This window comes from Lysobacter sp. CCNWLW3, from assembly GCF_036697405.1.
Lineage (GTDB): Bacteria > Pseudomonadota > Gammaproteobacteria > Xanthomonadales > Xanthomonadaceae > Lysobacter.
In genome coordinates, this window is record NZ_JBAHWA010000001.1 from 1,078,724 (window position 1) to 1,165,399 (window position 86,676).

Genomic DNA, 86,676 nt, shown 5'->3' on the forward strand with positions numbered 1-86,676 from the left:
GCATTGGCGCGCGCCGACGAACGCGACTTGCGCGTGCAACGCGCCCGTTCGCGTTTGTGAAGAACGGCGCTTTTCTCAGCGAATTCAGCATTGCATCCGATTTGACGCAGCGCCGACGCATGCGCGTTACATGCGGCGTTACATGGATGCGCATCGCCGATGCCTGCTTTAGTCGTAGAGCGCGCCACTTGCGCACATCGCAAGGCTTGAATTAGCTTGCGATGGACGCGCCTGCAGGGGGTCGCGTCGGGATCGAATCAGCACGGACGCTGAGTCGCGCGCCATCGCGCGCGACGCGGGCGGGACGCGCCGGATCTACACACAGGGGCCTCTGCATGCGACTGGATTCATCCAGCCTTCCCACGTCTCTCCGCGACGGCGAGCCTGGCGCGCGCGCAGTTCCTTCCTCTTCGTTCCGACGCGCGCCCACGCCGCGTGGCGATGCGTTCGCGCGCGTCGCAGCCACGGCGACGCCGATGCGCGAGGCTGTCCGCCTACGCTTCCGCTCCCCCATTACCGCGACTGCGCGGCGCCCCGGACGGGCGCTCGCACGCAGCCCGCGCACCGAAGTCCCGCGGCAAGGAAAGATGCCATCACCGCGGACCAGCGCCCGACGCCATCAGGGGATGCGTCGGGGATCATGAGCTACGAAATCAAGGATGTTTGTCATGACTCGCAAAGTACGTTCGATGAAATGGACCGCACTGGCCATCGCCACGGCGATCGTGGTCGCACCGGCGGCCTATTCCGGCGGCAAGCTGCCGACGGCCAACAAGACCAAGGTATCGACCTTGTCCCCGCAGGCGGCGAAGACGGCTAAGGAACAGCCGGCCCAATACGACCGCTTCATCATCACCTACAAGGGCTCGGCCAACGCCAAGGGCGTCGCCGCGGCCAAGGTCGGCACCCAATTGGCCAGCGCGTCGAAGGCGCTGGGCCTGGGCATCGCGCCGATGCGCACGCTCGCCACCGGCAGCGCGCTGATCCGCACCGAGCGCAAGCTCGACAGCGCGGCCAGCAAGCAGCTGATGATCGAGCTGATGAAGGACCCCAACGTGCTCGCGGTCGAACCCGATCGCCTGCGCCAGCGGCTGCTGGTCCCGAACGATCCGGGCTACGCGCAGCAGTGGCATTACAAGAACGGCCCCGGCGGCATCAATGCCGAACCGGCCTGGGACCTGAGCACCGGCGACGGCGTGGTGGTGGCGGTGCTCGACACCGGCATCACCCCGCATGCGGACCTGGTCGGCAACCTGGTGGCGGGCTACGACTTCATCATCGACACCGACGTCAGCGTCGACGGCGACGGCCGCGATGCCGACCCCAACGATCCGGGCGACTGGCACGACGGCGAATGCAACATCTTCGGCATCCCCGAAGACAGCAGCTGGCACGGCACCCACGTGTCCGGCACGGTCGCCGCCTCGACCGACAACGGCGTCGGCGTGGCCGGCGTCGCCTTCGGCGCCAAGGTCCAGCCGGTGCGCGTGCTGGGCAAGTGCGGTGGTTACGAGTCCGACATCATCGACGCGGTGACCTGGGCCTCCGGCGGCACCGTCGCCGGCGTGCCGGCCAACGCCACGCCGGCCGAGGTCATCAACCTCAGCCTCGGCGGCGGCGGCGCGTGCTCGGTCGCAGAACAGGCCGCCTACACCGCGGCGGCCGGTCGCGGCACCACGGTGGTGGTGGCGGCGGGCAACTCCTCGGCCGATGCGGCCGGCTACTCGCCGGCGAGCTGCAACGACGTGATCACCGTGTCCGCGGTCGGCCCGACCGGCACGCTGGCCGGTTACTCCAACTTCGGCACGGTGGTCGACGTGGCCGCGCCCGGCGGTTCGGGCGTGACGCCGGCGGCCGACAACATCCTGTCGACCCTCAACCTGGGCCTGCAGGGCCAGGAAGGCGACGGCTACGCCTGGATGGCGGGCACCTCGATGGCGTCTCCGCACGTCGCCGGCGTGGTCGCGCTGATGCAGGCCGTGGCGCCGACACCGAAGACCCCGGCGGAGATCAAGAAGATCCTGGAGAACACCGCCTACGCCTCCGGCGGCTTCCCGGCCGGCTGCAACTACGACAAGCCCTGCGGCGCCGGCATCGTCGACGCCCGCTACGCGGTGGCCGTGGCCTCCGGCGCCGAACCGCTGCCGGCCGATCCGCCGCCGCCGCCGGCTCCGCCGCCGGCGATCGAGCTGTCCAACGGCGTCACCGTCACCGGCATCGAAGTGCTGGCCGGCGGCAACGTGCGTTATCAGCTGCTGGTGCCCAACGGCGCGTCCAACCTGCTGTTCGCCATGTACGGCGGCACCGGCGACGCGGACATCTACGTCAAGCGCGGCACCCCGCCGACCAACACCTCCTACGACTGCCGTCCGTTCAGTTCCGGCAACAACGAGAACTGCTTCTTCCCGGCACCGCAGGGCGGCATCTGGTACGTGACGATCAAGGGCTTCAGCAACTCGGCCGGCGTGTCCTTGTACCCCAGCTTCACCGACGCCAACTGGCCGCGCGCGGTCGAGGCCGAGGCGACCCCGCTGACCAACCACCGCACCCGCGTGGACCTGACCTGGCTCAAGGGCAAGCGCAACATCGACGTCTACCGCAACGGCGCGATCCTCAAGACCGTGCGCAACAACGGCGCCACCACCGATACCTTCCGGATCATCGGTGCCGGCACCATGAGCTACAAGCTGTGCAACAACGGTACGCAGGAATGCGCCGACCCGGTGGAGATCGAGTACGCCTCCTCCAAGCGCTGATCGCGGCATGCAACACGGAGGGCCCGGCTCGCCGGGCCCTCCGCTAGCGGAGCGCGAAGCGCCCGCCGATCCGTCGTTCCCTTAGTACCGTTCTGGAGTCCGCATGCATCCCCACCCCTCATTCCCGCGCCGGCATCGCGCCGGCGCCGTGCTGCTGACGCTGGCCTGCCTGGCCGGCCTGGCGGCCTGCAACCGCGGCCCCGCCGATGCCGGCACCGAAACGGCCAAGGCCGCCGAGACCGCACCGGTGCCGCGCTACGACGCCAAGCTCAGCCTGGTCAACAACAACGGCAGCCTGCGCTACGACGGCAGCGTCGACAGCGAGGCCGCCAAGCAGGCGGTGATCGCCGCGCTCGCCCACGCCTACGGCGCCGAGAAGCTGTCCGGCGACCTCGCCGTCGACCGCTATGCGCGTCCGGCCGATTGGGCGGCCAACCTGCCCAAGTTCGCCGCCGCCTTCCACCAGCCCGGCGCCGCGGTCAGTTTCCAGGGCCAGCGCATCGAGCTCAGCGGCCAGGTCGCCGACGCCGACCGCGCCGCCCTGCTGGAACAGGCGCGCAGCCTGTATCCCGGCTATGCCTACACCGGCCTGTTCGAGGGCGTGGGCGCGGCGCCGGCGAACGCCGCGCTGGCCTCGCTGGACAAGCAGGCCAGCGCCGCCGAGGTGGTCCGGGCCCTGAACCAGACCCCGATCGCGTTCGAAGGCGACAGCGCACGCATCGCCGCCGCCAGCCTGGACGCGCTGGGCGAGGCGGCCAAGGCGATCCAGGCAGCGCCGGCGCGGACGCGGGTCGAGATCTACGGCCCGGCCGGCGCCAGCGGCGCCAGCGAGGACGAGTTGGCGCTGTCCAAGGCGCGCGCCGAGGCGGTCAAGGTGCTGCTGGTGGTGAACGGGGTCAGCCCGGGCGCGATCGAGACCAAGGCCGCCGCCGCCGACAGCGGCCGCGGCATCAGCTTCAAGTTGATCAAATGATGCGGCGGCCGTCGCGGCGGCCGCCCCCGATCAGGTAACCGGCCTCTCTCCAGGCCCTCGCCGGCGAGCTGTTTGCGCCGGCGTTTTTTTGGGCGGAGGCGCCAAAAGCAAATCCCCCCTGCCCCCCTTTCAAAAGGGGGGAACAGCAGGCTCAAAGGGGGAGCCACGGGGCGGCGCTGAAATGAACCACCGGCGGGTCCTCCCCCTTTGAAAAAATGGGGGATCGAGGGGGATTTGCTCTTGCCCCCGACAAGCCCGGATCCCGGCCCCGCGCCCGATCCGTTCATTCGCCGCAAACGAAACCCGCCGTCGCGATCAGGCTTGCGACCAGGCCCCGCCTCGGCCCTTCCGTTCCGGGGATTTGCCCCCATCTTCCGCACTCGATACGCTCTTCTGTTCGCCGTCGCCTCGCGCGTCGGCGGCCCTCCCCCATTGCAGGCAAACGATGGCGCTGGATTTCATCCGCATCCGCGGCGCGCGGACGCACAACCTCAAGAACATCGATCTCGATCTTCCGCGCGACAAGCTGATCGTGATCACCGGCCTGTCCGGCTCCGGCAAGTCGTCGCTGGCGTTCGACACCATCTACGCCGAAGGCCAACGCCGTTACGTGGAGTCGCTGTCGGCCTATGCCCGGCAGTTCCTCAGCGTGATGGAAAAGCCCGACGTCGATCACATCGAAGGCCTGTCGCCGGCGATTTCGATCGAGCAGAAGTCGACCTCGCACAACCCGCGTTCGACCGTCGGCACGATCACCGAGATCTACGACTACCTGCGCCTGCTGTACGCGCGCGTGGGTTCGCCGCGCTGCCCCGACCACCACTACCCGCTGGAAGCGCAGACGGTCAGCCAGATGGTGGACCAGGTGATCGCGCTGGACCCGGAGCAGCGCTACATGCTGCTGGCGCCGGTGGTGCGCGAGCGCAAGGGCGAGCACGCCCAGATCTTCGAGCAGCTGCGCGCGCAGGGCTATGTGCGCGTGCGCGTGGACGGCGCGCTGTACGAGATCGACGCGGTGCCGCCGCTGGCGCTGCGGGTCAAGCACACCATCGAGGCGGTGATCGACCGCTTCAAGCCGCGCGAGGACATCAAGCAGCGCCTGGCCGAATCCTTCGAAACCGCGCTCAAGCTGGGCGACGGCATGGCCCAGGTGATGTCGCTGGACAACGCCGAGGCGCCGCCGCTGCTGTTCTCGTCCAAGTACAGCTGCCCGGTCTGCGATTACTCGCTGCCGGAGCTGGAACCGCGCCTGTTCTCGTTCAACTCGCCGGTCGGCGCCTGCCCCACCTGCGACGGCCTGGGCGTGGCCCAGTTCTTCGACCCCTCGCGCGTGGTCGTGCATCCGGAGCTGTCGCTGTCGGCCGGCGCGGTGCGCGGCTGGGACCGCCGCAACGCCTACTACTTCCAGCTGATCCAGTCGCTGGCCAAGCACTACAAGTTCGACGTCGACGCGCCCTGGCAGTCGCTGGCCGAGAAGGCGCGCAACGCCGTGCTGTACGGCAGCGGCGACGAGCAGATCACCTTCAACTACATCACCGAGAACGGCGGCCGCAGCCAGCGCAAGCACCGCTTCGAGGGCATCGTGCCCAATCTGGAGCGCCGCTACCGCGAGACCGAATCGGCGGCGGTGCGCGAGGAGCTGGCCAAGTACATCAGCGAACGCGCCTGCACCGAGTGCGGCGGCGCGCGCCTGAACCGCGCCGCGCGCAACGTGTTCGTGGCCGAGCGTCCGCTGCCCGAGCTGGTGGTGCTGCCGGTCGACGAGGCGCTGAGCTTCTTCAAGTCGCTCAACCTGCCCGGCTGGCGCGGCGAGATCGCGGTCAAGATCGTCAAGGAGATCGCCGACCGCCTGCGCTTCCTGGTCGACGTGGGCCTGGATTATCTGACCCTGGAACGCAAGGCCGACTCGCTGTCCGGCGGCGAAGCCCAGCGCATCCGCCTGGCCAGCCAGATCGGCGCCGGCCTGGTCGGGGTGATGTACGTGCTGGACGAGCCCTCCATCGGCCTGCACCAGCGCGACAACGAGCGCCTGCTCGGCACCCTCACCCGCCTGCGCGACCTGGGCAACACCGTGATCGTGGTCGAGCACGACGAGGACGCGATCCGCCTGGCCGATTACATCGTCGACATCGGCCCCGGCGCCGGCGTGCACGGCGGCGAGGTCGTGGCTCAGGGCCTGTTCCCCGACATCCTCAAGGCGCCGCGCTCGCTGACCGGCCAGTACCTCAGCGGCAAGCGCCGGATCGAGATCCCCAAGAACCGCCACAAGCCCAATCCCAAGACCAGCCTGCATCTGCGCGGCGCCAGCGGCAACAACCTCAAGGACGTCGACCTGACGATTCCGTCGGGGCTGTTCACCTGCGTGACCGGCGTGTCGGGCTCGGGCAAGTCGACCCTGATCAACGACACCCTGTTCGCGATCGCGGCCAACGAGCTCAACGGCGCCTCGCATACGCCGGCGCCGTACAAGGCGGTGGAGAACATCGAGCTGTTCGACAAGGTGGTCGATATCGATCAGTCGCCGATCGGACGCACGCCGCGTTCCAATCCGGCCACCTATACCGGCCTGTTCACGCCGCTGCGCGAGCTGTTCGCGCAGGTGCCCGAAGCGCGTTCGCGCGGTTATTCGCCGGGCCGCTTCAGCTTCAACGTGCGCGGCGGCCGTTGCGAGGCCTGCCAGGGCGACGGCCTGATCAAGGTCGAGATGCACTTCCTGCCCGACGTGTACGTGCCCTGCGACGTCTGCGGCGGCAAGCGCTACAACCGCGAGACCCTGGAGATCCTCTACAAGGGCTACAACATCAACGACGTGCTGGAAATGACGGTCGAGGATGCGCTGGGGCTGTTCGAGGCGATCCCGGCGATTTCGCGCAAACTGGAAACGCTGATGGACGTGGGCCTGAGCTACATCAAGCTGGGCCAGAGCGCGACCACCCTGTCCGGCGGCGAGGCGCAGCGCGTCAAGCTGTCCAAGGAACTGTCGCGCCGCGATACCGGGCGCACGCTGTACATCCTGGACGAGCCGACCACCGGCCTGCATTTCCACGACATCGAGCACCTGCTGGCGGTGCTGCATCGCCTGCGCGACGACGGCAACACCGTGGTGGTGATCGAGCACAACCTGGACGTGATCAAGACCGCCGACTGGGTCATCGACCTGGGCCCGGAGGGCGGCCACCGCGGCGGCAGCATCCTGGCCACCGGCACGCCGGAGCAGATCGCCGCGCTGCCGCATTCGCACACCGGCCACTTCCTGGCGCCGCTGCTGGGCATGGGCCCGGCCGCGCGCGAGCAGAAGTCGGCGCGCAAGGTTCCGGCGGCCAAGGCCGCAACCAAGGCGCCGGCCAAGGCCAAGAAGAAGTCCGCCGCATGAGCGACGCCACCGAAACCACCGCCGACGTGCTGTTCCGCATGCCGATCGAGCTGCGCTGGCGCGATCTGGACGCGTTCAACCACGTCAACAATTCCAACTTCCTGACCTACCTGGAAGAAACCCGCATCCGCTGGTTCGCGAGCTGGGACGGCGAATGGGTCAGCGACACCGTCGCGCCGCTGCTGGCGGCGGTGCAGCTGAACTACCGCCTGCCCATCCCCTATCCGTCGGCGGTGGCGGTGGAGCTGTACACCCAGCGCGTGGGCAGCACCAGCCTGACCATCGGCCACCGCATCGTCTCCGAGGACGGCAGCGCGCTGTACTGCGACGGCCACGTGGTGGTGGTCTGGATCGACCGCGCCAGCGGGCGGCCGGTGCCGCTGCCGGTGCCGGTGTTGGAAGCGATCCAGCGCTGAGCGTGGTGCGCGCCTAGGCGTGTCGCCTGCGGGATCCGTTCGTCGTGGATCTGTCGAACCACGGGCGGACCGCGCGCCACTCACGAATCAGGATCGTGGCCGTAGGGTGCGGTGATAACCGCACCGGCGCGGTGGTTCGCAGCGGCGCGATGGTGCGGTTCGCATTCGCTCACCACACCCTACGGTTAGGCGGCCAGACTCATTCGCAGGCATCCGCACGACGGAGCCGGCTATCAGGGCTTGCGCGCTTCCAATTCGCCGCGCAGCACGCCGCCGTCCTTGAGCGCGAACTCGACCACGACCTTGCTGCCGGGCTTCAGCGGCGCATGCGGCTGCATCAGCATCAAATGCATGCCGCCGGGCTTGAGCGTGGCGTTGCCGTCGGGCGCGATGCGCAATTCCGGCAGCGCGCGCATGCGGCTGATGCCGTCGACGATGCGGGTTTCGTGCAGCGTGCTGTCGCCGAAGGCCGGGCTGCTGACGCCGACGATGGTGATCGGGGTCGGACAGCGATTCTCGATCCGGCCGAAGCCGGCCATCATCGGCATCTGCGCCGGCGGCAGCCGAACCCAGCCGTCGACGACGCGCGCCGTGCAGCCGCGCGCCTGCGCCGGCGGCGCCATGCACAGGGCCGATAGCAGGGCCGAAACCAGGGCCAGAACGTGGAAGGCGGTGCGAGAACGGAGCGGCGTCATCGGCCTATGATAGCGCCAAAGCTTTCCGTCCCGAATCGCCGCGCAGGAGCTGCCATGAGCCTAGTCACCGCCACCACCCACGGCGAAATCGTCGAGCTGCAACTGGCGCGCGCGCCGGTCAACGCGCTCAACCCCAGCCTATGCCATGACCTGCGCGTCGCGCTCGGCCAGGCCATCGCCGACGGTGCCCAGGGCATCGTGCTGGCCGGCGGCCCCAAAGTGTTCTCGGCCGGCCTGGACGTGCCGCATCTGCTGTCGCTGGGCGAGGATCGCCACGCGCTGATGGCGGCCTGGCAGGCCTTTTTCGACACCGCGCTGGCGATCGCCGCCAGCCCGGTGCCGGTAGTGGCCTCGCTGGCCGGCCACGCGCCCGCCGGCGGCTGCGTGCTGGCGCTGTGCTGCGACTACCGCATCATGGCCTCCGGCCCGTTCCGGATCGGCCTCAACGAAACCCAGGTCGGCCTGGTCGCGCCGGAAGGCATCCAGCGCCTGATGCGGCGCGTGGTCGGCACCTACCGCGCCGAACGCCTGCTGGTGGCGGGCGAAATGCTGGACGCCGAGCAAGCGCTGCAGGCGGGTTTGGTCGACGAGCTGACCGATATCGACGACGTCGCCACCCGCGCGCGGGTCTGGCTGGAGCAGCTGCTGGCGCTGCCGCGCCAGGCCATGCTGCAGACGCGCTCGATCGCGCGCGCCGATCTGATCGAGGCGCTGCAGCCGGAATACATCCATCTGCAGCATTTCATCGAGGCTTGGTATCAGCCTTCGACGCAGGGCGCCTTGCAGGCGCTGGTGGCGCGGCTGGGCAAGTAGGTTCCGCTGCGATCGAACGCGGGCTTCGTGGCTGGTCCTGGGGCGATTCGCGTTAAAGCAAATCCCCCTTTTACAAAGGGGGAAGACAAGCGAGCGCTGTGCTTGGTCCGTTCGCGTTAAAGCAAATCCCCCTCAATCCCCCTTTTTCAAAGGGGGAAGAATAAGCGCGCTGCTCCTGGTTCGTTCGTGGTGAGCTTGTCGAACCGTGGTGGGTCGCCGCGTAAGCGCGCGACAAAGCAAATTCTCTCCTACCCCTTTTTTCAAAGGGGTACTGCTCTGGCGTGTCGTCGCAGTTCCGCGCTGCACGCGTTCTGCCTCCCCCTTTGAAAAAGGGGGATTGAGGGGGATTTGCTTTTGCTTCCGAGCGCGTGGGCCGCGCTCGACGGCGAGATGGAGACAGCGGCTGCGTAAGAAGCAAATCCCGCCCCTTTTGCAAAGGGGGAAGACCGGCGGCAGGCGCTTAGTTGGGTGCGGGGATCAGGCTTCGCCGGTCGCCACCGGTCGCGACGGGTCGGCCAGCCAACCGCTCCAGGAGCCGGTGAACAGGCCCGCGCCTTGCAGGCCGGCATGTTCCATCGCCAGCAGGTGGTGGCAGGCGGTGACGCCGGAGCCGCACATCACCACGGTCTGCTGCGGTGCGTAGTCTCCCATCACCTCGGCGAAGCCCTGCGCGAGTTCGCCGGCGGGCTTGAAGCGGCCGTCGCTGAGGTTCTGCGCGTAAGGACGGTTGCGCGCGCCGGGCACATGGCCGGCGACGCGGTCCAGGGGTTCGACTTCGCCGCGGAAGCGTTCGGCCGCGCGCGCGTCGATCAGCAACTTGCCGGCGTCCAGATGCGCGCGCACCGCGTCGGCGTCGAGCAGGCGGCGCTGGTCGAAACTGCCCGGATAGCGAGAGGGCTCCGGCGCCGGCAGCGCCGCGTCGGTCGGCAGGCCGAGCTCGTTCCAGCGCTGCCAGCCGCCGTCGAGCACGGCCACGCGGCGGTGGCCGAGCAGGCGCAGCAGCGCCCACAGGCGCGCCGCGGCCAGCGCGCCGTCGCCGTGGTCGTAGGCCACGACCTGGTCGTCGGGCGAGACGCCCCAGCGTTCCAGGGTGGCGGTGAAATCGGCGGCATCGGGCCAGGGATGGCGACCGGCGTTGCGTTTGCGGTGATCGGACAGGTCGCGATCCAGGTGCGCGTAACGCGCACCGGGGATATGCGATTGCGCATAGGCCGCTTCACCCGCCTCGGGATCGCCCAGGCCGGCGCGGGCGTCGATCACGACCAAGCCGTCGCTGCCCAGTTGCGCGGCCAGCTCTTCGGCCGGCACCAGGGTGGTCCAGTTCATCATGCGATCGCCTCCAGTCGTTGCCGCAGGTTCAACAGCATCGACGCGGTCGCGCCCCAGATGCGCTGGTCCGGATAGCGGAACTCCAGCACCTGGCGCACGCGGCCGCGGTAATCGAGCGTATGGGTGGTCAGGTTGGCCGGATCCATCAGATAGGCCAGCGACACTTCGAACACGTCCGCGACTTCGTTCGGGTCCGGCCGCGCCACGTAGTCGCGGTCGATCGTCGCCACCACCGGCAGCACGCGGAAACCGGTGATGGTCGCCAGCGGATCCAGATAGCCCAGCGGCGCGATCTGCGCCGGCGCCAGGCCGATCTCCTCGCCGGTCTCGCGGATCGCCGCGGCCACCGCATCGGCGTCGGCGGTTTCGATGCGGCCGCCGGGAAAGCTCACCTGCCCGCCATGTTGGCGCAGGGCGTCGGTGCGCCGGGTGAGCAGCACGTGGGTGCCGCCTTCGCGCGGCACCAGGCCGACCAGCACCGCGGCGCGCGCGGGCTCGGCGGCTTCGGGCAGCAGGCCCTGCAATTCGTTCAGATTCCAGGCGAGGCCGGCGGGCTCGCTGGCCAGCGGGTACAGCGCCTCGTGCAAGCGCGGATAGTCGCTGGGCACGCGGGGCGGCAAGGCGCTCACCGGCGCCGCGACTCGCGATCGGGCAGCACGTGCTCCATCAGCCGCAGGCGCTCGTCGTCGTTCATCTGCGACCAACGCGCGATCTCGGCGGTGGTGCGGTGGCAGCCTTCGCACAGGCCCTGCTCGTCCAGCGAGCAAACGCCGATACAGGGACTGAGCACCGCCCGGAATTGGAAATTCATCGCCACACCACCAAGCCGCGCATCCTCGCGCGACCGTCAGGGCGGCCCAAGGGGCCGCATAGCACCGGCCAGGGCCGGGTTCAACGCCTCGCCGGCGACGCCGGCGGGTGAGTCCCAAAACTACGCCGGACCAGCCGGTGGACTACTCAAAAAAGTTGCGCCGGCAGGGCCGGCGCAACCTGACAACGGACCGATCGGCTTACTTGGTGCTGATCAGCTTGATTTCGAACTGCACCGCCACGTTCGGCGGGAACGGCGTGCGCGGGTCGGCGCCGTAGGCGGCGGCCGGCGGCAGGGTCACTTCCCACTTCGAACCGGTCGGCATCTGCAGCAGCACTTCGCGCATCGCCGCCATCTCGATCTCGCTGACCTTGATGGCCGGGATCGCCTGCGGCGGACGCGCCTGCGCCGGACGCTCGCCCCAAGCGTAGGGGCCGGCGACTTCCAGCTGCACGGTGTTGGTCTGGGTCGGCTTGGCGCCGGTGCCGACTTCGATCACGCGGTACTGCACGCCGCTGGGCAGGGTCTTGACGCCGGCCTTGGCCTTGTTCTGGGCCAGGTAGGTGTCGCTCTTGGTCTTGTTCTCGGCGGCGGCCTTTTCCCACTCGGCCTTGGCCTTGGCCTGCTGGCGCTGCTGCATGTTCTGCACGGCGGTGCGCAGCTGGTCGACCGCGACGGCCGGCTGCTTCTTGCCGTAGCCGTCCTGCAGGCCCTTGATGATGGTGTTCACATCGACCTGTTCGCCGCTTTCGATGGCGTTGCGGCCCAGGTCGTAGCCCAGCGCGTAGCTCAGCTTGCCTTTCTCGGACGAAGTGTCCTGCGCGACGGCGTTGCCGGCGGTCAGAGCCAGGGCCGCGACGGCGGCAGCAATCAAACGCAACTTCATTCGTTGGAATCTCCGGTAATGACACGGGGCGGATGAGACCGCCCCGATAGAAAGGCCCATCGGGTCGTAAGCCCCCGGATGGACGGGGTAGGATAGCGGCCGCAAGGCTTAACCGCCACTGACATCCCGGGCTCTGACCCCGCGGACGCGCCGGAGTTCCTTTCGGGCAGCCGCGCCCCCTCCCTGCAGACACCTATTCATATGTCCTCATCGCCCCTGCTGACCACCGATCGCGGCGCCGTCCGCGTGATCGCCGTCGACCGCCCCGACAAGCTGAACGCCCTGAATGCCCAGACCCTGGACGCGCTGTACCAGGCTTTCGAGGCCGCCGCCGCCGACCCGGCGGTGCGCTGCGTGGTCCTGACCGGCAGCGGCCCCAAGGCCTTCGTGGCGGGCGCCGACATCGCGGAAATGAACGGCCTGACCCCAGTCCAGGGCCGCGATTTCTCGCTGCGCGGGCAGAAACTGATGCGCCGGATCGAGAAGATGCCCAAGCCGGTGATCGCGATGGTCAACGGTTTCGCCCTCGGCGGCGGCCTGGAACTGGCCATGGGCTGCCACCTGCGCATCGCCGCCGACACGGCCAAGCTGGGCCAGCCGGAGATCAACCTCGGCCTGATCCCCGGTTTCGGCGGCACCCAGCGCCTGCTGCGCCTGGCCGGCCGCGCCGCGACCCTGGAGCTGTGCCTGGTCGGCACGCCGATCGACGCCGAACGCGCGCGCCAGCTGGGCATCGTCAATCGCGTGGTGCCCGCGGCCGAACTCGAAACCGAGACCTTCAAGCTGGCCGAGCAACTGGCTACGGCCGCGCCGCTGGCGCTGCGCGGCGTGCTGGACTGCGTCGCGGTCGGCGGCGAATGCGGCATCGAGGAAGGCCTGGAGTACGAAACCGCGCAATTCGGCCTGATGTTCGCCACCGACGACATGCGCGAAGGCACCGGCGCCTTCCTGGAACGCCGCAAGCCGGTGTTCTCCGGCACGTGAGCGAGGCGGCGTCCTGCCGTTGCGGCTGCGCGCGCGCCGACGGCGCGGCGACGCACGCGATCGTGGCCGCGCTGGCCGTGGACGATCTCGATCGCGCGCTGACGCTGGGCCTGCTCGAGGCCCCGGCCTGCACCGCCTGCACGCCGGCATGCACGGCACTGCTGATCGACGCACGCGAAGCGCGCAGCAAGGCGCTGGCCGCACGCGCACGCTACCGCGCGCGCAATGCGCGTCTTGCGCAGCGCGCTCAGGAACGTGCTGCGCAACGCGCGGTCGCGCGCGCGCCTGAAGTCGCGACGCTCGACAAGGCCACCGTCGCGCCGGCCGCAGCACCGCGACCGGCGTTGCCGTCCGCGGCCGCGGCCGCGCTGGCACGTGCCAAGGCCAAAGCCGCGGAGCGCAGCAAGCCGTGAGTCCAACCGCTAAGAAAACCACGGCCGTCGCCAAGCGTCGCGCCAGCCCGGCGAAAACCGCGGCCGCCAAACCCTCGGCGGCGCCCAAGCCCAAGCCCGCCAAGAGCGCCGCCAAGCCCAAGCGCGCCGCCCGCATGAGCCCGGCCGAAGCCGAGGAGATGTTCGCCCGCCTCAAGGCGCTGAACCCCAAGCCGGTCACCGAGCTCGAATACAGCTCGCCCTACGAGCTGCTGGTCGCGGTCGCCCTGTCGGCCCAGGCCACCGATGTCGGCGTCAACAAGGCCACCCGCAAGCTGTTCCCGGTCGCCAACACGCCGCAGGCGATCGCCGCGCTCGGGGTCGAGGGGCTCAAGCCCTACATCGCCACGATCGGGCTCTACAACACCAAGGCCGCCAACGTGGTCGCGCTGTCGCAGCGCCTGCTGGCCGAGCACGGCGGCGAGGTCCCGCGCGAGCGCGCCGCGCTCGAGGCCCTGCCCGGGGTCGGCCGCAAGACCGCCAACGTGGTGCTCAACACCGCCTTCGGCGAGCCGACCATGGCCGTCGACACCCACATCTTCCGGGTCGCCAACCGCACCGGCCTGGCGCCCGGCAAGACCGTGCGCGCGGTCGAGGACGGCCTGCTCAAGAGCGTCCCCCCGGACTATCTGCACGACGCCCACCACTGGCTGATCCTGCACGGACGTTACGTCTGCAAGGCACGAAAACCGGACTGCCCGCACTGCGCGATCCGCGACATCTGCCGCTATCCGGACAAGACCCCGGGCGAGCCGGAGCCCGTCGCCGCTTGATTTGCGGGGCTTGGCGGGAGCGCCTCCACGACCGTCATGGATCGGTCACAGCAGCGAAATAAGTCAGTCCTGTCATATTTACGCAACTTTCACACCCTAGCCTGCGCGGCATCCAACCACGCCCTAGGGCCCGCCATGAAACTCTCCCGCAGCACCCTGTCCGTCGCGCTGCTCGCCGCGCTCGTCGCTCCGGCCGCGCACGCCGAAGTCGCCCTCGACGTCATCGGTAACTCCGAAGTGAGCTTCGAAGGCTTGCTCCAGGCCGACTACTACAGCTACGGCAACGACCTGAAGAACCTCAACGTCGACGCCCCGGACGGCTCCGATTCGGACAACGAACTGCGCCGCGCCGAGCTGGTGCTGAAGGGCAAGGGCCCGGGCAACTTCGAGTGGGTGCTGGGCTACGACGCCAAGGACGACAAGTTCCTCGACGCCAACGTCAAGTACAAGTTCGGCAACAACGCCAACCACTTCATCCAGGTCGGCCAGTTCAAGCAACCCAACAGCCTGGAAGAGCTGTCCTCGACGAAGAACAACGATTTCGTCGCCAAGGGCTCGATCACCAACACCTTCGGCATCGCCCGCCGCGTCGGTGTCGGCTACTACTACGGCGACGTCAACTGGGGCGTCAACGCCACCTACTTCAGCCGCGAGCTGACCCGCAACCGCAAGCACGGCAACGGCTTCGGCCTGCGCGGCACCTGGGCGCCGATCCTCGACGCCGGCAACATCCTGCACTTCGGCCTGTCGCACGTCGATTACGACGCCGACCTGGGCGGCACCGCGGCCCTGAACACCGGCGACACGGTTTCGTTCAGCGCCCGTCCGCTGGCCGACATCTCGCAGACCCTGGTCAGCACCGGCAGCATCACCCGCTCCGACCGCGTCGCCACCACTGGCTTCGAAGGCCTGTGGGTGCGCGGCCCGTTCAAGCTGCAGGGCGAGTACATGAAGACCAGCGTCAAGCGCTACGGCGTGGCGCCGGACCTGGACTTCGACGGCGGCTACATCAGCGGCCTGTGGAACATCACCGGCGAAACCTGGACCTACAAGTCCGGCACCCCGGTCACCGGCCTGCCGGACAACCCCGCCGCCGGCATGTGGCAGCTCGGCCTGCGCTACGACACGATCGACCTCAACGACGGCAGCGGCAACGTCACCACCGGCGCCACCACCGGCGTGCTGGGCGGCGAGCAGGACGCCTGGACCCTGGGCGTGAACTGGTACTGGCGTTCGAACTTCAAGTTCATGCTGAACTACGTCAAGGTCGACAGCAGCAAGTGGGTCGGCGGCACCACCCGTCGCTACGTCGACGACAACCCGAACATCACCGAAGTGCGCATGCAGTTCTACTGGTAAGCCCTTACCGGTAAGTCAGGTCTCTCTCTCCCCCACTGGCTGTACGTTCGCAAATCGCCTCGGGGCGCGGCCTACGCCGCGCCCCTTTTTGCGTCCGCATTGCGGCCGCGCCCGGGCGCCGCGTGTCAGCCACATGTCGGATGTCACCGACCTGTCACATAGCCGACCCGCGGCTGTCATCGAACCGTTATGAAATGCGCCCCAAGCGGGTCAATGCCCGTCGTCTCTCTTCAGGAGCCTTCCGTGTTCAAGTCCATCCGCTTCCGCCTGGCCGCACTCGCCCTCGCGACTGCGTTCGTCGCCAACGCTCAGGCCGCCGACGTCACCGGCGCCGGTGCGTCCTTCGTCTACCCCATCATGTCCAAGTGGTCGGCCGACTACGCCAAGGCCACCCAGAAGAAGGTCAACTACCAGTCGATCGGCTCCGGCGGCGGCATCGCCCAGATCAAGGCCGCCACCGTGGACTTCGGTTCTTCCGACGCCCCCTTGAAGCCCGATGAGCTGGCCAAGTTCGGCCTGGCCCAGTTCCCGTCGGTGATCGGCGGCGTGGTGCCGGTGATCAACGTGCCGGGCGTGGCCTCGGGCGCGCTCAAGCTCGACGGCGACACCCTGGCCAAGATCTTCCTCGGCAAGATCACCATGTGGAACGACCCGGCCGTCGTCGCCCTCAACGGCGGCGTGCAGCTGCCGGCCAAGAAGATCACCGTCGTGCATCGTTCGGACGGTTCGGGCACCACCTTCAACTTCGTCAACTACCTGTCCAAGGTCAGCGCCGAGTGGAAGAGCACGGTCGGCGAAGGCACCGCGGTCAAGTGGCCGGTCGGCATCGGCGGCAAGGGCAACGAAGGCGTGGCCGCCTACGTCAAGCAGATCCAGGGCGGCATCGGCTACGTCGAGCTGTCCTACGCGCTGCAGAACAAGATGGCCTATTCGCGCCTGAAGAACGCCGCCGGCAACTACGTGCTGCCCAGCGACGAGACCTTCCAGGCCGCCGCCGCCAGCGCCGACTGGGCCGGCGCCAAGGACTTCTACCTGGTGATGACCAATGCGCCGGGCGAGAAGTCCTGGCCGATCACCGCGACCAACTTCATCCTGATGTACAAGCAGCCCAAGAACGCCGCCGGCGCCAAGAACGCCAAGGAATTCTTCCGCTGGGCCTACGCCAACGGCGACGCCCAGGCCAAGGCCCTGGACTACGTGCCGCTGCCGGACGCGCTGGTCAAGCAGATCGAGGCCTACTGGTCTGCGAACATGAACTACTGATCCTTCCGAGGATCGGGTCGCAAGGAACGGGCCTTCGGGCCCGTTCTGCGTTTGGGGCTGGAGAACTCTTCGCTGGGCGGCCCTCACCCCCCTCTCAGCCTTGCACACCCTTCAGGCGCCGCAGGCGGGAGGGGGCTCCATACGCAGAGCTTTTTGACGCCGCCGTCACCGCCCTCCGGTACCCCGCCCCACGCCCCCAGCCCCACGGCTACGGCCTTTCAGCCTTTCACTACAAATTCGTTACCGAACGATGTCATAGCGCTGTAACAAAAAGATCATCAAATGGCGCAGCCCCGCCGGCGAATCTCGTCGGCACCCTCATGGAGTTGCGCATGAAATCCTCGCCGGCCCGTATCGCCGTCCTGTCCCTCGCCCTGACGCTGGCCGTGGCCGCGTGCAAGCCCGGCGCCGACGCCCCCAAGGCGGCCGCCGACGGCGCCGCCGCGACCTCCGCCGTTCCGGCCGGAGACAAGAGCACGGCGCTGATCACCGGCGCCGGCGCGACCTTCATCTATCCGCTGCTGTCGAAGTGGTCGGACGACTACAACAAGGCCACCGGTGCCAAGGTCAATTACCAGTCGATCGGCTCCGGCGGCGGCATCGCCCAGATCAAGGCCGGTACGGTGGACTTCGGTTCGTCCGACAAGCCGCTGACGACCGAGGAACTCGCGGCGGCCGGCCTGGGCCAGTTCCCCTCGGCGATCGGCGGCGTGGTGCCGGTGGTCAACGTCGAGGGCATCGAAGCCGGCAAGCTGCGCCTGACCGGCGCGCTGCTGGCCGAGATCTTCCTCGGCAACGTCAAAGTCTGGAACGACCCGGCGATCGCCGCGCTCAATCCGGGCACCGCCCTGCCGGCGACCAAGATCAACATCGTCCACCGCTCCGATGGTTCGGGCACCACCTTCAACTTCGTCAACTACTTGTCCAAGGTCAGCCCGGCCTGGAAGAGCAAGGTCGGCGAAGGCACCTCGGTGCAGTGGCCGGGCGGCGTCGGCGGCAAGGGCAACGAAGGCGTGGCCTCGTACGTCAAGCAGATCAAGGGCTCGATCGGCTACGTCGAACTGTCCTACGCGCTGCAGAACAAGATGGGCTACGCCCAACTGCAGAACGCGGCCGGCAACTTCGTCGCGCCCAGCGCGGAATCCTTCCAGGCCGCCGCCGCCAGCGCCGACTGGGCCGGCGCCAAGGATTTCAACCTGGTGATCACCAACGCCGCCGGCGCCCAGGCCTGGCCGATCACCGCGACCAATTTCATCCTGATGTACAAGCAGCCCAAGGACGCCAAGCGCAGCGCCGACACGCTGGCGTTCTTCAAGTGGGCGTTCGAGAACGGCCAGGCCCAGGCCGCCTCGCTGGACTACGTGCCGCTGCCGCCGGAGCTGGTCAAGCAGGTCGAGGCCTACTGGGCGGCGGAGTTCAAGTGACGCATCGGCCCGCGCGCGCCGCGCGCGGCTTTGCCGATGCGTACATCCCCGCGAAAGCGGGGGTGAGCGGATGCGCTTGCGAGCCACTGGCTCGCGCATCCGCGAACGCCGGGGCGCTATGCGCCCTGGCGGGGGAAACACAGTTCAGCGCCATGCCACCTGAAAACCTTGCAGCGCCCCGCCCTGGATTCCCGCCTGCGCGGGAATGACGGCAAAAGCAACCGACACCGCAGCACCCACAGCACTCGCCGCCACCGCCACACGCGCCCCAACGGACTCCAGATCGCAATGAACGCGACCGCCCTCCCCGCCGTACCGCTCGCGCGCGACCACGCCGACGCGCGCCACGATCGTCTGTTCCGCTACGTCCTCACCGCCACCGTGATCTTCGTGCTGGTCGCCCTGGCCGGCGCGGCGCTGTCGATGCTGTGGGGCGGGCGCACCGTACTCGCCAAGGAAGGCATCGATTTCTTCATCACCGCCGAGTGGAATCCGGTCGAGGACAAGTACGGCGCGCTGGTGCCGATCTACGGCACCATCGTCACCGCCATGATCGCGATGATCATCGCCGTGCCGGTCAGCTTCGGCATCGCCTTCTTCCTGACCGAGGTCGCGCCGCGCTGGGCGCGCGGCCCGATCGGCACCGCGATCGAACTGCTGGCCGGCATCCCCTCGATCATCTACGGCATGTGGGGCCTGTTCGTGCTGGTGCCGGTGATGACCGAGTACGTGACGCCCTGGCTCAACGACCACCTCGGCACCTGGCCGGTGATCGGGCCGTTGTTCCAGGGCCCGCCGCTGGGCATCGGCATGCTCACCGCCGGCATCGTGCTGGCGATCATGGTGATCCCGTTCATTTCCTCGGTCATGCGCGAAGTGTTCCTGACCGTGCCGACCCGTCTGAAGGAATCGGCCTACGCGCTGGGCTCGACCAAGTGGGAAGTCAGCTGGGACATCGTCCTGCCCTACACCCGCTCGGCGGTGATCGGCGGCGTCTTCCTCGGCCTCGGCCGCGCCCTGGGCGAAACCATGGCGGTGGCCTACGTGATCGGCAACAGCGTCAACTTCTCGGTGTCGCTGCTGGAGCCGGGCACCACCATCGCCGCGGTGATCGCCAACGACTTCGGCGAGGCCACCGAAACCTACCGTTCGGCCCTGCTGCTGCTGGGCTTCGTGCTGTTCATCGTCACCTTCGTCGTGCTCGCCGCCGCGCGCCTGATGCTGATGCAACTCTCGCGCAAGGAGGGCAACTGATGGCCGCCGCCACCGCCAAGGAACTGCGCACCGCCGACGGCCTCTACCGGCGCCGCCGGATCGGCAACGCGGTCGCCATCGTCGCCGCCTGCGCCGCCGCCGTGTTCGGCCTGTTCTTCCTGGGCTGGATCCTGTGGACCCTGGTCGCCAAGGGCCTGGGCGGCATCAACTGGGCGCTGTTCACCCAGATGACGCCGCCGCCGCAGCAGGAAGGCGGCCTGCTCAACGCCTTCTTCGGCAGCGCGGTGATGTGCGTGATCGCGCTGCTGATCGGCACCCCGCTGGGCGTCGCCGCCGGCACCTGGCTGGCCGAGTACGGCAACGCGCGCAAGTTCGGCACCGTGGTGCGCTTCGTCAACGACATCCTGCTGTCGGCGCCGTCCATCGTGCTGGGCCTGTTCGTCTACTCGCTGGTGGTGGCGCAGATGGGCCAGTTCTCGGCCCTGGCCGGCGCGCTGGCGCTGGCCTTCATCGTGCTGCCGGTGGTGGTGCGCACCACCGACGAGATGCTGCGCCTGGTGCCCAGCCAGATGCGCGAGGCGGCGCTGTCGCTGGGCGTGCCGCAGTGGAAGGTGATCGTGCAAGTGCTGTACCGCAGCGCCTCGGCCGGCATCGTCACCGGCATCCTGCTGGCGCTGGCGCGCATTTCCGGCGAAACCGCGCCGCTGCTGTTCACCGCCCTGAGCAACCAGTACTGGAGCATGGACATCTTCCGCGAGATGGCCAGCGTGCCGGTCACGATGAACAACTTCGCCAACAATCCCGACGCGAACTGGAACACGATCGCCTGGGCCGGCGCCCTGGTCCTGACCTGCTTCGTCCTCTTCGTCAGCTTGTTCGCGCGCACCGTGATTCTGCGCAAGCGGATCTCCAATGACTGACCTCACTCTTCGTAACCTAGACCGGACTGCGGCCATGAACGACGCCCGCCTCAACCTCGCCACGCCCGAGCGGGACAGCAGCACCGCCGCTCCGGCGCCGGTCAAGCTCGCCGCGCGCGGGCTGGACTTCTACTACGACAAGTTCCACGCCCTCAAGAGCATCAACCTGGAAATCCCCGAGAAGCAGGTCACCGCGCTGATCGGCCCCTCCGGTTGCGGCAAGTCCACCCTGCTGCGCATCTTCAACCGCATCTACGCGCTGTATCCGAAGCTGGAAGCGCGCGGCGAGGTGCTGCTGGACGGCGAGAACATCCTCGACGCCAAGTACCCGATGAACCGCCTGCGCAGCAAGGTCGGCATGGTGTTCCAGAAGCCGGTGCCGTTCCCGATGACCATCTTCGAGAACGTGGCCTACGGCATCCGCCACCACGAGAAGCTGTCGAAGTCGGAAATGAACGACCGCGTCGAGCACGCCCTGCGCCAGGGCGCGCTGTGGGACGAGGTCAAGGACAAGCTGGGCCAGAGCGCGCTGGGCCTGTCCGGCGGCCAGCAGCAACGCCTGTGCATCGCGCGCGCGGTCGCGCTGCGCCCGGACGTGCTGCTGCTGGACGAACCGACCTCGGCGCTGGACCCGATCTCCACCAGCCGCATCGAGCAGCTGGTCGAGGAGCTGAAGAAGGACTACACGATCGCGATCGTGACCCACAACATGCAGCAGGCCGCGCGCGTATCGGATTTCACCGCCTTCATGTACCTGGGCGACCTGATCGAGCACGGCCCCACCGAAACCATCTTCTCCAAGCCGAGCAAGCAGCAGACCGAGGACTACATCACGGGACGGTTTGGGTAAGGGATCGCGCTTGGCCGATGCCCTGTCGGCATCGGCTGCGGTCGCGAACGCCCGGCCAGGATGGCCGGGCCGGACCATCCGGAGACCTAATGTCTCGCCATGGATGGCAATGCAGTCCAACCCAGAATAAAACGAAATTCGAACCCACCCATGAGCACCCACATGCACGACCACATCGTCAAGAGCTACGACGACGAGCAGCGCCGCCTGCTCGACGAGACCCTGCGCATGGGCGAGATGGCCGCGTCCCAGCTGGAGGCCGCGCTCGACGTGGTCGAACGCCGCGACGACAAGGCGGCCGAGCGCATCATCGCCAACGACGAGGCGATCGATGCGCTGGAGCAGGAAATCAGCCACGACGTGATGAAGCTGGCGCTACGCGGGCCGATGGCGCGCGACCTGCGCGAGATCCTGGCCGCGATCCGCATCGCCTCCGACATCGAGCGCGTCGGCGACTACGCCGCCAACGTCGCCAAGCGCTCCACCGCCCTCAACCTGTCGCCGCCGCTGCCGCATATCGCCGGCCTGCACGCGCTGGGCACCCTGGCGGTCAAGCAGCTGCGCGACGTGTTGGCCGCCTACCGCGAGAACGATGTCGAACTGGCCCAGCGCGTGCGTGCGCGCGACGCCGAGATCGACACCGCCTACACCGGCCTGTTCCGCGAGCTGCTGACCTACATGATGGAGGACGCGCGCAGCATCACCCCCTGCACGCACCTGCTGTTCATGGCCAAGAACATCGAGCGCATCGGCGACCACGCCACCAACATCGCCGAGAACGTCTGGTTCCTGGTCAAGGGCGAGGAACTGCTGCCGCCGCGCGAGAAGCGCGACGACACCAACACCACCGGCGCGATCTGAGCGCCCCGTGCCCGGCCCCGCGATCGCGCGGGCCGGGTCGCGACGCCGTCCGGGACGTCGCCGCCACGCGCTGCAGCGCAGCAAAACTGCAAACGTTTCCAGCGTTCTTTAACTGAACGCAAACCCAACAAAGCCGGCGCGACCGCCTCCGGCGCGAACCGTTTGCCGTAACCCCTAACTCTTGGTACATGTCCGTGGCGCCCCGCTACGGTGTAAGTAGCAAGGATTCGGAGGGATACGAAGGGCATGAGCGTTACCCTGGCCCATGGCGACTTGGAAGCGGCCCGCGCGGGCGACCGTGGCGCGCTCGAGCGCGTGCTCGTGCGCTCGCGCCAGGACCTGCGCCGCTACGCCGAATTCCACTGCGTAATCAACGACATCGAGGACGCGGTCCAGGAAACCCTGATCGCGGTCTCGCGCAAGCTGCGCGACCTGCGTTCGCTGGAGAGCTTCGTCTCCTGGACCTTCCGCATCGTCAAGCGCGAGTGCAACCGCCTCAAGCGCGGCATGCGCCTGCTGACCGGCGACGCCATCACCGAGAATATCCTGCCGGTGGTGCTGCCCGGCCCCTGCGAGTGGCGCCACGACGTCGCCGCCGCGCTGGAGTCCCTGCCCGCGCACTACCGCCAGGTCGTGCTGTTGCGCGATGTCGAAGGCCTGACCGTCGCCGAGATGGCCGCGCGCCTGTCGCTCACGCGCGAAGCGGTCAAGGCGCGGCTGCACCGCGCACGCGTGCTGGCGCGAGAATATCTGGATCCATGAACAGTTTTCGAACCTGGAACCGGGCACACTGCGCCGGCTTCCGCCTTGTGTTTTTCACCGACGGGTCGATCCCGTCATCATCGCCAACGTAATGGAGAGCAAGCGCATGTCCAAGCAGATCAAGAAACCCGTCGCCCTCGCGCTCGGTGCCGCCCTGGTCGGCGGTCTGACCCTGTCCACCTCCGCCTTCGCCATGAGCGACCTCGCGCAGGGTTATCTGCTCGGCGCCCAGCAGGCGCAGACCGCCGAAAAGGCCGCCGATGCCAAGGCCACCGACGCCAAGGCCGCCGAAGGCAAGTGCGGCGCCGAGAAGAAGACCGGCGAAGGCAGCTGCGGCGCCGACAAGGACAAGAAGGCCGCCGAGGGCAAGTGCGGCGAAGGCAAGTGCGGCGCCGACAAGAAGAAGGCCGGCGAAGGCAAGTGCGGTGAAGGCAAGTGCGGCGCCGACAAGGACAAGAAGGCCGCCGACGGCAAGAAGGCCGGTGAAGGCAAGTGCGGCGAAGGCAAGTGCGGTGGCTCGGTCTGAGCCACGCATGGACGGCGTGCGTCCGCTGAACGCGGACGCCGTCGGCCTCGGTTTGCGGCGGGCCCTGCTGGGCCCGCTGCGATCGGCCGCGCCCACCGATTTCGATTTCCTGGAACTCGCGCCCGAGAACTGGATCGGCGTGGGCGGGCGCTACGGCGAGGCCCTGTCCGAACTCGCCGCGCGCCACCCGCTGGTCTGCCACGGCCTGTCGCTGTCGCTGGGCGGCACCGAGCCCTTGGACGAGACCTTCCTGATCCGGGTCCGCCGTTTCCTCGACCAGCACCAGGTCCGTTCGTACAGCGAGCACCTGAGCTATTGCAGCGACGACGGCCACCTCTACGACCTGCTGCCGATCCCTTTCACCGAGGAAGCGGTGCGCCACGTCGCCGCGCGCATCCGCCAGGCCCAGGACATCGTCGGCCGCCGCATCGCGATCGAGAACACCTCGACCTACGCCAATCCGCATCGGGAAATGAGCGAGATCGACTTCACCAACGCGGTGCTGGCCGAGGCCGACTGCGACCTGCTGCTGGACGTCAACAACGTCTACGTCAACTCGATCAACCACCGCTACGACGCGAGCGCGTTCCTGGCCGCGCTGCCGGGCGAGCGCATCGCCTATATCCACGTCGCCGGCCATTACGACGAAGCCGACGATCTCAAGATCGACACCCACGGCGCGCCGGTCAAGGACGCGGTGTGGTCGCTGCTGGGCGAGGCCTACCGCCGTTTCGGCGCGCGCCCGACCCTGCTCGAGCGCGATTTCAATTTCCCGCCCTACGCCGAGCTCGTGGCCGAGCTCGACACCGTGCGCGCGGTCCTGCGCGAACACGCGCCCGCCGCCGCGCGCCAGGCCCATGGCTGAGCCGCGCGCCCAGGCGCCCGCGCGACTGCGCGCGCAGCAGTTCGAACTGACCCGCCACCTGCGCGACCCGCAGGCCAGTCCCGCCCCGGCCGGCATCGAGGAGCGGCGCCTGGAGGTCTACCGCGGCCTGCTGTTCAACAACATCGAAGGCCTGCTGGCCGGCAACTTCCCCGTCGTCACCGAACTGCTGGGCGAACCGGCCTGGACCGCGCTGGTACGCGACTTCTTCCGCGACCATCGCTGCCGCACGCCGCTGTTCCCCGAGCTCGCGCGCGAGTTCCTGCGCTACCTGGAAGACCGCGAGGATCTTTCGCCGGCGTTCCTGACCGAACTGGCGCACTACGAATGGGTCGAACTGGCCCTGCAACTGTCCGATGCCGAAGCGGATCCGGCCACGATCGACGCCGGGGCCGACCTGCTCGACGGGGTGCCGGTGCTGTCGCCGCTGGCCTGGCCGCTGGCCTATGCCTGGCCGGTGCACCGCATCGGCCCGGCGTTCCAGCCCGACGCGCCGCCGCCGCAACCGACCCTGCTGCTGTTGCGACGCGGGGCCGACGGCGAGGTGCGCTTCTCCGAGCTGAGCCCGCTCGCCTATCGCCTGGTCGAACGCCTGGGCGAATCGCCCGAACTCAGCGGCCGCGAGCAGTTGCGCGCGCTGGCCGCCGAGGCCGGCAGCCAGGACATCGACAGTTTCGTCGCCCAAGGCCGCGCCCTGCTCGAGCAGATGCGCGCCAGCGGCGTCGTGCCCGGCACGCGCGCGCACCGTTCGGCCTGATCGCCGCCTCCTTAAGGAAAGCGCTGGCGGTACCAGCGCGTTTCCCGCGGAGCACGACATGCCCCTCCTCTCCCGTTGCGCGCACGCGCTGCGCGACCGTCTCGAAGGCCTCGGCACCTGGACCGCCCCCTTGGGCCTGCGCCTGATCCTGGCCTGGGAGTTCTACGAATCCGGCCGCGAAAAACTGCGGGGGCAGAACTGGTTCGCCGACGTGATGGCGGCGTTCCCGTTTCCGTTCGACCGCCTGCCGGCCGGGCTGAGCTGGACCCTGGCGACCTGGTTCGAGCTGATCGGCGGCCTGGCGCTGCTGATCGGACTGGGCACGCGCTTTTTCGCCGCGGCCTTGTTCGTGCTGACCGTGGTCGCGATCGCGGCCGTGCATTGGCCGCAGGACTGGATGGGCCTGGGCCAGCTCGCTCAGGGCTATGCGCTCACCGATCGGGGCGCGGGCAACTACAAGCTGCCGCTGCTGTTCCTGGCGATGCTGTGGCCGCTGATCCTGGGCGGCGCGGGCCGCCTCAGCCTGGACGCATGGATCGAACGCGCGCGGCGCGCGGCGCCGGCGCAAGCGCGCAACGACGCCCTGGGCTGGGGCGTCGGCCTGCTGCTGTTCGGCGCCGTCGCGGCCATGCTGTTGCCCTTGCCGGGCCTGCTCCTGGCTGTGGGCGGCGCCGTGCTGCTGGCAGCGGACCGGCTGCGCCTGCGCATGCGCTAACGCCCCGCTCCGCCGTCCTCTTTCTGCTTGCGAGAGGGCGGCGGGGCGCGGGCACCGCCCGCCGCGGCCGCAGCCGCGCGCCGCGCGCGCAGGTTCCGCCATCGTCGTCTGCTAGGCTTTCGGCATGATCGACGCCGGCCCCGCCCCCCAGACCACCGCCGCTCCGCCCCGTTTGTGCAACCGTTTCCGCGGCTTCCTGCCGGTCGTGGTCGACGTCGAAACCGGCGGTTTCGACTGGAATCGCCACGCCCTGCTCGAGATCGCCGTGGTGCCCGTGGAGTTGGACGAGCAGGGCCTGCTGATTCCCGGCACCACCACCAGCGCGCACGTGGTACCGGCGCAGGGCCTGGAGATCGATCCCAAATCGCTGGAAGTCACCGGCATCGACATCGACCATCCGTTCCGCGACGCCAAGCCCGAGCGGGTCGCCTTGGAAAACGTGTTCGCGCCGGTGCGCGAAGCGATCAAACGCCATGGCTGCCAGCGCGCGATCCTGGTCGGCCACAACGCCCATTTCGACCTCAACTTCCTCAATGCCGCGGTCGCGCGCAGCGGCCACAAGCGCAACCCCTTCCATCCCTTCAGCGTGTTCGACACCGTGACCCTGGGCGGCCTGGCCTACGGCCAGACCGTGCTCGCGCGCGCGGTCCAGGCCGCGGGCTTCGAATGGAACGCCGAGGAGGCGCACTCGGCGGTCTACGACGCCGAGCGCACCGCGGAATTGTTCTGCAAGGTCGTCAACGCCTGGCCGCGCGGCTGAGCCGGGCGCCACGCCCGACATCGGTCGCGCTCGGCTCCATTCGCCCACCGGCCTACGAACCGCCGCGTCGAGGCGAAGCTCCAGCCTCCGGGTGCGGCTGCGGCGATCGGCCACCGCGCCGGCGCGTCATGCCCACGGGTGCGCCGATCAGGCCAGTTTCAGGCCGATCAGACCGGCCACGATCAAGGCCACGCTGGTCACCCGTAGCGCGTTGACCGGCTCGTGGAACAGCACGATGCCGAGGATGACGGTGCCGACCGCGCCCACGCCCACCCAGATCGCGTAGGCGGTGCCGACCGGCAGCGACTTCATCGCGATGCCGAGCAGGCCCAGGCTGATCGCCATCGCGGCGACCGTGCCCACGGTGGGCCAGAGCTTGCTGAAACCGTCGGTGTATTTGAGGCCGATGGCCCAGCCGACCTCGAACAGGCCGGCGAGTACGAGAATGATCCAGGGCATGGCAGGTCTCCTTTCGCGATGGGGCCGTCCCCGGGCGACTGGAGAGGCGGGGTCGTCCCCGCTTCCTGCTTGTTCGTGGATTATTTCACGGGGGCCAGGCGCTGGCGCACCGCTTCGAACAAGGTCACGCCCGCGGCTACGGATACGTTCAGGCTCTCGACCGCGGAGCCATCGGCGCCGCCGGGCATCGGGATCTTGACCAGCTGATCGCAGTTCTCGCGGGTCAGCCGGCGCATGCCGTCGGATTCGCCGCCCAACACCAGGCCGACGTTGCCGCGCAGGTCGATGCCGTAGAACGAGGCCTCGGCTTCGCCGGCCAGGCCGTACAGCCACACGCCCAGCTCCTGCAGTTCGCGCAGGGTGCGCGCGAGATTGGTGACCGGAATGATCGGCACGCTGTCGGCGGCGCCGGCCGAGGTCTTGCGCACGGTCGCGTTGACCTGGACCGCGCGGTCCTTGGGAATGATGACGACGGTGGTGCCGGCCGCGGCCGCGCTGCGCAGGCAGGCGCCGAAGTTGTGCGGGTCCTGCACGCCGTCCAGGATCAGCACCAGCGCGCGGCCCTCGGCGGCCTCGATCAGGCCTTGCAGTTCGTTCTCGCTCCAGGTCTTGGCGGCTGCGTAGCGCGCGACCACGCCCTGGTGGCGCAGGCCGCCGGCGACGCCGTCCACGGCCTGGCTGGCGACCTTGCGCACGTCGATGCCGACGCGGCGCGCATTGCTTTCGATCTCGGCCAGGCGCGGGTTCTTGGCGCCGGCTTCGATCAGCACCTCGCGCACGTTATCGGCGTCGTGCTCGATCGCCGCCGAGACTGCGTTGATGCCGGCGATCCATTGTTTCTGGCTCATGGGGGTTCCGTAGACGGGAGCGAGCGCTGGCCGGGCATAGGCCCAGGCGGCGGGAGGACAGGGGGTGAGATTCTAAGCCAGCGGCGCCCCCGAAGCCTGCTCCCGGCCCTACCTCACCCCTTCGAATCGGTCCCCCCCCCTTTGAAAATGGGGGTTAGGGTGGATTTGCGGTTGCTGTTGCTTTCACCTTCGCCGGCCATGCAAATCCCCCGCGCCACGGTGCCAGGCCACATCGGCGCCGGCGCCGGGCGCTGGCCCCCTCTTCAAAGGGGGCCATGGGGTGCGCGAACAGCGGTCCCGAAGTTCGTCAGCCGCTCAGTACTTCTGCTTGCTGCGCTTGGCCGGTTGGCCGCGCGGCGGCGGCGCCTTGGCGCCGCGGTCCTCGACCAGCTTGAAGTCGATCTTGCGGTCCTCGACGCTGGCCTTCATCACCACGATCGCGACCCGGTCGCCCAGCCGGAATTCGCGCGCGGTGCGCTCGCCCTGCAGGGTCTTGCGGATCGGGTCGAAGTGGTAATAGTCGTGCGGCAGCTGGGTGACGTGGATCAGGCCGTTGACCTTGGACTCGTCCAGCTCCACGAACAGGCCGAAGCTGGTCACGCCGCTGATGGTGCCTTCGAACTCGCCGCCGACGTGCTGCTCCATCCAGGCCGCGCGGTAACGCTCGTCGACCTCGCGCTCGGCCTCGTCGGCGCGGCGTTCGCGTTCGGAGCATTGCAGGGCCAGCGCGGCCATCTCGCGCGGCGAGTACAGGAACTGGTCCGGTCGCCCGCCGCCCAGCGCGTACTTGATCGCGCGGTGCACCAGCAGGTCGGGATAGCGGCGGATCGGCGAAGTGAAGTGCGCATAGGCCTCCAGCGCCAGGCCGAAGTGACCCAGGTTGTCCGGCGCATACACCGCCAGGCTCTGGCTGCGCAGCAGCACGGATTCGATCAGGGCCGCGTCGGGGCGCTCACGCACCTTCTTCAGCAGTTCGGTGAAATCGCGCGGCTGCACCTGCGGCCACGGCGGCATGCGCAGCTTGAACTCCTTGAGGAACTCCTGCAGGTCGGCGTACTTCTGCTCCGGCGGGCGCTCGTGGTTGCGGTACGGCGCCGGCACGTGCGCGCCGATCAGGTACTTCGCGGCCTCGACGTTGGCCGCGATCATGCATTCCTCGATCAGCTTGTGGGCGTCGTTGCGCTGGAGCATGCCGGCCTGCACCACTTCGCCGCGCTGGTCGAGCACGAAACGCACTTCGCTGGATTCGAACTCGATCGCGCCGCGGCGCCGGCGCGCCTTGGACAGCACGCGGTAGAGCTGGTGCAGGCGCTGCACGTCCGGCAGCAGCGAGCCGATCTGGGCCAGCGCGTCCTCGCGCGCCTCGGCCTCGATGCCCTCGCCGACCGCGTTCCAGACCTGGGTGTAGGTCAGGCGCGCGTGCGAGTTCATCACCGCTTCGTAGAACTTCGACTCGGTGACCTGGCCTTCGCGATCGATCTGCATGTCGCAGACGAAGCACAGCCGGTCGACCTTGGGCTTGAGCGAGCAGATGCCGTTGGACAGGGTCTCCGGCAGCATCGGCACGACGAAGCCGGGGAAGTAGACCGAGGTCGCGCGGCGGGTGGCCTCTTCGTCCAGCGGAGTGCCGGGGCGGACGTAATGGGAGACATCGGCGATCGCGACCACCAGACGGAAACCGTCGCGGTTGGGCTCGCAATAGACGGCGTCGTCGAAATCCTTGGCGTCCTCGCCGTCGATGGTGACCAGCGGGGTCGAACGCAGGTCGACGCGTTGCGCGGCCAGCTCCGGCGGCACCGTCAGGGCGACGCCGGCGGCTTCGTCGAGCACCGCCTGCGGGAATTCGTGCGGCAGTTCGTGGCCGTGGATCGCGGCCTGCACCGCCAGCGACGCGGTCAGGCGTTCGCCCAGCACCGTCAGCACGCGGCCGATCGGCGGGCGCTTGGCGTCCGGCGCCTGCACCAGTTCGCAGACCACCAACTGGCCGTTCTGCGCTTCCAGGCGCGCGTCCGGCGGAATCTGCACATTGCGCTGGATGCGGCGGTCGTCGGGCACGACGTAGCTGATGCCGGACTCCACGGTGAAGCGGCCGATCAGGCGGTTGAGACGGCGCTCCAGCACTTCGACGATCGCGCCCTCGCGGCGGCCGCGGCGGTCGACGCCGGTGACGCTGGCGAGCACGCGGTCGCCGTGCATGGCCTTGCGCATCTCGAACGGCGGCAGGAACAGGTCGTCGCCACCGCCGGCTTCCGGGCGCAGGAAGCCGAAGCCGTCGGGATTGGCGATCACCACACCGGGGATCAGGTCCATGCGCGCGGCGGGCGCGAACTCGCCCTTGCGGTTCTGCAGCAGCTGGCCTTCGCGCAGCATCGCCGCCAGGCGCTTGCCGAGCGCGTCGAAGCGGTCCGGCGCGCTCAGGCCCAGGGTCTCGGCCAGGGCCTCGGCGCGCATCGGGCCGTCGGCCGCGGCCAGCAGTTGCAGGATGGCCTCGCGGCTGGCGATGGGCTGCTCGTAGCGGCTGGCTTCGCGCTCGGCGTAAGGGTCGTTGTAGGCCGGCGGCGCGTTGCGCGCGCGCGGCGCGGACGGCGTTGCCGCATCGGCCTTGCCGCGCTTGCCGCCCTTGCCGGGCGGCCCGTGTTGCAGGCTCTCGGGCAGCCACGGCGGCCGCGGCGCGGAGCTCTTCTTGCCGCCACCGGGCTTGCCGGCGCCTTGTCTGGTGTTCGCCGGCTTGGCGCCGGCCTTCGCGCTGGCTGCGCGGGTGGATTTGCCGGGCTTGCCCCCGGCCGGGGTCTTCTTACTCATCGCGGCATGGTCGCACATCGCCATGAACGCAGCGTCGTCGGCCGGGCAGCGACCAGGCCTGCGCGCCCCGCCGCCGCGACGGAGCTGGGCCGCGAAACGGGCCGGGCTCAGCCCATCCGCTGCCCGCCGCGACCCGGCGCATCCGGACCGCCCAGGCCCTGGGTCTGTTGCTGGCTCTGCTGCGCGCCGACCTGGGCCAGTTGCTCGAAGCTCTGCGCGGCCGGCACGCGCGCGGCCTGGTTGGCCTCGACCTGGGCGTGGATTGCGGGCCGCGCTCGCCGGGCGGCGAGTACATCGCGAACGCATGGGCCTCGCCGTTCGCGGTCACTTATTCGTTGCAAATCCCTTCCGGACCGAGGGCTGCGATTGGCTCGCGGTGCAAAATACCGTACTCGTCGATTACGTCGCCGGACCGGCGATACCACACCAGCCGATCGCCACGGCGCTCGAAGCAACCGACTCGTCCTTCGTACTTCGGGCATGGCGCATAGCGGCCCGACTCGACGTACTTGCTGCAAAGCTCAAGCACGAGTTTGCCGTCGCTCACTCGTCCCTCGAGTAGCCCATCCGACCCGCGAGTATCGGTGCCGTCGCTCCAGCTTCCGCTATGCCCTTCACCGTCGCGGGCGATATCGATGCCGACGTAGTGCCCTTGCAGCAACGCGTACTAAAGCCCCAATCGCCCGCGAACGGATCGGCGCCGGCGTCCGCCGCAGCCGTCGCAGCAGGCCGCTCGTTCTGCGCCGAGCACGCACTACCCGACAAAGCCAATCCGGCCAGGCACAGCATCGTCCAGGCTTTGCGACGGACGCATCGATCGAACATTCCGCTGTTCTTGTGGCTCTCGACTCGCGCCTCGGAACCGTATGCGGCTCCGCCTCAATAATCCTAAGAACAGTGCCGCCCAGCCTGCACGGGCGTGCAGGCGATTGAGCTTGCGGTGAATCGAAGGGCGTGGTGCCCATCGGTGCGACTAGCTGTGTTTGAAGCGCGCCCGCAATCGGTCGTTCCAGTCGTTGACCGCGGCCAGCAGGCGCTCGCGCAGCCGTGCGACGTCCTGGTCCGGGGCGGCGGCCAGGCTGCGGGCGTGGCAGACCAGCGCGCCACCCGCGCTTTCCTCGATGCGCCAGCGGTGCAGGCCGGGCCAGGGCCCTTGCAGCAGGTCCCATTCGAGCCTGCGACCGGGTTCGACGCAGGTCAGGCGCGCGAGCGAGAGCGTCTCGTGTTCGCGCCAGTGCAGCGCGGTGCCGGGCTGCGCCGGGCCTAATAAGTTGGAGGCCGAGATCCGGTCGTGCCATTGCGGCCAACAGGCGATGTCGATCAGGCAGTTCCAGATCGCGGCGGGACTGGCATCGACGCGGGTGCAGGCGCCGATGGCGATGGACGTGGGAGGCTGTGTCAGAGGCGTACTCCTGTGCGGAATCGTGGGTGATTCGAAACGAGCGATGCGGCGCGGGCGAGGCAGATTTCGACGCCACGCATGCGTACAGACTCGGCATAGCGGCGACCTCGCGCAGCGGCGCGGGATCGGAAGGGTGGGTGTCCGGCGACGGGCGCGCGGCGGCCTGGAAGGCGATGCGATGCCGCGGGGAGCGACGGCGCAGGACCGCGTGTTGCGTGGAGTGCAGCGACCGGCATCGAGCGACCGCTTGGAAGCGCCGGCGTTCCCGGGCGGGAGACGCGGAAATCGAAGCTGGGGCCTGCGCCGGCCGAGTCTAGGCCGGCCGGATCGGCGACGGTTCGAAGGACATCGAAGCCCAGGCTGCGGCCGGAGGCGGGGCCCGCACGGCTGCTGCGCTCGCGGCGGCCGCGGAATCGGGCCGGAGCCGGCCCTGAAAACGAAAAACCCCTGATTTCTCAGGGGTTGTTCTGAAGAGTGGTGCCCAGGAGAGGACTCGAACCTCCACGGTTTTACCCGCTAGTACCTGAAACTAGTGCGTCTACCAATTCCGCCACCTGGGCCTGTCGCAACGCCGTGGGGCGCTGCGAGGAGGCGTATGTTGCGTTGCGGTGAGGCGGCTGTCAACGGTTTTGTCACAACGCCGGCCCAACGCCGAAATCGGCAAGGCCGGCCCTGCCGCCGGCCCGGGCCGGCGCGCGCGCCTCGCCCGCTTGGCCTTGCCTGCCGCGAACCCTTGCCGCGCCGCGCACGCGCGGCATCGCGCGCGGACACAAGGACGAGATCGCGGCTCCGGCCCGGCACAGCGACGGGTAGAATCGCGAGGTCACGCCTTAGCGAGTTGATTGCGTTCCATGACTGATTCCGTACGTCCGGTGTTCCACGGCTTCGAACAGATCCCGCTGCGCGAGTACGCCGAGCGCGCCTACCTCGATTACTCGATGTACGTGGTGCTCGACCGCGCCCTGCCCTTCCTCGGCGACGGCCTCAAGCCGGTCCAGCGCCGCATCATCTATTCGATGAGCGAGCTCGGCCTCAATGCCGGCGCCAAGCCCAAGAAGTCCGCGCGCACCGTCGGCGACGTGATCGGCAAGTACCACCCGCACGGCGACAGCGCCTGCTACGAAGCCATGGTGCTGATGGCCCAGCCGTTCTCCTACCGCTACCCGCTGGTGGAGGGCCAGGGCAACTTCGGTTCCAGCGACGATCCCAAGTCGTTCGCGGCGATGCGCTACACCGAATCCAAACTGACCCCGATCGCCGAGGTGTTGCTGGGCGAACTCGCCCACGGCACGGTCGACTGGGTGCCTAACTTCGACGGCACCCTGGAAGAGCCGACCTGGATGCCGGCGCGCCTGCCGCACCTGCTGCTCAACGGCACCACCGGCATCGCGGTCGGCATGGCCACCGACGTGCCGCCGCACAATCTCAACGAGGTGGTCAGCGCCTGCGTGCGCCTGCTCGACGACCCGGACGCGACCACCCGCGACCTGTGCGAGCACGTACTGGGCCCGGACTACCCGACCACGGCCGAGATCATCACCCCGCGCGCCGACCTGATGGCGATGTACGAAACCGGCCTGGGCAGCGTGCGCGCGCGCGCCACCTGGGTGAAGGAAGCGCAGAACTTCGTCATCACCGCGCTGCCCTACCAGGCCTCGCCGGGCAAGATCATCGAGCAGATCGCCCAGCAGATGCGGGCCAAGAAGCTGCCCTGGCTGGAGGACCTGCGCGACGAGTCCGACCACGCCAACCCGACCCGGATCGTGCTGGTGCCGCGTTCCAACCGGGTCGACGCCGAGCAGCTGATGGGCCATCTGTTCGCGACCACCGATCTGGAAAAGAGCTACCGCGTCAACATCAACGTGATCGGCCTGGACGGCCGCCCGCAGGTCAAGGGCCTGAAGGCGCTGCTGAGCGAGTGGCTGGTGTTCCGCACCGACACCGTGACCCGCCGCCTCACCCATCGCCTGGAAAAGGTCGAGCGCCGCCTGCACCTGTTGGAAGGCCTGCTGGTCGCGTTCCTGAACCTGGACGAGGTGATCCGCATCATCCGCACCGAGGACGAACCGCGCCCGGTGTTGATGGCGCGCTTCGGCCTCAGCGAGGAGCAGACCGACTACATCCTCGAGACCAAGCTGCGCCAGCTCGCGCGCCTGGAAGAGATGAAGATCCGCGGCGAACAGGACGAACTGGCCGCCGAGCGCGAGAAGCTGATCGCGACCCTGGGCAGCAAGTCCAAGCTCAAGAAGCTGGTCAAGGACGAACTGCTGGCCGACGCCAAGAAGTTCGGCGACGCCCGCCGCTCGCCGCTGGTCGCGCGCGACGCCGCCCAGGCGCTGTCGGAAACCGAACTGGTGGCCAGCGAGCCGATGACCGTGGTGCTCAGCGAGAAGGGCTGGGTGCGCGCGGCCAAGGGCCACGACATCGACGCGGCCACCCTGAGCTACCGCGACGGCGACGGCCTGCTGGGCTCGGTCAAGAGCCGCAGCACCCAGCAGGTCGCGTTCCTGGATTCCACCGGCCGCGCCTATTCGACCGTGGTCCACGGCCTGCCCTCGGCGCGAGGCAACGGCGAGCCGCTGACCGGGCGCTTCTCGCCCGCCGCCGGCGCCTCGTTCCAGGCCCTGGCCAGCGGCGACAACGACAGCCGCTTCGTGCTCGCCTCCAGCCACGGCTACGGCTTCGTCACCCGCTTCGAGAACCTCACCGGCCGCAACAAGGCCGGCAAGGCGATGCTGTCGCTGACCCCGAACGCCAAGGTGCTGCAGCCGGCCGCGGTCGGCGCGGTCGAGGCCGACCGCGTGGTCGCGGTGACCAATGTCGGCCACCTGCTCGCGTTCCCGGTGTCCGAGCTGCCCGAGCTGGACAAGGGCAAAGGCAACAAGATCATCGACATCCCCAAGGCCAAGCTCGGCACCGAGCGCGTGGTCGCGGTGGCGGTGGTCGCGCCCGGGACCACGCTCAGCGTCCGCTCCGGCACCCGCAGCATGAGCCTGTCGTGGAAGGACCTGGACGCCTACGTCGGCGCGCGCGCCACCCGCGGCGGCCTGCTGCCGCGCGGTTGGCAGAAGGTCGAAGGCCTGTCGGTGGAGTGAGGTAGCGAGATGGAAGCGGAGTTCTGGCACCAGCGCTGGCAGGACAAGCAGATCGGCTTCCATCAGGACCGGCCGTCGCCGCTGCTGCTCAAGCACTGGCCGTCGCTGGGCCTGGCGCCGGCCGGCCGGGTGTTCGTGCCGCTGGCCGGCAAGACCCTGGACATGGCCTGGTTCGCCTCGCAAGGCCATCGCGTGCTCGGCGTCGAACTGTCGCGGATCGCGGTCGAGGAATTCTTCGCCGAGCATGGCCTGCAGCCGGAAACGCAGGACACGCGCTACGGCCGCCATTACCGGGCCGGCGCGATCGAACTGATCTGCGGCGACGCCTTCGCCCTGGATGCCGAACTGCTGGCCGACTGCACGGCGGTGTTCGACCGCGCCGCCCTGATCGCCCTGCCCGCGCCGCTGCGCGAGCGCTACGCGGGCGAGCTCTACCCGCGCCTGCCCAGCGGCTGTCGCGGCCTGCTGATCACCCTGGAGTATCCGCAGCACGAGAAGCAGGGGCCGCCGTTCCACGTCGGCGAGGACGAGGTGCGCCAGCGCTACGCCCGCGATTGGCGCGTACTGACCCTGGAGCGCCGCGACATCCTCGCCCAGCAACCCAGCTTCGTCGAAGAGGGCGTGACCGCGCTGAACACGGTGGTCTACCGCCTCGATCGCAACTGAGCTGGAACGCAAGACCGACCGAGTCGGCTGACAAGGGGCATCCGCGGCGGAGGCGAAACGCGGCCGCCATCGCGCCGTGCCGGCTCGTTCCGGCCATCGCAATCTTCGGTTGCGACACCACCCACAGCGCGCACGCAATGCGACGAAACACGGTATGGCGCGACGAATGCGGATGACGCGCGCCTGGACCGACCGGACACTGACGACGACGGCCACCCGGTCGTCGTTGCCGCCGGCGGCGGCCCGCCCATGCTGCTCGGGCAGGCCCTGCGCCGGCTTTATCCCACCAAGAACGCAAGGATCTGCGTCCATGAAGCTTTCCAATCCCAGTCTCGCCCTGCTTGCGGCGGCCCTGCTGCCCTCCATCGCCGCGGCGACGCCGCCGCCGGATGCCAGCGAGCGCATCTCCATCTGCAGCGGCGCCTACTACGCCGTCATGTCGCTGGACTTCGGCAACACCGGCACTACCGCCACCGTGACCGCCAAGGCCAACGTGGTCAGCGAACCGTTCAGCCCGTTCCCGCCGCCCCCGCCGTATTACGCCGTCTACGCCGGCGCTTCGCACCGCGCCAACGCCAGTTCGGCCTGGACCACCAACGACCAGAATCTCGAGGGTTACGGTTCGTATCCGGCGGCGGCGGCCAGCGCGACCAAGATGGCGTTCCGCAGCGCGACCTGCGAGCTGGCCGGCAACGCCGTGGTCAGCGTGCATTGCCCAAATGGCAACTGGGAATACAAGACCCTGGAACGCACTTGGGTCGGCTGCGGCCTGTAACGCGCCGCTGAGCGCGTCGGCGCCGCGATGCATCGCGGCCGTCGCGCGATTCGCCACCCACGGGCGCCGCCATCGCGGCGCCCGTTTCATTTGCGGCTGCGGATCAGCCCTTGGCCGCGTCCGCCAGGCCTTGCGCGATCGTCTCCGGGCTGGAGCGCAGCACGCTGGGATTGACCTGCATCGCGAACTCGCCGGTCTGCGGATGCGGCCGCGACAACAACAGGCCGCGTTGCCTGGCGCGCTCGCGAAATCCCTGTGCGTCGCCGGACACCGCCATGAAGTAACGGCTGGTTCCGGACGGCAGCTTGCGCAGCTTGAAGCGGCGGTCCCGGCCCAGCAGCGCTATCAGGCGGTCGGTCGCCTGCCAGGACTGCGCGTAGTCCGCTTCGTAGCGGTCCACGTACTGCGCCGCCACCGCCACCGCCGGCCAGGCCTGCGGCAGCGAGCCGCCGAACATGCGCCGCGTGTGGTACAGCCCTTCGATGAAGTCGGTCTCGCCGACGAGGATGGCGCCCGAAGCGCAGTTGAAGTGCTTCCACAGCGATACGAACACGGTATCGAACAACGCCGCGTACTCGTGCAGGCTGTGCCCGGAGTGATACGGCAGGTTGAACAGTCGCGCCCCGTCCAGGTGCAGGCGGATGCCTTCGCCACGCGCGTAGCGGCTCAGGCGCACCAGTTCGTCGTAATCGGCCATTTCATGATCGCGCCGGCGTACCGGCGACTCGATCGAAATCGCGCCGACCTTGAGCGGCACGCGTCCGCCGGCGGAGCGCTCGACCCACTCGCGCGCCTGTTCGGCGGTGAGGGTGCTGCCTCCCGGCGCTAGCGGCACCAGGTTGAGCCCGCTGAGGATCTCGCCGCAGTCGCCGCTGTCGTTGTAGAAATGGCTTTCGGCCTGCACCAGCACGCGCCGATCGGCGCCGGCCAGCTTGCGCAGCGCGATGTGATTGGCGAGGGTGCCGGTGGGCACGAACATCGCCGCGGGCTTGCCCAGCTTCTTGGCGAAGCGGGCCTCCAGGTCGGCGACGATGCCGCCGTTGGAGTAGTTGTCGTTCTGGATGCCGGCGCCGGAGGCCATGCGCTCCAAAAGCACGGCGTACTCGCGCGGCGTCAGGCTGAGCCCGTCGTCGTAGAAATTGACGTCCTTGAACAAGCCGGCGTCCGCATCCGCACCCGCCGGTGTCGGTGCCTGCGCGAGCGCCGGCAAGACCGCCGTCAATCCGCCCGCGGCGAGGAATCGGCGTCTATCCATTCGCGCAGCCCGGCTCGGTAGAGGCTTTCGATGATACCCGAGCGTCTACGGCGCGCTGCGCGGCCCGTCACCGGGTCGGCGCAGAATCGTCGCGGCATCGGGCCGCTCCGACGGCGCCCGCTGGGTGGGCGAAGGCTCAGGCCAATGCGGACTGGTGCACGCCGGCGACCGCGCGCCCGGACGGATCGGCGGCGTTGGCGAAAGCGGCGTCCCAGGCGATCGCGGCCGGCGACGAACACGCGATCGACTTACCGCCCGGCACCGTCTCGGCGCAGGCCGTGCCCGGGAAGTGGCGCTCGAAGATCGAGCGGTAGTAGTAGGCCTCCTTGGTCTGGGGCGGGTTGATCGGGAAGCGACCCGGCGCCGCCGCCAGGTCGCGGTCGCTGACCTGCGCTTCGGCATGCGCCTTGAGGCCGTCGATCCAGCCGTAGCCGACGCCATCGCTGAACTGCTCCTTCTGCCGCCACAGGATCTCGTCGGGCAGATAGCCCTCGAAGGCCTCGCGCAGCACCGCCTTCTCGATCCGGCCCTGGCCGGCCATCTTGGCCTGCGCGTCCATGCGCATCGCCACCTCCAGGAACTCCACGTCCAGGAACGGCACCCGCGGCTCCACGCCCCAGGCCATCATCGATTTGTTCGCGCGCAGGCAGTCGTAGCTGTGCAGGGCGTCGAGCTTGCGCACCAGTTCCTCGTGGAACTCGCGCGCGTTGGGCGCCTTGTGGAAGTACAGGTAGCCGCCGAAGATCTCGTCGCTGCCCTCGCCGGACAGCACCATCTTCACGCCCATGGCCTTGATCCGCCGCGCCAGCAGGAACATCGGCGTGGACGCGCGGATGGTGGTGACGTCGTAGGTTTCGATGTGCTGGATCACGTCCGGCAGCACATCCAGGCCTTCCTCGAAGGTGTAGGTGAAACCGTGGTGCACGGTGCCCAGCGCCGCGGCCGCGACTTCGGCCGCGGCCAGGTCGGGCGAGCCCTCCAGGCCGATCGCGAAGGAGTGCAGGCGCGGCCACCAGGCCTCGGCCTGATCGTCCTCCTCAATGCGCCGGCGCGCGAACCGCGCCGCGCAGGCCGCCACCAGCGAGGAATCCAGGCCGCCCGACAGCAGCACACCGTAGGGCACGTCGCTCATCATCTGCCGGTGCACGGCGCGCTCGAAGGCGGTGCGCAATTCTTCCTTGCCCACCTCGACGCCGCGCGTGGCCTCGTAGTCGCGCCAGGGCCGTTGGTAGTACTTCACCGGCACGCCGACCTCGCTGTCGTAGTAGTGGCCGGGCGGGAACGCGGCGACGTCGTCGCACAGACGCGCCAGCACCTTCATTTCCGAGGCCACCCACAGGCGGCCGTCGGCATCGTGGCCCCAGTACAGCGGGCACACGCCGATCGGGTCGCGCGCGATCAGGTAACGCCCGCGCGCGGCGTCCCACAGGGCGAAGGCGAAGATGCCGTTGAGGCGGTTCAGCAGCTCGCCCGGATCGCCGCCCTCGCGGTAGAGCGCGTTGATGACCTCGCAGTCGGACTTGGTCTGGAACGCGTAGGGGGCGCCCAGCTGCTGCTCGAGCTCGCGGTGGTTGTAGATCTCGCCGTTGACCGCCAGCGCGAGCTCGCCGTCGGCCGAACGCAGCGGCTGCGAGCCGCCGGTGGGGTCGACGATGGCGAGGCGTTCGTGGACCAGCACCGCGCGAGGCTCGGCGCTGACGCCGGACCAGTCGGGGCCGCGATGGCGCTGGCGCGCCGAGAGCGACAGGGCCAGCGGCCTGAGCGGTCTCAGGTCGGCGCCGGGGCGGAGGTCGAACAGACCGAGGATCGAGCACATCGGGGAATCTCCAGGAGGTCGGACAGGGCGGTGGGAATTTCTCGGGGCCAGAAAACAAAAAACCCGCGCTTTTCGGCGCGGGCTTCTTGAGCGATTGAGCGTGTGTTGCGCGCGCTAATCGCCGGCCCGCGGAAGGCTGGCGTTATTGCGATTGTTATTGTTCGACGCAGCCACGGCCGCGCGGCCGCGAAGGGCGGCGCTGCGGATCAGGGCGGTGGCGAAGGGGCGGGACATGGCTCGATCCTGCTTGAGGCCGGGACGGTTTGCAAGCGCCCCCGCCGCGGCCGCCTCCCGCGGACCTCCGCGGCCCCGGAACCGGCCGGCCAATCGGCTAAGCTGCGCCGCGGAGGGAACTCATGGCCAAATGGATCAAGCGCGGCCTGCTCGCGCTGGGGGTGGTGGCACTGCTCGCGGTCGCGGGCGCCTGGTGGCTGATGCGCGGCAGCCTGCCGCAACTGGAGGGCGAGCTGAGCCTGCAGGGCCTGTCGGCGCCGGTGACCGTGCAGCGCGACGCGCAGGGCGTGGTCACCATCGACGCCGCCAACGAGACCGATGCGATCCGCGCGCTGGGCTACGTCCACGCGCAGGAACGCTATTTCGAGATGGACCTGCTGCGCCGCACCGCGGCCGGCGAGCTGTCGGCGCTGTTCGGACCGATCGCGGTCGAGGTGGACCAGCGCCGGCGCATCCACCGCCTGCGCGCGCGCACCGAACAACAGCTGCAGAATTTCGCCGGCGAACAACGCCCGCTGCTGCAGGCCTACACCGACGGCGTCAACGACGGCCTGGGCGCGCTGCGCGCCCGGCCCTGGCCCTATCTGTTGCTGGGCACGCAACCGCAGCGCTGGCAGTTGGCCGACTCGGCCCTGGTCGGCTACGCGATGTACTTCGACCTGCAGGACGCCGACAACCTGCGCGAACGCGCGCTGTGGAAGCTGCGCCCGGCCCTGCCGCCGGCCCTGTATGCGCTGCTGACCCACGACGGCAGCACCTGGGACGCGCCGCTGTTCGGCAACGCCCGCGGCGACGCCGTGCTGCCGGATGCGGCGAGCCTGGACCTGCGCGCGCTGCCCGCGCCGGACCAACCGCTGGCCGAAGTACCGCGCCGCAACGAGGTCGGCAGCAACAACTTCGCCGTCGCCGGCAGCCGAACGCGCGACGGCCGCGCCATCGTCGCCGACGACATGCACCTGGGCCTGCGCACGCCCAACCTGTGGTTCCGCGCGCGCCTGCGCTACGCCGACGCGCGCGTGCCCGGCGGCCGCATCGATGCCGGCGGCTTCACCCTACCCGGCCTGCCCGCGCTGGTGGTCGGCAGCAACGGCCGCATCGCCTGGGGCTTCACCAACAGCTACGGCGACTGGCTGGACTGGGCGATCGCGCCCGGCTGCGCCGGCGCCGCGCCCAAGGCCTGCGCCGGCCTGCGCACCTACGAGGAACGCATCGAGGTCAAGGGCGAGGCGGCGCGCGTACTGCGCGTGCGCGAAACCGCCTGGGGCCCGCTGATGCACGACAACCCCGACGGCAGCGCGCTGGCTTTGCGCTGGTCGGCGCACCTGCCCGGCGGGCTCAACCTGGGCCTGGCCAGGCTGACCCGCGCGCAGTCGCTGGACGAGGCCCTGCGCGATGCGCAGGACGTGGCCCTGCCGGTGCAGAACCTGGTGGTCGGCGACCGCTCGGGGCGGATCGCCTGGCGCCTGCTCGGCCCGATCCCGCAGCGCGCGCCGGCCTGCACCCCGGCGGTGCCGCTGGCCGCCGACGCGGCCGCGGCCTGCCCGCCCTGGGCCGTGCGCACCGACACCGCGCCGCAACTGATCGACCCACCGGGCGGGCGCCTGTGGACCGCCAACTCGCGCACCCTCGACGGCGCCGAGCTGGCGCGCATCGGCGACGGCGGCCTGGTCCTGGGCGCGCGCGCGCGGCAGATTCGCGACGACCTGATGAGCAAACCGCGTCTGGACGAACGCGATCTGCTGCGGGTCCAGCTCGACGACCGCGCGATCTTCCTCGCACGCTGGTGGACCCTGCTGCGCGATCGGGCCGCACAGGCCAAGGACGCGCCCGCGCTACGCGAACTCGCCGCCGCGTCCGCGCATTGGGAAGGCCGCGCGGTGCCGGAATCGGTGAGCTATCGGGTGGTGCGTTCCTGGCGCCTGGCCGTGCACGACCGCCTGATCGACGGCCTGACCGCGCCGGCGCGCGTGCGCCAGGGCCGCGATTTCGAAATGCCCGAACTACCGCAGTTCGAAGGCGTGGCCTGGCCGCTGGTCAGCCGGCGCCCGGCGCATCTGCTGCCGCGGCGCTATCCGAGCTGGGACGCGCTGTTCGAGGATGCCGCGCGCCAGGTCCGCGACGATCTCGCCAAGCAGGGGCCGCTGGCGCAGCGCCGCTGGGGCGAACGCAACACCGCCGCGATCTGCCATCCGCTGTCGCGCGCCCTGCCCGGCTTCGCCAAGCCGGCGCTATGCATGCCCGCCGACGAACTGCCCGGCGACGTCGCCATGCCGCGTGTGCAGCGCCAGGATTTCGGCGCCTCCGAGCGCATGGTGGTGGCGCCCGGGCACGAGGCCGAGGGCATCATCCACATGCCCGGCGGCCAGAGCGGGCATCCGCTGTCGCCGTACTGGGGCGCGGGCCACGACGATTGGGTGCAGGGGCGGGCCTCGCCCTTCCTGCCGGGGGCGACGCGGTATCGGTTGACGCTCAAGCCGCGTTGAGGCGTGGCGCCTTGGGAACAGCGCGGTCGTGCGCAGTGGCGCGATCGCGGCTTATGACCGAAGGAAATCCCCGTGGGACGCCGCTCTCACAGAGAGCGGCGGCGTTCGCTTCATGCGGGAGCGGCGTGAGCCGCGATTTGGACACCACGCTTGGCGCCCCTCAAAGGACCATGCGGCGTCCCGCCATGTCGTGGGCTTCCGGTGGCGCTTGCTTGCTGTGGGAGCGGCGCAAGCCGCGATTGGGTGGGACACCACAGCTGGCGCGCCACCACCCCGGCAGCGCGCCTCATCGGCAGCGTCGGACGACTACGACGCCGGGTCCAGCAGCCGCTCGATCAAGGCCAGGTACAGATCCGGCAGCGCCTCCAGATCGGCCACCGACACGTTCTCGTCGACCTTGTGGATGCTGGCGTTGATGGGGCCGATCTCGATGCACTGCGCGCCCAGCGGCGCGATGAAGCGCGCGTCGGAGGTGCCGCCGCCGGTGCTCTCTTCCGGCGCGGCGCCGGCGAACCGCGCCAGCACCTCGCGCGCGGCCGCGCGCAGCGGCCCCTCCGGGGTGTAGAAGGGCTCGCCGCCGCGGAACCAGCGCAACTCGTATTCCAGGCCGTGCGCGCGCAGCACCTGCTCGCACTCGCGCTCCAGCGCCTCGGCGTTCCAGCTCGGGTTGTAGCGCAGATTGAACAGCACCTGCAGCTCGCCCGGAATCACGTTGTTGGCGCCGGTGCCGGCATGCACGTTGCTGATCTGGAAGCTGGTCGGCGGGAAGGTCTCGTAGCCCTCATCCCAACGCCGCGCGGCCAGTTCCGACAGCGCCGGCATGGCCTGGTGGATCGGATTGCGCGCCTTGTCCGGGTAGGCGACATGGCCCTGCACGCCGATCACGTTCAAGGTCGCCGACAAAGTGCCGCGACGGCCGACGCGCAGCAGATCGCCGAGTTTGGCGGTCGACGAAGGCTCGCCGGTCACGCACCAGTCGATGCGCTCGCCGCGCGCGCGAAAGCCGTCGGCGACGCGGCGCACGCCGTCGATGGCGTCGCCCTCCTCGTCGGAGGTCAGCAGCAAGGCGACGCGTCCCGGGTGCTGGGGATGCGCGGCGACGAAGCGCTCCAGCGCGACCACGAACGCGGCCACACTGCCCTTCATATCGGCCGCGCCGCGGCCGTACAGCACGCCGTCGCGGATCTCGGGCAGGTAGGGATCGCTGGCCCAGGCCTCGACCGGGCCGGAGGGCACCACGTCGGTATGGCCCAGCAGCACCAGGGTCGGCCCCGCGCCATCGCCGTGCACGGCCCAGAGATTGTCGACCTCGCCGTAGCGCAGATGTTCGCAGGCAAAACCCGCCTGGCCCAGGCGTTCGGCGATCAGGCGCTGACAGCCCAGGTCGTCGGGCGTGACCGAGGGACGCGCGATCAGGTCGCAGGTCAGGGCCAACACCGCGCTGGCGGCCGCCGCGCTCACGAACCGATCCCGAAGCGCTGCTTGAAGCCGTTGTCGCTGAAGCCCTGGGTGACCTTGCCGTCATCGGTCACCACGACCGGGCGCCGGATCAACTGCGGGTACTCCTTGAGCAACAGCTTCCACTCCGCGTCCGAGGCCGGTTCCTTGCGGTTCGGCGGCAAGGTGCGCCAGGTGGTCGAGGACTTGTTGATCATCGCGTCCCAGCCGCCGAGCTGGTCGCGCCAGCCCAGCAGGGTTTCCGGCGCCTGCCGGTTGTCGCGATAGTCGACGAAGCTGTGCGCGACGCCGAAGCGGTCCAGCCACTTGCGGGCCTTCTTGCAGGTGTCGCAGTTGTTCAAGCCGTACAGGGTGGTCATGAGCGGATTGCTTTCTCGTTCGTGGTCAGCACGCGTCCGGACAGATCGTCGGCCACCAGGTTGCCTGCGAAGTAATACGAAGCCGGCGGATTGACGCGGGGGCAGAACAGGATCTTGCCGCCGTCGCGCAGATGCAAGCTCACGGTCGGCGAATGACGCAACCCCCGGCTTTCCACCTTGATGATCTCGGTCAGCGGCAAGCTGATATCGATGCCTGAGCGTCGCACGAGCAGACGCTCGCCGTCGTCCCAGACCTCGTCCGCCATCTGCCGCTGCAATCTCCAACCCAACCAGCCTATCGCCGTGGCGAACACGGCGAGGATGGGGGCCACCTGCAACCACGGCAGACCATCCCTGGACGCCATCGCGGCGATCGTGCCGAGGCAGACCCCGCCCATGAGCACAGGAGCCAGGACCTTGGTCAAGCGGTTGTCCACGCGCGAGATTCGCTGCATGCCTGAGGTGAGCGGATCGCGAACGTTTGGTTCGCCGACAAGCGCACCCATCGACCGCCTCAGTCCGCCAGGCCGCGCAGCAGATCGTTGATGCTGGTCTTGGAGCGCGTCTTGGCGTCGACCTGCTTGACGATCACGGCGCAGTACAGCGAATGCGAACCGTCCTTGGCCGGCAACTGGCCGGACACGACCACGCTGTAGGGAGGTACGTAGCCGTAGCTGATCTGGCCGGTGGCGCGGTCGTAGATGCGCGTGCTCTGGCCCAGGAACACGCCCATGCCGATCACGCTGTGATGGCCGACCACGAAGCCTTCGACCACTTCCGAGCGCGCGCCGATGAAGCAGTGGTCCTCGATGATGGTCGGCGAGGCCTGCAGCGGTTCCAGCACGCCGCCGATGCCGGCGCCGCCGGACAGGTGGCAGTGCTTGCCGACCTGGGCGCAGGAGCCGACCGTGGCCCAGGTGTCGACCATGGTGCCCTCGCCGACGTGGGCGCCGATGTTGACGAAGCTGGGCATCAGCACCACGTCCTTGCCGATGTGGGCGCCGCGGCGGGCGATCGCGCCGGGCACGACGCGCGCGCCGAGCTTGCGGAAATCGCTCTCGCCGTAGCCCTCGAAGCGCGCCGGGACCTTGTCCCAGAACGGCGCCGGGTCGGCCTCGACCAACTGCATTTCATTGACGCGGAAATACAGCAGCACAGCCTTCTTCAGCCATTCGTTGACGGTCCAGCCGCCCTTGCCGTCCGGTTCGGCGACGCGGAACTCGCCCTGCTCCAGGCCCGAGATCACCCGCTCCACGGTCGGCCGGGTCGAGCCTTCGATCTCGTCCGGGGTCAGCATGGTGCGGCGCTCGAACGCGCTGTCGATCATGAACTTGAGCTCGTCGACGCCCGGCGCTTTGGGCGCCGACTTCTTGCGGACGGTCTTCTTGGCGGTCTTGACGGTCTTGGCGGGGCTCATCGATGGTCTCCTTCCAGGCAGGCGAGCAGCGCGTCGCGCAGCGCCTGCTGTTGCGTTTCGTCGAGCGCGCGATCGCGCCCGTCGGTGTCGGGGCTGGTGATCTGGAACATGTCCTCGGCGCGTTCGCCGAAGGTGGCGATGCGCGCGTCGTGCACGCGCAGCGCCTGGTTGCGCAGGGTCATGGCGACGTCGGCGAGCAGGCCCGGCCGGTCGGTGCAGACCAGGCTGAGCAGGGTGCGCTCGCCGGCGCCGCCGGCGCTGTCGCTGCCGGATTTGTCGACCGTGTTGAAGCCGATCTGCGGCACGATGCGGAAATGCTTGAGGTGGCGCGGCTGGGCGCGGCGCGCGGGCTTGACCCGGTCCAGCGGCGCGGCCAGGGCCGCGGCCAGGCGGCGCTCGACCTCCTCGGCCGAGGGTGGATGGCGCGGGTCGGTGGGCACGACTTCGAAGGTGTCGAAAATGGTGCCCTGCGGGCCGTCCAGCACGCGCGCCTGTTGGATCGCCAGGCCGAGGCGGTCCAGGGTGGCCACGATCGCGGCGAACAGGCCGTCGCGGTCGGGCGAATGCACGAACACCTCGAGCGCGCCGGCGAGCGCGCTGACCGGGCGCGCACGCACGCGGGTGTCGCCGACCAGCACGCCGCGCAGCGAGGCGGCCTGCCAGGCGATCTGATCGGGGCGGCCGCGCTGGAAGCCGATCTCGGGCATGCGCGCGAACAAGGCCGCGATCTCGTCGTCGCCGCTGCCGAACGCGGCCAGCATGGCGTGCGCGGCGGCGCGGGTTTCGGCGGCGCGCTCGGCGCCGGCGACCGGGTGTTCCAGGCCGCGCCGCAGCGCCAGGCGGGTGGCGGTGTACAGGTCGGCCATCAGCCGGTCCTTCCACGCGTTCCACAGCTTGGGCGAGGTGCCGGCGATATCGGCGCAGGTCAACAGGTACAGATGGTCCAGGCGCTCGCGATCGGCGACCTTGCCGGCGAAGCGGTGGATCACTTCCGGATCGGCGATGTCCTGCTTCTGCGCGGTCACCGACATCAGCAGGTGCTGGCGCACCAGCCATTCGATCAGGGCGGTGTCGGCCTCGCTCAGGCCCATGACGGTGCCGAACACGCGCGCGTCGTCGCCGCCGAGTTCGGAATGGTCGCCGCCGCGGCCCTTGGCGATGTCGTGGAACAGGCCCGCCAGCAGCAGCAGCTCGGGCTTGCGCAGGCGCGGCCAGACTTCGTGGGCGATGCTGAAGCGTTCGTCGGCCACGCCCGAAGCGAAGCGGGCCAGATTGCGCAGCACCGCCAGGGTGTGCTGATCGACGGTGTAGACGTGGAACAGGTCGAACTGCATGCGCCCGGAGACTTTGGAGAACGCCGGAATCCAGCGCCCGAGCACGCCCAGGCGGGCCATGCGTTCGAGCGCATGGACCGGATGCGGGCCGCGCAGGATCGCCAGGAAGCGTTCGCGCAGCGCCGGTTCGGCGGCTTCGAAACTGGGAATGCGCGACAGCGACTCGGCCAGCGCGCGCGCGGTGCGCGAATGCAGGCCGCGCACGCCGTCGTGCTCGGCCCAGGCCGCGAACAGGGCGAAGATGTCGTCGGCGTCGCGCGGCCACTGCGGCGAACGCGCGGCGATGTAGTCGCGACGCAGCTCGAAGGCCTCGAACGCGCCGTGCATCGGCACCGGCGTGGGCTCGCCTTCGATCTGCTCCTCGTAGCGCTGCAGCAGGCGTTCGCCGATGCGCAGCACCAGCGCCGCGCTACGGTAGAAGCCCTGCATCATCTGCTCGACGGCGAGGTTGTCGGCATTGTCGACGTGGCCCAGGCGTTCGGCCAGCAGCTTCTGGTAGTCGAAGCGCAGGCGCTCCTCGCGCTTGCGCGCGACCAGGTGCAGGCCGAAGCGCAGGCGCGACAGGGCGCGGCGCTCGCGCTCCAGGGTGGTCAGCTCGTCGATGCCGAGCTGGCCGATCGCGACCAGGGATTCCAGATCGGCGGTGCCGATGATGCGCAGCGCCATCCAGTGCAGGGTCTGCACGTCGCGCAGGCCGCCAGGGCCTTCCTTGAGATTGGGCTCGAGGTTGTCGGCGGTGTCGCCGTAGCGGGCGTGGCGCTGGCGCAGTTCCTCGCGCTTGGCCAGGAAAAATTCGCGCGCCGGCCACACGTACAGCGGCGCGATCGCGGCCTGCAGGGTGGCGCCGGCGTGGTGGTCGGCGGCCAGCGGGCGCGCTTCGAGCATCGCCGTGAGCACGGTGATGTCGGCCGCGGCCTCGGTGCACTGCGCGGCCGAGCGCACCGCGTGACCGACCGGCAGGCCGCCGTCCCACAGCAGGGTGAAGAAGCGCCCCAGGGCGTCGGCGTGCTCGGCCTGGGCCTGCGGCTCGGCCAGCACCAGCAGGTCGATGTCGGATTGCGGGAACAGTTCGCCGCGACCGTAGCCGCCGACCGCGAACAGCGCCAGCGGTGCGTCGGCGGGCACGCTGTCGCGCCAGGCCGCGCGCACTTCGGCGTCGACGGTGTCGGCGCGCACGCGCAGCAGGCGATCGATGTCGACTTCGGGGCCGGCGTCGAAACGCTGCGCCAATGCCGCGTCGACCGCGGTCAACGCGGCGCGGATCGACGCCGCCCGGTCGGCGCCATGCGCCGTTGCGCCCGGCTCCGCCAGGCCAGAGCCGGCGGCGGCGCTACCGGTCATAGGTCGTTGTCGTCGCCGGGCAGCCGGGTCAGGATCTCGACGCCGTCGTCGGTCACCGCGACCGTGTGCTCCCACTGCGCCGAAAGCTTGCGGTCCTTGGTGACCACGGTCCAGCCGTCGGGCAGCAGTTTGGTGTGGCGCGCGCCTTCGTTGATCATCGGCTCGATGGTGAAGGTCATGCCTGGCTTCAGCACCAGGCCTTCGCCAGCGCGGCCGTAATGCAGCACCTGCGGATCCTCGTGGTAGATCCGGCCGATGCCGTGGCCGCAATACTCGCGCACCACGCTGAAACGTTCGGACTCGGCGTACTGCTGGATCGCCGCGCCGATGTCGCCCAGGGTCGAACCCGGCTTGACCGTGCGGATGCCGCGGAACATGGCTTCGCGGGTCACGTCGACCAGGCGCTTGGCCATGACCGAAGGCGTGCCGACGATGTACATGCGGCTGGTATCGCCGTGCCAGCCGTCCTTGATGACGGTGACATCGATGTTGACGATGTCGCCTTCCTTCAGGACCTTGGACTCGCTCGGGATGCCGTGGCAGATGACGTTGTTGACCGAGGTGCAGACCGTCTTGGGGAAACCCTTGTAGCCGACGTTGGCCGGGATCGCCTGCTGGACGTTGACGATGTGGTCGTGGCAGAGCTTGTCCAGGGCCTCGGTGGTGACGCCGGGCTTCACGTGCGGGGCGATCATCTGCAGCACCTCGGCGGCCAGGCGGCCGGCGACGCGCATCTTCTCGATCTCGTCCGGAGTTTTGATGGTAATGGGCATGCGGGCATTATCGCTCATTTGCAGCGCGCCCATTCAGGGCGGGCCTGGGACGGAGCATCCGCCGCCTCGCAACGCCCAGCCCCGACGGCGCCTGCGCCACCGACAGACAGGAGTGCCTACCGTGCCGCCGTTCCGATTGCTGCTCCCGGCCGCGCTGACCGGCCTGTTCATGCTGATGCCGGCCACGGCCGCCGAACCGGCGTCCCAGGCCGGCGCCGCGCCCGCCCCGGCCTTCACCGAGCTCGCGCCCGGCGCCTGGATCTACCAGGGCAGCGGCGGCGCGGTGCTGCTGGCCGTGGGCGAGGACGGCGCCGTCCTGGTCGACACCGACCTGCCCAAAGGCGCGCCGCAGCTGTTGGCGGCGCTGGACGCGCGTACCCGCCTGCCGCTGCGCTACGCGGTCAACACCCACTGGCATTTGGACCACGTCGGCGCCAATCGCGAGCTGGGCGAGCGCGGCGCGGTGGTGGTCGCGCACGAAAACGCGCGCGCACGCATGGCCGTGGACACCTACCTCAAGCACCACGACCGGATCATGCCGGCCCTGCCCGCTCAGGCCCTGCCCGGCCTGACCCTGGCCGGCGACGGCCGCGCCCCGGTCGCCACGGTCCGCCTGCGCGGCCTGGAACTGCGCCTGATCCACATGCCGCGCGCGCATACCGACGGCGACCTGCTGGCCTTCCTGCCCGCCGCCAACGTGCTGCACCTGGGCGACTGCTTCTTCAACGGCCTCTACCCAATCATCGACACCGGCACCGGCGGCAGCGTCGATGGCCTGATCGCGGCCCTGGACATGGGCCTGGGCTTGGCCGACGAGCGCAGCCGCATCGTCGCCGGCCACGGCCCGATCGGCGCCAAGGCCGATCTCAAGGCTGCGCGAGACATGCTTGCCGAGGTCCGCGACCGGGTCGCCAGGCTCAAGCGCGCGGGCCGGACCCGCGAACAGGTCCTGGCCGCGGCCCCGACCGCCGACCTGGACCCGCGCTGGGGCCAGGGCTGGGTCAAACCGGCTCAGTTCGTGGGCTCGGTCTACGACAGCCTGCCCTGAGGCCGGCCCGAAGCCGCCCCCGGACCGGGTTGGTTGCTCCAAGCCCCTGTCCCGGCTACACTTTGCCGGCTCAGCGGAGGGTTTCGACCTTGCGCGCCGCCCACGCCGGGCGTCACCGGCGAATACACACCCGCTGCCACAACCCGTGCCGGGGTGCCTCGTACAGCTTTACGTACGCGGTTCGGACACGGAAGCAGCGGGGAGGCCCAACCCCGGAACCACGCGCCGCAGGCCCTGCCCACGGCGCACCGCCCTCATCTTTCGTGGCGGCCGGTTCCTTGCCTATCGGAGTCATGCAATGCCCCAGATCACCATGCGCCAGATGCTGGAAGCCGGCGTCCATTTCGGCCACCAGACCCGTTACTGGAACCCCAAGATGGGTCCGTACATCTTCGGCGCCCGCGGCAAGATCCACATCATCAACCTCGAGAAGACCGTTCCGCTGTTCAACGACGCGATGAACTTCATCTCGGGCATCGCCCAGAAGCGCGGCACCATCCTGTTCATCGGCACCAAGCGCTCGGCGCGCGAGTCGATCAAGGAAGAGGCCGAGCGTTGCGGCATGCCGTACATGACCCAGCGCTGGCTGGGCGGCACCCTGACCAACTTCCGCACCGTCAAGCAGTCGGTGTCGCGCCTGAAGGAACTGGAAGCCGGCGAAACCGACGGCACCTTCCAGAAGCTGGTCAAGCACGAAGTGCTGGGCCTGCGCCGCGAGCGCGAGAAGCTGCTGGCCTCGCTGGGCGGCATCAAGGAAATGAACCGTCTGCCCGACGCGCTGTTCGTGATCGACATCGGCCATGAAGACATCGCGATCAAGGAAGCCAAGAAGCTCGGCATCCCGGTCGTCGCGGTCGTCGACACCAACTACGATCCGGCCCTGGTCGACTACGCCATCCCGGGCAACGACGACGCCATCCGCGCCGTGCAGCTGTACGCCCGCGCCGCCGCCGACTCCGTGCTGGAAGGCAAGGCCGCCGCGCCGGCCGTCGGCGTGCGCGAGGAAGAGTTCGTCGAGCTCGACGCCGAAGGCAACCCGGTCGCGAAGGAAGACCGCAAGGCCGCTCCGCGCGGTCGCGCCCCGGCCAAGAAGGGCCCGGCCCCGGCCGGCGCCAAGAAGGACGCTCCGGCGGCCGAGTAAGCGCATTGTCACGCAGCCGCGCGAGACTGCGCGGCTGCGTCTATCACGCATCCGACCATGTAGGAGCGGCGTAAGCGGCGATCGCCGTCGCGCGCGCCGCCGCTTACGCCGCTCCTACACGGCCACACGAATACCTGAGGTAACCCCATGGCTGAAATCACCGCTTCCCTGGTCAAGGAACTCCGCGAGCGCACCGGCGCCGGCATGATGGAGTGCAAGAAGGCCCTGACCGAAAACAACGGCGACATCGACGCCGCCGCCGAGTGGCTGCGCAAGTCGGGTCTGGCCAAGGCCGACAAGAAGGCCGGCCGCATCGCCGCCGAAGGCCGCATCGCGGTCGCCCAGGACGGCGGCAAGGCCGTGCTGGTCGAGATCAACTCCGAGACCGACTTCGTCGCCAAGGACGCCAATTTCCTCGGCTTCACCGAGACCGTCGCCCAGGTCGCGCTGACCTCCGGCGCCGCCGACGCCGAAGCCCTGAAGGCCGCCAAGGTCGCCAGCGGCGAAACCATCGAAGAGACCCGCGCCGCCGTGATCGCCAAGGTCGGCGAGAACGTGCAGGTGCGTCGCCTGGTCCGCATCGACAGCCCGAACAACGTCGCCGCCTACGTGCACGGCGGCCGCATCGGCGTGCTGATCGAAGTCAAGGGCGGCGACATGGACCTGGCCCGCGGCCTGGCGATGCATGTCGCGGCGATGAATCCGCCGCACATCAAGGCCAGCGACGTCCCGGCCGAGTTCGTGGCCAAGGAAAAGGAAATCGAACTGGCCAAGATGACCGACAAGGACAAGGCCAAGCCGGCCGACATCCTGGAGAAGATCATCGGCGGCAAGATCGCCAAGATCGTCAACGAAGTCACCCTGTACGGTCAGCCCTACGTGCTGGACACCAACCAGACCGTCGAGCAGGTCCTGAAGGCCGCCGGCGCCGAGGTCGTGACCTCGCAGCGCCTGGCCGTGGGCGAAGGCATCGAGAAGCAGACCGACGACTTCGCCGCCGAAGTCATGAAGCAGGCCGGCCTGGCCTAAGCCAGTCGCGCGGTCTCCAGCGACACGGGAAAGGCCGCGAGCAATCGCGGCCTTTTTCTTTGAGCGCGATTCGGCGAGTGCGGTGCGTGTCCCGCAGGAGCACTTGCGGGAGCGCGGGGCCGTGAGGCAGGAGCGGCGTAAGCCGCGACCGGCGTCGCAGCCGGACTGGCACGGTCGCGGCTTGCGCCGCTCCTGCACAAAGCGGATGCGCATGCGCGCAACGCAAAAGGCCGCGATCGCTCGCGGCCTTTTGCGTTGCCGAACGGCGCGTCTTGCGACGCGCGAACGCTCAGCCCTGCTGCTGGAAATACACCTCTTCGTACGGCTGCACCACCACCCAGCCGTTGCCGGAGAACTTGAGCTGGATGCTCTCGCCCGAACCACGGCCGAGCAGCGTGCCCAGCGAGATGTCGGTGACGATGTCGGGGCTGAGGTTGCCCGACCAGGCCACGGTCGCGTTGGGGTCGGTGAACACCGGCTGGTCCGGGGTCACCGCCAGGGTCAGCGGTTCGTAGTGCGAGGTGATCGCGACCAGGCCGCTGCCGGAGAGCTTCATGTTGAACAGGCCGCCGGACATCATGCCCGAGACCTTGCGCATCATCTTGATTTCCGAGGCGACGCCGTCCTCGTAGGCGAGCACGTCGTTGCCGTTGACGAAGATCGACTCGCCGGCCAGGCGCAGCAGGGTGATCTTCTTGCCGGCGTCGGCGATATAGACCCGGCCCTGCCCTTCCATCTTCATCATCTGGGTGCCTTCGCCGCTGATCGCCTTCTTCAGCAGGTTGGTCAGGCCCTGTTCGAGCATGCCCTGGCGGACGAACTTGACGCCGCCGCGGTAGGCCACCATCGAGCCGGACTTGGCCCAGATGCGGCCGTTGAGTTTGACCTCGAGCAGGTGCGAGCTCTCGAGTTCGAACACCTCGGGGCTGAGGTCCTTCTGGCTGCTGGTTTCGACGAAATCCTTGAGGTTCTTGATGCTCATATGCGGTCCTACGCCAATGGAAGCGGCAGCATAAGCGACCGCGCGCTTGTCGGCATGACAAAAAAAAGGCCGCCTGCGAGGCGGCCCGAGGTGCTGGGAGAGATCCGATCTTGCGACCGCCCTGGGCGTCCCTGCCGCCCGGCGATCCCTCGCCGCGGCACGGCGGCCGTGGCCGCCGCGCTCGCTGCCGTCGTGCGACGGTCAGAACTGCAGGGTGTAGCGCGCGTTCACCGCATGATCGCGCGCTTCATCGGCCCATTGGCCGCTGTAGCTGAACTCGAGCAGGCCGTTGCCGCCCACGCGCGCGGCCAGGCCGGCCTCGAACACGGTCGCATCCTCGGCCAGCGGCGCGCCGTGCACGTCGAAGGCCGCGCCGTTGCGCCAGGCCACGGTGGCCGACGGGGTTTCCGCGCCGCCGGCGTGGCGCCGGCCGATGCCGCCGCGCAGATTCAGCCAGCTGCGCTCCTGCTGCGCGCCCTTGAGGCCGACGTTGAAACGCAGGCCCAGGGTGGACAGGTCCAGGCGCTGGTCGGCGCTGGCGCCGCCGAGCGCGGCCGTGCCGCCGCTTTCCTGGAAGCCGTCGCTGCCCACGCGCACCTGCGCGTATTGGGCGTAGGGCTCCCACTCCCAGGCGCCGCGAGCGATGCGATAGCCGCCCTCGACGAAGACCTGACGGGTGTCGCCGTCGTAGTCGGCACGGGTGCGGTCGAACAGCCCCGGCAAGTTCACGCTGCGCTCGATTTCGATGTCGTGGCGCGCGTAGCTGGCGCCGGCGCGCAGGCCGAAGCCGCCCCAGTTCTGACCCAGGTACAGGCCCAGGTGGCGGGAGCGGACCTCGCCGCGCGAACCGCGCGTAGTCAGCTTGGCGTCGCTGCGGCCGACGCCGCCGAGCACGCCCAGGCGCCAGCCGTTGCCGAAGCGGTAGTCGTAGCCGAGCAGGCTGGTGTCGCCGTTGTAACCGACTTCGCCGGCGTTGCCGTCGGCGTGCAGGCTGCCGCCGTTCTTGAGCAACTGGATCCAGGCCGCGGATTGGGACTCGCCCTCGCCCACGGAGTCGAACGCGCCGCTGCCGGCCTGCGCGCGCGCCAGGGCCGCCTCGCGCACGTGGCGGCCGTCTTCCAGCAGTACCGAGCGCGCGCTCGCGTGCAGTTCACCGCTTAGCGCGTCCAGCGCGTCCAGCGCCTGCGCCGGGAACAGCTGGGTCAACCGCTGCGGCAGGCTTTGGTCCATCGCCTGCGCATCGACCGCGCCGGCGGCCGAACGCCGGTTGTAGGTGTTGGCGGCGCTGGCGAGGCTGGCGCCGCGCACCACATCCACCGTCACTTTGTCGGCGCCGTAGGCCAGATCGAACTTCAGGAACGGCGAGAACGCGCTGTGGTCGATGGCGGCGAAACGGCCGTCGACGCCGGAGGTCGCCGAGAGGATGCCGTAGCGCTGGCCCAGCAGATAGGTACCCGGCCCCTGGAACACGCGCACGGTGCCGCCCAACAGGGTCGCGCGGCCGTTGACCTGCAACAGGTCGGACGCCGCCGGCGCCGCCAGTTCGACCTGATAGGTGGAACCCGCGGCCTGGGTGTAGTCGCCGTCGATGATCAGGGTGCCGATCGAATTGCCCGGCGCGATCGTGCCCTCGACGCGGGTCGCGCCCAGCCGGCCGCTGCCGCCGAGCGTGCCGCCCGCGCCGATCACGGTGCTGCCGCCGCGCTGCACGCCGTTGAAGGCGACCTTGCCGCCGTCGACGCGGAAGTCGACGTTCTCGAGCACGCCGCTGGCGGCGACCAGGCCCCAGCCGCCGTTGACGCTGAAGGCCAGATCGTGGAGCCCGCCCTCGATACGGGCGACGCCGGACGCGACGTTCACGGCCGAGCGGTGCAATTCCCCGGTGAGCAGCAGATCGCCGCCCTCGACATCGACCGAACCGGACAGCTTGCTGATGCCGGCCAACTCCAACCGGCCGGCGCGCACGCTGGCGCCGGCGAAGGTATTGCCGCCGCTCAGGCGCAGCCAGCCGGCGCCGGACTTGGTCAGGCGACCGGGGCCGGAGATGTCGTTGCTCCAATCGTCCCAGGCGCCGCCCTGCCAGACCTTGGCGCCGCCGGCGCGCTGGTTCATCGCCACCTCGGTGTCGACCCGGAACTGGCCCGGCCCGTCGATCGCCTTCTTCAGGTCGATCAGGCCCCAGCCGTAGAACTCGTCCACGCCCGGATCGCCCAGGTCGGTGGCGGTGGTCAGCAGCACGTCGCGGATCTGCGGATTGTCGAGGTAGGGATAGCGCTCCATCAGCAGCGCGAGCGCGCCGGTGACGTGCGGCGAGGCCATCGAGGTGCCGGTGTAGTCGTCGTAGCCATAGTTCGGATGCGCGGCGTCGACCAGCAGGTTGAGCGAACCGTCCGTGTCCCGCACCACTCGGCCGTCGATCTCGCCGTTGATCACGCTCGAACGGATGTCGGTGCCCGGCGCGGCCACGCACCAGTCCTTGCTCAGGCCGCAGATGCTGGAACTGCCGTCGAGGTTGAGGTCGCGGCCCACGTTGACCACGCTGAGCCAGTACTTCTCGATCTCCGGCGCGAAGCGCGGCAGGGTGGCGTAGGCGCCGGCGATGTTGCCGTAATCGTTGCCCGCGGCCCAGACATTGATCATGCCGGTGCGCAGCGCGGCGTCGGCGAAGATGCGGTAGTAATCGGCGTAGTCGGCGTATTCGCGATCCATGTCCTCGGGCGTGGTCGGCTCGGTGCCGTTGCCCCAGCTGTGGTTGATCGCGCGCACGCCCTGCGCGGCCATTTGGTCGAACATGCTGTTGAGCGCGTCCTCGCCCGGGCCCTGGGTGAGCGTGCGCCGGTCGATGCCGCCGTTGGCGTCGACGTAGTACTCGTAGATGCGATCGAAGAACAGCTTGGACGCGGTCAGGCTGGCGCCGGTGGCGACGCCGTGCATGCCGCGGCCGTCGCGGTTGGCGACCATGGTGCCGGCGACGTGGGTGCCGTGGCTGTTGTATTCCAGGATCAGGCGAATGCCGCTGCCGCCGAAGGACAGCTCCGGCGGCACGCTGTCGTTGATGTAGTAGGCCTCGATCTGGGCGATGTCGCCGTCGGACAGGAAGCAGGCGTTGGGGCCGCTGATCAGGCTGGTGCTGGCGCAGCCCGGATCGCCGATGCGGATGGCGCGATGGTCGCGGCCTCCGAACTCGGCATGATTCAAGGCCGCGCCGCTGTCGAACACGCCCAGGCGGACGCCGCGCCCGCTCAGGCCGCGCGCGTAGGCGTATTCGGCGCCGATCGCGCCCAGGCCCCAATCGGCCTTGAACTCGTCGCTGCGCCAGCTGTCGGCATCGCCGACGACTCCGCCTTCGTGGTAGGCGTCCTGCGCGAACGCGGGCGCGCCGGCGCCCAGCAACAGGCCGCAAAGGATCGCGGCCGACAGCGCCGAACGGGGGTGGCTGCGATCGCGACGACGACGGTTGCCTGTTGCGCTTGCACTGCTTTGCATGCTGCCGATGCTCCTTTCGGTGGCGGCGCGATCGAATCGCGTGGGAAGTGGGAGGGGTGCGCTGCGACGCGAGCCGCTCCCCTGATCGCCGGTGGATGCGGACCGTCGCCGACGCGACCCCTGATAGGAAATAACGCAAGCGCGCGGCGCCTCCCTACCCGCGCGCATCGCCGGCCCCGTACCGTCTCGGTCCATCCAACGCAAAATGCGCGAAAAAGATGCCATCGCCTGCAGCGCGGCGCAGGTTCCGCCGGTCAGAAGCGGTAGGCGGCGCTCAACAGGTAGTAGCGGCCGCGCGGATCGTCGTAGGCGATGTCGTAGCCGCCCTTGGCGGTGTCGTAGTTGACCGGCGTGCGGTCGCCCAGATCGTGCACGTTGAGCGAGAAGCGCCAGCGTTCGACGTTGTAGTCGAAGTTGAGGTCCAACGTGGTCGAGCCCGGATTGCGGCAGCGGCCGGCCAGCGCATAGCGCTTCTCGCACTCCTCGCCCGGCATGCCGATCCGCGACGGCCCCAGCGCGCGCGCGTTCAAGCTCGTGCTCCAGTTGCCGTAGGCCCATTGCAGCCCCGCCAGGGCGGTGCGGTCGGGGGCGCCGTAACCGGCGTAATCCAGCGCCGGGTTCTCGGTGTCGACGCGCCGCGACAGGCGGTCGAGGTAGTTGCCGGCCAGGCGCACCGTGAAACGTCCCCAGCGCCGGGTCTGCAGCCGGTATTCGGCGTCGAACTCCCAACCGCGCACGTGGGTCTCGCCGATGTTGTCGTAGTAGTCCTGCACGCCGATCAGTTCGCCGTCGTCGTCGCGCTTGGCCGAGCGCGTGGACATGAGATCCCCGGCCAGGCCGTTCACCGCCAGGATCTCGTTGCGGCGGCGGATATCGAAATGGTCCAGCGCCAGGCTGAAGCGCGGGTTCGGCGCCCACACGAACCCCAGGGTGTAGCTGCGCGAGGTTTCCGGCTTGAGGTCGGTGTTCTCGAACGCGCCACGCGCGACCAGGCATTGGGTTTCGCCGTTCGGACCGACGATGGGATTGTCGCAGGGGCCGAAGCCCTGGTTGTCCTGCACCACCGCGACCTGGTCGGACACGTTCGGGCGCCGCAATTCGTACAGCGAAGGCGCGCGGTAGCCGGTCGCCCAGGAACCGCGGAAGGTCAGCGTGTCCAAGGCGTTCCACTTCAGGCCCAGTTTGGGCGACAGCTTGTGCCGATAGCCTTCGCGATAATCCGAGCGCAGGGCGAATTCGCCCTGCAGGCGCGAGGCCAGCGGCGCGCTGAGTTCGGCGTAGAGCGCGGCGGTGGCCTGGTTCTCGTCGACGCGCACCTTGGGCGGGCTGAGCGCGACGTCGTGGTCGACCATGCGCGGATCGGGCCGGTTGTCCAGCGAATCGCGGCCCAGCTCCAGGCCGGCGGCCACGCGCGTGGGGCCGGCCGGCAGCGAGAACCAGGGCCCGTTGACGCCCACCGTGACCTGGTCGAGTTCGGCCTTGCCGCGCGCGATCAGGCGCGGCGAGAACGCCATCATGGTCTCGCGGCTGTTGCGCGTGTTGAAGCGATAGCTGAGGTTGCCGACCAGTTCGTAGAACGCGCTCAGGCTGACCATGCCGTCGATGCGGTTGACCACCGAGTTCTCGTGGTGGGCGTAGGCGGCGCTCCACTCCCAATCGCCGCGATAGCTCTTCACCCCCACGCTCAGGTCCAGGGTCTGGGCCACGCTGCGGGTGCGGATCTGGCCGGCGTCGTAGAAGGCGTAGTAGAGCGAGGTGTACTCGCCCGGGAAGAACGCGTCGGGATGCTCGTCGGGCAAGCTGACGTTGGCGTAGAACGGCGCGCCCAGCAGCTGCTGGGAGACCTCGCCCACGCGCAAGTCGGCGTAGACCTCGGTGTCGGCGCCGAAGGGCTGGCGCCAGTGCGCGTAGAACGAAGTGCGTTCGGCTTCGGGCTGCAGGCTGATGTGCTTGGCCGTGTCCAGGATGCAGCGGCCCTGCTTGTCGCGGTACTGGCGCGGGCAGGCCCACCAGAAATTGTTGCTCTCGTAGCCGATGTAACCCAGCGGAATCCGCCAATCGCCGAGGCCGTCGCCGCTGCGGTCCATGGTCCGCCACGCGCGCTGCGCGCCGGACAGGCCGTCCTGCTGGAAATAGTCGGCGCTCAGGAACAGGTTGCCGCCGCGCTTGAGGTCGACGCCGCTGCTGACCGAAATGCGGCGCTGCTTGGCGTCGTTGCGGTCGGACACGCCCAGGCGCGCGATCACTTCCGAGCCCTGCTGGTCCTTCTTGAGGATGATGTTGACCACGCCGGCCATGGCGTCGGCGCCGTAGATCGCCGAGGCGCCGCCGCGGATGATCTCGATGCGCTCGACGATGCTCAGCGGGATGCCGTCCAGGTCGGTCAGGCCGCCCAGGTCGGCCGAGATCAGGCCGTAGTTGGCGATGCGCTGGCCGTCGACCAGGAACAGGGTCGCGCGCGGGCCCAGGGCATTGAGGCTGGTGGTGGCGGCGGCGGCGAAGGGCTGCTGGTAGGGCTGGCCGCCCTCGGCCGCGACCGCGACCGGGTGGTGGCCGACCATGCCGGGCTGGAAACGCAGCAGTTCGAACAGGGTCTGGTGGCCGCTGGCCTCGATCTCGTCGCGGCCGATCAGGGTCATCGGCGAGACCGCCACCGATTCCAGGTCGCTGCGCGGGATATGGCTGCCGGTGACGTGGACCGGGCCCAGGTTGGTGGGCTCCTCGATGCGCGGCGGCGGTGGCGGCGCTGGACGCGGCGGCGGGCTGGGTTTGGCCAGCGGCGCCGGCTTGGGCGCGGCCTGGAGCAGGAAGGTGTCGTCGTTGACCCGCACCGCGCGCAGGCCGCTGCCCAGCAGCAGGCGTTCCAGGGCCAGCGCGGGCGGCAGTTCGGCGCGCAGGCCGGGGCTGCGCTTGCGCGCGACCAGGGCGGGGGCGTACAGGATCTGCAGCCGGCTCTGCGTGGCCAGGGACTGCAGCGCGTCGTCGAGCGCGCCGGGCCTGATCGCGAAGCGGGTGGCGGCAGCCGAAGGCGCGGCCGCAGCGGTCTGCGTGCCCTGCGCTGCGAGGCACAACAAGAACGCACTTGAGATGGCTAACGTGTGCCTAGCTCTGGCCATTCATCCGGTGCGTCTATCCCCCCAAACGGACCACCATACGGAAGCCTGAGTAGGCCTGCAACGCGACGCCACTATTGGTTGCCAAACGCGGGGCCGGAACTCACTGGCGCGCGGCCTGGAGCACGATTTCGTGCTCGCCCACGCGCCGCGCCTGCAGCGACCAGCCGCGTTGCAGCGCCGCCAGCAGCGCGCCCTGGTCGTCGATGTGGAACACGCCGCTGACCTTGAGCGCGCCCAGTTCCGGCTGCTCCAGCCGCAGCTGGGTCTTGGAATAGCGGTTCATCTCGTCCAGCAGCTGGTCGAGGCGGCGGTTCTTGAACACCAGGTCGCCGCGCGGCCAGGCCTGGGCCACGGCCAGGTCCAGCGGGCGCTTGGGCGCGAGCGTGCCGCCGCCCTCGATGCGGACCTGCTCGCCTGGGGCCAGGGTGCTGGTCACGCGCGCCGCGCCGGCGCCGCCGACCGCGACTTCGACCTCGCCTTCGATCAGGCCGACGTCGACGGCGCTGCCGTCGCGGCTGACCTGGAAGGTGGTGCCGACGTCGCGGATGGTGCCGCCGCCGGCCTTGACCAGGAACGGACGCGGGCCGTCGCGGCCGCCGGCGTCGCGGCCGACCACGAACTGGACCCGGCCCTGGGCGACCTCGACGGTGCGGCTGTCGCGATCGAAACGGGTGGTCACCGCGCTGTGGGTGTCCAGCAGCAGGGTGGTGCCGTCGCTGAGGCCGATCGTGCGTTGTTCGCCGATGGCGGTGACGTAGCGCTGGATCTGCGGCGGCGGCGCGCGCTGGACCCAGGCCACCACCCCGATCGCGACCGCCAGGGTCGCGGCGATCGCCGCGCCCGGCGCCAGCCAGGGGTGGAAGCGGCGGCGGGTCGCCGCGCTGTCGCGGCGCGCCGCGCGCGCGGCCGCGCGCAACAGCTCGTCCTCGCCCAGTTCGGCCGAGAGTCGATGGATGCGCTCGACCTCGCCGTAGTCGCGGGCGTTGGCCGGCGAATGCGCGAGCCAGCGCTCGAAGGCCTCGCGGTCCTGGGCGTCGCTGTCGGGCGCGTGCAGGCGCGCGACCCAGGACTCGGCCTGGTCCTGGTCGTCGTATCGGTTGGAATTCGCGCTAGCCGTATTCATGCGCCACCTGTCGTGTCTGACAGATTTTCCCTCAGACGCAAGCGCAACAGCACCAGCGCGCGGCCGATATGTTTCTCCACAGCCTTGACCGAGATCCCACAATGGCGCGCGATCTCGGTATAGCTCATGCCTTCGATGCGGTTGAGCAGGTAGACCTGCCGGCACTTGGTCGGCAGCCGCAGGATCGCCTCACGCACGCGCGCCAGCTCCTGTTGGTTGGCCACGCGCTGGTCGTGGGCGAGATCCGCCGACGGCAGGCCGTGGAAATGCTGGTCGAAGCTCACGTGCGCCGAGGCGTGCTGGCTCTGCTGGCGGCGGCCGCGGTCGTTGAGTTCGTTCATCGCGATCCGGTACATCAGCAGCTTGAGCTGCTCGGCCGGCTGGCCGCGGTAGCGCATCAACCGGACCAGGCTTTCCTGGGCGATGTCCTTGGCGTCCTCCTCGCCGGTGCGCTTGCACAGGAAGCGGATCAGGGCGTCGCGGTGCTCCAGCACGAAGCGCTCGAAGCCGTCGTCGCCGCGCGGGCAGACTTCCGGACGGCCGGGCGCGGGGCGGTCCGGCAGGGGCGGATCCGGGTAGACGTCCATCTGGGCCTGGTGCACGGGGCGGGCCAAGGCCTAAACCACCGTCGCCGCGCGCGGCGGGCGCGGCCGATCGCGGCCTGCGGCGCCGGTCGCTGTGCGGGAAACCTGATCGTTCATCGGCACCTGGCCCCTGTAGTGCGGGTTGCTTGGTAACGCTGGAGCGGCCGCGCGGGGCGGCGAACCGGCATGCGCTAGCTTTGTAACATGGAATCCGCTATGCCGAAGGCTGGCGCCAGGCTGTGCGCAAGCCGGCTTAGCGCGACGCCGATCGCAATCCGGCAAGCCGGCCCGGCTCGTGGAACCCGCCCCACTGGGCTAGAATCGCTGGGTTTGCTCACCCGGAGGTCCTTATGTCCCAGCTCGCCTGTCGCCGTGTCCTGCTCAAGTTGTCCGGCGAGGCGCTGATGGGGGACGAGGACTACGGCATCGACCCCAAGGTGATCGGCCGGCTCGCGCGCGAGGTGGTCGAGGCCCAGCACGCCGGCGCCGAGGTCGCGCTGGTGATCGGCGGCGGCAACATCTTCCGCGGCGCCGGCCTGGCCGCCGGCGGCATGGACCGGGTCACCGGCGACCAGATGGGCATGCTGGCCACCGTCATCAACGCCCTGGCCATGCAGGACGCGCTGGAGAAGCTCGGCGCCAAGGCGCGGGTGATGAGCGCGATCAAGATCAACGACGTCTGCGAGGACTACATCCGCCGGCGCGCGATCCGCCACCTGGAAAAGGGCCGTCTGGTGATCTTCGCCGCCGGCACCGGCAACCCCTTCTTCACCACCGATTCGGGCGCCGCCCTGCGCGCGATCGAGATCGGCGCCGATCTGCTGCTGAAGGCGACCAAGGTCGACGGCGTCTACGACAAGGACCCGAAGAAGCATGCCGACGCCATTCGTTACGACAAGCTCAGCTACGACCAAGTGCTCGCGCGCGATCTGCAGGTGATGGACACGGCCGCGTTCGCGCTGTGCCGCGACAGCGACCTGCCGCTGCGCATCTTCGACATGAGCCAGCCGGGCGTGCTGCTGCGGATCCTGCGCGGCGAGCACATCGGCACGCTGGTGCAGGGGCGCGGCTGAGGGGTGTAGCGGCGAGTTCCCGCCTAAAGAGGCCCCCTCAATCCCCCTTCTCCAAAGGGGGAATACCGGTGACCGGATCCGTTCGTGATTCCAGGATCCGTTCGCGGCGAGCCCGCCGCACCATGAACGGATCGCCCGCGCCGCCGCAAGAGCCCTTGCCCCTCAACCGAGGGGAAAACCGGCCGCGCTGTAATAGTGTTCACGCGCCGGCCCGTGGCAGCATCCGCACATGCACTCGCACAGCCACGATCACGCGGCGAACGGCACCCGCGCCTTCGCCTTCGTCACCCTGATCAATCTCGCCTACACGGCGCTCGAGGCCGGCTACGGCTTCGCCACCAATTCCCTGGCCCTGCTGTCCGACGCCCTGCACAACCTCGGCGACGTGCTCGGCCTGGGCCTGGCCTGGGGCGCGGCGGTGCTGGCCAAGCGTGCGCCCACCGATCGCCATACCTACGGCTGGCGCCGCGCCACCCTGCTCTCGCCGCTGGCCAACGCCCTGCTGCTGGTGGCGTTCTCCGGCGCCCTGGCCTGGGAGGCGATCCGCCGCTTCAGCGCCCCGCCCGAGATTCCGGCCCTGCCGGTGATCGTGGTCGCCACGCTGGGCATCGCGGTCAATCTGGGCGCGGCCTGGTTCGTGCGCGACGGCCATGCCCAGGACCTCAACCGCCGCGGCGCCTTCCTGCACCTGATCGCCGACGCGGCGGTGTCGCTGGCGGCGGTGCTGGCCGGCGCCGGCATGTGGTGGCTGGGCTGGGCCTGGCTGGACCCGGTGATCGCGCTGCTGATCGGCGTGGTGGTCGCGGTGGGCGCGTTCGGGCTGCTGCGCGAAAGTTTCAACGCGGCCATGGACGCGGTGCCGCGCGGCATCGACCAGGCCCAGGTCGCGGCCTTCCTGGCCGGGCAGCCCGGCGTGACCGCGGTCCACCATCTGCACATCTGGTCGCTGGGCGCGGGCGAGATCGCGATGACCGCGCACCTGGTGCGTCCGGACGACGCCGACCACGACGCCTTCATCGACCGCCTCAACCACGAACTCGACCACCGCTACGGCATCAACCATCCGACCCTGCAGGTCGAGCACGGGCGCGCCTGCGAGCACGATCGCCACGATCGAGCCCCGCACGGCGACCACGCCCACGAGCATTGAGACCGGGCCCGCGCGCGGGTTCCGGCTGGGCCGCGGGCCGCAAAAGCGGCCCGGGCCTATATAATCCCGCGATTACCGTTCATAAGGACCGGAGCCGGCGATGCTCAACGACATCAAGAAAGACGCCCAGACCCGCATGGCCAAAAGCGTCGAAGCGTTTCGCCACGACCTCACCCGGGTCCGCACCGGCCGCGCCTCGACCGCGCTGGTGGACCACCTGAAGGTCAACTACTACGGCTCCGACATGCCCCTGTCGCAGGTCGCCAGCGTCGCCATCTCCGACGCGCGCACGCTGATGATCACGCCCTGGGAAAAGCAGATGGTCGGCCCGGTCGAGAAAGCGATCCTGGCCTCGGACCTGGGCCTGACCCCGAACACCGCCGGCACCGTGATCCGGATCAACCTGCCCGCCCTCACCGAGGAGCGCCGCAAGGAGCTGAGCAAGCACGTGCACAGCGAAGGCGAGAACGCCAAGGTCGCGATCCGCAACATCCGCCGCGACGCCAACCACCAGGTCAAGGAACTGCTGAAAGACAAGCAGATCACCGAGGACGAGGCCGGCCGCAGCGAAACCGACATCCAGAAGATCACCGACAGCGCGATCAAGGACGTCGACGAGGTGATCAAGGCCAAGGAACAGGAACTGATGGCGGTCTGAACCGGTGCCGCCCGCGCCCGTCCGCCCGTGCGCGGCCGCCGACGCGCCGGCATCGAACTTTCGCCGGCGCCGCCGGTCCGCTACAGACCTGCTCGGGCAGGCCCGGCCCGCCGGGCCCGCGACGGCGCACCGCGCCGCTGCCTGAACCCGCCGACTCGAACCCGTCGCCCCAACCCCGCTTCCAGGTCCCGCCGCCGGCTCCATGCCTTCCGATCCCGCCCACGCCGCGCCGCGCGTCCCGCGCCACCTCGCCGTCATCATGGACGGCAACGGCCGTTGGGCCGAGCGCCGCCGTCGTCCGCGCATGATCGGCCACCGCGCCGGCGCGCGCGCGGTCGACGTCTGCATCGATTTCTGCATCGCGCGCGGGATCGGCGCCCTGACCCTGTTCGCCTTCTCCAGCGAGAACTGGGGCCGGCCCGAGGACGAGGTCGGCGCGCTGATGAAGCTGTTCCTCAACGCCCTGGAGCGCGAGGTCGACGAACTCGACCGGCGCGGCGTGCGGGTGCGCTTCATCGGCGAACGCGAACGCTTCGCCGCGCCGATCCGCGAGCGCATGGCCGCGGCCGAGCGCCAGACCCGCAACAACGAGGTGTTGCACCTGACCGTGGCCGCCAGCTACGGCGGCCGCTGGGACATCGCCCAGGCCGCGCGCTCGCTGGCCCAGGACGTGGCCGCCGGCCGGCTGGCCCCGGAGGCCATCGACGAGGCCGCCCTGGGCGCGCGCATGGCCCTGGCCGACCTGCCGGCGCCGGACCTGTTCATCCGCACCGGCGGCGACACCCGGATCAGCAACTTCCTGCTCTGGCAGCTGGCCTACACCGAGCTGTGGTTCACCGACGCGTTGTGGCCCGAACTGGATGCGGCCACACTCCAGCGCGCCCTGGACGATTTCGCCGGCCGGGAGCGCCGCTACGGCCTGACCGGTGCGCAGATCGCCGCGCGCTCCAACGACTCCGACGAGACCGCTGAATGACCCGAACCCGCCTGCTCGCCGCGTTGGTGATGACCCCGATCGCGATCGCGGCGATCCTGCTGCTGCAGACCCCCTGGGTGATGGCGGTGGCCGCGGTGCTGTTCCTGATCGGGCTGTGGGAGTGGTTCGACCTGGCCGAAATCGAGGACACCCTGTCGCGCACGGTGCTGCTGGCGGCCAACCTGGCGCTGATGGTGGCGATCGTCTGGGCCTCGCGCTCGGGCGCGCCCGAGATCGCCGGCGCGCCTTCGATGGTGCTGTTCAAGATCGCCTCGCTGGTGGGCGTGATCTGGTGGCTGCTGGCCCTGTTCTGGCTGCAGCGTTACCAATTCGCGAGCAATCACGAGTCCTATGCGCGCGCGTTCAAGCTCGCCGCCGGCGCGCTCAGCGTGATTCCGGCCTGGTGCGCGCTGGCCTGGATCCACGCCGGCCAGCCCAACGGCCACCGCTGGCTGCTGACCGCGCTGGCGATCGTCTGGGCGGCCGACAGCGGCGCCTATTTCGCCGGGCGCAAATTCGGCCGCCTCAAGCTCGCGCCGCGGGTCAGCCCCAACAAGACCATCGAAGGCCTGGTCGGCGGCGTGCTCGCCGGCGTCGCGGTCGGCATCGCCTTCGCCGCCTTCGCCGGCGCCCAGCCCGCGCAGTTGCCGGCGGTGGCCCTGGTCGCGTTCGCGGCGGTGCTGTTCTCGGTGGTCGGCGACCTGTTCGAGAGCCTGCTCAAGCGCCATGCCGGCGTGAAGGATTCCGGCAACCTCATCCCCGGCCACGGCGGCGTGCTCGACCGCGTCGACGGCGTGCTGGCGGCGTTGCCGGTCTTCGCGCTCGGCAAGGCCGTGCTGGGCTTCTGAACATGCAGCACATCGCCGTACTCGGCGCGACCGGCTCCATCGGCACCTCGGCCCTGGACGTGATCGCGCGCCATCCCGAACGCCTGCGCGCCAGCGTGCTCGCGGCCGGCGGCCGGGTCGAACAATTGCTGGCGCTGTGCGAGCGTCACCGCCCCGCGCACGCGGTGATCGCCGACGTCTCCTGCTATCCGGCGCTGCGCGACGGCCTGCGCGCGCGCGGCCTGGACACCCAGGCCCATTGCGGCGACGAGGCCCTGGTCGCGCTGGTGTCCGGCGACGCCTGCGACAGCGTGGTCGCGGCCATCGTCGGCGCGGCCGGACTGGACTCCACCCTGGCCGCGGCGCGCGCGGGCAAGCGCCTGCTGCTGGCCAACAAGGAATCGCTGGTGCTGGCCGGCGAGCTGCTGATGCGCGCCGCGCACGAAGCCGGCGCCACCATCGTGCCGATCGACAGCGAGCACAACGCGATCTTCCAATGCCTGCCCGACGCGCACGCGCACGCCGGGCTGGCGCGCATCCTGCTGACCGCCTCCGGCGGGCCGTTCCGCGGCCGCAGCCGCCAGGACCTGGCCCAGGTCACGCCCGAGCAGGCGGTCGCGCATCCGAAGTGGTCGATGGGGCCGAAGATCTCGGTCGACTCCGCCACCCTGATGAACAAGGGCCTGGAAGTGATCGAGGCCCACCACCTGTTCGGCGTGTCCGGCGAACGCATCCAGGTGCTGGTGCACCCGCAGAGCCTGGTCCATTCGCTGGTCGAATTCGTCGACGGTTCGACCCTGGCCCAGCTCGGCCTGCCGGACATGCGCACCGCGCTGGCGGTGGGTTTCGGCTGGCCGCAGCGGATCGCCTCGGGCGTGGCCGGGCTGGACCTGCTGGCCCACGGCCGGCTCGATTTCGAGCCGCCGGACCTGGACGCCTTCCCCTGCCTGCGCCTGGCCTTCACGGCCCTGGCCGCGGGCGGCACCGCCCCGGCGGTGTTGAACGCGGCCAACGAAGTCGCGGTTTCAGCGTTTCTTCAGCGGCGTATCGGTTTCCTAGCGATACCGGCGCTGGTCGAGGACACCCTCGCCGCGCTCCCCTCCACCCCGGCGACCTCGCTGGCGGTCCTGCGCGATGCCGATGCGCAGGCACGCCGGTACGCCGGGCAGGCCATCGACCACAAGGCGTAGCGCATGGCCCCGACCCGCACCGTGGAACTCCCATGAGCGAATTCATCGGCTCGGTCTGGTGGCTGCTGGTCAGCCTGGGCGTGCTCGTGACCTTCCACGAGTTCGGCCACTATTGGGTCGCGCGCCGCTGCGGGGTCAAGGTGCTGCGCTTCTCGGTCGGCTTCGGCAAGCCGCTGTGGATGCGCCGCGATCGCAACGGCACCGAATTCGCGATCGCCGCGATTCCGCTGGGCGGCTACGTCAAGATGCTCGACGAGCGCGAGGGCGACGTCGATCCGGCCGAGGCCCCGCAGGCCTTCAATCGCCAGCACGTGTTCAAGCGCATCGCGATCGTCGCCGCCGGCCCGATCGCCAACCTGATCCTGTGCGCGGCGCTGTTCTGGCTGATGTTCGTGATCGGGCGTCCGGACTTCGTGCCCGCGGTCGGTCAGGTCGAAGGCCTGGCCGCGCAGTCGGGCCTGGTCCGCGGCGACACCATCGTCGCCATCGGCGAGCGCGCCACCCCCACCACCACCGAGGCCGGCCTGGCCCTGCTGTCGGCGGCGCTGGATCGCAGCGACGTGGCGGTGCGGGTGCGCGGCGACGACGGCCGCGACACGGTCCGCACCCTGCGCCTGTCGAAGCTGCCGGCCGGCATCGACGAGCGCGAACTGCTCAACCACACCGGCCTGATCTGGCGCCATCAGCTGTTGCCGGCGGTGATCGGCCGCGTGCTGCCGAACCGTCCGGCCTGGGGCGTGCTGGCCGAAGCCGATCGCGTGACCGCGATCGACGGCGAGCCGGTGCGGTCCTGGGCCGACGTCGCGCCCCTGGTCGACGCCCTGGGCCGGCGCGGCGGCGAGGCCATGGTCGAAGTGCAGCGCGGCGGCGACCGCCTGGCGTTCCCGCTGACGCCGCTGCGCGGCGAAAACCCCGAAACCCGCAAGCAGCAATGGATGCTGGGCCTGGAACCGGCCAAGGACAAACCCAAGCCCGACGCAGTGCTGCGCTACGGCCCGATCGACGCGGTCCCGGCCGCGCTGCGCGAAATGGGCCGTCAGACCCAGGACATGGTGGCGATGATCGGCCGTGCGTTCAGCGGCCGGCTATCCGTGGAGAACACCGTCGCCGGCCCGATCACCATCGCCCGGGCCGCCAACGACCATGCCCAGCACGGCCCGGCCTGGTATCTGCAGATGCTGGCCTTGCTGTCGCTGAGCCTGGGAATCCTGAACCTGCTCCCGATCCCGATCTTGGACGGCGGTCACCTGCTGTATTACCTTATCGAGCTGGTCAAGGGCAGCCCGGTCAGCGAGCGCGTTATGGCCGCCGGCCAGTATGTCGGCCTGGCGCTGATCGTCAGCCTCATGGGTTTGGCGTTCTACAACGACATCGTGAACAACCTGGTGCGCTGATGCCGGCCTTGCCCAACGACCCGATGCCTCGATCGCGCGGTCTCCGACCGCGCGCCCCCGAAGCCTCGAACCGGCGCCCCGTAGCGGGCGTCAACGAACCCCAACCGGACGTAATGATGACGCGAACCCCTCCTCGCCGCATGCTCGCCCTCGCCCTCGCCACGGCGCTGACCTCGGCCGCGGCAGCTCCAGCGTTGGCGCAGTCGGCCGACCCGTTCGCGCTACCCGGCGCGCCGGCCCCGGCACCGGGTTCGTTCACCGTCAGCGACATCCGCGTCGACGGCCTGCAGCGCATCTCCGCCGGTACGGTGTTCACCTACCTGCCGATCGAGCGCGGCGACACCATGGACGGCGCCAAGGCCGGCGATGCGATCCGCGCGCTGTACAAGACCGGCTTCTTCGAGGACGTGCAGATCGGCCGCCAGGGCAGCATCGTCGTGGTCACCGTGACCGAGCGTCCGGCGATCAACAAGCTGACCCTGACCGGCAACAAGGACATCAAGAGCGAAGACCTGCTGCGCGGCCTCAAGGAAGCCGGCCTGGCCGAGGGCGACACCTTCGACCGCCTGGCCCTGGACAAGGTCACCCAGGAGCTCACCAAGCAGTACAACAACCGCGGCAAGTACAACGTCGAGATCACCCCGACGGTGGCGCGCCTGGACCGCAACCGCGTCGACCTGACCATCACCGTCAAGGAAGGCAAGGCCGCCAAGATCCGCCACATCAACCTGATCGGCAACGAGAAGTTCGAGCAGGAACAGATCGTCGACAGCTGGGAATCGCGCGAGCACAACTGGCTCAGCTGGTACCGCCGCGACGACCAGTACTCGCGCGAGAAGCTCTCGGGCGATCTGGAGAAGCTCAACAACTACTACCTCGACCGCGGCTACGTCGACTTCAACATCGAGTCGACCCAGGTCGCGATCAGCCCCGACCGCCAGGACATGTTCATCACCGCCGGCGTCAACGAGGGCGAGCAGTACAAGGTCACCAAGGTCGAGGTCACCGGCGACACCGTGCTGCCGAAGGACCAGATCGAGCGCCTGGTGATCGTCAAGCCGGACCAGATCTTCTCGCGCCGCCTGCTCGAGATCAGCTCCGATGCGATCGTGGCCACCCTGGGCAACGTCGGCTACGCCTTCGCCCAGGTCAACCCGATCCCGGACGTGGACCGCGAAGGCAAGACCGTGGCCATCAACATGCAGGTGGTGCCGGGCCCGCGCGTCAACGTGCGCCGCGTGGTGTTCAAGGGCAACACCCGCACCGGCGACGAAGTGATGCGCCGCGAAATGCGCCAGTTCGAAGGCAGCTGGTACTCGCAGGCCGCGATCGACCGCTCCAAGATCCGCCTGCAGGGCCTGGGCTACTTCGAGACCGTCGACGTCGAGACCCAGCCGGTGCAGGGCACCAACGATCAGGTCGACGTGGTCTACAACGTCAAGGAAACCACCTCGGGCAGCTTCGTGTTCGGCCTGGGCTTCTCCCAGCTGACCGGCCTGACCACGCAGATCCAGTTGTCGCAGAGCAACTTCCTGGGCAGCGGCAACCGCGTGTCCGTGCAGGCCAGCCGCAACGACTACCTGCAGCGTTACGACTTCTCCTACACCAACCCCTACTTCACCGACGACGGCATGTCGCTGGGCTACAACCTGTGGTGGCGCGAGTTCGACAACTCCGACTACAACACCGCCCAGTACTCCACCACCAGCGGCGCGGCCCAGGTCGTGCTGGGCCTGCCGATCACCGAGACCGACACCGTCTCGGCCATGTTCGGCATCGACAGCAACGAGATCCTGACCACCCGCGGCGGCACCGCGTTCAGCCTGGTCGACTACATCGACGCCCTCGGCACGCGCACCTTCCACGCCTGGCGCGCGGAGTTCGGCTGGTCGCGCAACTCGCTCGACAACCTGCTGACCCCGACCCGCGGCCTGCAGCAGCGCGTCTGGCTGGAAATGACCCTGCCCGGCTCGACCGTCGAGTACTACAAGCTCAACTACAACATCTCCAAGTTCTGGCCGATCTCGCGCCACTTCGTGCTCAACACCCGCGCCGAACTCGGCTACGGCGACAGCTACGGCGACGCGGTCACGCGCGTGCTTCCGGACCCGGACGGCACCGGCCCGCTGACCGCCCGCACCGTCACCGCCGACGGCCTGCCGTTCTTCGAGAACTTCTACGCCGGCGGCGTGCGCTCGGTGCGCGGCTTCACCGACAACACCCTGGGCCCGCGCGAAGGCGCGGCGCCGGGCAGCACCTTCACCCAGCCGATCGGCGGCTCGTTCAAGACCGTCGGCTCGCTGGAAATGTACTTCCCGACCCTGCTGGACACCCCGCAGGCGCGCGTGTCGGCCTTCATCGACGTCGGCAACGTCTACAAGGACTACGATTCCTTCGACGCCGGCGACCTGCGCGCGTCCACCGGCATCGCGCTGATGTGGCGCTCGCCGATGGGCCCGATCTCGATCAGCTACGCCTTCCCGCTCAAGAAGGAGGACGCCGTGTTCAACGCCTCCGGACAGAAGATCCAGGAAGGCGACGAGCTCGAGCGCCTGCAGTTCACCTTCGGCGGCACGTTCTGACCGCGGCGGTCGCGCCGAGCGCCGCCCCGTGTTGACGCCCGACTACACCGCCCGCGAACTGGCCGAGCGCTTCGCGCTCGGCCTGCGCGGCGATGGCGAGGCGCGCGTGCGCGGCGTCGGCACCCTGGCGCGCGCGCGCGCCGACCAGCTCGCGTTCCTGGCCAATCCCAAGTACCGCGGCCAGCTCGCCGACAGCGCCGCCGGCGTGGTGGTGATGCGCCAGGACGACGCCGAAGGCTACGCCGGCACCGCCCTGATCGCGCGCGACCCCTACGTCGCCTTCGCTCACCTGGCCGGTCTGTTCGAGCCGCGCCCGCTGCGCGAGCCCGGCATCCACCCTTCCGCCGCGATCGATCCCAGCGCGCAGATCGCCGACGATGCCCATATCGGCGCCTTCGTCAGCATCGGCGCGCGCAGCCGGGTCGAATCCGGCGCCAGCCTGGGCCCCGGCTGCGTGATCGGCGACGACTGCGTGGTCGGCGCCGGCAGCGAACTGGTCGCGCGCGTCACCCTGGTCGCGCGCGTGCGCCTGGGCCGGCGGGTGCTGGTGCACCCCGGCGCGGTATTGGGCGCCGACGGCTTCGGCCTGGCCTTCGAGCGCCTGCCCGACAGCGAGCCGCACTGGATCAAGGTGCCGCAGCTGGGCGGCGTCCTGGTCGGCGACGACTGCGAGATCGGCGCCAACACCACCATCGACCGCGGCGCGATCGAGGACACCGTGCTCGAGGACGACGTGCGCCTGGATAACCAGATCCAGATCGGCCACAACGTCCATATCGGCGCCCACAGCGCCATGGCCGGCTGCTCGGCGGTGGCCGGCAGCGCCCGCATCGGCCGCTACTGCATGATCGGCGGCGCCGCCGGCGTGCTCGGCCACCTGGAAATCTGCGACCGGGTCACGGTCACCGCCATGAGCCTGGTGACCAGCTCGATTCGCGAGCCCGGCGAGTATTCCTCGGGCACCCCGTTGATGGACAATCGCAGTTGGCGCAAGAACGCCGCCCGCTTCAAGCAGCTCGACGCACTCGCAAGGCGGGTGGCGGCTGCCGACAAGGAACCGAAATGAGCCCTACCGTGCAACTCCCGATCGACGTGCCCGCGATCCAGAACCTGCTGCCGCACCGTTATCCCTTCCTGCTGGTCGACCGCGTGGTCGAGTTCGAGCCGTTCAAGCGCGTGCTCGCCTACAAGAACGTGACCGCCAATGAGCCCTTCTTCAACGGCCACTTCCCGGGTCACCCGGTGATGCCGGGCGTGCTGGTGGTGGAGGCCCTGGCCCAGGCCGGCGGCATCCTGACCCAGCTGTCGACCCAGTCCAGCGCCGACGGCCGCCTGTTCTACCTGGTCAAGATCGACGGCGCCAAGTTCGTCAAGATGGTGGTCCCCGGCGACCGCCTGGAGCTGGACGTGACCGTCAAGCGCGTGATCCGCAACGTCGCCATCTACACCGGCATCGCCCGCGTCGATGGCGAGCAGGTCGCCTGCGCCGAAATCGTCTGCGCCGAGGCCAAGGCCTGAGCCGCATGAGCCGCATGAGCAAGATCGTATGAGCGAGCTGATCCACCCCAGCGCGGTGATCGAAGCCGGCGCCAAGCTCGGCGCCGGCGTGCGCGTGGGCGCCTTCAGCTACATCGGCGACGAGGTCGAGATCGGCGACGGCAGCGTGATCGGTCCGCATTGCGTGATCCGCGGCCCGACCCGGATCGGCCGCGACAATCACTTCGTCGCCCAGTGCGCGATCGGCGGCGACCCGCAGGACAAGAAGTTCGGCGGCGAGCGCACCGAACTGGTGATCGGCGACCGCAACACCTTCCGCGAGTTCGTCACCGTCAATCGCGGCACTGGCAACGGCGGCGGTGTGACCCGGATCGGCGACGACAACTGGCTGCTGGCCTACGTGCACGTCGCCCACGACTGCGCGGTCGGCAACCAGTGCGTGTTCTCCAACAACGCGACCCTGGCCGGGCACGTCGCGGTCGGCGACCACGTGATCCTCAGCGGCTTCGCCGGCATCCACCAGTTCTGCCGGATCGGCGCGCACGCCTTCATCGGCATGGGCGCCTTCGTCAACGGCGACGTGCCGCCGTTCGTGATGGTGGCCCAGGACGGCTACGGCCGCCCGCGCGGCATCAACAGCGAAGGCCTCAAGCGCCGCGGCTTCGACGCCGAGCGCATCGCCGCGATCAAGCGCGCCTACCGCGCCCTGTACATGTCCGGCACCTCGCTGGAGGAAGCGCGCGGCAAGCTGATCGCGCTGGCCGGCGACAGCGACGACGTGCGCGCGCTGCTGGCCTTCATCGACGCCGGCGAGCGCCCGCTGCTGCGCTGAGCCGGCCATCGGCCTGGCCCGGTTCCGCGGGCCGCAGCTGATCCACCCGATCGGTCCGGCTCCGGCCCCGCGCTTGCGCCGCCGCTACGGCGGCCACGCCCGCCGCGGCGTGATCTCCTGCCGTCCGGAAACCGACGGCGATCACACGGTTTGGCAGGATGTGACCCGCGAGGACGACGATGGCCGCGCGGCAGGGCACAATGCCGCCGACAGCTCAGCCCCCGAGCTGACGCCCGTGGCGCGCACCGTATACGGCCGCGCGCAGTACGGGCACGAACTGGAGCGCCCCTCGCCCGATGAACGCCACCGCCCCCGCCGTTGCCATCGACGACATCTTCCCGGCCCCGCCGCCGCCCCCGCTGCGCATCGCCCTGGTCGCGGGCGAGGCCTCCGGCGACCTGCTCGGCGCGGGCCTGATCGCCGAACTCAAGCGCCGCCATCCGGGCGCGCTGTTCGTCGGCGTCGGCGGCGAACAGATGCAGTCCGCCGGCCTGGACGCCTGGTACGACGCCTCCGAACTGGCGGTGATGGGGCTGGTGGAAGTGCTCAAGCACCTGCCGCGCCTGTTGCGCCTGCGCGGCGAACTGCGCAAGCGCGTGCTGGACTGGAAGCCGGACCTGTTCATCGGCATCGACGCGCCCGACTTCAACCTGGGCGTGGAGCGCTGGCTCAAGCAGCGCGGGGTCAAGACCGTGCACTACGTCAGCCCCTCGGTCTGGGCCTGGCGCGAGAAACGCGCCGAGAAGATCGGCCAATCCGCCGACCGCGTGCTGTGCCTGTTCCCGATGGAGCCGGCGATCTACGAACGCCATGGCGTGGACGCGCGTTTCGTCGGCCATCCGCTGGCCGACGAGATGCCGCTGCACCCCGATCGCGACGAGGCCCGCATGTGCCTGGGCCTGGACGACGAGGCGCCGGTGCTGGCCCTGCTGCCGGGCTCGCGGGTCGGCGAAGTCGAACGCCTGAGCGGCGATTTCCTGGCCGCCGCGGCGCGCGTGCGCGCGGCCGAGCCGCGCCTGAGCATCGTCGCGCCGATGGCCAACGCGCAGGCGCGCGCCGCGTTCGAGCGCGTGCTGGCCGCGCATCCGGACGCGGCCGCGCTGCGGCCGGCGCTGCACGTCACCGACGGCGGTGCGCGCACGGTGATGACGGCCAGCGACGTGGTCCTGCTGGCGTCCGGCACCGCCACCCTGGAGGCGATGCTGGCCAAGCGGCCGATGGTGGTCGCCTACAAGATCGCGCCGCTGACCTACACCCTGGTCAAGACCTTCGGCCTGCTCAAGACCGACACCTATTCGCTGCCCAACGTGCTCGCCGGCGAGCGCGTGGTACCGGAGCTGATGCAGGCCGACTGCACGCCCGACAAACTCGCCCAGGCCACGCTCGCGCTGCTGCGCGACCGCGCGCGCGCGACCGCGTTGCCTGCGCGCTTCGAACGGATCCACCTCAGCCTGCGCCGCGATGCCTCCGCGCGCGCCGCCGATGCGGTCGCCGACCTGCTGCCGACCAACCATGGCTAAGGACGGCGGCCAACTCGCGCTGGACCTGAGCCTGGCCCGCGGAGCGCAGCGCATCGCCGGCGTCGACGAAGCCGGCCGCGGCCCGCTCGCCGGGCCGGTGGTGGTGGCCGCGGTGGTGCTGGGCCCAGGCCGCACGCCGGTCAACGGCCTGGACGATTCCAAGCAGCTCAGCGCCGAGCGCCGCGAGTCGCTGTACGCGCGCATCGTCGAGCGCGCCGTGGCCTGGAGCGTGGTCTACGTCGAGGTCGAGGAAATCGACCGCATCAACATCTTCCAGGCCACCATGGCCGGCATGCGCCGCGCGGTCGAGGCGGTCGCGCACGCGGCCGAACTGGCGCGCATCGACGGCAACGCCCTGCCGCGCGGCCTGCCCTGCCCGGCCGAGGCCCTGATCGGCGGCGACGCCCGCGACCGCGCGATCATGGCCGCCTCGATCCTGGCCAAGGTCTCGCGCGACCGCCACATGCGCGAACTGCACGCGCAGTGGCCGCAGTACGGCTTCGACGAGCACAAGGGCTACGGCACCCCCGCGCACCTGGCCGCGCTGGCCGCGCACGGCCCCTGCCCGCAGCACCGCCGCAGCTTCGCGCCGGTGCGCGCGGCGCTGGCGCCGCCGCCGTTCGCCGAAACGGTCGCGGTCGGCTGAGGCAGCGGGCCAGTCCGTCGGAGCACGGACGATCGGCCGCGCGGCCTGAAAGCGCCCCCTCAATCCCCTTTTTTCAATGGGGAAGACGGTGCGCAGCAACCGCCCGTCGGCTGAACGGCCCATACCTGCCCTCCGTCACGGCGACTTTCCGCAGGCGCGGCCAAGCTAGACAACCAAGCATGCTGCTGCGGCATCCCTAAGGATGAGGGTCGACGCACACCGGCCGTGCCCGACGCCCGCCCCCATGGCCGGAACCGGAGGTGCTCCATGCGCATGCCCCATCCGACCCCGACTTCGCAGCCCCTGCCGTTCGAATCCGACGACGCCCCGGTAGCGGCGCTGGAACCGGCGATGGCGGTGACGCCCGCGGCGATCGCCGCCTTCGACGCCCTTGTGCACGAACTCCACCCCGACGCCGCGCGCGTCGACGCCACCCGCCTGCAACGCTTGGCCGGCTGGTTGAGCGCGATGCCCAGGGAACAGGCGCGCAGCGTGGTCGACGCGCGCCTGCAACGCCTGCAGGAACTACGCGCGATGCTGGCCGACCCCGACTGGGACTGCGAGCCGGCGGTACGCGCGCGGCTGGACAAGCTGTTCGCCTATGTCGAGAACGGCGATGACCTGATCCCGGACCGGATTCCGCTGCTGGGCCTGCTCGACGACGTGCTGCTGATCGAACTGGCCTGGCCGGCCTTCGCCGAGGAGGCCGAGGACTACCGCGATTTCTGCGCCTACCGCGAAGTCCGCCACCCGGACGGCAACGGCGCCGAGCTGCGCGCGTCCTGGGTGCGCGAACGCCTGGACGAGATCGCCCTGCTGCAACAGCGCGTGCGCATCCACGAACACCACTACGCGCCCGCGTTCCATGCCGCCGAGTCGCCGTTCCGGGTGACCTGAGGCGGCCGCAGCACGGCCCCGCCGCGGCGCCCGAACGCGCGCGATCGCGCGGCCATCGGCGCGCAACGGCGCCGATTCGCGCGCTCCCGCGCTGGCCAGGCGCGGCCGGCGCGATGTCAAGCCTTGTACGCGGCGGCCGGACTGCTAACCTGCTGGCTGTCACGCCGGTTGTCGCATGTCCGCACGCTTCGTTCATCTCCACCTGCACAGCGAGTATTCGCTAGCCGACTCGACGATCCGCATCGGCGAGCTGGTCAAACGCTGCGCGACCCTGGGCCAGCCCGCGGTCGCCCTGACCGACCTCGACAACCTGTTCGCGGCGGTCAAGTTCTACAAGGCCGCCGAGGGCGCGGGCCTGAAGCCGATCATCGGCGCCGACGTCGGCCTGGCCGACGGCAACGAAACCGCCTCGCGCATGACCCTGCTGTGCCGCGACCGCGGCGGCTACCTGACCCTGTCGCGCCTGCTCAGCCGCGCCTGGCTGGAAGGCCATCGCGTCGACGGCGTGGTGCTGCGCCCGGAATGGCTGCGCGAGGACAACGGCGGCCTGTTCGCCCTGGCCGGCCGCCACAGCCTGGGCGGGCGCTTGGCGATCGGCGGCCGCCACGAGCTGGCCGAAGCCTGGATCGCCGACTGGCAGAGCGTGCTCGACGATCGCCTGCACCTGGAACTCACCCGCAGCCGCCGCGACGGCGAGGACGCGTTCAACGCCTTCGCCCTGCACGCCTCCAGCAAGCGCGGCCTGGCCGTGGTCGCCAGCAACGACGCGCGTTTCCTCGACCGCGACGGTTTCGAGGCGCACGAGGCGCGCGTGTGCATCGCCTCGGGCCGGGTGCTCGACGATCCCAAGCGCCCGCGCGACTACAGCGAAGAGCAGTACCTGAAATCCTCGGAGGAGATGGCCGAGCTGTTCGCCGACATCCCCGACGCGATCGACAACGCGGTGGCGCTGGCCACGCGCTGCAACGTCGAGCTCAAGCTGGGCGAATACGCCCTGCCCGCGTTCCCGGTGCCCAGCGAGCACACCATCGAGAGCTGGCTGCGCAACTCCGCGCGCGAAGGCCTGGAAAAGCGCCTGGAAAAAGCCCCGCTGGCCGCGGGCAAGAGCCGTCAGGACTACGACGAGCGCCTGGAGATCGAGCTCGGCGTCATCCTCAAGATGGGCTTCCCCGGCTACTTCCTGATCGTCGCCGACTTCATCAACTGGGCCAAGGACCACGGCATCCCGGTCGGTCCCGGCCGCGGTTCGGGCGCCGGTTCGCTGGTGGCCTGGGCGCTGGGCATCACCGATCTGGACCCGCTGCCCTACGACCTGCTGTTCGAGCGCTTCCTCAATCCCGAACGCGTGTCGATGCCCGACTTCGACATCGACTTCTGCATGGATCGGCGCGACGAGGTCATCGACTACGTCGCCGCCAAGTACGGCCGCGACCGCGTCAGCCAGATCATCACTTACGGCACCATGGCCGCCAAGGCGGTGGTGCGCGATTCCGGCCGCGTGCTCGGCCATCCCTACGGCTTCGTCGACGGCATCGCCAAGCTGATCCCCAATACCCTGGGCATCAGCCTGGACGACGCGCTGGGCAACACCGACGCGGCCAAGCAGAACCCGATGCTGGCCTCGGCCGACCTGATCGACCGCTACCGCACCGAAGACGACGTGCGCGATCTGCTCGACCTGGCCCTGAGCCTGGAAGACCTGACCCGCAACGCCGGCAAGCACGCCGGCGGCGTGGTGATCGCGCCCTCGCCGCTGAGCGACTTCTGCCCGCTGTTCGCCGAACACGACGGCGAAGGCCGCGGCCGCAACCCGGTCACCCAGTTCGACAAGGACGACGTCGAAGCGGTCGGCCTGGTCAAGTTCGACTTCCTCGGCCTGCGCACGCTCACCATCATCGATTGGGCGGTCAAGGCGATCAATCTGCGCCGCGCCGCCGCCGGCGAAGCGCCGCTGGACATCACCGCGCTGGAGCTGGACGACAAGCTCAGCTACGAACTGTTCGCGCGCGGCGACACGGTCGCGGTGTTCCAGTTCGAATCGCGCGGCATGCGCGAGCTGCTCAAGCGCGCCAAGCCCGACACCTTCGAAGACATCATCGCGCTCGCCGCGCTGTTCCGCCCCGGCCCGCTGGGCTCGGGGATGGACCGCGAATGGGTCGACCGCAAGCACGGCAACACCGAAGTCAGCTATCCGCACCCCCTGCTGGAACCCGTGCTGTCGCCGACCTACGGCGTCATCGTGTACCAGGAACAGGTGATGCAGATCGCCCAGGTGCTGGCGGGCTACACGCTCGGCGGCGCCGACATGCTGCGCCGCGCGATGGGCAAGAAGAAGCCCGAGGAGATGGCCAAGGAGCGCGCCAAGTTCGAGGCCGGCTGCGCCGAACGCGGCATCCCGGCCAAGCAGGCCAGCCCGATCTTCGACTTGATGGAGAAGTTCGCCGAGTACGGCTTCAACAAGTCGCACTCGGCCGCCTATGCATTGGTCGCGTATCAGACCGCCTGGCTGAAGGTGCACTACCCGGCCGAATTCATGGCCGCGGTGCTGTCCTCGGACATGGACAACACCGACAAGATCGTCGGCTTCCTCGACGAAGCGCGCACCATGGGCCTGGAGGTGCTGCCGCCGGACGTGGACGCCTCGGCCTACATGTTCGAGGCCAAGGACGCGCGCACCATCCGCTACGGCCTGGGCGCGGTGAAAGGCGTCGGCCGCGGCGCCTGCGAGGCGATCGTCGAGGCGCGCCGCGCCGGCCCCTTCGACGATCTGCTGGATTTCTGCAAACGCGTCGACAGCGGCAAGCTCAACCGGCGCGCGCTGGAAGCGTTGACCCAGGCCGGCGCCCTGGACCGCCTGGGCAAGAACCGCGCCAGCCTGATGCTGCAGCTGCCGGAGGTGCTCAAGGCCACCGACCAGCTCGCGCGCGAGCGCGACGCCGGCCAGGTCTCGCTGTTCGGCGGTTTCGAGGCCGCCGCGCCGGCCCTGCACCTGGACCTGTCGGAAGCCGACGAGTGGCCACTGGCGCAGCTGCTGGCCGGCGAACGCGAAACCCTGGGCCACTACCTCAGCGGCCACCCCTTCGATCCCTACCGCGACGAGCTGCGCGGCCTGGTCGGCAACGACCTGGGCGAGCTCGACCGGATCTGGGAGAACCGCCCCGAGAGCGCGCGCAGCGGCTGGCGCCCGGAACTGGAAGTGGTGGTCGCCGGCCAGGTCGTGGGCCTGCGCAAAAAGGGCGACAGCCAGATGTTCGTGCAGATCGAGGACGGCCGCGGCCGGCTCGAGTGCGCCTTCTTCGCCGAGACCTACGGCGAATTCGCCTCCCTGCTCGCGCGCGACCGCCTGCTGATCGTGCAGGGCGGCCTGCGCGAGGACGCCTTCAGCGGCGGCTTCGCCCTGCGCGCGCAACGCTGCTGGGAGTACTCGCAGGTCTGCGCGAAGCATTCGCAACGCCTGTCGATGCGCCTGGACCTGCGCGTGCCCGGCACCTGGCAGCGCGTCGACGCCCTGCTGGCCAAGAACCGTCCCGGCCAGACCCCGATCCGGCTGGACCTGCTGCGCGCGGGCGCGGCCGGCATGCTGGACCTCAACGGCAGCCAATCGGTACGCGTGGACGCCGACCTGGTCGGCACCCTGCGCGCCCAGCCCGGCGTGCGCGCGGTCAAGCTGACCCTGGCCAAGCCCTGGGCGGGAAGCTAGGAGTGAGCGCACAGGAGTGAGGAGTGAGTAAGGGCGGTACCAGCTTTCGCTCACTCCTCACTCCTTCGCGCTCACTCCTGCCCCTCCCCCCTACCCCTCGGTACGGTCCGCCCCCCTGGGCTAGACTGTGCCCCTTTCCGGCCCCGGCCCGAGCATGAATCCGAACTACCTCGACTTCGAGCAGCCCATCGCCGACCTGGAAGCCAAGATCCAGGAACTGCGCCATGCCAACAGCGGGCCGGCGGTCGACATCGATTCCGAGATCCACGCCCTGCAGGACAAGCTGCGCCTGCGTACCGCGCAGATCTTCCGCGACCTCAGCCCCTGGCAGATCTCGCAGCTGGCCCGCCATCCGGCGCGCCCCTACACCCTGGATTACATCCGGGTGATCTGCGACGAGTTCCAGGAACTGGCCGGCGACCGCGCCTTCGCCGACGACGCCGCCATCGTCGGCGGCCTGGGCCGCATCGACGGCCGTTCGGTGGTCATCATCGGCCACCAGAAGGGCCGCGACACCAAGAGCAAGATCCGCCGCAACTTCGGCATGCCGCGCCCCGAGGGCTACCGCAAGGCGCTGCGCCTGATGAAGATGGCCGAGCGCTTCAGGCTGCCGCTGCTGACCTTCATCGACACCGCCGGCGCCTGGCCGGGCATCGACGCCGAAGAGCGCGGCCAGTCCGAGGCGATCGCGCGCAACCTGCTGGAAATGGCCGAACTCAAGATCCCGGTGATCTGCACCGTGATCGGCGAAGGCGGCTCCGGCGGCGCGCTCGCGATCGGCGTCGGCGACCGCACCCTGATGCTGGAATACAGCACCTACTCGGTGATCACCCCCGAAGGCTGCGCCTCGATCTTGTGGAAGACCGCGGAGAAGGCCAAGGACGCCGCCGAGCAACTGGGCCTGACCGCCAAGCGCCTGTTCGAGCTGGGCCTGATCGACAAGATCGTGCGCGAGCCGATCGGCGGCGCCCACCGCAATCCCAAGCAGATGGCGACCCGCCTCAAGGCCGTGCTGCTGAACGAGCTCGACGCGCTGGAACGGATCCCGGCACCGGAACTGCTGCAGCGCCGCTACGAGCGCCTGCGCGGCTACGGGGCTTACGAGGCCGCGTAAGCGCGGCCTTCGCCATGGACGGCTGGCTGAAAGGGACCATCGGCGCGGTTTTGCTGCTGATCGCGGCATTCGTGTCGCTGATCTATTACGCCTATTGGCAGGGCGCTAGCGAGCTGCCTGAAGAGCTGCCGCTCGTGCAGCACCACTACCCCGCTGACGTGCATGCGATCTACTGGGTATCGGTAGGCGGTGAAGGCCCGATGCGAGTCGAGCGCCTGGATCCGCTCAAGTGGTGCTGGGAGTTCTATCGCGAAATCAATCGCGCTCCCGCGCCAGGCCGCCCTGTTGGAGCAGCCTCGTTATCGACCTTCGCAGCGCGCCGGATCGCATCCAATCCCGGCAACCCCACGCGCAGCACAAACCTCTTGATGGCGGAAATCGCCGCGACGATCCGTTTGAGCAACGAATGGACGCCCGAACAGATCGCCGACTACACCTTGGATGAGGCTTGGTTCGGTCGTGACGCACGCGGCCTGCGAGCGGCTGCGCCGGCGTATTTCGGTGTCTCCGCGGATCAGCTGACGCGGGCGGAAACCATCGCTTTGATCGCACTGATGAAGGGGCCGTCCTACTACGACCCGACACGCAACCGCGAGCGATTCGATGAACGCTATATACATCTCGCCGGCAAGCTCGGAATCGATCCCGCGCATATCGATCCGACACGGGATCTAGCCCGTCTCAAACCCGCCGCGATCGTGCATTGATCGCATTGCCGGGATGAGGAACAGCACAATCTACATTGACGTAAATTGGTCCCACGCCGAGCCCGACTATCCCATCCGTCTGGTCTCGGAAATCGACGCCGACGGCTACGAGACTCGCAAGCTCGAATTCTTCCTCGATGGCCGAGTCGCATCTGCTTCGAGCAGTGAAGACGACTTTTCGGACACTCGACTGGGCGAGGTTCCTGTCCCATCGCTGCTGGAGATCAACAGCGATCCACAGTTCGAGGGTATCGCGATCAGTGCGACCGCGTTCGAAGCGTTGTGGGCGAAACACGTACCACGCTAGTCGCTGCGACGGCCTACCAAGCCCGCAAATATTGATCCGGCCCATGCAGCTCCGCCCCCAGCTCCGCCGCCGCGCGGCGCGGGAAATACGGATCGCGCAGCAATTCGCGCGCCAGCAGCACCACGTCGGCTTCGCCGCTTTCGACGATGCCTTCGGCCTGCGAGGCGCCGGTGATCTGGCCGACCGCGCCGGTGGCGATGCCGCCCTCGCGGCGGATGCGCGCGGCGAACGGCACCTGGTAGCCGGGGCCGTCGGGTATGCGCACGCCCGGCATCAGCCCGCCGCTGGAGACGTCGACCAGGTCCACGCCCAGCGCTTTGACGATGCGCGCCAGCTCGATGCTCTGCTCGATGTCCCAGCCGCCCTCGACCCAGTCGGTGGCGGACACGCGCAGCCATAGCGGCAGGCGCTCGGGCCAGACCTCGCGCACCGCCGCCAGCACCTCGCGCAACAGGCGCGTGCGGCTGTCGAAATCGCCGCCGTAGCCGTCGTCGCGGCGATTGCTCAGCGGCGACAGGAACTCGTGCAGCAAATAGCCGTGCGCGGCATGCAATTCGATCAGCTGGAAACCGGCCGCGAGCGCGCGGTGCGCGGCCGCGGCGAAGTCGTCGATCACATTGGCCAGGCCGCAGGTGTCGAGCGCGCGCGGCGCGACATGGCCGTCGGCGAACGGCAACGCCGACGGCGCCACCGGCGTCCAGCCGCCGTAGCCCGGCGGGATCGCGCGTCCGCCCAGCCACGGCGGTTCGACGCTGGCCTTGCGTCCGGCGTGCGCGAGCTGCATGCCCGGCACGGCGCCGTTGGCGCGGATGAAGCAGGCGATTTCCGACCAGGCCTCGCCTTGGCGGTCGTTCCAGATGCCGGTGTCGCTGGGCGAAATGCGCCCCTCGGGCGAAACCGCGGTGGCCTCGGTCAGCACCACGCCCGCGCCACCGACCGCGCGGCTGCCCAGGTGCACCAGGTGCCAGTTTTCGGGCATGCCGTCGATCGCCGAGTACTGGCACATCGGCGACACCGCGATGCGGTTGCGCAGGGTCACGGAGCGTTGCGGGTACGGGTCGAACAGGCGGGCCAACGGAGCGTCTCGGTACGGGATGGAGAAACAGTAAGCGCGCCCCGGCGCGGTAACAGCGCCATCGGTGGGTTGCTCCGTCCCACCGCCGTGGCACCATCCGCGGATGCCGTCCGCATCCCCCGCCCCGCTGGCCCCGGCCCTGCGCGATCTGCCGCAGGGGCCGCTGTGCGTGGGCTACAGCGGCGGCCTGGATTCCAGCGTGCTGCTGCATTTGCTGGCGGCGACGCCGGCCGCGCGCGCGCAGGGTCTGCGCGCCTGGCACGTGCACCACGGCCTGCATCCGCAGGCCGAGGCCTGGGCCGCCCACTGCGCCGAAATCTGCGCGGCACTCAGCGTTCCGCTGACGGTGTCGCGGGTGAGCGTGGCCCATGACAGCGGCGACGGCCCGGAGGCCGCCGCGCGGCGCGCTCGCCATGCCGCTTTCGAGGCCGGATTGGGCATCGACGAGACCCTGGCGCTCGCCCACCATCGCGACGATCAGGCCGAAACCTTCCTGCTGCGCGCGCTGCGCGCCTCCGGCCCGGACGGACTGGCGGCGATGCGGCGCTGGCGCGACTGCGGCCGCGGCCGGCTGTGGCGGCCCTTGCTGGAGCTGCCGCGCAGCGCGCTGGAGTCCTATGCGCAGGCGCACGGCCTGCGCTGGATCGAGGACCCCAGCAACGCCGACGACGCCTACGACCGCAATTTCCTGCGCCGGCGCGTGCTGCCGCTGCTGCGCGAACGCTGGCCGCAGGCCGACGCGGCGCTGGCGGCCTCGGCCGCCTTGAACGCGCAGGCGGCGACGTTGCTGGAACGCGAGGATGCGCTGGCCCTGGCGCAGGTGCGCAGCGCCGACCCGCAGGCGCTGTCGCGCGCGGGCCTGCGCACGCTGGCGCCGGCGCGGCGCGCGCGCGTGCTGCGGCGCTGGATCGCCGCACTCGGGCTGCCGCCGCTGCCGGCCCAGGGCGTGGCCCGCATCGAAACGGAACTGCTGGACGCGCGCGACGACGCCGAGGCCGAGTTCGCCTGGAGCGGCGCGGCGATCCGCGCCTGGCGCGATCTGCTGCATGCGCAGGCGCAGTCGCCGGCGCTGCCCGGGGATTGGCGCGCGCACTGGGATGGCCGCGCACCGCTGGCCCTGCCTGGCGGCGGCGAACTGCGCCTGGAAGGCGCGCCGGCCCTCGACCGGCCCTGCGAGGTCCACGCGCGCGTGGGCGGCGAGCGCATCGTGCTGCCCGGCCGCGGCCACAGCCACAGCCTCAAGCAGGCCCTGCAGGACCTGGGCGTGCCGCCCTGGGAACGCCGGCGCCTGCCGCTGCTGTCGCGCGACGGCGCGCTGCTGGCGGCCGCCGACCTGGCCTATGCGGCCGACTTCGACCGCTGGCTGCGCGAACGCCACGCGCGCCTGGTCTGGCGCCCCTGACGCGAGCGCACGCGTTGACCCCGCGCAGCCCGCGCCGCACACTTGTCGCATGCCACGCAAAGCCGCCAACGAGCCTTCCTCCGTCACCGATTTCGAGCAATCGCTGGACGCGCTCGAACAACTGGTCGAGAAGATGGAACACGGCGAGATGAGTCTGGAAGATTCGCTCGCCGCCTACGAACGCGGCGTCGGCCTGTACCGCCGCTGCCAGACCGCGCTGGAACAGGCCGAGCTGCGCGTGCGCCTGCTCAGCGACCCGCAGGACCCGGCCGGCGCCGAACCCTATTCCGGCTCGTCCAACGCCTCCGATGCGTGATCCGCGCCTGGCCGTCTGGCGCGAACGCGCCGACGCCGCGCTCGCGCGCGCCCTGCCCGATCCGAACGCCTCGCCGCAGGCCCTGCATGCGGCCATGCGCCACGCCGTGCTGCTGGGCGGCAAGCGCCTGCGCCCGCTGCTGGTCTACGCCACCGGCGCGCTGTTCGACGCCGACGAGGCGGCGCTGGACGCGCCCGCGGCCGCGGTCGAGCTGATCCACGCCTATTCGCTGGTCCACGACGACCTGCCGGCCATGGACGACGACGCCCTGCGTCGCGGCCAGCCGACCGTACACGTGGCCTACGACGAAGCCACCGCGATTCTGGCCGGCGACGCGCTGCAGTCGCTGGCCTTCGGCGTGCTCGCGGACGCCGCGACCGGCGACGAGGTACGCGTGGCCCTGCTGCGCACCCTGGCCGGCGCCGCCGGCGCCGCCGGCATGTGCGGCGGCCAGGCCCTGGACATCGCCGCCACCGGCACCGGCGCGGCCCTGGACCTGTCCGCACTGGAACGCCTGCACGCCCTCAAGACCGGCGCCCTGATCCGCGCCGCGGTGCGCATGGGCGCGCTCTGCGGCCGCGCCGACACGGCGGCGCTGGACGCCCTGGACCGCTATGCGCAGGCGCTGGGCCTGGCCTTCCAGGTCCGCGACGACATCCTCGACGTCGAAGGCAGCAGCGCCACCCTGGGCAAGACCGCCGGCAAGGACGCGGCCCAGGACAAGGCCACCTTCCCCGCCCTGATCGGCCTGGACGGCTCGCGCGCCCGTTTGAGCGACCTGGTACGGACCATGCACGAAGCGCTGGCCCCTTTCGGCGACAAGGCCGCGGCTTTGAACGAACTCGGCGAGTTCGCCGCGCAACGCAATCATTGATTCGTGCAGGCGCTGTAGCAACCGCATCGTCGCGACCGTCGCGAGCCCGTAATGCGGTTCGCCTTTCCCGCAGCGAACGAAGAGCGGCCGTCCGCAGAATGCGGCGATCGCCGCAGCGCCGCAGCCACTCGCCTCCCGCGACGATGCGGTTCGCCTGCGGCTCACCACATCCTACGATCACGGTCGCAGTCGTATTCCGTCGTGAATGCGGCCGCGATTCCGTTGCCGTTGCCGTTGCCGTTGCCGTTGCCGTTGCCGTTGCCGTTGCTGTTGCTGTTGCTGTTGCTGTTGCTGCTGCTGCTGCCCCGGCATTGGAATCCATAGCCCCGCACCCACGCGAGCAACCGTAGACCCGAAGGGCGGCGCGCAGGACGCGCG

At 69.6% G+C, this 86,676-nt stretch carries 70 protein-coding genes, 1 tRNA gene and 2 pseudogenes; 49 read left to right on the forward strand and 24 right to left on the reverse strand.

What is annotated here, in order from left to right; all coding sequences use genetic code 11:
* Positions 1–668: 668 nt before the first annotated feature.
* From V1318_RS04770 to V1318_RS04785, 4 genes are all read left to right on the forward strand, one after another.
* A complete protein-coding gene (locus tag V1318_RS04770; protein ID WP_332938159.1) occupies positions 669–2,756 on the forward strand; it encodes a S8 family peptidase in 2,088 nt (695 codons plus the stop codon).
* A gap of 103 nt (positions 2,757–2,859) precedes the next feature.
* Positions 2,860–3,729, forward strand: coding sequence for an OmpA family protein (locus V1318_RS04775; protein WP_332938161.1), 870 nt, complete (start codon positions 2,860–2,862; stop codon positions 3,727–3,729).
* Positions 3,730–4,174: 445 nt separating this feature from the next.
* Positions 4,175–7,102 (forward strand): excinuclease ABC subunit UvrA, encoded by a 2,928-nt coding sequence (uvrA, locus tag V1318_RS04780; RefSeq protein WP_332938162.1) that lies wholly within the window; start codon positions 4,175–4,177, stop codon positions 7,100–7,102.
* Positions 7,099–7,518 carry a thioesterase family protein gene (locus V1318_RS04785; RefSeq protein ID WP_332938164.1) on the forward strand — a complete coding sequence of 140 codons (420 nt, stop codon included), beginning with the start codon at positions 7,099–7,101 and terminating at the stop codon, positions 7,516–7,518. Before uvrA ends, V1318_RS04785 begins: the two co-directional genes overlap by 4 nt.
* A gap of 233 nt (positions 7,519–7,751) precedes the next feature.
* Here the strand turns inward: V1318_RS04785 and V1318_RS04790 are convergent, their stop codons facing one another.
* A complete protein-coding gene (locus tag V1318_RS04790; protein ID WP_332938166.1) occupies positions 7,752–8,213 on the reverse strand; it encodes a copper chaperone PCu(A)C in 462 nt (153 codons plus the stop codon).
* Between the two features lie 54 nt (positions 8,214–8,267).
* Between V1318_RS04790 and V1318_RS04795 the strand changes: the two genes are divergently transcribed.
* Positions 8,268–9,026, forward strand: a complete 759-nt coding sequence (locus V1318_RS04795) for an enoyl-CoA hydratase/isomerase family protein (protein ID WP_332938167.1) — start codon at positions 8,268–8,270, stop codon at positions 9,024–9,026.
* Positions 9,027–9,503: 477 nt separating this feature from the next.
* On the opposite strand, the gene V1318_RS04800 is transcribed toward V1318_RS04795, so the two are convergent.
* The 3 genes and pseudogenes from V1318_RS04800 to V1318_RS04810 all read right to left on the reverse strand — a co-directional run bounded on the left by V1318_RS04800 (position 9,504) and on the right by V1318_RS04810 (position 12,052).
* A complete protein-coding gene (locus V1318_RS04800) occupies positions 9,504–10,355 on the reverse strand; it encodes a sulfurtransferase (RefSeq protein ID WP_332938169.1) in 852 nt (283 codons plus the stop codon).
* A pseudogene (locus tag V1318_RS04805) lies at positions 10,352–11,166 on the reverse strand (DUF1289 domain-containing protein). Before V1318_RS04805 ends, V1318_RS04800 begins: the two are co-directional and overlap by 4 nt.
* Before the next feature lie 199 nt (positions 11,167–11,365).
* Positions 11,366–12,052 (reverse strand): FKBP-type peptidyl-prolyl cis-trans isomerase N-terminal domain-containing protein, encoded by a 687-nt coding sequence (locus tag V1318_RS04810; RefSeq protein ID WP_332938171.1) that lies wholly within the window; start codon positions 12,050–12,052, stop codon positions 11,366–11,368.
* A gap of 201 nt (positions 12,053–12,253) precedes the next feature.
* On the opposite strand from V1318_RS04810, the gene V1318_RS04815 reads away from it, so the two are divergent.
* The 16 genes from V1318_RS04815 (at position 12,254) to rnt (ending at position 26,535) form a co-directional block, all read left to right on the forward strand.
* Positions 12,254–13,036, forward strand: coding sequence for an enoyl-CoA hydratase-related protein (locus V1318_RS04815; RefSeq protein ID WP_332938173.1), 783 nt, complete (start codon positions 12,254–12,256; stop codon positions 13,034–13,036).
* Positions 13,037–13,098: 62 nt separating this feature from the next.
* Positions 13,099–13,449 carry a hypothetical protein gene (locus V1318_RS04820; protein ID WP_332938175.1) on the forward strand — a complete coding sequence of 117 codons (351 nt, stop codon included), beginning with the start codon at positions 13,099–13,101 and terminating at the stop codon, positions 13,447–13,449.
* Positions 13,450–13,583: 134 nt separating this feature from the next.
* Positions 13,584–14,240, forward strand: a complete 657-nt coding sequence (gene nth / locus V1318_RS04825) for an endonuclease III (RefSeq protein ID WP_332938351.1) — start codon at positions 13,584–13,586, stop codon at positions 14,238–14,240.
* A gap of 135 nt (positions 14,241–14,375) precedes the next feature.
* Positions 14,376–15,599: an OprO/OprP family phosphate-selective porin gene (locus V1318_RS04830; protein WP_332938177.1), complete on the forward strand. Its 1,224-nt coding sequence runs from the start codon at positions 14,376–14,378 to the stop codon at positions 15,597–15,599.
* 243 nt (positions 15,600–15,842) lie between these two features.
* On the forward strand, positions 15,843–16,862 hold the full coding sequence (pstS, locus tag V1318_RS04835; protein WP_332938179.1) for a phosphate ABC transporter substrate-binding protein PstS: 1,020 nt from the start codon (positions 15,843–15,845) through the stop codon (positions 16,860–16,862).
* A 332-nt stretch (positions 16,863–17,194) separates the two neighbouring features.
* Positions 17,195–18,286 (forward strand): phosphate ABC transporter substrate-binding protein PstS, encoded by a 1,092-nt coding sequence (gene pstS / locus V1318_RS04840; RefSeq protein ID WP_332938180.1) that lies wholly within the window; start codon positions 17,195–17,197, stop codon positions 18,284–18,286.
* Between the two features lie 288 nt (positions 18,287–18,574).
* Positions 18,575–19,540 (forward strand): phosphate ABC transporter permease subunit PstC, encoded by a 966-nt coding sequence (pstC, locus tag V1318_RS04845; RefSeq protein WP_332938182.1) that lies wholly within the window; start codon positions 18,575–18,577, stop codon positions 19,538–19,540.
* Positions 19,540–20,421, forward strand: coding sequence for a phosphate ABC transporter permease PstA (pstA, locus tag V1318_RS04850; RefSeq protein WP_332938184.1), 882 nt, complete (start codon positions 19,540–19,542; stop codon positions 20,419–20,421). Before pstC ends, pstA begins: the two co-directional genes overlap by 1 nt.
* Before the next feature lie 34 nt (positions 20,422–20,455).
* On the forward strand, positions 20,456–21,271 hold the full coding sequence (gene pstB, locus V1318_RS04855; protein WP_332938185.1) for a phosphate ABC transporter ATP-binding protein PstB: 816 nt from the start codon (positions 20,456–20,458) through the stop codon (positions 21,269–21,271).
* Between the two features lie 150 nt (positions 21,272–21,421).
* Entirely contained in the window at positions 21,422–22,132 is a 711-nt protein-coding gene (gene phoU / locus V1318_RS04860) for a phosphate signaling complex protein PhoU (RefSeq protein ID WP_332938187.1), read from the forward strand.
* Between the two features lie 246 nt (positions 22,133–22,378).
* Positions 22,379–22,894 carry an RNA polymerase sigma factor gene (locus tag V1318_RS04865; RefSeq protein ID WP_332938188.1) on the forward strand — a complete coding sequence of 172 codons (516 nt, stop codon included), beginning with the start codon at positions 22,379–22,381 and terminating at the stop codon, positions 22,892–22,894.
* A 106-nt stretch (positions 22,895–23,000) separates the two neighbouring features.
* Complete coding sequence (locus tag V1318_RS04870; protein WP_332938189.1) at positions 23,001–23,420, forward strand: hypothetical protein; 420 nt, start codon at positions 23,001–23,003, stop codon at positions 23,418–23,420.
* 7 nt (positions 23,421–23,427) lie between these two features.
* Positions 23,428–24,285, forward strand: coding sequence for a DUF692 domain-containing protein (locus V1318_RS04875; RefSeq protein ID WP_332938190.1), 858 nt, complete (start codon positions 23,428–23,430; stop codon positions 24,283–24,285).
* Positions 24,278–25,060, forward strand: a complete 783-nt coding sequence (locus tag V1318_RS04880) for a putative DNA-binding domain-containing protein (protein ID WP_332938191.1) — start codon at positions 24,278–24,280, stop codon at positions 25,058–25,060. Before V1318_RS04875 ends, V1318_RS04880 begins: the two co-directional genes overlap by 8 nt.
* 58 nt (positions 25,061–25,118) lie before the next feature.
* Positions 25,119–25,775: a DoxX family protein gene (locus tag V1318_RS04885; protein ID WP_332938192.1), complete on the forward strand. Its 657-nt coding sequence runs from the start codon at positions 25,119–25,121 to the stop codon at positions 25,773–25,775.
* 124 nt (positions 25,776–25,899) lie between these two features.
* Positions 25,900–26,535 carry a ribonuclease T gene (rnt, locus tag V1318_RS04890; RefSeq protein WP_332938195.1) on the forward strand — a complete coding sequence of 212 codons (636 nt, stop codon included), beginning with the start codon at positions 25,900–25,902 and terminating at the stop codon, positions 26,533–26,535.
* 147 nt (positions 26,536–26,682) lie between these two features.
* Here rnt and sugE read toward each other — a convergent pair whose 3' ends face one another.
* The 5 genes from sugE to V1318_RS04915 form a co-directional block, all read right to left on the reverse strand.
* Positions 26,683–26,994: a quaternary ammonium compound efflux SMR transporter SugE gene (gene sugE / locus V1318_RS04895; RefSeq protein ID WP_332938197.1), complete on the reverse strand. Its 312-nt coding sequence runs from the start codon at positions 26,992–26,994 to the stop codon at positions 26,683–26,685.
* Between the two features lie 80 nt (positions 26,995–27,074).
* Entirely contained in the window at positions 27,075–27,842 is a 768-nt protein-coding gene (rlmB, locus tag V1318_RS04900) for a 23S rRNA (guanosine(2251)-2'-O)-methyltransferase RlmB (protein WP_332938199.1), read from the reverse strand.
* A 315-nt stretch (positions 27,843–28,157) separates the two neighbouring features.
* Entirely contained in the window at positions 28,158–30,644 is a 2,487-nt protein-coding gene (gene rnr / locus V1318_RS04905) for a ribonuclease R (protein WP_332938201.1), read from the reverse strand.
* Positions 30,645–30,972: 328 nt separating this feature from the next.
* Entirely contained in the window at positions 30,973–31,191 is a 219-nt protein-coding gene (locus V1318_RS04910) for a hypothetical protein (protein ID WP_332938202.1), read from the reverse strand.
* Between the two features lie 1,330 nt (positions 31,192–32,521).
* Positions 32,522–32,606: transfer RNA gene (locus V1318_RS04915), tRNA-Leu, on the reverse strand.
* 291 nt (positions 32,607–32,897) lie between these two features.
* Here V1318_RS04915 and parC point away from each other — a divergent pair.
* The 3 genes from parC (at position 32,898) to V1318_RS04930 (ending at position 36,582) form a co-directional block, all read left to right on the forward strand.
* Positions 32,898–35,141, forward strand: coding sequence for a DNA topoisomerase IV subunit A (gene parC, locus V1318_RS04920; protein WP_332938204.1), 2,244 nt, complete (start codon positions 32,898–32,900; stop codon positions 35,139–35,141).
* A 9-nt stretch (positions 35,142–35,150) separates the two neighbouring features.
* Positions 35,151–35,807, forward strand: a complete 657-nt coding sequence (locus tag V1318_RS04925; protein WP_332938205.1) for a thiopurine S-methyltransferase — start codon at positions 35,151–35,153, stop codon at positions 35,805–35,807.
* A 310-nt stretch (positions 35,808–36,117) separates the two neighbouring features.
* A complete protein-coding gene (locus tag V1318_RS04930) occupies positions 36,118–36,582 on the forward strand; it encodes a hypothetical protein (protein ID WP_332938208.1) in 465 nt (154 codons plus the stop codon).
* A gap of 103 nt (positions 36,583–36,685) precedes the next feature.
* Here V1318_RS04930 and V1318_RS04935 read toward each other — a convergent pair whose 3' ends face one another.
* The gene (locus V1318_RS04935) at positions 36,686–37,837 is read right to left on the reverse strand and encodes a beta-eliminating lyase-related protein (RefSeq protein ID WP_332938210.1); all 1,152 of its coding nucleotides are present in this window, start codon (positions 37,835–37,837) and stop codon (positions 36,686–36,688) included.
* A gap of 136 nt (positions 37,838–37,973) precedes the next feature.
* Positions 37,974–39,653, reverse strand: coding sequence for an asparagine synthase B (gene asnB, locus V1318_RS04940; RefSeq protein WP_332938212.1), 1,680 nt, complete (start codon positions 39,651–39,653; stop codon positions 37,974–37,976).
* 356 nt (positions 39,654–40,009) lie between these two features.
* On the opposite strand from asnB, the gene V1318_RS04945 reads away from it, so the two are divergent.
* Complete coding sequence (locus tag V1318_RS04945) at positions 40,010–42,370, forward strand: penicillin acylase family protein (protein ID WP_332938213.1); 2,361 nt, start codon at positions 40,010–40,012, stop codon at positions 42,368–42,370.
* Positions 42,371–42,676: 306 nt separating this feature from the next.
* Here the strand turns inward: V1318_RS04945 and dapE are convergent, their stop codons facing one another.
* Genes dapE through map form a run of 6 tightly spaced genes read right to left on the reverse strand, consistent with a single transcriptional unit; the run spans position 42,677 to position 49,052 of the window.
* On the reverse strand, positions 42,677–43,831 hold the full coding sequence (dapE, locus tag V1318_RS04950; protein ID WP_332938214.1) for a succinyl-diaminopimelate desuccinylase: 1,155 nt from the start codon (positions 43,829–43,831) through the stop codon (positions 42,677–42,679).
* On the reverse strand, positions 43,828–44,187 hold the full coding sequence (locus tag V1318_RS04955) for a Spx/MgsR family RNA polymerase-binding regulatory protein (protein WP_332938216.1): 360 nt from the start codon (positions 44,185–44,187) through the stop codon (positions 43,828–43,830). Before V1318_RS04955 ends, dapE begins: the two co-directional genes overlap by 4 nt.
* Positions 44,184–44,693 (reverse strand): hypothetical protein, encoded by a 510-nt coding sequence (locus V1318_RS04960; RefSeq protein WP_332938217.1) that lies wholly within the window; start codon positions 44,691–44,693, stop codon positions 44,184–44,186. Before V1318_RS04960 ends, V1318_RS04955 begins: the two co-directional genes overlap by 4 nt.
* Positions 44,694–44,701: 8 nt before the next feature.
* Positions 44,702–45,604, reverse strand: a complete 903-nt coding sequence (gene dapD / locus V1318_RS04965; RefSeq protein ID WP_332938219.1) for a 2,3,4,5-tetrahydropyridine-2,6-dicarboxylate N-succinyltransferase — start codon at positions 45,602–45,604, stop codon at positions 44,702–44,704.
* Positions 45,601–48,279 carry a [protein-PII] uridylyltransferase gene (gene glnD / locus V1318_RS04970; protein WP_332938221.1) on the reverse strand — a complete coding sequence of 893 codons (2,679 nt, stop codon included), beginning with the start codon at positions 48,277–48,279 and terminating at the stop codon, positions 45,601–45,603. The genes dapD and glnD overlap by 4 nt, the downstream gene beginning before the upstream one ends.
* Positions 48,276–49,052 (reverse strand): type I methionyl aminopeptidase, encoded by a 777-nt coding sequence (gene map / locus V1318_RS04975; RefSeq protein ID WP_332938223.1) that lies wholly within the window; start codon positions 49,050–49,052, stop codon positions 48,276–48,278. The genes glnD and map overlap by 4 nt, the downstream gene beginning before the upstream one ends.
* Positions 49,053–49,173: 121 nt before the next feature.
* Between map and V1318_RS04980 the strand changes: the two genes are divergently transcribed.
* The 3 genes from V1318_RS04980 (at position 49,174) to tsf (ending at position 52,270) form a co-directional block, all read left to right on the forward strand.
* Positions 49,174–50,100, forward strand: a complete 927-nt coding sequence (locus tag V1318_RS04980) for an MBL fold metallo-hydrolase (RefSeq protein ID WP_332938225.1) — start codon at positions 49,174–49,176, stop codon at positions 50,098–50,100.
* A gap of 298 nt (positions 50,101–50,398) precedes the next feature.
* Positions 50,399–51,241, forward strand: a complete 843-nt coding sequence (gene rpsB, locus V1318_RS04985) for a 30S ribosomal protein S2 (RefSeq protein ID WP_332938227.1) — start codon at positions 50,399–50,401, stop codon at positions 51,239–51,241.
* Positions 51,242–51,388: 147 nt separating this feature from the next.
* The gene (gene tsf / locus V1318_RS04990) at positions 51,389–52,270 is read left to right on the forward strand and encodes a translation elongation factor Ts (protein WP_332938228.1); all 882 of its coding nucleotides are present in this window, start codon (positions 51,389–51,391) and stop codon (positions 52,268–52,270) included.
* A gap of 289 nt (positions 52,271–52,559) precedes the next feature.
* Here the strand turns inward: tsf and V1318_RS04995 are convergent, their stop codons facing one another.
* The 5 genes from V1318_RS04995 to V1318_RS05015 all read right to left on the reverse strand — a co-directional run bounded on the left by V1318_RS04995 (position 52,560) and on the right by V1318_RS05015 (position 61,591).
* On the reverse strand, positions 52,560–53,252 hold the full coding sequence (locus V1318_RS04995) for an AIM24 family protein (protein ID WP_332938230.1): 693 nt from the start codon (positions 53,250–53,252) through the stop codon (positions 52,560–52,562).
* Between the two features lie 201 nt (positions 53,253–53,453).
* On the reverse strand, positions 53,454–56,738 hold the full coding sequence (locus tag V1318_RS05000) for an autotransporter domain-containing protein (protein WP_332938231.1): 3,285 nt from the start codon (positions 56,736–56,738) through the stop codon (positions 53,454–53,456).
* A gap of 254 nt (positions 56,739–56,992) precedes the next feature.
* Complete coding sequence (locus V1318_RS05005; protein ID WP_332938232.1) at positions 56,993–59,812, reverse strand: TonB-dependent receptor; 2,820 nt, start codon at positions 59,810–59,812, stop codon at positions 56,993–56,995.
* Between the two features lie 142 nt (positions 59,813–59,954).
* On the reverse strand, positions 59,955–60,977 hold the full coding sequence (locus V1318_RS05010) for a FecR domain-containing protein (RefSeq protein ID WP_332938234.1): 1,023 nt from the start codon (positions 60,975–60,977) through the stop codon (positions 59,955–59,957).
* Positions 60,974–61,591, reverse strand: a complete 618-nt coding sequence (locus tag V1318_RS05015; protein ID WP_332938236.1) for an RNA polymerase sigma factor — start codon at positions 61,589–61,591, stop codon at positions 60,974–60,976. Before V1318_RS05015 ends, V1318_RS05010 begins: the two co-directional genes overlap by 4 nt.
* A gap of 320 nt (positions 61,592–61,911) precedes the next feature.
* Here V1318_RS05015 and pyrH point away from each other — a divergent pair, with 320 nt between their 5' ends.
* The 18 genes and pseudogenes from pyrH (at position 61,912) to V1318_RS05105 (ending at position 82,631) form a co-directional block, all read left to right on the forward strand.
* Entirely contained in the window at positions 61,912–62,634 is a 723-nt protein-coding gene (gene pyrH / locus V1318_RS05020; protein WP_332938238.1) for a UMP kinase, read from the forward strand.
* 229 nt (positions 62,635–62,863) lie between these two features.
* Positions 62,864–63,784, forward strand: a complete 921-nt coding sequence (locus tag V1318_RS05025) for a cation diffusion facilitator family transporter (protein WP_332938240.1) — start codon at positions 62,864–62,866, stop codon at positions 63,782–63,784.
* A 100-nt stretch (positions 63,785–63,884) separates the two neighbouring features.
* Positions 63,885–64,442 carry a ribosome recycling factor gene (gene frr, locus V1318_RS05030; RefSeq protein ID WP_057159645.1) on the forward strand — a complete coding sequence of 186 codons (558 nt, stop codon included), beginning with the start codon at positions 63,885–63,887 and terminating at the stop codon, positions 64,440–64,442.
* Positions 64,443–64,644: 202 nt separating this feature from the next.
* Entirely contained in the window at positions 64,645–65,418 is a 774-nt protein-coding gene (uppS, locus tag V1318_RS05035) for a polyprenyl diphosphate synthase (protein ID WP_332938243.1), read from the forward strand.
* Positions 65,415–66,266: a phosphatidate cytidylyltransferase gene (locus V1318_RS05040; RefSeq protein WP_332938245.1), complete on the forward strand. Its 852-nt coding sequence runs from the start codon at positions 65,415–65,417 to the stop codon at positions 66,264–66,266. Before uppS ends, V1318_RS05040 begins: the two co-directional genes overlap by 4 nt.
* Before the next feature lie 2 nt (positions 66,267–66,268).
* Positions 66,269–67,435, forward strand: a complete 1,167-nt coding sequence (locus V1318_RS05045) for a 1-deoxy-D-xylulose-5-phosphate reductoisomerase (protein WP_332938247.1) — start codon at positions 66,269–66,271, stop codon at positions 67,433–67,435.
* 32 nt (positions 67,436–67,467) lie between these two features.
* Positions 67,468–68,829 carry an RIP metalloprotease RseP gene (gene rseP, locus V1318_RS05050; protein WP_332938249.1) on the forward strand — a complete coding sequence of 454 codons (1,362 nt, stop codon included), beginning with the start codon at positions 67,468–67,470 and terminating at the stop codon, positions 68,827–68,829.
* Between the two features lie 116 nt (positions 68,830–68,945).
* The gene (gene bamA / locus V1318_RS05055) at positions 68,946–71,411 is read left to right on the forward strand and encodes an outer membrane protein assembly factor BamA (protein ID WP_332938250.1); all 2,466 of its coding nucleotides are present in this window, start codon (positions 68,946–68,948) and stop codon (positions 71,409–71,411) included.
* 28 nt (positions 71,412–71,439) lie between these two features.
* Positions 71,440–72,477, forward strand: a complete 1,038-nt coding sequence (lpxD, locus tag V1318_RS05060) for a UDP-3-O-(3-hydroxymyristoyl)glucosamine N-acyltransferase (RefSeq protein WP_332938252.1) — start codon at positions 71,440–71,442, stop codon at positions 72,475–72,477.
* Complete coding sequence (gene fabZ, locus V1318_RS05065; RefSeq protein ID WP_055902482.1) at positions 72,474–72,929, forward strand: 3-hydroxyacyl-ACP dehydratase FabZ; 456 nt, start codon at positions 72,474–72,476, stop codon at positions 72,927–72,929. The genes lpxD and fabZ overlap by 4 nt, the downstream gene beginning before the upstream one ends.
* A 28-nt stretch (positions 72,930–72,957) precedes the next feature.
* A complete protein-coding gene (lpxA, locus tag V1318_RS05070) occupies positions 72,958–73,740 on the forward strand; it encodes an acyl-ACP--UDP-N-acetylglucosamine O-acyltransferase (protein WP_332938253.1) in 783 nt (260 codons plus the stop codon).
* A 296-nt stretch (positions 73,741–74,036) separates the two neighbouring features.
* Complete coding sequence (gene lpxB / locus V1318_RS05075) at positions 74,037–75,260, forward strand: lipid-A-disaccharide synthase (protein ID WP_332938254.1); 1,224 nt, start codon at positions 74,037–74,039, stop codon at positions 75,258–75,260.
* Positions 75,253–75,867, forward strand: a pseudogene (gene rnhB, locus V1318_RS05080) (ribonuclease HII); the annotation flags it as partial. The gene lpxB and the pseudogene rnhB, both read left to right, overlap by 8 nt.
* A 306-nt stretch (positions 75,868–76,173) precedes the next feature.
* Positions 76,174–76,803, forward strand: coding sequence for a hypothetical protein (locus V1318_RS05085; RefSeq protein WP_332938256.1), 630 nt, complete (start codon positions 76,174–76,176; stop codon positions 76,801–76,803).
* A gap of 175 nt (positions 76,804–76,978) precedes the next feature.
* Complete coding sequence (gene dnaE, locus V1318_RS05090; protein WP_332938258.1) at positions 76,979–80,503, forward strand: DNA polymerase III subunit alpha; 3,525 nt, start codon at positions 76,979–76,981, stop codon at positions 80,501–80,503.
* Between the two features lie 154 nt (positions 80,504–80,657).
* On the forward strand, positions 80,658–81,617 hold the full coding sequence (locus tag V1318_RS05095; RefSeq protein ID WP_332938260.1) for an acetyl-CoA carboxylase carboxyltransferase subunit alpha: 960 nt from the start codon (positions 80,658–80,660) through the stop codon (positions 81,615–81,617).
* A 14-nt stretch (positions 81,618–81,631) separates the two neighbouring features.
* Positions 81,632–82,324 carry a transglycosylase domain-containing protein gene (locus V1318_RS05100; protein WP_332938261.1) on the forward strand — a complete coding sequence of 231 codons (693 nt, stop codon included), beginning with the start codon at positions 81,632–81,634 and terminating at the stop codon, positions 82,322–82,324.
* Between the two features lie 13 nt (positions 82,325–82,337).
* On the forward strand, positions 82,338–82,631 hold the full coding sequence (locus tag V1318_RS05105) for a hypothetical protein (RefSeq protein WP_332938263.1): 294 nt from the start codon (positions 82,338–82,340) through the stop codon (positions 82,629–82,631).
* A gap of 13 nt (positions 82,632–82,644) precedes the next feature.
* Here V1318_RS05105 and V1318_RS05110 read toward each other — a convergent pair whose 3' ends face one another.
* A complete protein-coding gene (locus tag V1318_RS05110; RefSeq protein ID WP_332938352.1) occupies positions 82,645–83,727 on the reverse strand; it encodes an NADH:flavin oxidoreductase/NADH oxidase in 1,083 nt (360 codons plus the stop codon).
* Between the two features lie 82 nt (positions 83,728–83,809).
* Between V1318_RS05110 and tilS the strand changes: the two genes are divergently transcribed.
* Genes tilS through ispA form a run of 3 tightly spaced genes read left to right on the forward strand, consistent with a single transcriptional unit; the run spans position 83,810 to position 86,298 of the window.
* Entirely contained in the window at positions 83,810–85,108 is a 1,299-nt protein-coding gene (gene tilS, locus V1318_RS05115) for a tRNA lysidine(34) synthetase TilS (RefSeq protein WP_332938265.1), read from the forward strand.
* Positions 85,109–85,157: 49 nt separating this feature from the next.
* Positions 85,158–85,424: an exodeoxyribonuclease VII small subunit gene (locus tag V1318_RS05120; protein ID WP_332938266.1), complete on the forward strand. Its 267-nt coding sequence runs from the start codon at positions 85,158–85,160 to the stop codon at positions 85,422–85,424.
* Complete coding sequence (ispA, locus tag V1318_RS05125; RefSeq protein ID WP_332938268.1) at positions 85,417–86,298, forward strand: (2E,6E)-farnesyl diphosphate synthase; 882 nt, start codon at positions 85,417–85,419, stop codon at positions 86,296–86,298. Before V1318_RS05120 ends, ispA begins: the two co-directional genes overlap by 8 nt.
* Before the next feature lie 161 nt (positions 86,299–86,459).
* On the opposite strand, the gene V1318_RS05130 is transcribed toward ispA, so the two are convergent.
* Positions 86,460–86,676, reverse strand: a 217-nt coding sequence (locus V1318_RS05130) for a hypothetical protein (RefSeq protein ID WP_332938269.1), incomplete at its 5' end; no start/stop codon positions are given.

Excerpts from the sequence above, each read along its gene's own strand:
- V1318_RS04770 (WP_332938159.1), top strand. The coding sequence starts at position 669 with ATGACTCGCAAAGTACGTTCGATGAAATGGACCGCACTGGCCATCGCC.
- V1318_RS04775 (WP_332938161.1), top strand. The coding sequence starts at position 2,860 with ATGCATCCCCACCCCTCATTCCCGCGCCGGCATCGCGCCGGCGCCGTG.
- uvrA (WP_332938162.1), top strand. The coding sequence starts at position 4,175 with ATGGCGCTGGATTTCATCCGCATCCGCGGCGCGCGGACGCACAACCTC.
- V1318_RS04785 (WP_332938164.1), top strand. The coding sequence starts at position 7,099 with ATGAGCGACGCCACCGAAACCACCGCCGACGTGCTGTTCCGCATGCCG.
- V1318_RS04790 (WP_332938166.1), bottom strand. The coding sequence starts at position 8,213 with ATGACGCCGCTCCGTTCTCGCACCGCCTTCCACGTTCTGGCCCTGGTT.
- V1318_RS04795 (WP_332938167.1), top strand. The coding sequence starts at position 8,268 with ATGAGCCTAGTCACCGCCACCACCCACGGCGAAATCGTCGAGCTGCAA.
- V1318_RS04800 (WP_332938169.1), bottom strand. The coding sequence starts at position 10,355 with ATGATGAACTGGACCACCCTGGTGCCGGCCGAAGAGCTGGCCGCGCAA.
- V1318_RS04810 (WP_332938171.1), bottom strand. The coding sequence starts at position 12,052 with ATGAAGTTGCGTTTGATTGCTGCCGCCGTCGCGGCCCTGGCTCTGACC.
- V1318_RS04815 (WP_332938173.1), top strand. The coding sequence starts at position 12,254 with ATGTCCTCATCGCCCCTGCTGACCACCGATCGCGGCGCCGTCCGCGTG.
- nth (WP_332938351.1), top strand. The coding sequence starts at position 13,584 with ATGAGCCCGGCCGAAGCCGAGGAGATGTTCGCCCGCCTCAAGGCGCTG.
- V1318_RS04830 (WP_332938177.1), top strand. The coding sequence starts at position 14,376 with ATGAAACTCTCCCGCAGCACCCTGTCCGTCGCGCTGCTCGCCGCGCTC.
- pstS (WP_332938180.1), top strand. The coding sequence starts at position 17,195 with ATGAAATCCTCGCCGGCCCGTATCGCCGTCCTGTCCCTCGCCCTGACG.
- pstC (WP_332938182.1), top strand. The coding sequence starts at position 18,575 with ATGAACGCGACCGCCCTCCCCGCCGTACCGCTCGCGCGCGACCACGCC.
- pstA (WP_332938184.1), top strand. The coding sequence starts at position 19,540 with ATGGCCGCCGCCACCGCCAAGGAACTGCGCACCGCCGACGGCCTCTAC.
- pstB (WP_332938185.1), top strand. The coding sequence starts at position 20,456 with ATGAACGACGCCCGCCTCAACCTCGCCACGCCCGAGCGGGACAGCAGC.
- phoU (WP_332938187.1), top strand. The coding sequence starts at position 21,422 with ATGAGCACCCACATGCACGACCACATCGTCAAGAGCTACGACGACGAG.
- V1318_RS04865 (WP_332938188.1), top strand. The coding sequence starts at position 22,379 with ATGAGCGTTACCCTGGCCCATGGCGACTTGGAAGCGGCCCGCGCGGGC.
- V1318_RS04870 (WP_332938189.1), top strand. The coding sequence starts at position 23,001 with ATGTCCAAGCAGATCAAGAAACCCGTCGCCCTCGCGCTCGGTGCCGCC.
- V1318_RS04875 (WP_332938190.1), top strand. The coding sequence starts at position 23,428 with ATGGACGGCGTGCGTCCGCTGAACGCGGACGCCGTCGGCCTCGGTTTG.
- V1318_RS04880 (WP_332938191.1), top strand. The coding sequence starts at position 24,278 with ATGGCTGAGCCGCGCGCCCAGGCGCCCGCGCGACTGCGCGCGCAGCAG.
- V1318_RS04885 (WP_332938192.1), top strand. The coding sequence starts at position 25,119 with ATGCCCCTCCTCTCCCGTTGCGCGCACGCGCTGCGCGACCGTCTCGAA.
- rnt (WP_332938195.1), top strand. The coding sequence starts at position 25,900 with ATGATCGACGCCGGCCCCGCCCCCCAGACCACCGCCGCTCCGCCCCGT.
- sugE (WP_332938197.1), bottom strand. The coding sequence starts at position 26,994 with ATGCCCTGGATCATTCTCGTACTCGCCGGCCTGTTCGAGGTCGGCTGG.
- rlmB (WP_332938199.1), bottom strand. The coding sequence starts at position 27,842 with ATGAGCCAGAAACAATGGATCGCCGGCATCAACGCAGTCTCGGCGGCG.
- rnr (WP_332938201.1), bottom strand. The coding sequence starts at position 30,644 with ATGAGTAAGAAGACCCCGGCCGGGGGCAAGCCCGGCAAATCCACCCGC.
- parC (WP_332938204.1), top strand. The coding sequence starts at position 32,898 with ATGACTGATTCCGTACGTCCGGTGTTCCACGGCTTCGAACAGATCCCG.
- V1318_RS04925 (WP_332938205.1), top strand. The coding sequence starts at position 35,151 with ATGGAAGCGGAGTTCTGGCACCAGCGCTGGCAGGACAAGCAGATCGGC.
- V1318_RS04930 (WP_332938208.1), top strand. The coding sequence starts at position 36,118 with ATGAAGCTTTCCAATCCCAGTCTCGCCCTGCTTGCGGCGGCCCTGCTG.
- V1318_RS04935 (WP_332938210.1), bottom strand. The coding sequence starts at position 37,837 with ATGGATAGACGCCGATTCCTCGCCGCGGGCGGATTGACGGCGGTCTTG.
- asnB (WP_332938212.1), bottom strand. The coding sequence starts at position 39,653 with ATGTGCTCGATCCTCGGTCTGTTCGACCTCCGCCCCGGCGCCGACCTG.
- V1318_RS04945 (WP_332938213.1), top strand. The coding sequence starts at position 40,010 with ATGGCCAAATGGATCAAGCGCGGCCTGCTCGCGCTGGGGGTGGTGGCA.
- V1318_RS04955 (WP_332938216.1), bottom strand. The coding sequence starts at position 44,187 with ATGACCACCCTGTACGGCTTGAACAACTGCGACACCTGCAAGAAGGCC.
- V1318_RS04960 (WP_332938217.1), bottom strand. The coding sequence starts at position 44,693 with ATGGGTGCGCTTGTCGGCGAACCAAACGTTCGCGATCCGCTCACCTCA.
- dapD (WP_332938219.1), bottom strand. The coding sequence starts at position 45,604 with ATGAGCCCCGCCAAGACCGTCAAGACCGCCAAGAAGACCGTCCGCAAG.
- glnD (WP_332938221.1), bottom strand. The coding sequence starts at position 48,279 with ATGACCGGTAGCGCCGCCGCCGGCTCTGGCCTGGCGGAGCCGGGCGCA.
- map (WP_332938223.1), bottom strand. The coding sequence starts at position 49,052 with ATGCCCATTACCATCAAAACTCCGGACGAGATCGAGAAGATGCGCGTC.
- rpsB (WP_332938227.1), top strand. The coding sequence starts at position 50,399 with ATGCCCCAGATCACCATGCGCCAGATGCTGGAAGCCGGCGTCCATTTC.
- tsf (WP_332938228.1), top strand. The coding sequence starts at position 51,389 with ATGGCTGAAATCACCGCTTCCCTGGTCAAGGAACTCCGCGAGCGCACC.
- V1318_RS04995 (WP_332938230.1), bottom strand. The coding sequence starts at position 53,252 with ATGAGCATCAAGAACCTCAAGGATTTCGTCGAAACCAGCAGCCAGAAG.
- V1318_RS05000 (WP_332938231.1), bottom strand. The coding sequence starts at position 56,738 with ATGCAAAGCAGTGCAAGCGCAACAGGCAACCGTCGTCGTCGCGATCGC.
- V1318_RS05010 (WP_332938234.1), bottom strand. The coding sequence starts at position 60,977 with ATGAATACGGCTAGCGCGAATTCCAACCGATACGACGACCAGGACCAG.
- pyrH (WP_332938238.1), top strand. The coding sequence starts at position 61,912 with ATGTCCCAGCTCGCCTGTCGCCGTGTCCTGCTCAAGTTGTCCGGCGAG.
- V1318_RS05025 (WP_332938240.1), top strand. The coding sequence starts at position 62,864 with ATGCACTCGCACAGCCACGATCACGCGGCGAACGGCACCCGCGCCTTC.
- frr (WP_057159645.1), top strand. The coding sequence starts at position 63,885 with ATGCTCAACGACATCAAGAAAGACGCCCAGACCCGCATGGCCAAAAGC.
- uppS (WP_332938243.1), top strand. The coding sequence starts at position 64,645 with ATGCCTTCCGATCCCGCCCACGCCGCGCCGCGCGTCCCGCGCCACCTC.
- V1318_RS05040 (WP_332938245.1), top strand. The coding sequence starts at position 65,415 with ATGACCCGAACCCGCCTGCTCGCCGCGTTGGTGATGACCCCGATCGCG.
- V1318_RS05045 (WP_332938247.1), top strand. The coding sequence starts at position 66,269 with ATGCAGCACATCGCCGTACTCGGCGCGACCGGCTCCATCGGCACCTCG.
- rseP (WP_332938249.1), top strand. The coding sequence starts at position 67,468 with ATGAGCGAATTCATCGGCTCGGTCTGGTGGCTGCTGGTCAGCCTGGGC.
- bamA (WP_332938250.1), top strand. The coding sequence starts at position 68,946 with ATGACGCGAACCCCTCCTCGCCGCATGCTCGCCCTCGCCCTCGCCACG.
- fabZ (WP_055902482.1), top strand. The coding sequence starts at position 72,474 with ATGAGCCCTACCGTGCAACTCCCGATCGACGTGCCCGCGATCCAGAAC.
- lpxA (WP_332938253.1), top strand. The coding sequence starts at position 72,958 with ATGAGCGAGCTGATCCACCCCAGCGCGGTGATCGAAGCCGGCGCCAAG.
- lpxB (WP_332938254.1), top strand. The coding sequence starts at position 74,037 with ATGAACGCCACCGCCCCCGCCGTTGCCATCGACGACATCTTCCCGGCC.
- V1318_RS05085 (WP_332938256.1), top strand. The coding sequence starts at position 76,174 with ATGCGCATGCCCCATCCGACCCCGACTTCGCAGCCCCTGCCGTTCGAA.
- dnaE (WP_332938258.1), top strand. The coding sequence starts at position 76,979 with ATGTCCGCACGCTTCGTTCATCTCCACCTGCACAGCGAGTATTCGCTA.
- V1318_RS05095 (WP_332938260.1), top strand. The coding sequence starts at position 80,658 with ATGAATCCGAACTACCTCGACTTCGAGCAGCCCATCGCCGACCTGGAA.
- V1318_RS05100 (WP_332938261.1), top strand. The coding sequence starts at position 81,632 with ATGGACGGCTGGCTGAAAGGGACCATCGGCGCGGTTTTGCTGCTGATC.
- V1318_RS05105 (WP_332938263.1), top strand. The coding sequence starts at position 82,338 with ATGAGGAACAGCACAATCTACATTGACGTAAATTGGTCCCACGCCGAG.
- tilS (WP_332938265.1), top strand. The coding sequence starts at position 83,810 with ATGCCGTCCGCATCCCCCGCCCCGCTGGCCCCGGCCCTGCGCGATCTG.
- V1318_RS05120 (WP_332938266.1), top strand. The coding sequence starts at position 85,158 with ATGCCACGCAAAGCCGCCAACGAGCCTTCCTCCGTCACCGATTTCGAG.
- ispA (WP_332938268.1), top strand. The coding sequence starts at position 85,417 with ATGCGTGATCCGCGCCTGGCCGTCTGGCGCGAACGCGCCGACGCCGCG.